Annotated in this window: 104 protein-coding genes and 2 tRNA genes (2 of these 106 running past the window's edge); 50 read left to right on the forward strand and 56 right to left on the reverse strand. The window is 59.9% G+C overall.

The features are described 5' to 3' along the window. The 4 genes from GTP27_RS03750 to flgB form a co-directional block, all read right to left on the reverse strand. Window positions 1-448 carry the beginning of a flagellar hook protein FlgE gene (locus GTP27_RS03750; RefSeq protein ID WP_161037847.1) on the reverse strand. The gene continues 1,109 nt to the left of window position 1, outside the view, so only the first 448 of its 1,557 coding nucleotides appear in the window; the start codon lies at window positions 446-448; the stop codon falls past the left edge of the window. A 61-nt stretch (window positions 449-509) separates the two neighbouring features. Continuing rightward, entirely contained in the window at window positions 510-1,205 is a 696-nt protein-coding gene (locus GTP27_RS03755; protein ID WP_161037848.1) for a flagellar hook assembly protein FlgD, read from the reverse strand. Between the two features lie 16 nt (window positions 1,206-1,221). Next, window positions 1,222-1,629 carry a flagellar basal body rod protein FlgC gene (gene flgC / locus GTP27_RS03760; protein ID WP_155433254.1) on the reverse strand — a complete coding sequence of 136 codons (408 nt, stop codon included), beginning with the start codon at window positions 1,627-1,629 and terminating at the stop codon, window positions 1,222-1,224. Between the two features lie 2 nt (window positions 1,630-1,631). Next, the gene (gene flgB, locus GTP27_RS03765; protein WP_161037849.1) at window positions 1,632-2,057 is read right to left on the reverse strand and encodes a flagellar basal body rod protein FlgB; all 426 of its coding nucleotides are present in this window, start codon (window positions 2,055-2,057) and stop codon (window positions 1,632-1,634) included. Between the two features lie 198 nt (window positions 2,058-2,255). Here flgB and flgA point away from each other — a divergent pair, with 198 nt between their 5' ends. From flgA to GTP27_RS03780, 3 genes are all read left to right on the forward strand, one after another. Continuing rightward, window positions 2,256-2,960, forward strand: a complete 705-nt coding sequence (gene flgA / locus GTP27_RS03770; protein WP_229633371.1) for a flagellar basal body P-ring formation chaperone FlgA — start codon at window positions 2,256-2,258, stop codon at window positions 2,958-2,960. A gap of 132 nt (window positions 2,961-3,092) precedes the next feature. Continuing rightward, window positions 3,093-3,407 (forward strand): flagellar biosynthesis anti-sigma factor FlgM, encoded by a 315-nt coding sequence (gene flgM / locus GTP27_RS03775; protein ID WP_161037851.1) that lies wholly within the window; start codon window positions 3,093-3,095, stop codon window positions 3,405-3,407. A 7-nt stretch (window positions 3,408-3,414) separates the two neighbouring features. Beyond that, window positions 3,415-3,891 (forward strand): flagella synthesis protein FlgN, encoded by a 477-nt coding sequence (locus tag GTP27_RS03780; RefSeq protein ID WP_161037852.1) that lies wholly within the window; start codon window positions 3,415-3,417, stop codon window positions 3,889-3,891. Window positions 3,892-3,965: 74 nt separating this feature from the next. Here GTP27_RS03780 and motD read toward each other — a convergent pair whose 3' ends face one another. The 10 genes from motD to GTP27_RS03830 all read right to left on the reverse strand — a co-directional run bounded on the left by motD (window position 3,966) and on the right by GTP27_RS03830 (window position 14,747). Next, window positions 3,966-4,739, reverse strand: coding sequence for a flagellar motor protein MotD (motD, locus tag GTP27_RS03785; RefSeq protein WP_161037853.1), 774 nt, complete (start codon window positions 4,737-4,739; stop codon window positions 3,966-3,968). A 1-nt stretch (window position 4,740) separates the two neighbouring features. Then, on the reverse strand, window positions 4,741-5,487 hold the full coding sequence (locus GTP27_RS03790) for a flagellar motor protein (protein ID WP_161037854.1): 747 nt from the start codon (window positions 5,485-5,487) through the stop codon (window positions 4,741-4,743). After that, window positions 5,469-6,200 carry an RNA polymerase sigma factor FliA gene (locus tag GTP27_RS03795; protein ID WP_155433248.1) on the reverse strand — a complete coding sequence of 244 codons (732 nt, stop codon included), beginning with the start codon at window positions 6,198-6,200 and terminating at the stop codon, window positions 5,469-5,471. Before GTP27_RS03795 ends, GTP27_RS03790 begins: the two co-directional genes overlap by 19 nt. Window positions 6,201-6,283: 83 nt before the next feature. Beyond that, window positions 6,284-7,081 (reverse strand): MinD/ParA family ATP-binding protein, encoded by a 798-nt coding sequence (locus tag GTP27_RS03800; RefSeq protein ID WP_161037855.1) that lies wholly within the window; start codon window positions 7,079-7,081, stop codon window positions 6,284-6,286. After that, on the reverse strand, window positions 7,074-8,444 hold the full coding sequence (gene flhF, locus GTP27_RS03805; protein ID WP_161037856.1) for a flagellar biosynthesis GTPase FlhF: 1,371 nt from the start codon (window positions 8,442-8,444) through the stop codon (window positions 7,074-7,076). The genes GTP27_RS03800 and flhF overlap by 8 nt, the downstream gene beginning before the upstream one ends. A 149-nt stretch (window positions 8,445-8,593) precedes the next feature. Next, window positions 8,594-9,526, reverse strand: coding sequence for an RpnC/YadD family protein (locus tag GTP27_RS03810; protein WP_161037857.1), 933 nt, complete (start codon window positions 9,524-9,526; stop codon window positions 8,594-8,596). 72 nt (window positions 9,527-9,598) lie between these two features. Beyond that, complete coding sequence (gene flhA / locus GTP27_RS03815) at window positions 9,599-11,722, reverse strand: flagellar biosynthesis protein FlhA (protein WP_161037858.1); 2,124 nt, start codon at window positions 11,720-11,722, stop codon at window positions 9,599-9,601. Then, the gene (gene flhB, locus GTP27_RS03820) at window positions 11,719-12,900 is read right to left on the reverse strand and encodes a flagellar biosynthesis protein FlhB (RefSeq protein ID WP_161037859.1); all 1,182 of its coding nucleotides are present in this window, start codon (window positions 12,898-12,900) and stop codon (window positions 11,719-11,721) included. The genes flhA and flhB overlap by 4 nt, the downstream gene beginning before the upstream one ends. 144 nt (window positions 12,901-13,044) lie before the next feature. Further along, window positions 13,045-14,031: a fumarylacetoacetate hydrolase family protein gene (locus GTP27_RS03825; protein WP_161038187.1), complete on the reverse strand. Its 987-nt coding sequence runs from the start codon at window positions 14,029-14,031 to the stop codon at window positions 13,045-13,047. Next, the gene (locus tag GTP27_RS03830) at window positions 14,028-14,747 is read right to left on the reverse strand and encodes a pseudouridine synthase (protein ID WP_161037860.1); all 720 of its coding nucleotides are present in this window, start codon (window positions 14,745-14,747) and stop codon (window positions 14,028-14,030) included. Before GTP27_RS03830 ends, GTP27_RS03825 begins: the two co-directional genes overlap by 4 nt. A gap of 178 nt (window positions 14,748-14,925) precedes the next feature. Here GTP27_RS03830 and GTP27_RS03835 point away from each other — a divergent pair, with 178 nt between their 5' ends. Beyond that, window positions 14,926-15,180, forward strand: coding sequence for a hypothetical protein (locus GTP27_RS03835; protein WP_161037861.1), 255 nt, complete (start codon window positions 14,926-14,928; stop codon window positions 15,178-15,180). Window positions 15,181-15,360: 180 nt separating this feature from the next. Here GTP27_RS03835 and GTP27_RS03840 read toward each other — a convergent pair whose 3' ends face one another. Genes GTP27_RS03840 through GTP27_RS03855 form a run of 4 tightly spaced genes read right to left on the reverse strand, consistent with a single transcriptional unit; the run spans window position 15,361 to window position 18,481 of the window. Further along, window positions 15,361-16,392 (reverse strand): S49 family peptidase, encoded by a 1,032-nt coding sequence (locus GTP27_RS03840; protein WP_161037862.1) that lies wholly within the window; start codon window positions 16,390-16,392, stop codon window positions 15,361-15,363. Between the two features lie 20 nt (window positions 16,393-16,412). Continuing rightward, window positions 16,413-16,784, reverse strand: coding sequence for a Rieske (2Fe-2S) protein (locus tag GTP27_RS03845; RefSeq protein ID WP_161037863.1), 372 nt, complete (start codon window positions 16,782-16,784; stop codon window positions 16,413-16,415). Beyond that, a complete protein-coding gene (locus GTP27_RS03850; RefSeq protein ID WP_161037864.1) occupies window positions 16,784-17,443 on the reverse strand; it encodes an HAD-IIIA family hydrolase in 660 nt (219 codons plus the stop codon). Before GTP27_RS03850 ends, GTP27_RS03845 begins: the two co-directional genes overlap by 1 nt. 39 nt (window positions 17,444-17,482) lie before the next feature. Beyond that, window positions 17,483-18,481 (reverse strand): RluA family pseudouridine synthase, encoded by a 999-nt coding sequence (locus tag GTP27_RS03855; protein WP_161037865.1) that lies wholly within the window; start codon window positions 18,479-18,481, stop codon window positions 17,483-17,485. Window positions 18,482-19,173: 692 nt separating this feature from the next. On the opposite strand from GTP27_RS03855, the gene GTP27_RS03860 reads away from it, so the two are divergent. From GTP27_RS03860 to moeA, 3 genes are all read left to right on the forward strand, one after another. Continuing rightward, entirely contained in the window at window positions 19,174-22,251 is a 3,078-nt protein-coding gene (locus GTP27_RS03860) for an Rne/Rng family ribonuclease (protein WP_161037866.1), read from the forward strand. 129 nt (window positions 22,252-22,380) lie between these two features. Next, window positions 22,381-23,490 carry a GTP 3',8-cyclase MoaA gene (gene moaA / locus GTP27_RS03865; protein WP_161037867.1) on the forward strand — a complete coding sequence of 370 codons (1,110 nt, stop codon included), beginning with the start codon at window positions 22,381-22,383 and terminating at the stop codon, window positions 23,488-23,490. Between the two features lies 1 nt (window position 23,491). Further along, complete coding sequence (gene moeA / locus GTP27_RS03870) at window positions 23,492-25,375, forward strand: molybdopterin molybdotransferase MoeA (protein WP_161037868.1); 1,884 nt, start codon at window positions 23,492-23,494, stop codon at window positions 25,373-25,375. Window positions 25,376-25,399: 24 nt separating this feature from the next. On the opposite strand, the gene GTP27_RS03875 is transcribed toward moeA, so the two are convergent. From GTP27_RS03875 to cqsA, 3 genes are read right to left on the reverse strand one after another with little or no spacing between them, the layout of a single operon-like run. Continuing rightward, window positions 25,400-26,719 (reverse strand): DNA recombination protein RmuC, encoded by a 1,320-nt coding sequence (locus GTP27_RS03875; protein WP_161037869.1) that lies wholly within the window; start codon window positions 26,717-26,719, stop codon window positions 25,400-25,402. Window positions 26,720-26,723: 4 nt separating this feature from the next. Further along, on the reverse strand, window positions 26,724-27,122 hold the full coding sequence (locus tag GTP27_RS03880; RefSeq protein ID WP_161037870.1) for a group II truncated hemoglobin: 399 nt from the start codon (window positions 27,120-27,122) through the stop codon (window positions 26,724-26,726). Window positions 27,123-27,150: 28 nt separating this feature from the next. Continuing rightward, window positions 27,151-28,395, reverse strand: a complete 1,245-nt coding sequence (gene cqsA / locus GTP27_RS03885; protein WP_161037871.1) for an alpha-hydroxyketone-type quorum-sensing autoinducer synthase — start codon at window positions 28,393-28,395, stop codon at window positions 27,151-27,153. Window positions 28,396-28,687: 292 nt separating this feature from the next. On the opposite strand from cqsA, the gene GTP27_RS03890 reads away from it, so the two are divergent. From GTP27_RS03890 to GTP27_RS03900, 3 genes are all read left to right on the forward strand, one after another. Further along, window positions 28,688-29,839, forward strand: coding sequence for a sensor histidine kinase (locus tag GTP27_RS03890; protein ID WP_229633372.1), 1,152 nt, complete (start codon window positions 28,688-28,690; stop codon window positions 29,837-29,839). 3 nt (window positions 29,840-29,842) lie between these two features. Then, a complete protein-coding gene (locus tag GTP27_RS03895; RefSeq protein WP_161037873.1) occupies window positions 29,843-30,853 on the forward strand; it encodes a response regulator in 1,011 nt (336 codons plus the stop codon). 157 nt (window positions 30,854-31,010) lie between these two features. After that, window positions 31,011-31,634, forward strand: a complete 624-nt coding sequence (locus GTP27_RS03900) for a hypothetical protein (protein ID WP_161037874.1) — start codon at window positions 31,011-31,013, stop codon at window positions 31,632-31,634. Window positions 31,635-31,726: 92 nt separating this feature from the next. Here the strand turns inward: GTP27_RS03900 and GTP27_RS03905 are convergent, their stop codons facing one another. Together GTP27_RS03905 and GTP27_RS03910 are read right to left on the reverse strand one after the other, a co-directional pair. Continuing rightward, window positions 31,727-34,264 carry an ABC transporter permease gene (locus tag GTP27_RS03905; RefSeq protein WP_161037875.1) on the reverse strand — a complete coding sequence of 846 codons (2,538 nt, stop codon included), beginning with the start codon at window positions 34,262-34,264 and terminating at the stop codon, window positions 31,727-31,729. Window positions 34,265-34,270: 6 nt separating this feature from the next. Further along, window positions 34,271-35,278, reverse strand: a complete 1,008-nt coding sequence (locus GTP27_RS03910) for an adenosine deaminase (RefSeq protein WP_161037876.1) — start codon at window positions 35,276-35,278, stop codon at window positions 34,271-34,273. A gap of 412 nt (window positions 35,279-35,690) precedes the next feature. Between GTP27_RS03910 and GTP27_RS03915 the strand changes: the two genes are divergently transcribed. From GTP27_RS03915 to GTP27_RS03985, 15 genes are all read left to right on the forward strand, one after another. Beyond that, a complete protein-coding gene (locus GTP27_RS03915; protein WP_161037877.1) occupies window positions 35,691-37,613 on the forward strand; it encodes a PrkA family serine protein kinase in 1,923 nt (640 codons plus the stop codon). 55 nt (window positions 37,614-37,668) lie between these two features. Continuing rightward, window positions 37,669-38,940: a YeaH/YhbH family protein gene (locus GTP27_RS03920; protein WP_161037878.1), complete on the forward strand. Its 1,272-nt coding sequence runs from the start codon at window positions 37,669-37,671 to the stop codon at window positions 38,938-38,940. Next, window positions 38,937-40,466 carry a SpoVR family protein gene (locus GTP27_RS03925; protein ID WP_161037879.1) on the forward strand — a complete coding sequence of 510 codons (1,530 nt, stop codon included), beginning with the start codon at window positions 38,937-38,939 and terminating at the stop codon, window positions 40,464-40,466. The genes GTP27_RS03920 and GTP27_RS03925 overlap by 4 nt, the downstream gene beginning before the upstream one ends. Before the next feature lie 490 nt (window positions 40,467-40,956). Continuing rightward, window positions 40,957-41,616, forward strand: coding sequence for an energy transducer TonB (locus GTP27_RS03930; protein WP_161037880.1), 660 nt, complete (start codon window positions 40,957-40,959; stop codon window positions 41,614-41,616). A gap of 82 nt (window positions 41,617-41,698) precedes the next feature. After that, window positions 41,699-42,598 (forward strand): MotA/TolQ/ExbB proton channel family protein, encoded by a 900-nt coding sequence (locus GTP27_RS03935; RefSeq protein WP_202416531.1) that lies wholly within the window; start codon window positions 41,699-41,701, stop codon window positions 42,596-42,598. 6 nt (window positions 42,599-42,604) lie between these two features. Next, a complete protein-coding gene (locus GTP27_RS03940) occupies window positions 42,605-43,033 on the forward strand; it encodes an ExbD/TolR family protein (RefSeq protein ID WP_155433220.1) in 429 nt (142 codons plus the stop codon). 58 nt (window positions 43,034-43,091) lie between these two features. Then, on the forward strand, window positions 43,092-43,523 hold the full coding sequence (locus GTP27_RS03945) for an ExbD/TolR family protein (RefSeq protein WP_202416532.1): 432 nt from the start codon (window positions 43,092-43,094) through the stop codon (window positions 43,521-43,523). A gap of 67 nt (window positions 43,524-43,590) precedes the next feature. Next, window positions 43,591-44,811: a tetratricopeptide repeat protein gene (locus tag GTP27_RS03950; RefSeq protein ID WP_229633373.1), complete on the forward strand. Its 1,221-nt coding sequence runs from the start codon at window positions 43,591-43,593 to the stop codon at window positions 44,809-44,811. Between the two features lie 170 nt (window positions 44,812-44,981). Further along, window positions 44,982-45,953 carry a bifunctional riboflavin kinase/FAD synthetase gene (locus tag GTP27_RS03955; protein ID WP_161037881.1) on the forward strand — a complete coding sequence of 324 codons (972 nt, stop codon included), beginning with the start codon at window positions 44,982-44,984 and terminating at the stop codon, window positions 45,951-45,953. A gap of 64 nt (window positions 45,954-46,017) precedes the next feature. Then, the gene (gene ileS, locus GTP27_RS03960; RefSeq protein WP_161037882.1) at window positions 46,018-48,885 is read left to right on the forward strand and encodes an isoleucine--tRNA ligase; all 2,868 of its coding nucleotides are present in this window, start codon (window positions 46,018-46,020) and stop codon (window positions 48,883-48,885) included. A gap of 69 nt (window positions 48,886-48,954) precedes the next feature. Continuing rightward, a complete protein-coding gene (gene lspA, locus GTP27_RS03965) occupies window positions 48,955-49,458 on the forward strand; it encodes a signal peptidase II (protein WP_161037883.1) in 504 nt (167 codons plus the stop codon). Between the two features lie 53 nt (window positions 49,459-49,511). After that, window positions 49,512-50,735: a bifunctional phosphopantothenoylcysteine decarboxylase/phosphopantothenate--cysteine ligase CoaBC gene (gene coaBC / locus GTP27_RS03970; RefSeq protein WP_202416569.1), complete on the forward strand. Its 1,224-nt coding sequence runs from the start codon at window positions 49,512-49,514 to the stop codon at window positions 50,733-50,735. Further along, window positions 50,736-51,185, forward strand: a complete 450-nt coding sequence (gene dut, locus GTP27_RS03975) for a dUTP diphosphatase (RefSeq protein WP_155433215.1) — start codon at window positions 50,736-50,738, stop codon at window positions 51,183-51,185. It abuts the gene before it with no gap. Between the two features lie 11 nt (window positions 51,186-51,196). After that, window positions 51,197-52,297: a M48 family metalloprotease gene (locus GTP27_RS03980; RefSeq protein ID WP_161037885.1), complete on the forward strand. Its 1,101-nt coding sequence runs from the start codon at window positions 51,197-51,199 to the stop codon at window positions 52,295-52,297. Between the two features lie 18 nt (window positions 52,298-52,315). Beyond that, complete coding sequence (locus GTP27_RS03985; RefSeq protein WP_161037886.1) at window positions 52,316-52,711, forward strand: surface-adhesin E family protein; 396 nt, start codon at window positions 52,316-52,318, stop codon at window positions 52,709-52,711. Window positions 52,712-52,723: 12 nt separating this feature from the next. Here GTP27_RS03985 and GTP27_RS24005 read toward each other — a convergent pair whose 3' ends face one another. Further along, window positions 52,724-52,855: a hypothetical protein gene (locus tag GTP27_RS24005; protein WP_286173141.1), complete on the reverse strand. Its 132-nt coding sequence runs from the start codon at window positions 52,853-52,855 to the stop codon at window positions 52,724-52,726. Between the two features lie 43 nt (window positions 52,856-52,898). Here GTP27_RS24005 and GTP27_RS03990 point away from each other — a divergent pair, with 43 nt between their 5' ends. From GTP27_RS03990 to GTP27_RS04005, 4 genes are all read left to right on the forward strand, one after another. Next, a complete protein-coding gene (locus tag GTP27_RS03990) occupies window positions 52,899-53,921 on the forward strand; it encodes an XdhC family protein (protein ID WP_161037887.1) in 1,023 nt (340 codons plus the stop codon). Window positions 53,922-54,021: 100 nt separating this feature from the next. Next, window positions 54,022-54,912: a DMT family transporter gene (locus tag GTP27_RS03995; protein ID WP_161037888.1), complete on the forward strand. Its 891-nt coding sequence runs from the start codon at window positions 54,022-54,024 to the stop codon at window positions 54,910-54,912. Further along, on the forward strand, window positions 54,909-55,814 hold the full coding sequence (locus GTP27_RS04000; RefSeq protein WP_161037889.1) for a DNA-3-methyladenine glycosylase 2: 906 nt from the start codon (window positions 54,909-54,911) through the stop codon (window positions 55,812-55,814). The genes GTP27_RS03995 and GTP27_RS04000 overlap by 4 nt, the downstream gene beginning before the upstream one ends. 106 nt (window positions 55,815-55,920) lie before the next feature. Continuing rightward, complete coding sequence (locus tag GTP27_RS04005; protein ID WP_161037890.1) at window positions 55,921-61,329, forward strand: DUF3857 domain-containing protein; 5,409 nt, start codon at window positions 55,921-55,923, stop codon at window positions 61,327-61,329. A gap of 96 nt (window positions 61,330-61,425) precedes the next feature. Here the strand turns inward: GTP27_RS04005 and GTP27_RS04010 are convergent, their stop codons facing one another. Both GTP27_RS04010 and GTP27_RS04015 read right to left on the reverse strand, forming a co-directional pair. Continuing rightward, window positions 61,426-62,067, reverse strand: coding sequence for a response regulator (locus tag GTP27_RS04010; protein ID WP_161037891.1), 642 nt, complete (start codon window positions 62,065-62,067; stop codon window positions 61,426-61,428). Further along, on the reverse strand, window positions 62,064-63,374 hold the full coding sequence (locus GTP27_RS04015; protein ID WP_161037892.1) for a sensor histidine kinase: 1,311 nt from the start codon (window positions 63,372-63,374) through the stop codon (window positions 62,064-62,066). The genes GTP27_RS04010 and GTP27_RS04015 overlap by 4 nt, the downstream gene beginning before the upstream one ends. A gap of 165 nt (window positions 63,375-63,539) precedes the next feature. Between GTP27_RS04015 and GTP27_RS04020 the strand changes: the two genes are divergently transcribed. From GTP27_RS04020 to GTP27_RS04030, 3 genes are all read left to right on the forward strand, one after another. Continuing rightward, complete coding sequence (locus tag GTP27_RS04020) at window positions 63,540-66,044, forward strand: TonB-dependent receptor (protein WP_202416534.1); 2,505 nt, start codon at window positions 63,540-63,542, stop codon at window positions 66,042-66,044. A gap of 116 nt (window positions 66,045-66,160) precedes the next feature. Then, window positions 66,161-67,891, forward strand: a complete 1,731-nt coding sequence (locus GTP27_RS04025) for a lipase family alpha/beta hydrolase (RefSeq protein ID WP_161037893.1) — start codon at window positions 66,161-66,163, stop codon at window positions 67,889-67,891. Beyond that, a complete protein-coding gene (locus tag GTP27_RS04030) occupies window positions 67,888-68,982 on the forward strand; it encodes a T6SS immunity protein Tli4 family protein (protein WP_161037894.1) in 1,095 nt (364 codons plus the stop codon). Before GTP27_RS04025 ends, GTP27_RS04030 begins: the two co-directional genes overlap by 4 nt. Window positions 68,983-69,039: 57 nt before the next feature. On the opposite strand, the gene GTP27_RS04035 is transcribed toward GTP27_RS04030, so the two are convergent. Then, window positions 69,040-69,116, reverse strand: a tRNA-Met gene (locus GTP27_RS04035). A gap of 171 nt (window positions 69,117-69,287) precedes the next feature. Here GTP27_RS04035 and GTP27_RS04040 point away from each other — a divergent pair. From GTP27_RS04040 to GTP27_RS04065, 6 genes are all read left to right on the forward strand, one after another. Next, complete coding sequence (locus tag GTP27_RS04040; protein WP_161037895.1) at window positions 69,288-69,869, forward strand: NUDIX hydrolase; 582 nt, start codon at window positions 69,288-69,290, stop codon at window positions 69,867-69,869. After that, window positions 69,866-70,594: a leucyl/phenylalanyl-tRNA--protein transferase gene (gene aat / locus GTP27_RS04045; protein ID WP_161037896.1), complete on the forward strand. Its 729-nt coding sequence runs from the start codon at window positions 69,866-69,868 to the stop codon at window positions 70,592-70,594. The genes GTP27_RS04040 and aat overlap by 4 nt, the downstream gene beginning before the upstream one ends. Before the next feature lie 86 nt (window positions 70,595-70,680). Then, window positions 70,681-71,409, forward strand: coding sequence for an arginyltransferase (locus GTP27_RS04050; RefSeq protein WP_161037897.1), 729 nt, complete (start codon window positions 70,681-70,683; stop codon window positions 71,407-71,409). Window positions 71,410-71,444: 35 nt separating this feature from the next. Further along, the gene (locus GTP27_RS04055; protein ID WP_161037898.1) at window positions 71,445-72,485 is read left to right on the forward strand and encodes a quinone-dependent dihydroorotate dehydrogenase; all 1,041 of its coding nucleotides are present in this window, start codon (window positions 71,445-71,447) and stop codon (window positions 72,483-72,485) included. Between the two features lie 36 nt (window positions 72,486-72,521). Then, on the forward strand, window positions 72,522-73,568 hold the full coding sequence (locus tag GTP27_RS04060) for an aldo/keto reductase (protein WP_161037899.1): 1,047 nt from the start codon (window positions 72,522-72,524) through the stop codon (window positions 73,566-73,568). Window positions 73,569-73,753: 185 nt separating this feature from the next. Continuing rightward, a complete protein-coding gene (locus tag GTP27_RS04065) occupies window positions 73,754-76,123 on the forward strand; it encodes a TonB-dependent receptor plug domain-containing protein (protein ID WP_161037900.1) in 2,370 nt (789 codons plus the stop codon). A gap of 87 nt (window positions 76,124-76,210) precedes the next feature. Here the strand turns inward: GTP27_RS04065 and GTP27_RS04070 are convergent, their stop codons facing one another. The 10 genes from GTP27_RS04070 to GTP27_RS04115 all read right to left on the reverse strand — a co-directional run bounded on the left by GTP27_RS04070 (window position 76,211) and on the right by GTP27_RS04115 (window position 85,451). Then, a complete protein-coding gene (locus GTP27_RS04070; protein ID WP_161037901.1) occupies window positions 76,211-77,821 on the reverse strand; it encodes a methyl-accepting chemotaxis protein in 1,611 nt (536 codons plus the stop codon). A gap of 166 nt (window positions 77,822-77,987) precedes the next feature. Beyond that, entirely contained in the window at window positions 77,988-78,920 is a 933-nt protein-coding gene (locus GTP27_RS04075) for a CysB family HTH-type transcriptional regulator (RefSeq protein WP_161037902.1), read from the reverse strand. Continuing rightward, complete coding sequence (locus GTP27_RS04080) at window positions 78,917-79,987, reverse strand: sulfate/molybdate ABC transporter ATP-binding protein (protein WP_161037903.1); 1,071 nt, start codon at window positions 79,985-79,987, stop codon at window positions 78,917-78,919. Before GTP27_RS04080 ends, GTP27_RS04075 begins: the two co-directional genes overlap by 4 nt. Window positions 79,988-79,989: 2 nt before the next feature. Next, on the reverse strand, window positions 79,990-80,880 hold the full coding sequence (gene cysW, locus GTP27_RS04085; protein ID WP_161037904.1) for a sulfate ABC transporter permease subunit CysW: 891 nt from the start codon (window positions 80,878-80,880) through the stop codon (window positions 79,990-79,992). Beyond that, window positions 80,877-81,743: a sulfate ABC transporter permease subunit CysT gene (cysT, locus tag GTP27_RS04090; protein ID WP_161037905.1), complete on the reverse strand. Its 867-nt coding sequence runs from the start codon at window positions 81,741-81,743 to the stop codon at window positions 80,877-80,879. Before cysT ends, cysW begins: the two co-directional genes overlap by 4 nt. Window positions 81,744-81,865: 122 nt before the next feature. Next, window positions 81,866-82,639, reverse strand: a complete 774-nt coding sequence (locus GTP27_RS04095) for a sulfite exporter TauE/SafE family protein (protein WP_161037906.1) — start codon at window positions 82,637-82,639, stop codon at window positions 81,866-81,868. Between the two features lie 78 nt (window positions 82,640-82,717). After that, the gene (locus tag GTP27_RS04100) at window positions 82,718-83,356 is read right to left on the reverse strand and encodes a peroxiredoxin (protein WP_155433193.1); all 639 of its coding nucleotides are present in this window, start codon (window positions 83,354-83,356) and stop codon (window positions 82,718-82,720) included. Between the two features lie 33 nt (window positions 83,357-83,389). Continuing rightward, window positions 83,390-83,965 (reverse strand): RBBP9/YdeN family alpha/beta hydrolase, encoded by a 576-nt coding sequence (locus tag GTP27_RS04105; RefSeq protein ID WP_161037907.1) that lies wholly within the window; start codon window positions 83,963-83,965, stop codon window positions 83,390-83,392. 2 nt (window positions 83,966-83,967) lie between these two features. Next, complete coding sequence (locus GTP27_RS04110) at window positions 83,968-84,969, reverse strand: sulfate ABC transporter substrate-binding protein (protein ID WP_161037908.1); 1,002 nt, start codon at window positions 84,967-84,969, stop codon at window positions 83,968-83,970. A gap of 98 nt (window positions 84,970-85,067) precedes the next feature. Beyond that, entirely contained in the window at window positions 85,068-85,451 is a 384-nt protein-coding gene (locus GTP27_RS04115) for a diacylglycerol kinase (RefSeq protein ID WP_161037909.1), read from the reverse strand. A gap of 103 nt (window positions 85,452-85,554) precedes the next feature. On the opposite strand from GTP27_RS04115, the gene GTP27_RS04120 reads away from it, so the two are divergent. Further along, entirely contained in the window at window positions 85,555-86,334 is a 780-nt protein-coding gene (locus GTP27_RS04120; RefSeq protein ID WP_161037910.1) for an IclR family transcriptional regulator, read from the forward strand. On the opposite strand, the gene pbpG is transcribed toward GTP27_RS04120, so the two are convergent. The 3 genes from pbpG to GTP27_RS04135 all read right to left on the reverse strand — a co-directional run bounded on the left by pbpG (window position 86,316) and on the right by GTP27_RS04135 (window position 89,096). Further along, entirely contained in the window at window positions 86,316-87,374 is a 1,059-nt protein-coding gene (gene pbpG / locus GTP27_RS04125; RefSeq protein ID WP_161037911.1) for a D-alanyl-D-alanine endopeptidase, read from the reverse strand. The genes GTP27_RS04120 and pbpG overlap by 19 nt on opposite strands. Window positions 87,375-87,463: 89 nt before the next feature. Continuing rightward, window positions 87,464-88,159 carry a nitroreductase gene (locus GTP27_RS04130; protein WP_161037912.1) on the reverse strand — a complete coding sequence of 232 codons (696 nt, stop codon included), beginning with the start codon at window positions 88,157-88,159 and terminating at the stop codon, window positions 87,464-87,466. 28 nt (window positions 88,160-88,187) lie between these two features. After that, window positions 88,188-89,096 (reverse strand): DMT family transporter, encoded by a 909-nt coding sequence (locus GTP27_RS04135; protein ID WP_161037913.1) that lies wholly within the window; start codon window positions 89,094-89,096, stop codon window positions 88,188-88,190. A 230-nt stretch (window positions 89,097-89,326) separates the two neighbouring features. Here GTP27_RS04135 and GTP27_RS04140 point away from each other — a divergent pair, with 230 nt between their 5' ends. Further along, window positions 89,327-89,884 (forward strand): phasin family protein, encoded by a 558-nt coding sequence (locus GTP27_RS04140; RefSeq protein ID WP_161037914.1) that lies wholly within the window; start codon window positions 89,327-89,329, stop codon window positions 89,882-89,884. A gap of 111 nt (window positions 89,885-89,995) precedes the next feature. On the opposite strand, the gene GTP27_RS04145 is transcribed toward GTP27_RS04140, so the two are convergent. The 6 genes from GTP27_RS04145 to GTP27_RS04170 all read right to left on the reverse strand — a co-directional run bounded on the left by GTP27_RS04145 (window position 89,996) and on the right by GTP27_RS04170 (window position 95,369). Next, on the reverse strand, window positions 89,996-90,718 hold the full coding sequence (locus tag GTP27_RS04145; RefSeq protein WP_161037915.1) for an ABC transporter ATP-binding protein: 723 nt from the start codon (window positions 90,716-90,718) through the stop codon (window positions 89,996-89,998). Then, window positions 90,718-91,488, reverse strand: a complete 771-nt coding sequence (locus tag GTP27_RS04150) for an ABC transporter ATP-binding protein (RefSeq protein ID WP_161037916.1) — start codon at window positions 91,486-91,488, stop codon at window positions 90,718-90,720. Before GTP27_RS04150 ends, GTP27_RS04145 begins: the two co-directional genes overlap by 1 nt. 10 nt (window positions 91,489-91,498) lie before the next feature. Next, a complete protein-coding gene (locus tag GTP27_RS04155; protein ID WP_161037917.1) occupies window positions 91,499-92,716 on the reverse strand; it encodes an ABC transporter permease subunit in 1,218 nt (405 codons plus the stop codon). Between the two features lie 15 nt (window positions 92,717-92,731). Beyond that, window positions 92,732-93,661 (reverse strand): branched-chain amino acid ABC transporter permease, encoded by a 930-nt coding sequence (locus tag GTP27_RS04160; protein WP_161037918.1) that lies wholly within the window; start codon window positions 93,659-93,661, stop codon window positions 92,732-92,734. Window positions 93,662-93,940: 279 nt separating this feature from the next. Then, on the reverse strand, window positions 93,941-94,906 hold the full coding sequence (gene ispH / locus GTP27_RS04165) for a 4-hydroxy-3-methylbut-2-enyl diphosphate reductase (RefSeq protein ID WP_161037919.1): 966 nt from the start codon (window positions 94,904-94,906) through the stop codon (window positions 93,941-93,943). A gap of 7 nt (window positions 94,907-94,913) precedes the next feature. After that, window positions 94,914-95,369, reverse strand: coding sequence for an FKBP-type peptidyl-prolyl cis-trans isomerase (locus tag GTP27_RS04170; RefSeq protein ID WP_161037920.1), 456 nt, complete (start codon window positions 95,367-95,369; stop codon window positions 94,914-94,916). Window positions 95,370-95,458: 89 nt separating this feature from the next. Here GTP27_RS04170 and radC point away from each other — a divergent pair, with 89 nt between their 5' ends. From radC to GTP27_RS23720, 4 genes are all read left to right on the forward strand, one after another. After that, the gene (radC, locus tag GTP27_RS04175; protein WP_161037921.1) at window positions 95,459-96,133 is read left to right on the forward strand and encodes a RadC family protein; all 675 of its coding nucleotides are present in this window, start codon (window positions 95,459-95,461) and stop codon (window positions 96,131-96,133) included. 172 nt (window positions 96,134-96,305) lie between these two features. Further along, window positions 96,306-96,542, forward strand: coding sequence for a 50S ribosomal protein L28 (rpmB, locus tag GTP27_RS04180; protein WP_008451488.1), 237 nt, complete (start codon window positions 96,306-96,308; stop codon window positions 96,540-96,542). 13 nt (window positions 96,543-96,555) lie between these two features. Further along, on the forward strand, window positions 96,556-96,723 hold the full coding sequence (gene rpmG, locus GTP27_RS04185) for a 50S ribosomal protein L33 (protein ID WP_155433177.1): 168 nt from the start codon (window positions 96,556-96,558) through the stop codon (window positions 96,721-96,723). Window positions 96,724-96,947: 224 nt separating this feature from the next. Then, window positions 96,948-97,493 carry a discoidin domain-containing protein gene (locus GTP27_RS23720; protein WP_229633374.1) on the forward strand — a complete coding sequence of 182 codons (546 nt, stop codon included), beginning with the start codon at window positions 96,948-96,950 and terminating at the stop codon, window positions 97,491-97,493. Window positions 97,494-97,562: 69 nt separating this feature from the next. Here the strand turns inward: GTP27_RS23720 and GTP27_RS04195 are convergent, their stop codons facing one another. From GTP27_RS04195 to GTP27_RS04215, 5 genes are all read right to left on the reverse strand, one after another. After that, window positions 97,563-98,765 carry a DesA family fatty acid desaturase gene (locus tag GTP27_RS04195; RefSeq protein WP_161037922.1) on the reverse strand — a complete coding sequence of 401 codons (1,203 nt, stop codon included), beginning with the start codon at window positions 98,763-98,765 and terminating at the stop codon, window positions 97,563-97,565. A gap of 153 nt (window positions 98,766-98,918) precedes the next feature. Further along, window positions 98,919-100,256, reverse strand: a complete 1,338-nt coding sequence (locus GTP27_RS04200) for a mechanosensitive ion channel family protein (RefSeq protein ID WP_161038192.1) — start codon at window positions 100,254-100,256, stop codon at window positions 98,919-98,921. A gap of 133 nt (window positions 100,257-100,389) precedes the next feature. After that, on the reverse strand, window positions 100,390-101,691 hold the full coding sequence (locus GTP27_RS04205) for an RsmB/NOP family class I SAM-dependent RNA methyltransferase (protein WP_161037923.1): 1,302 nt from the start codon (window positions 101,689-101,691) through the stop codon (window positions 100,390-100,392). A gap of 19 nt (window positions 101,692-101,710) precedes the next feature. Further along, on the reverse strand, window positions 101,711-102,322 hold the full coding sequence (gene purN, locus GTP27_RS04210; RefSeq protein WP_161037924.1) for a phosphoribosylglycinamide formyltransferase: 612 nt from the start codon (window positions 102,320-102,322) through the stop codon (window positions 101,711-101,713). A 102-nt stretch (window positions 102,323-102,424) separates the two neighbouring features. Continuing rightward, window positions 102,425-102,811: a barstar family protein gene (locus GTP27_RS04215; protein WP_161038193.1), complete on the reverse strand. Its 387-nt coding sequence runs from the start codon at window positions 102,809-102,811 to the stop codon at window positions 102,425-102,427. A 451-nt stretch (window positions 102,812-103,262) separates the two neighbouring features. Here GTP27_RS04215 and GTP27_RS04220 point away from each other — a divergent pair, with 451 nt between their 5' ends. The 3 genes from GTP27_RS04220 (at window position 103,263) to tfpB (ending at window position 106,530) form a co-directional block, all read left to right on the forward strand. Continuing rightward, a complete protein-coding gene (locus GTP27_RS04220; protein ID WP_161037925.1) occupies window positions 103,263-103,781 on the forward strand; it encodes a glycine zipper 2TM domain-containing protein in 519 nt (172 codons plus the stop codon). 126 nt (window positions 103,782-103,907) lie between these two features. Further along, entirely contained in the window at window positions 103,908-104,684 is a 777-nt protein-coding gene (locus GTP27_RS04225; RefSeq protein ID WP_161038194.1) for a spermine/spermidine synthase domain-containing protein, read from the forward strand. Window positions 104,685-104,706: 22 nt separating this feature from the next. Continuing rightward, window positions 104,707-106,530 carry a type IV pilus assembly ATPase TfpB gene (gene tfpB, locus GTP27_RS04230; RefSeq protein ID WP_161037926.1) on the forward strand — a complete coding sequence of 608 codons (1,824 nt, stop codon included), beginning with the start codon at window positions 104,707-104,709 and terminating at the stop codon, window positions 106,528-106,530. A 34-nt stretch (window positions 106,531-106,564) separates the two neighbouring features. On the opposite strand, the gene GTP27_RS04235 is transcribed toward tfpB, so the two are convergent. Next, window positions 106,565-107,947: an ISNCY family transposase gene (locus GTP27_RS04235; protein ID WP_229633419.1), complete on the reverse strand. Its 1,383-nt coding sequence runs from the start codon at window positions 107,945-107,947 to the stop codon at window positions 106,565-106,567. Window positions 107,948-108,094: 147 nt separating this feature from the next. Here GTP27_RS04235 and GTP27_RS04240 point away from each other — a divergent pair. Next, window positions 108,095-108,170: transfer RNA gene (locus GTP27_RS04240), tRNA-Lys, on the forward strand. A gap of 190 nt (window positions 108,171-108,360) precedes the next feature. Continuing rightward, on the forward strand, window positions 108,361-109,140 hold the full coding sequence (locus GTP27_RS04245; RefSeq protein WP_161037927.1) for a substrate-binding periplasmic protein: 780 nt from the start codon (window positions 108,361-108,363) through the stop codon (window positions 109,138-109,140). A 36-nt stretch (window positions 109,141-109,176) separates the two neighbouring features. On the opposite strand, the gene GTP27_RS04250 is transcribed toward GTP27_RS04245, so the two are convergent. Beyond that, window positions 109,177-110,022, reverse strand: coding sequence for a PhzF family phenazine biosynthesis protein (locus GTP27_RS04250; protein ID WP_161037928.1), 846 nt, complete (start codon window positions 110,020-110,022; stop codon window positions 109,177-109,179). 103 nt (window positions 110,023-110,125) lie between these two features. On the opposite strand from GTP27_RS04250, the gene GTP27_RS04255 reads away from it, so the two are divergent. Continuing rightward, window positions 110,126-112,240 carry a dipeptidyl-peptidase 5 gene (locus GTP27_RS04255; RefSeq protein ID WP_161037929.1) on the forward strand — a complete coding sequence of 705 codons (2,115 nt, stop codon included), beginning with the start codon at window positions 110,126-110,128 and terminating at the stop codon, window positions 112,238-112,240. Window positions 112,241-112,314: 74 nt separating this feature from the next. Here GTP27_RS04255 and GTP27_RS04260 read toward each other — a convergent pair whose 3' ends face one another. The 3 genes from GTP27_RS04260 to GTP27_RS04270 all read right to left on the reverse strand — a co-directional run. After that, window positions 112,315-113,421, reverse strand: coding sequence for an FxDxF family PEP-CTERM protein (locus GTP27_RS04260; RefSeq protein WP_161037930.1), 1,107 nt, complete (start codon window positions 113,419-113,421; stop codon window positions 112,315-112,317). Between the two features lie 531 nt (window positions 113,422-113,952). Then, window positions 113,953-114,666, reverse strand: a complete 714-nt coding sequence (locus GTP27_RS04265; RefSeq protein ID WP_161037931.1) for a BON domain-containing protein — start codon at window positions 114,664-114,666, stop codon at window positions 113,953-113,955. A gap of 88 nt (window positions 114,667-114,754) precedes the next feature. Further along, window positions 114,755-115,343 carry the 3' portion of a hypothetical protein gene (locus tag GTP27_RS04270; RefSeq protein ID WP_161037932.1) on the reverse strand. Its footprint extends 95 nt past the window's final position, so 589 of the gene's 684 nt are visible here — the last part of the coding sequence; its start codon lies off the right edge, out of view — the gene reads right to left on this strand; the stop codon is at window positions 114,755-114,757.

Here is a 115,343-nt window from a genome sequence, read left to right on the forward strand (position 1 = left end):
CCGGCGTCAGGTCCGATTTATCGAGCGTCAGCGGGACAGGCGCGCCCAGCAGAATCGTACCGGCCGAATTCGACAGATAACCGGTCAGCACGGCACCCTGGGCATTCACCAGCGTATGGCTATTATCTTCATGGAACTGGCCATTGCGCGAATACTGCACGGCGCCATTCACCACTTCGCGGAAGAAGCCGCCACCGTTGATGGAGATGTCGAGCGGGTTGGTACTGGTTTCGATATTCCCCTGGGTGAACTGCTGGGCCAGCTTGGCGGTGGTCACACCGATACCGGCATTGTTGCCCGACACGCCGTTGAGCGAATTGGCATACAGGTCGGCGAACTGGGCCTGCGAGCTCTTGAAACCAACCGTGCTGGCGTTGGCGATGTTATTGCCGATCACATCCAGCGATTTGGATGCTGAGTTCAGGCCGCTAAGTCCTTGTTGGAACATGGTATTCCCCCTGCTAGGTATGAGCTAAAGTGCGCTTCGGATAAAGCGAGCTGGTTAATCGTTACAGTACTTCTTTCACTTGGGACATGGTGAACTGCCCCAGTGAAGTATTCAGTTTCACGCCGCCGCTGCCGGTCGACACGCTGGCCACCGAAGCCAGTTGCAGCGCAGTGGCATCGCTCAGCGTCTTGCCGCCGCTGACGGCCTTGACGGTGAAGGTGTAGTTGCCGTCGGCCGCTTTGCCGCCCGCATCGGTCTTGCCATCCCAGGTCACGGGATAGGTGCCCACATCAGGGCTCTTCAGGCTCAGGGTGCGCACGGTGCTGCCCGCGCTATCCTGGATAGCGATGGTGACGCTTTCCGCGGCCGAAGCCAAATCGACGCCGAACACGCTGCTGCTGGTGGTCTTGCCGCTGCTGTCGGTGCTGCTGGAGAGCTCGATACCTTTGCCCGCTACCAGCACGCCTTTGCCGATCAGATTGGTGGCCGTCAGCGACTGGGCACTGGCCTGGTCGGTACGCAAGGACTCCAGCGTGGCATTGACCTTGTTAATCCCCGTCACGGTGGACAGCTGGGCCAGCTGGCTGGTCATGGCAGCGTTATCCATGGGATTCAGGGGATCCTGATTCTTCAGCTGGGTGACCAGCAGCTTCATGAATTTATCCTGATCCGCCGCTACACTATCCGTGGCCGCCGTGCTCGCTGCACTGGCCACGGTGGTCGTCTTGGGCGTGTCGATTACTCCGCTAATAGTCATGATTGCCTCTTAGGTTTTACTGGCCGATGGTCAGGGTTTTGAGCAGCAGCGTTTTGGCTGCGTTCATGGTTTCGACGTTGGTCTGGTAGGAACGCGAGGCCGACAGCATATTCACCATCTCGTCCACCACATTCACGTTAGGCATGGTCACATAGCCTTTTTCGTCCGCCATCGGATGTTTCGGGTCATACATCTGTTTCATGGGCGACTGGTCTTCCACCACCTGCTTGACGCGCACGCCGGTGGAGCTGCCATCGCCGGCCTGCGGGGTGGCTTCGAACACCACCTGACGGGCCCGGTAAGCTTCGCCGCTGGCGCTAGTGGCACTGTCGGCATTGGCCAGGTTCGACGCCACCACATTCAGGCGCTGCGACTGCGCGCTCATGGCCGAACCGGACACATTGAAAATATTAAACAGCGACATAATTAGTTACCTCCCTGAATCGCGGCCATCATGTGCTTGATCTGCGCATTGATCATGGTGATGCCGGCTTCATAGCGCACCGCGTTGTCGGTGAACTGGTTGCGCTCCACATCCATGTCCACCGTATTGCCATCGACTGCGCCCTGGACCACGCCGCGGTACAGCAGCGGCGTGCCGTCGGCATTGCTGCCAGCTGCTTGCTGGGGGTTGGGGAAATGCTTGGCTGCCGTGGTTTTCAGCGTGGCCGGCACATTGCCGCTGCTTTTATCCAGCGCCGACTGCAGCGCGCTGGTGAAGTCGATGTCGCGGGCCTTGTAGTTAGGCGTATCGCCGTTGGCAATGTTAGAGGCGAGCACAGCCTGGCGCTGCGAGCGCAAGCTCAGTGCCGCTTCATTGAAGCTCAGATAAGCGTCGAGTTTTCCTAACATGGCTGCCTCCAACTTCTCCACTTGCGGGTCCGAACTACGGACGAGGTGTTATGACAGGATCGATGATACGCATGAGCAGCGCGCCGCCATCGACCAATAAGCAGGTACTTTTCCAGCCTATTCATCCATTCAAGTTGGGCCCGGACGATTAAGATGACAGCATCAGTAAGACTTTCCGGCTGCGGCCGCACATCTGCCATGAATACTCGCCTCGCCTGCACAATTAGCGCTGCCCTGCTCTGCCTGAGCGGCGCCAGCGCGGCCCAGACCGCGCCCCAGCGTCAGGACACGGCCACGCTGCGCCGCAGCGTCGAACAGTTCCTGCAAGTCCAGACTGCCGGCCTGCCCGGTCAGGTCACGCTCAGCATAGGCGCCATCGACCCGCGCGTGCAGCTGGCTGCCTGCGCCGAGCCGCAGCCCTTCTTCATGGCGGGCGCCCGTGCCTGGGGCAAAACCACGGTGGGGGTGCGCTGCGTCGCGCCGACGCCGTGGACTATCTATGTACAGGCCAGCGTCACCGTGATCGGCGACTACGTGGCCAGCGCCGTGCCGCTGGCACAGGGCCAGAGCATCGAAGCGGGCCAGCTGGTGACGCTGAAAGGCGACCTGACCATGCTGCCGGCCGGTATCGCCACCGAAGCAGCGCAGGTGATTGGCCGAAGTGCCAATATTTCTTTGCCTGCCGGTATGCCGCTGCGGCTCGATACGCTGCGCAGCAAGCCGGTGGTGCAATCGGGCCAGCTGGTGCGCGTGGTCACCAGCGGCAATGGTTTCAGTGTGTCCGCCGAAGGCCGTGCCATGAGCACGGCCGGCGACGGACAGGTAGTGCAAGTCCGCACCGCAGGCGGCCAGCAGGTCAGCGGCATCGCGCGCGCGGGCGGCATGGTAGAGGTAGCGTTCTAGCCGGCAAGGCTGGCGCAGGAGCAGCGACGGGCAATCTGAAGTTTATGCGAGGCAACGCTAAAGTTTCTTAAGACGGTGCCGATAGATACTCAGATCCCGGAGTTTCGTACTCCTACCAGAGAAGGAAATGCTGTGAAAATTAACGATACATTGAAGAGCACCACTGGTTTGCCGTCGGCAACTCCGGCCTCGACCTCGACTGCGCGCGGCGCAGAAAAGGCCGCTGCCCCGGCCACGCCAGCGACGTCAGACAATGTGCGCCTGTCGCCGCAAGGGCAGGCACTGGCGGCCAGTTCTGCCGGCAGCAGCAATGCCGTGTTCGACACCAAAAAAGTCGAACGCATCAAGCTTGCCATTGCTGACGGCCAGTTCCAGGTCAATTCCGAAAAAGTAGCAGATGGCTTACTCGACACCGTCAAGGATCTGCTGCACTCCCGTAAACGATAGGTCTATCATGGCAACCGCTACCCCGCTGAACAGCCTGCGCGAAGAACAACAGATCATGTCCACGCTGGTGGACGTACTCAAGCAGGAACAGCAATTACTGGTAGCGGCGGAGATGGAAAGCATGCCCGCCATCACCAGCAAGAAGAATACGCTGGTCACGCAGATGACCATGCTGTCGGCCCAGCGCCACCGGGCACTGGGCAAAGCCGGCTACCCGGCCGAAGAAGCAGGCATGGATGCCTGGGTTGCCGCCAGCGGCGCCGAGGCCCGTGAAGCCGCCACCCTGTGGCAAGCCCTGTTACAGCATACGCGCGAAGCCAAAGAGCTGAACCGCATCAACGGCATGCTGATCAACAAACAGATGAACCATACCCAGGCAGCCCTGCAGGCGCTGCGTCCATCCCATGCTGCGCCGAATAATTTCTACGGCCCCGGCGGCATGTCCACCACCCTGCCCCGCAGCCGCGGCTTCCTCGCGGGCTGATCTACCCTGCACGCCAGACAGCAACGGCGACCTTGGGTCGCCGCAGGCTTGAGGATTCGCGCTGCTTGCACTGCTTATGGATTCGGTAATCCGGTAGGAATTTCCGTGATGGTTTCCGGTATGCCGGACAGAATGGTGACCGCCACGCGGCGGTTGCGTGCGCGGCCGATAGGATCGTCGTTCGAGGCCACCGGCACATTCGAGCTGTAGCCCACCGCCGTCAGCCGCTCGGCGCCCACGCCGGCATCGACGAATAGCCGCACCACGCTGCTGGCGCGCACGGCCGACAGTTCCCAGTTGGAGGGGAACAGCGCATTGCGGATAGGCTGGTTGTCGGTATGCCCTTCCACCTGCACATTGTGGCTGTCGCTACGCAGCAGCGAGGCCACCGCGCGCAGGGCTTCGGTCGATTCCGCCGTCAGACGGGCATCGCCGGGATCGAACAGCACGGAAGCATTGATTTCCACGCTGACGCCGCGACTGTTCTGGGTCACCCGCACCTTGCCCTCCTTGACCAGCGGAGCCAGCGTGGACAGCAGGTCCTGCGCCAGCTTGGTCATATGCTCCTTTTCCTTGCGGATGGCTTCGGCGCGGCGCTTGATGGCCACATTCGGCAGCGGCAGGCTGGGCACTTCGGTGTTGATCAGCTGGGCCGAACCGGCGCCGCCGAAGGCATCGCCGAGCGCATCGGAGAATACCCGGTACTTGCCGATGTTGACGGAGGAAATCGCGTACATCACCACGAAGAAGGCGAACAGCAGGGTAATGAAATCGGCATACGAAATCAGCCAGCGCTCGTGGTTTTCCGGTTCATCATCGAACTTTCTGCGCGCGCGCCGGTATTGCATGCTATCTCCCCTGCATCAGCGTGGCGACCCGCTCATCGATCACCCGCGTGTGGTCGCCAGTGGCGATGTCGTAGAACACGGCAGCGGCAATCTCCTGCTGGAATACCGCCTGCGTGACCACGGCCTTGAGCTTGTTGGCGATCGGGTAGAACAGCAGATTGGCCAGTCCTACGCCATACACGGTAGAAACGAAGGCCACCGCGATACCGGCACCGAGCTTGTTCGGATCGGTCAGATTTTCCATCACGTGGATCAGGCCCAGTACCGCGCCCAGAATGCCGATGGTAGGCGAATAGCCGGCCGCCGATTCCCAGATGCGCACGGCCAGCCGTTCTTCCGTTTCGTACACGGTGATTTCGGCGTCGAGAATCTGGCGCAGCTTGTCGGGGTTGATGCCGTCGACGATCAGGCGCAGGCCTTTGGTAATGAACGGATCTTTCGACGCCAGCATATAGCGCTCCAGCGACAGCAGACCATCGCGCCGCGCCGACAGGCTCCACGCATTGATTTCGCGCGCCAGCGCCAGTCGCGTATCGGGCGGTGGCGCAAACACCAGTTTCAGCATGCGCAGACCGCGCTTGAAACTGGCATAGCGGCTTTGCAGCAGCACGGCGCCCAGCGTGCCCACTACCACAATGGCGAAAGCAGCCGGCTGGAATAGCGAAGCGAGCTTGCCGCCTTCCAGCGCCTGGCCGACGACGATGCCGGCCAGCGCCAGCAGCACCCCGGCTACGCTGGCCCAGTCCATGAGCGCTCCCGCAGCGAAGCACGCAGACGTGCCACTGCTTGCGTATGCAATTGCGATACGCGTGATTCCGACACGCCCATCACGGCGCCGATTTCTTTCAAGTTGAGCTCCTCTTCATAGTACAGCCCCATCAGAATCTTTTCGCGCGGCGGCAGCGCATCGATGGCATCGATCACGGCCTGGCGGAAATCGCCGTCCAGCAAAGCGCGCAGCGGATCGCTTTCTTCGTCCGAGCAGTAGCGGTCGAGGAAGCTGTCGTTGCCGTCGTCGTCGTGGAAATCTTCGTAATACACCAGCTGGTGGCCGCCGCCATCGGACAGCATTTCCTGATAGTCGGCCAGCGACAGCTTGAGCATCTTGGCCACTTCCGATTCGGTCGGCGGGTGGCCCAGGCGCTGCTGCAAGGTACTCATCGCCGCTTCGATCTTGCGCATGTTCTGGCGCATGGAACGGGGCAGCCAGTCGCTATTGCGCAATTCATCGAGCATGGCGCCGCGGATGCGCAGCACGGCATAGGTTTCGAACTGGGCGCCGTGGCTATCTTCGTACCGGCTGATGGCGTCCAGCAGACCGATCATACCGGCCTGCACCAGATCGTCGACTTCGACGCTGGGGGGCAGTTTCGCCTTCATGTGATGGGCCAAGCGCTTTACCAACGGCATATGCTCCGTCAGTAAAGAATTCTTGTCCGCTTTCCCTTTAACCGTGTACATAAACTGTTTTTATCGTCATTGAGTACGTATCGTCGTCACTCTTATTGCAGCTTTGGGCTGCGATTTGCTGCTTCTGCTTGCTGCTAGCGCCAGGCTGGCGTCGCCGCCATGGCAAACCGTCCTGCCAGCTGGCGGAACGCGACCGAAGCACCGGCCAGCGGGAAGGCATCGACCACGGCACGCCCCAAGCGTGCGGCACGTTGCAGGTATTCATCCGCCGGGACCGAGCCCATGGAAATCAGGTTGACCGCCAGATAGCGGCTAGCAGCCTGTGCCATATTATCGTATACCACCTTTGCTTCTGCTTCGGAAGCCCCGGTGACCAGAATTCCGAACGGGCGCCGGCCCAGTTCCTGATTCAGACGCTTGATCATACTGTATGCGGCCGTAATCGAGGCAGCACTTTTTCCTACTTGCACCACAATTTCCGAGCTATCCATGACGGGCAAGGGGAAACCGCCGCCATCGAATTCGCCATCAACGATGACGATGCCGGTCTGTTTCACCAGCACATCAAAGGCTTTGGCCAGCCGGCGCGTCTCGTCCGGGCCGCTGCGCGGCTGGCCGCGCGTCATCGAGGCGACGGCAAAACCCTGCGGCACCTGATGGATAACCTGATCGAGCGCACATTCCTGGCGTGCCACGTTGAGCAGGCTGGCGCCGCTATCGACGCCCAGACGGCTGGCCACGCCATGGGCGCTGGCGCAGGCATCCATCAGCAGCACATCGTTGCCGGCACGGGCCAGCGAGGCACCGAGATTGACCAGCATGGCGGCCTTGTCATCTGCCGCCTGAGCCGACAGGAAGGTAACGATGCGGGGCTTGGGCCCCGCCAGCATGCGGCGCAGGCCTTCGGCCTGATCGAAATCGAAATTAGCCAAGATGCACCTCGCGCAGTGCGGCATCGGCAGCGCCGGCGCCCATCATCAGGGGCAGCTCGGCATCGAGGAACTGGCTGGCGGCAGCGTCGCGCTTGAGCTTGAAGGCGCGGTCGATCAGATAGGCAGGATCGGCCAGATGCAGATCTTCCGGCACGCGCTGGCCGTTGGAGACATAAAACAGATTGAGTTTCTGGCGGATCACCACGTCCAGCACATTGCCGATCGCCGCTGCTTCGTCGAGCTTGGTCATGATGCAGCCGGCCAGACCGCTGCCCTGATAGGCACGCACCACTTCGTTCAGGGTTTCCTGGGTGGCCGTGGAATTCAGGCACAGCAGGCGCTTGACGTTGGCACCGGCGCCTTGCAGCATCGATACCTGCTCCGTCACCATCTGGTCGCGCTGGCTGACGCCCACGGTATCGATCAGCACGGTGTGCTTGTTTTTCAGTTCTTTCAGGGCGATGCGCAGATCGGCTTCATCTTTCACCGAGTGCACCATCACGCCGAGGATTTTGCCGTAGATGCGCAGCTGTTCGTGTGCGCCGATACGGTAGGCGTCGGTGGTAATCAGGGCCAGCTTGTCCGGGCCGTGGCGCATCACGCAGCGCGCAGCCAGTTTGGCGGTGCTGGTGGTTTTACCCACGCCGGTAGGACCGACCAGCGCGAACACACCGCCCTGATCGAGCAGCGCATCTTCATTCGACATTACCGACAGGTTGCGGCTCAGCACCGATTTAATCCAGCGCATGCTATCTGCAGCATCGCGGTTGGCCGGCAGTTTTTCGATCAGGTAGCGCGCCAGACTGGCCGAGAAACCGGCGGCCAGCATTTCGCGCAGTACGGCGGTTTTCTGCGGTTCGCGCGACTGGGTGGCGCCCCACGAAATTTCGGCCAGCTGGGTTTCCATCATGCCGCGCATGGCGCGGATTTCGTTCATCATGCCCATCATCTCGGCAGCGGCCGATTCCTTGGCGCTGGCAACGGCCGCGGCCACCATGGAATTGATCTGTTCGGCGCTCATGGCCGGTGCGGCGGCAGGCGTATAAACAGGAGCAGCAGCAGGCGCTGCGGCGCTGCGGCGTGGTGCGGCCGGAGCGCGCGGCGCAGGTGCAGGAGCGCGCAGCGATTCGGCACGCGCTACCGGTGCAGCGCTCGGCAGATCCAGCATAGGCGGCGCTTCGGCCATCGGCGAATGCGGTGCAGGCATAGCCAGCGAGGCAGCGTCTTCGTTAGCCAGTGCAAGAATCTCGATTTCACCGTCAGCCTGACGGTTAGACAGGATCACAGCATCCGGACCTAGTGCTTCACGCACTTTGCGTAAGGCTTCACGGGAGGTCGGGGCGGTAAATTTTTTGACGTTCATGGCCGGCTCTCTGCATTCTGGGGTGAGTACTGTCTTCTGGGTGAGACAACTTTTCCTCGTACAGTGCCATTATTGACGATGCACTCCGGAAACGATCCGATGAACAAGAGGACAATTCGGCCGTATTTCCCCTATGCAGCCCTAGCCGCCTACTCCGCCGAAAACACCTGCTCCAGTCGCTCGGCATGAACAAAGTTACGCGCCCAGCGCTGCAGCTGCGGAACCTCGGCCGCCGCCACGTGCTGGCGCACTGCCGCCGACAAAGTTCCGAAGCGCAACTCCAGCATATCCAGCAACTGCGTAGCCTGCCCCTGCTGCAATCCCTGCTGCAGGCCCTGCTCCAGACCATAACGTTCGAGATAAGATAGGTAAGCCATTTCTGTTTCCTCCCGTATCAGGTAAATCCCGCGCCTCACCCTGCTTTCCATTGCGTCAGGCAGGCGCAGCAGCCAGTCTATGGTGCGATACAGATCGATGATACGCTGCCTGTCCCAGTCGCGCCGCAACAGTAGTTTGGTCAAGCGCCACTTGGCATGGCGCCGCTGATAGGCGTTGCGCCGCGTCCGGCGCGCCTGCAGATGCGCCAGCGTGACCAGCCCGAACGGATTCGGATCGTCGTACAGTTGCGCAAGCTGCGCTTCGAAGTCACGCAGTTTGACCACCGGAAAATCCAGCTGCAGGCGGCAATCGAGCACCTGATACGCATAGCAGGCCGGACGCCAGTGCCAGCCGTCATCCAGCAACAGCGCCATGCTGGCCACTGGCTGGCGATAGCGGTCATACACGCGGTAATGGTAAATAAACATACGCTCGGCAAACGCCCCGTCACGCCAGCCCTGCAGCTCTACATGCAACAGCAAAGTCTGCGCGCTGCCATCGGCGCAGAACACCCGCACCAGCTTATCGAGCACGCGCCGGCCCAGTGCGGCGCCGGCACTCAGCGCTGCCAGCTCCTGATCGAGAAAGCTGTATGGGCGCGACCAGTCAATGGCAGCATGGGCGCGCGGAAAATAAAAGGCCATGAAGTCCGGCAGATAACGGACCAGTACTTCCTTCCACGGGGTATCGTAGTCATCGCTCATGCAGGCAGTCTAGGCTGCCTGCATGAACAGCACTGCGACTGGCGCAATGGTGGGCCAGTCCAGTGTGGCGGATTAAGCCGGCTGCTGCCCCACCAGCGCCGTCACGCGGATAGTCTTGGACTCGGGCACCTCGGCATGCGACAGCACTTTCAGCTGCGGCAGCGAACGGCGCAGGAAGCGCGACAGCAGGGCGCGCAGGGGGCCCGGCACCAGCAGCACCGGCGTCAGCCCCAGCGCCTCCTGCTGGGCCGCAGCCTGCTGGGCCTGCTGGGCAATGGTGTCCGCCAGCCCCGGCTCGATGCCGGCCCCATCCGGACCACTGGCTGCCAGCGCCTGCATCAGCAAGCGTTCCAGACGGTTATCCAGCGTCATCACGGACAGCTCGCTGGCGCCGGGGAACAGCTGCTGCACGATGGCACGACCCAGCGCAATCCGCACCAGTGCGGTGAGGTCGTTCGGATCCTGCGTATGGCCGGCATGCTCGGCCAGCGTCTCGATAATCGAGCGCATATCGCGGATATGCACGCCTTCCACCAGCAGGTTCTGCAGCACTTTCTGCAGGGTCGACAGCGACACCGTCTTAGGTACCAGATCTTCCACCAGCTTGGGCGCATCCTTGCCCAGATGATCGAGCAGCGACTGCACTTCGGCCCGGCCCAGCAATTCGGAAGCATGCGTAGTAATCAGGTGATTCAGGTGGGTGGCCACCACGGTGCCCGCATCGACCACCGTATAGCCCATGCTCTGGGCCTGATCGCGCAGGCTGGCATCGATCCATGTGGCCGGCAGGCCGAAGGCCGGATCGCTGGTGGCCATGCCGGGCAAGGTGCCGCTGGCCATGCCGGGATTGATCGCCAGGAACTGGCCGTTATACGCTTCGCCCGTGCCCACTTCCACCCCTTTGAGGGCGATGCGGTAGGCCGAAGGCTTGAGTTCCAGATTGTCGCGGATGTGCACCGGCGGCGCGAGGAAGCCCACCTCCTGGGCAAACTTCTTGCGGATACCCTTGATGCGCTTGAGCAGCTCGCCGCCCTGGGTCTTATCGACCAGCGGAATCAGGCGGTAGCCCACTTCCAGCCCCAGCGTATCGACCGGCATGATGTCCTGCCAGCTGGCTTCTTCCTGCTCGGGGGCTGCGGCCGGCGCTGCCGCTGCCGCTTCCGCTGCCGCCACTTCCTCTGCCTTGCTCGATTCTTCCTTGCGCGTGAGCAGATAGGCGGAACCGCCCAGCACGGCGGCCAGCAGCAGGAACACCAGATTCGGCATGCCCGGAATCAGGCCCATGCCGCCGATGATAGCAGCCGTGATATACAGCACCTGTGGCTTGGCAAACAGCTGGCCCACCACCTGGGTTCCGATGTCCTGCTCGCTGGCCACGCGCGACACCACGATACCGGCCGCAGTCGAAATTACCAGCGAAGGAATCTGTGCCACCAGACCATCACCGATGGCCAGCAGCGTGTAGTTCTTGATGGCGTCGGCAAACAGCATATCGTGCTGCAGCAAGCCCACCAGCAGACCGCCCACCACGTTAATCACTGTCACCAGAATACCGGCCACGGCATCGCCGCGCACATACTTACTGGCACCGTCCATGGCGCCATAGAATTCCGCTTCCTGCGCCACTTCGCTACGGCGCTTGCGCGCTTCTGCTTCGCCGATCAGACCGGCATTCAGGTCGGCGTCGATCGCCATCTGCTTACCAGGCATCGCATCCAGGGCAAACCGGGCGCCCACCTCGGCAATACGACCGGCACCTTTGGTCACCACGGTAAAGTTGATAATGGTCAGAATGATGAAGACCACGATACCGACTGTGTAGTTACCGCCAATCAGGAAGTGGCCGAATGCTTCGATCACCTTACCGGCCGCATCGGCACCGGTATGGCCCTGGGTCAGCACCACGCGGGTCGAGGCCACGTTCAGCGACAAACGCAGCATGGTCGATACCAGCAGGATGGTAGGGAAAGCCATGAAATCGAGCGGCTTGACGGTGTACAGACTGGTCAGCAGGACGATCACGGACAGCGCGATATTGAAGCTGAACAGCAGATCCAGTATGAAAGCCGGCAACGGCAGCACCATCATGCCCAGCATCATGATGATCAGGATAGGCGCGGCCAGACTGCTCTTGTTGCGGCTATTGGCCAGGCCTTGCAGCCATGGCGGCAGTTTGATGTTGCTCAGGGCGTTCATACAGGTGCTCCGTTGTTCGTATCAGTTTGCTGCTTGAGCGTGCTCACGTGCAGAGGGTCCAGCTCTGGCGGCACCTCGAGTTTCTTCGGTACTTCAGGCCGGTTGCCATTGCCTTTGCTAAACAGACGCAATTGGAACACATAGGCCAGCACTTCGGCCACTGCCGCGTACAGCGCTTCCGGTATCTCGTCGCCGATTTCCGTATGCTTGAACAGCGCACGGGCCAGTGGCGGCGCTTCCAGCATCGTCACCTTGTGTTCGCGCGCAATCTCGCGGATCTTGGCCGCCACTTCGTCCGTGCCCTTGGCCACCACGCGCGGCGCGCCGCGCATGCCGTCGTCGTATTTCAGCGCCACCGCATAGTGGGTCGGGTTGGTCACCACCACGTCGGCGGTCGGCACATCGGCCATCATGCGGCGCTTGGCCATCTCGCGCTGCAACTGGCGGATCTTGGCCTTGATCTGGGGGTTACCGTCGGATTCCTTGGATTCCTGGATCAGTTCCTGACGGGTCATCTTCAGCTTGTTAGCGTAATGCCACATCTGGTAAGGACCGTCGATGGCGGCAATGAAGCCGAGCGCACCGACGATGAACAAAAAGCTGCTGGCCAGTATGTGCAGCAAATGGGCCGTACCGAGCTTGAGCGGTTCAACCGCCAGACCGATCACGGCATCCTTCTGCTTCATCACCACCAGCCAGGCCACCAGTCCCACCACCAGTGCTTTGGCCACGGCCTTGAACAGTTCCACCAGCGCATTGGTGGAAAACATATTGCCGATGCCATTGATGGGATTGAGTTTGCCGAAATTCGGCATGACCGCCTTGCCGGTGAACAGCCAGCCGCCCACCAGCAGGGGCGACACCAGCGCCACCACCATCACGGCCACGCCCAGCGGCAGACAGGCCAGCAGCACCCGCACCAGATCGACCAGAATGCGATTGATCAGCACATCGGCATCGAACACCTGCTCCGGCGTCAGAGCCAGTCCCGACGCCAGCGCCGAACTGAGCTGACGGATCAGCCCTTCGCCCGTCATCCACAGACCGGCACCGGCTGCCATCAGCACGGTAAACGTCGCTACTTCCCGGCTGCGGGGAACGTCGCCTTCCTCACGCGCCTGCTCGAGGCGCTTCTGTGACGCGGGTTCGGTCTTTTCGGCGTCGCTATCTTCTGCCATGTTGCCTGCCTGCTGCGGGGATTAAAGGGAGTCGTTCGATCGTGCCATTATCCCGCTCGCGCGCGGCATCTGATCAGCCGAATACGGCGGGTTTTCCCGCCTTACTCGATGTTTCCCACTGGAAATCCGAGACGACTAGCCGCCTCAGATACCGGCCTGGGTGACTTTCTGGTCAATGGCGCCAAAGATGGACTTGCCGTCGCTATCGAACATTTCGATGCGGATGGTGTCGCCAAAGGCCATGAACGGCGTGCTAGGCGCACCATGAGCGATCATTTCCACGCAACGCTGTTCGGCGATGCAGGAATAGCCGCGCTTGCCGTCGGTATTCGATACCGTACCCGAGCCTATGATGGAACCGGCCCGCACGTTGCGCGATTTGGCCAGATGGGCGATCAGCTGGGGGAAATTGAACACCATATCCACGCCCGCCTGCGGCTTGCCGACCAGCTTGCCGTTCCAGGTGGAATGCAGCGGCAGGTGCACTTTGCCGCCCTTCCATGCATCACCCAGCTCATCCGGTGTTACCGCGACCGGGGAAAAACTGGTGGCCGGCTTGGACTGGACAAAACCGAAACCTTTGGCCAGTTCCTCGGGGATCAGGTTGCGCAGCGACACATCATTGACCAGCATGAGCAGACGGATACGCTGGTGCGCCTGATCGGGCGTCACGCCCATGGGCACATCGTCGGTGATCACGGCGACTTCTGCTTCGAAATCTATTCCCCATTCTTCACGGAACAGTGCAATATCGTCGCACGGCCCGATAAAATCATCGCTGCCGCCCTGATACATGAGCGGGTCTTCCCAGAACGATGGCGGCAGTTCCGCCCCGCGCGCCTTGCGGACCAGCTCCACATGGTGCACATAGGCCGAACCGTCGGCCCACTGGAAGGCGCGTGGCAGCGGCGCCATGCAGCGCGCCGGATCGAAAGCAAACGTGCGCCGCCCCCTGCCCTGATTCAGTTCCTGATAAATCGCATCGAGCTGCGGCGCAATGAAATTCCAGTCATCGAGCGCACGTTGCAGCGTACGCGCCACAGTGTCGGCCAGTTGCGCCGTTTTCAGGTCGCGCGATACCACCATCAGCTGGCCATCGCGGGTGCCGTCGTTCAGCGTGGCCAGCTTCATGCGCTCGGTACCAGCAATGCCAGCTGCTCCGGCGTCAGGTAGCACCACTCGCCCTCTTCCAGCGCCAGCGACTCCAGCGTCAGGCCACCGATGGCCGAACGGTGCAGCGCACTGCAATGGTTGCCGGCCGCCGCCAGCATGCGCTTGACCTGATGGTATTTACCCTGCTCCAGCACGATTTCAAGCTGGTGCTCGCCGCGCTGCACGCAATGCTGGGCCGCCAGCGGCGCCGGCTCATCATGCAGTTGCACGCCGGATTTCAGCTGGGCTATCAGTTCAGCGCTTACCGGCTGCGCCGTAGTGGCCTGATAGATTTTCGGCACATGGCGCTTCGGCGACGATTGGGCATGGATAAATGGACCATCGTCAGACATCAGCAGCATGCCGGTCGTATCATGGTCGAGCCGGCCTACGGGCTGCAATTCGCGCCAGCTGAACTGCTCCGGCAGCAGGGTCAGCACGCCGGGATGGTGGCTAGGCTTGCGCGAACATTCGAAGTTGGCCGGTTTGTATAGCGCAATATACAGATGCTCACGGTACACCCACTCTTCTTCGAAGATGGTCAGCACCAGTCCATCGGTTTCTATGGATTCTTTGTAATGATCATGGACGACGCCATCAATACTGACTTCGCCATCATCGATTAGCGAACGGCAGTACTTACGGGTACCAAAGCCCTGCGATTGCAGGATACGGTCTAGGGATAGTTTGCTCATAGAACGATTTTACAGGATGGCACAGCACGGGGGAAAGCTGGCGATGTGCTCTTGACAACCATGTCCTAGACAAACCGATTCGTTGACGTACATCAAATCGAGCATAGGTTCACTTGCTAGACTGAAACCTGATTAGGAATCCGCCTAATCAACTAGGAAAGCGCCGGAGAAAACAGCCATGCCGAAAAACACCAAGCATCTAGCAATCAGTGCAAAAGTTGCGGCCAGCCACAGAGCCCAACTCATCATACAACAATGCCGCTACGCCCCGCAGGAAGATGGCGTGCCCATGGCTGGAAACCAGCTATGGCACGCCCGGCGTCAGGCCGGCTTTCTCGCCTGGCTGGATCAGGGTGGCTTTACTCAAAAGGAAAATACAAAAGAAAACAGCGGCATTGCACCGCTGTCTTCAACCCCGGCAGGGGCTGTATGAGGAATCGCAATTCACTCTAGGCTGCATCCGCGATGCAGTGTAGTAGTTCCATCTGTCTGATCAAGTTTGTGGTGAAAACAAATAAACTGTTTATATCGCCCCCCTTGGAAAGAACTACAGCTTCACTATAGCTCATCACATCAAGGATACAAGTGAGATTTTCACCAATTCTCACTTATTTCAGCGCAACGCTGGCTGCACGCGCTCCATGCTGGCTTTCATGGCGCCTGCACCGAGCGCGGCGCCAAATTTCTTCAGTACCCGCTCAGGCAAGCCTTCATGCTGGGTGTAATCGATGATGTCTTCCGCCTTGATCACATCGCGCGCCACGCTATCGACCGTACCGAAAGCATCAGCGAGCCCCATATCGATGGATTTTGCGCCCGTCCAGAACAGGCCCGAGAACATTTCCGGCGTTTCTTTCAGACGCTTGCCGCGGCCATCGCGCACCACCTGAATAAACTGCTGGTGAATTTCGTTGAGCATGGACTGGGCATATTGCTTCTGCTTATCAGACAGAGGGCTGAACGGATCCATAAAACCCTTGTTCTCGCCAGCCGTCAGCAGGCGACGCTCGACGCCCACCTTGTCCATAATGCCGGTGAAACCGAAGCCATCCATCAGCACGCCGATAGAACCGACGATACTGGCCTTGTTAACATAGATCCGGTCGGCACCGGCGGCAATGTAGTAGCAGCCGGAAGCGCAGATCTCGTCCACCACCACATACAGCGGTTTGGCCGGATAGCCTTTACGCAAGCGGTGCATTTCATCCACGATCATGCCGGCCTGCACCGGGCTGCCGCCCGGGCTATTGATGTGCATCACCACCGCCACCGATCCGCTATCGGAAAACGCCTTGTTCAGGGCAGGTATCACGACTGCAGCCGAACCGCTGCCTTCCGCTTCGATGGCCCCTTCGATCTCGATCAGGGCGGTATGCCGGCCCAGTGCCTCGCCATCGGAACCGGTCCAGCCCAGATCGAGGTAGGCGCTCAGCGCCACCACCACCAGCACCACGGTAATGGCCTTGAAGAAAATACCCCAGCGGCGCGCCGCCTTCTGTTCGTTAAGCGCCGCAAAAACCAGCTTTTCCAATACTTCGCGTTCCCATGGCGCAGCCGCCACCGCAGCGCCAGAAGCTGGCGGTGCTATATTTTTTTCGGCGCCGTTATTCGGATTTTCCGCGTTTTCGCTGGTGTTATCGCTCATATTTACCTAGTTAACTACATTCAAGCCCGCGCCGGACGCACATACTCATCCGGCTGCCAGTACAGCTGCTGGTCGCGCTCCACCACGCCGATAGGCCGCAGCCGGCCGCCCTTGCAGGGCCCGCCAGCACATTGGCCGCTTTCCGGCACATACACGGCGCCATGGGTGGAACACATCAGATACAGACCGCTCGATTCGAAGAATTCGCCTTCGGCCCAGTCCAGTTCTATCGGCACGTGGGCGCAGCGATTCAGATAGGCATACGCCTGTCCGCCATAGCGCACGACAAAGCCGGTGGCATCATCACCGCCGGCAGTCACGGGGAAACGTACGCCCTTGCCCCCTTCCAGCACGGCATCGGCTGCGCAGATCAGGATTTCTTCAGTGGCCATTATGCGTGCTCGCTCAGCCATTGATGCAGTTCGGCCACCGTCGCCGCAGAGTACAACGGCTTGCAGGCAGCCAGCTGGTCAACCTGATGGGCGCCATACTGTACGGCAATGCCCTGCGCACCGGCATTGTTTGCCATTAATAAATCATGGGTGGTATCGCCGATCATCACCGTACGGCGCATATCCTGCCCCAACTCCCGCGTTAATTCCTGCAACATGGCAGGATGTGGCTTGGAGAATGTTTCATCAGCACAACGCGTTGCATCGAACAGCGACAATACTTTGACATCGTTCATGGCACGGTTCAAGCCTACCCGGCTCTTGCCGGTGGCGACTGCCAGGAAATAGCCGTTTTGCGACAGCTCGGTCAGCATGTCATGTACGCCGGGGAACAGCGCCAGTTCGTGGTCACGCGACAGGAAATGGTAGCGGTAACGCTCCACCATGCGCGGGTAATAGGCCGGATCGATCTCGGGCAGCACGGCCTGCATGGCTTCATGCAGGCCGAGCCCGATCACGTGGGCCGCCACATCATCGCGCGGAATAGGCAAAGACAGGTCGCGCGCAGCGGCCTGTATGCACTTCACGATGGTCGAGGTGGAATCCATCAGGGTTCCATCCCAATCGAAGACGATTAAATCAAATTGCTTTCTTGCCATGTAATCCGCCCTTGGGCCGGCTCCTCAGGATATTTACGATTAGTTAACTGGTTTCCCCAAGCTTAACAAGAATCGCTCACATTCGGGGGCCAAAGCTGCTTGCAGCGTCATGATTTTGCCTGACTCCGGATGGGTGAACGTAATCTGATAGGCGTGCAGGAACATGCGCTTGAGTGCGCCACGCTGGTCAGTAGCCTTCTGTAAAGCTTTGTTCAGGGCGAAATCGCCGTATTTGTCGTCACCTAATATAGGGAAGCCCGACGCCGACGTATGTACGCGAATCTGGTGGGTACGGCCGGTTTTCAGCTCCGCTTCCAGCAGCGCAAAGTCCTTGAACTTCTTCAGCAGGGTAAATACCGTGTGCGAAGGCTGGCCATCGGCCTGCACCGCTACCCGCCGTTCGCCATCGGCCGTACTATATTTATGCAGCGGCAGCTTGATATGCTGGCGTGTGTTCTTCCAGTCGCCAGCCACCATGGTCAGGTAACGCTTGTCCGTATGGCCGTCGCGCATCTGTTCGTGCAGGCTGGTCAGGGCCGAACGTTTCTTTGCCAACAACAGCAAGCCGGAGGTATCGCGGTCCAGCCGGTGCACCAGTTCCAGAAACTTGGCTTCCGGACGCGCCGCACGCAACTGTTCGATCACGCCGAACGACACGCCGGAGCCGCCGTGCACCGCCACGCCGGCCGGCTTGTCGATCACCAGCAGGTGAGCATCTTCGAAAATCACGCTGAATTCGGCTGCCGGCACATGGCTGCCGGCGGCTTTTTCGGCGATACGGATAGGCGGAATACGCACCATATCACCGGCAACTAGCCGGTAAAGCTGATCGATCCGCCCCTTATTCACCCGTACTTCGCCGGAGCGCAGGATGCGGTAGACGTGACTTTTCGGCACGCCTTTGCAAACGCGCAATAAATAATTATCAATACGCTGGCCCGCTTCCTCTTCCGAGATGGTCACAAACTGTGCTTGCAGCGAATTTTGCGGGCGCTCTTGTGGTGTTGAAGGCGGGGAAACATCTTTTTGTTGCCTCATTTGCTCTGTCTTCCCAGAAATCTCTCTAAGTCCTTCATTTTGAATATATAATCGTTTCGCTGCAGTGCATGCTGCGGAAAGTGTAAGAATAAAAGCACATTTTACACAGGGGCGTCTCCACTGGCCTCGCCTAATTGCAAATTCAGAGGAAAAAAATGTATACGCACCGCCCTTGCCGGGCTCAGGGTTGCACCGCAGTTGTAATCGGAAACAGGCAGGGACGTAGAATTAAGTGATTGTATTGTAAGGATAAAGTCCGGGCAGATGGATCAAGGGTCCAGCTCTCCGGTTGATGAAGTAGATAACGCTTGCCGTTTTTGCCAGACCCCGGGCTTTGCTGCACGTACGACGCACGGTTGCCAACAGCGACCTTAGCAGTCTGTGGCGTGCAGTATGCGAGCCCGTGCCGGATCTGGCCCAACCGAGGCTGTTCACCGCCCGCGATTCTCTGCCGTCCGTTGGGGCCGCATGGATGAGTTGCAGGTGATGCGAACACAGCGGCATGACGATCGGCTTCATGCGCCCAGTTGCGGCCGCGTGGTACACCCCGAGGGGTGTCCTGCGCCTACGCACAGGATGGGCATACCCACCGCAATCACTCCCGTTCTCGCGTATATCCCTGTACCACGTCACCCGGCCGCCCAGCGACCGGATGACACAGAGATGACCTTAGGGTCGCGGAGTTTATAAAAATGAAACGCATGTTGTTTAATGCTACGCAGCAAGAGGAATTGCGCGTAGCCATCGTCGACGGTCAGAAACTGATCGATATCGACATCGAAACGGCGGGCCGCGAACAGCGCAAGTCGAATATCTACAAAGGCGTGATCACCCGCATCGAACCGTCGCTCGAAGCCTGCTTCGTCAGCTACGGCGAAGATCGCCACGGTTTCCTGCCATTCAAAGAAGTTGCACGCACTTACTTCCGTGAAGGCATCGATGTCCGCAATGCCACCATCAAGGAAGCACTGCGCGAAGGTCAGGAAATCATGGTGCAGGTGGAGAAGGAAGAGCGCGGCAACAAAGGCGCCGCCCTGACCTCCTTCGTCTCGCTGGCTGGCCGCTATCTGGTGCTGATGCCTAACAACCCGCGCGGCGGCGGCGTATCGCGCCGTGTCGAAGGTGAAGAGCGTCAGGAACTGCGCGAAACCATGGACAAACTGGACCTGCCGCCGGGCATGTCCGTGATCGCCCGCACCGCCGGCATCGGCCGCAATGTCGATGAACTGCAGTGGGACCTGAACTACCTGATGCAACTGTGGCGCGCTATCGAAGGCGCCGGCAAGTCGGCCCCGGGCGCGTTCCTGATCTATCAGGAATCGTCGCTGGTGATCCGCGCGATTCGCGACTACTTCCAGCCTGATATCGGCGAGATCCTGATCGATACCGACGAGATCTACGAACAGGCGCACCAGTTCATGAGCCACGTGATGCCCGACATGGTGCACCGTGTAAAACGCTACAGCGACGACGTGCCGCTGTTCTCGCGTTTCCAGATCGAACACCAGATCGAAACGGCCTACTCGCGTACCGTACCGCTGCCATCGGGCGGCGCCATCGTGATCGACCACACCGAAGCGCTGGTGTCGGTCGACGTCAACTCGGCCCGCGCCACCCGCGGTTCCGACATCGAGACCACTGCCTTCAACACCAACTGCGAAGCTGCCGAAGAGGTAGCCCGTCAGCTGCGTCTGCGTGACCTTGGCGGCCTGATCGTGATCGACTTCATCGACATGGAAGTGGCCAAGAACCAGCGCGAAGTGGAACAGCGTCTGAAAGATGCGCTGCACCACGACCGCGCCCGCGTTCAGATGGGCAAGATTTCCCGCTTCGGCCTGATGGAATTGTCGCGCCAGCGTCTGCGCCCTTCCCTGTCGGAAGGTTCGCACGTGACCTGCCCGCGCTGCTCCGGTACCGGCCACATCCGCGACACCGAATCGTCCGCCCTGCAAGTGCTGCGGATTATTCAGGAAGAGGCCATGAAGGAAAACTCGGCCACCATCCACGTGCAAGTGCCGGTAGACGTTGCGGCCTTCCTGCTCAACGAAAAACGCGGCGAAGTGCTGAAGATCGAAACGCGTCATCGCATTACCATCATACTGGTGCCGAACAAGCATCTGGAAACTCCGCACTACAAGCTCGAGCGCATCAAGCACGACGATCCGCGTCTGGAAGACCATCAGGCCAGCTACAACCTGGCCGAGCAGGCAGAAACCGATATGGCCTACAGCAAGCGCCAGAAGGAAGAAGCCAAGCCGCGTCAGGAAGCCGTGGTCAAAACCATTACGCCGGATCAGCCTGCGCCTATGGTGGAACGCAGCAAAGCCAGCGAAACCGTCATCAAGCCTGTGCCAGCACCGGCCCCGAGCGCACCGAAGAAAGGCTTCTTCGCCCGTCTGTTCAGCTTCCTGAGCCCTGAGCCGGCACCAGCCGCTCTGCCGCAGCAGCCGACCATCGTGGTAAAAGCTCCTGCCGGTGACCGTGGCGAGCGCAATGGCCGCGGCCCGCGTGGCCGTAACCGTAACGGCAAAGGTGGCCGTGGCGAGCGTGAAGAGCGCGAAGCTGGTGCCGCCGCCCGTCCGGCTAGCGAAGAAGGCAAAGCCGAGAGCACGGCCCGTCCGGCCCGTCCACCACGCCCGCCGCGCGAGCCACGTGAACCACGCGAAGGCCAGAATGCCGAAGCGCAGGCACCACGCGAGCGCGCCCCGCGCCCACCGCGTGAACCTCGTGGCGAGAAAGCCAATCAGGAAGTCAAAGCAGAAGAGCTGGCACTGAATCCGGCAGCAACGCTGAACGGTCCGGCTACCGATGCTGCCAGCACCATCCTGAAAACCGCAGCGCAGAATGGTCCGGAGGGTGATGAGAACGAGGCAGCAGAAGGTGAAGAACCGCGCCGCCGTCGCCGCCGTGGTGGCCGTAACCGCAACCGCCGCGAACGCGAAGGCGCCGAGGGTCAGGAAGCCGTTGCTGGCGAACAGGATGAACAAGGCACGCTGCAGTTCACCGTGGCACCGGCCGAAACCGCTGATGCGCCGGTGGCAGCCGCCAGCGCAGCAGTTGCTCCAGCCGTTGTTCCTGTAGTTGCTCCAGTAGTTGCTCCAGTAGCTGCCGCAGTAGAAGCCGCTGTCGCGACTCCTGCAGCACCAGCAGCCGCTGAAGCAATGGTGGCCGCACCGGTTGCCGCCGTAGCGCTTGAGGCAGTCGCACCAGCGCCAGCAGCCGACGTCGAAGCGCCTGTTGCTGCACCAGCGCCTGCCGCCAGCCCTGCTGTCGAAACTGCGCCAGTTGCCGCCGAAGTGGCTGCTCCGGCAGTCGCAGCGGCTCCAGCTGCAGAACCCGCTCCCGTTGTAGCGGAAGCCGTTGCTGCACCAGTAGTGGAAACGGTTGCCGCGCCAGTGGTCGAAGTAGCCGCCGCGCCAGTGGTGCCAGCTGCTGCCTTACCCGCCGCCGCTGAACCGGTAGCCGCTGCACCCGTGGCAGAAGCTACGCCAGTCGAAGCCAGCCCTGCAGTAGCTGCCGTGCCGGTACTTGCCGAAGCTGCTGTCGCGGCGCCGGCACCCGTTGCTGCACCAGCCCCTGCTGCGGCAGCGGATCTGCACGCTCTGCTGAACTCCGCCGGTCTGACACTGGCGGCAACCGATCCGGCCAAGCTGCGCGCTGCGCAGGAAGCCGCTGCTGCCATCGTGGCACCGGTACGCAAGCCACGCGAGCGCAAACCACTGCCACCGCAGTCGGATGAGCCGCTGATCCAGGTCGATACCCGCCGCTAATTCGGTCGGCACTGGCCACAGAAAGGGAAGCCGCGTGCTTCCCTTTTTTATTCCTGCCGGCGCATAAACACGCTTTTTGCGCCAACGTGCTATCGTAGCGGCTCGCATTTCTCTTACGTACGTCTACCCATGGCCGAGAAAATCATCATGCTGGCGCAGCAGCGCCACGCCACGCCAGCCATCCCCGCGCGCGCTGAAAGCCCCGCCGGTTTGCTGGGCGACCAGCTGGGCCGCCCGCTGCGCGATTTACGCATTTCCGTGACCGACCGCTGCAATTTCCGTTGCGTATATTGCATGCCCAAAGCCGTCTTCGATAGCGACTACCAATACCTGCCCCACAAGGCCTTGCTGTCGTTCGAGGAAATCACCCGGCTGGCAAAGATTTTTGTAGCGCACGGCGTAGAGAAAATCCGTCTCACAGGTGGCGAACCGCTGCTGCGCAAAGATATCGAAAAGCTCATCGCCATGCTGGCGCAGCTCAAAACGGCCAGCGGCCAGCCGCTCGACCTGACGCTCACCACCAACGCCTCGCTGCTGGCGCGCAAGGCGCAGGCGCTCAAGGACGCCGGCCTGCAGCGCGTCACCGTCTCGCTGGACGCGCTCGACAACCAGACCTTCCGCCGCATGAACGACGTCGACTTCGACGTCGGCGACGTGCTGCAAGGACTGGAAAGCGCGCACAAGGTAGGACTGGGCCCTATCAAGATCAACATGGTGGTCAAGGGCGGCATGAACGATCAGGAAATTCTGCCCATGGCGCGCTACTTCCGCCACTCGCCCTTTATCCTGCGCTTTATCGAATACATGGACGTCGGTGCCTCGAATGGCTGGAAAATGGACGAGGTGCTCCCCTCGGCACAGGTGGTAGAGCGCATCCATGCCGAATTCCCGCTGCAGGCGCTGGACGCCAACTACAGCGGCGAAACGGCCACGCGCTGGCGCTACGCCGACGGCGGCGGTGAAATCGGCATGATCTCCAGCGTCACGCAGGCATTCTGCGGCGACTGTACGCGCGCACGCCTGTCCACCGAGGGCCAGTTATATACCTGTTTGTTTGCCAGCAGCGGCCACGACCTGCGCACCCTGCTGCGCGATGGTCATAGCGATAGCGACATCAGCGGTGCGCTGGCGCAGCTCTGGCGCGCACGCGGTGACCGCTATTCGGAACTGCGCACGGCACAGACGGAACTGCCGCCGGCCGAGCGGCGCAAAGTAGAAATGTCTTACATCGGAGGTTAGTTTGTCTTTCCACAACCAGATCACCGGCCTGATACTTGCCGGTGGCCGCGGCAGCCGCATGGGCAGCGTCGATAAGGGCTTGCAGCCTTTCCGCACCAGCACGCTGATAGAACACGTCATCGCCCGTCTGGCGCCGCAGGTAGCTAGCTACGCCATCAATGCCAACCGCAATCTGACGCGCTATCAGGAACTGGCCGGCAACGTCCCGGTACTGCCCGACTATCTCGATGGCTACGCCGGACCGCTGGCCGGCCTGCAGATCGGCCTGCAGTTCTGTCCCACCGAGCTGCTGCTGACTGTCCCCTGCGATTCGCCCTTGCTGCCAGCCGATCTGGCTCAGCGCCTGCATGCTGCGCTGAGCGAACAGCATGCCGACGTGGCACTGGCCGTTACCATGCAGACGCGGCCCGACGCCGCCACGCCGCAGCGCCAGCTGCATCCCGTCTTCGCCCTGCTTAAAACCAGCGTGCTGCCGCAACTGGAAGCATATCTGGCCAGCGGCGAGCGGCGCATGGAGAGCTGGTTCAAGTCGCTGCGCGTGGCTGAGGTGTTGTTCGAAGATGACGCAGCATTCAGCAACGTCAACACACTGGAAGAATTGCAAGCACTAGAACAGCCGCTTGTTCCGGCACCTCCCAGCCAGCACGACGCAGCGCTGCATGTGGAACAGGCCCAGCACCTGATTGCGCAACAGATTACGCCGCTCGATGCCAGTCTGACGGTGCCCCTCTGCAGTGCGCTTGACCGCGTGCTGGCACAGGATGTGATCTCGCCCATCAACGTTCCCGCCTACGACAATTCGGCCATGGACGGCTATGCCATGCGCGGCGCCGATCTGCCCACGCCGGAACAGGCGCAGGCCACCCTTAAAGTCATCGGCATAGCCTACGCTGGCCGCCCCTGCGCGCTGGAAGTACAGGCCGGAGACTGCATCCGCATCATGACCGGGGCTGCCATGCCGGCCGGCTGCGACAGCGTGCTGCCGCAGGAGCTGGCGGCCGCCATCAGCGAAAACAGCGTCACCATCGCACACGGCGTTATCCAGAACGGCGCCAACCGCCGCTTCGCCGGGGAGGACCTGAAACAGGGCAGCGTGGCACTGGCCAAGGGCAAGCTGCTGCGCCCTGCCGATCTGGGCCTGATCGCTTCGCTCGGCCTGGCCGAAGTCAGCGTGCAGCGCAAACTGCGTGTGGCCTTCTTCTCTACCGGCGACGAGCTGCGTGCACCGGGGCAGCCACTCGGGCAAGGCTGCATTTACGACAGCAACCGCTATACCGTGTTCGGCATGCTCACCCGGCTAGGCTGCGAAGTGATCGACATGGGCATCGTGCGCGATGATCCGCAGGCGCTCGATGCTGCGCTGCGCAGTGCCTGCCAGCAGGCCGATGCCATCATCACCTCGGGCGGCGTATCGGAAGGCGCCGCCGACTACACGCGCGACATCCTTGCCAGTCTGGGACAGCTATCGTTCTGGAAGCTGGCCATGCGTCCGGGCCGGCCACTGGCCTTCGGACAGATCCGCGACGGCGCACATAGCGCTTGGCTGATCGGCCTGCCCGGCAATCCTGTCGCCGTGGCCGTGTCGTTCTATCTGTTTGCCCGCCCCGCCCTGCTGGCCATGATGGGTGCACAGGCGCCGCAGGCAACACTGCAGGCCAGAGCGCAGACGGCCATCCGCAAACGCCCCGGCCGCACCGAATACCAGCGCGGCATCATCAGCCGTGGCACGGACGGTCGGCCCGAAGTGCGCCTGACCGGTGCACAGGGTTCCGGCATCCTGCGCTCCATGACGGAGGCAAACTGCATTGTGGTGCTCGGCCATGAACAGGGCAATGTGGCTGCCGGCGATATGGTAGACGTGCTGCCGTTCGAAGGACTGATCTAGTCCGGCGCAGCAGCCCGGCCGGCTTCAATCCGGCTCGGGCTGGTGAGCCTCAGGCTGCGCGCCCAGCAGCAATTGCGCCGCTTCACTGGGCAGCGCCTCCACCGTCTTGAGCTTGCGCGCCATCTGGCGGCTACGGGTTTCCGCCGATTCGATATTTTTGGCGGCGCGCTCCAGCGTCAGCTTGGTCGCTGCCAGCACATCGCCGAACTTGGCAAACTCGGTCTTCACCGCGCCCAGCACCTGCCAGACTTCCGATGAACGGCGTTCCAGTGCCAGCGTGCGGAAGCCCATCTGCAGGCTATTGAGCAATGCCGACAGCGTCGATGGGCCGGCAATGCTGATACGGTGTACGCGCTGCAGTTCGTCCGCCAGCCCGGGACGGCGCATCACTTCCGCATACAGCCCTTCGGTAGGCAGGAACAGGATGGCAAAGTCGGTAGTATGCGGCGGGGCCAGATATTTTTCGGCGATGGTCTTCGCTTCTCCCCGCACCGCACGTTCCAGCTCGCGGCCGGCCAGCGCCACGCCATCGGCATCGGCCTGCTCCGCCGCTTCCAGCAAGCGTTCGTACTGCTCCTTGGGAAACTTGGCATCGATCGGCATCCAGACCGGCACCGCGCCATCTTTCTGGCCCGGCAGCTTGAGTGCAAACTCCACCCGTGCGCCGCTACCGGCGATGGTTTCCACATTCTTGGCATACTGCTCAGGGGTGAGCACCTGCTCCAGCAGCATTTCCAGCTGCACCTCGCCCCAAGTGCCGCGCGTTTTCACATTGGTCAGCACCCGCTTCAGATCGCCCACACCCAGCGCCAGCTGCTGCATTTCACCCAGCCCCTGATGCACGCGCTCCAGCCGTTCCGACACCTGCTGGAACGAGGCGCTGAGGCGCGCCTCCAGTGTGGCATGCAGCTTTTCATCCACCGTCTTGCGCATCTCTTCCAGCCGCGCGCCGTTATCGGTCTGCAGATCGCGTATCTTCGCTTCCAGCGTAGCGCGCACTTCCTGCATGCGCGCCGCATTCGATTCGGTCAGCCTTGCCAGTGTCTGGTTCATACTGTCGGCGAACAGCTTCAGGTTACGGCTCTGCTCCTCGCGCCCCACCAGCCCTTGTGCTTCCAGCTGGCGCCGCAGTCCCTCGAACTGCTGCACCGTGGCGGCATGGGTAGCCTGCGCCGTCGTTTGCAACTGCAGGCGCACTTCACGTTCCACCCGTTCGATGCGCTCCGCCAGTCCTGCTTCCTGAGCACTGCTCTGCGCAGCGCGCGCGCGCAGCAGCGCCAGCACTTGCAGTACCAGCACAAAAGTCAATAACAGCAACAACACGAAAAATTCTATCTGGCCCATGGCATCAATCCGGTTTGTTGCGCATCCAGTCTGCCGTCTGATAGAAGGACTCCATCAGACGCAGACGCAAGTTCTCATCGACGCCCACATCTTCCATCGCCCAGGCCATCGCCTGCAGCCACTGGTCGCGTTCCTTGGTACCGATTGCGAATGGCATGTGGCGCATGCGCAGGCGCGGGTGGCCGTGCGCCTCCACATACAGGTCCGGCCCGCCCATCCAGCCACTGAGGAACATGAACAGGCGCTCGCGCGCATTGTCCAGCGAGGTGCCGTGTGTGGCACGCAGCAAGGCAAACTGCGGTTCCAGTTCCATCAGGTCATAAAAGCGATCCACCATGTCGCGCACGCGTGCTTCGCCGCCAATTACTTCGTAGAGAGTTCGAGATTCAGTCATAGCCGCCATGATAGCGCAGCGCAGGCGGCCATGCTGATCAAACCAGCGCCAGCCTGTGCAGACGCCGCGTCGATGACCAGTTCTGCCAGTCCAGCTCTTCACGCACGGCGGCGCAGCCCGCGATAATCTGCGCCAGCTGCGCCGCACTCAGGCCCGAATTGAGCGTCAGCCGGACCAGCGAACGGTTCTTCGCTGTCGCCGGTGCGCAGAACATGGCGCCGTACACACCGTGCCGCTCCAGCGCCTTGCGCAAGGCCAGCGTCTGCGGCTCCGGCCCCGCTTCCAGTGCGATAATCTGCTCGCTACCATCGCTGACATTGAAGCCCAGCTGCGCCAGCGCACTGCGCACATGGCTGGCATGCTGCTGCAGTGTGGCGCGGCGCTGATCGGCCAGACGGATGAAATCGAGCGCCGCATCGAACCACGCCAGTTCGTGGCGCAGCAGACAGGAACTGAAGATCGCCGGGCGCGACTCGGACAGGAAATAGCCTTTGAATCTGTCCGAACAACTAATCAGTCCTGCCCGGCCGGCAAATGCCTTGGCCAGCGAAGCCGTACGGAAATGCACGCGCTCATTCAACCCCAGCGCCGCCACCAATCCCGCACCTTGCGGGCCATGCGTGCCCAGCGAATGGGATTCATCCACGATCAGCATGCTGTGACTACACTCGGCCAGTTCCACCAGCTGAACTAGTGGCGCCACGCTGCCGTTGGTACTGTATAGCGCATCGACCGCAATCAGTCCCCGACCGTGGCGTGCCAGCTGCTTCTCCAGATGCCCCAGATCGTTATGCAGAAACGGCACCGGCTGGGCACCGGCAGACTGCACGCCCTCCCACAGCGATGCATGGGCCTGCATGTCGAGATACACGGGAATACCGGGTTCGGCCAGGGTCTGTACCAGCCCCACATTGGCGGCCCAGCCAGACTGGGCGAGGATGCAATCCTGCGCGCCCAGCCACTGCGCCAGCCGCTGTTCGAGCCGGTGCTGGGCGCTGCCCTGTTGCAGATACACGGCCGACATCAGCAGTTCACCCTGCGTCTGCACCAGCGCCGCCAGCTGGGCATAGCGCAAAGAGGCTTCATCTGCCAGGCACAGGTAATCATTCCCCGCTAGATACACAGCATCCGCCGGGGTGGGCTGCCATGCGTGAGGGTGTTCGCCACCCAGCAGTTGCTGTATCCGCGTGATATGGTGCAGATCCATGCGGCGTGCGACAAAATCCGGCAAACGGCATTCCGCAGGCAAAGGTTGAAGTGGCGAATGGACGGCATTATTCATGAGTGCTACTCCTTCAGGTTTGTTGATGGAATGAAATCAACAACAACCTTGAGGCCAAAAAAAGAACGCCCGTTTGACGCCGGTCAACAGGTGAGGCGAAACATTCAACCGCGCAACAAATTCAGGCGAAGATGGCGCTTTGATTAAGATCAACGCTGCTATGCCCCAGCACCTCCTCCCTCCCTGGAATTTCCGCCTGCGGACTTGCCTGCAGGACCTAGTGCATATTCATGGTCATGAGCAACATACCGTCGTGCGCGTGTTTCTGCTTGCCTGCATAGGCACGGTTACGATGCCGCTGTATTACCTGATCTGGCATCACTTTTTCCCTCAGGAGTATGAGTCGCTGACCCTGCGCGCGCTGGGGATCGTGCTCTGCCTGCTGGGCCTGTTCGCGCGCTGCTATCATCCGCGCATGCTGCAGGCCTATCTACTGCTAACGCTTAGCTATGTGCTGCCATTCTTTTTCACCTACATGTTCCTGATGAACCATGCATCCGGCGTTTGGGGAGAATCGCTGCTGATCGCGCTGGTGCTGCTGTTTCACTTCGAAACAGCGTTGGCTATGCAGGCTTATCTGGCTGGAACGCTGGCCGCCTGCTGCGCCGCGATTGTGGCGGGTGACGCCGCTACCCTGCTCAGCAAGGAAGCTTTACAGCAGCTACCTATACACTGGTTCACGATAGCCGTCCTGTCCGTTGCCAAAATCAGCCGTCACATGCTGGCGCAAGAAAAACTGGCTGGACTGGGCGCAGGGCTAGCTAGCGTGGCGCACGAACTGCGCACACCACTCAGTAGCGTGAACGCCAATGTACGGGGATTGCTACGCACTTACGGCACAGGCATCTGCCGCAACGGAGAAGAAAAATTCGCTGCCATCGATGCACTGGCGCGCATACAGTTCGAAGTACGCCATATGAACCACATGATAGATCTGTTTCTGCTCAGCGCTAGTGCCGTGCGGCAGAACCTGCGGCCAATCGAAATGGTATCCATGCACGCCGCAGTAGCAGCCATGCTGGAACGCTACCCTTTTGTCAGCCACGCCCAGAAACAGCAGGTCGCACTGGAACTGCGTACCGATTTCCACTTCGCAGGTCAGAGCGAACTGGCGGTGATCGTACTGCTCAATCTACTTCGCAACGCCCTCAAAGCCATCCATCGCGCCGGCAAAGGACGGGTGCGTATCATCGTCGATGGCCAGCATCAGGTTCCCAGACTGCTGTTCATCGACACCGGCTGCGGTATCGCGCGACATCATTTGCCACTCATTTTCCGCCGCTTCTACTCCTACCCTGCACACAACGGCAGCGGCATCGGCCTCGCGCTGTGCCAGGACATACTGCGGGCGTGGAATAGCCGCATACGCTGCGTCACGCGCGAGCAGGCATATGCCATTTTTGTACTCGAATTTCCACCCGTGCTAGCCACAACAGCGAGGTAATGCATGCATCTTCCTGTCTATGCACACCCTACCCTTACCGTACTGGTAGACGATAGCAGCTCGTTTCTGCGCAGCCTGTCGTTCCAGCTCGCCCCCGTCCTGCCCACGCTCGCTTTTGACGACGCCTTTGCCGCACAGCGCTGGCTCGCACGCGAACGCCAGCCGGAACGCATACCACTGCAGGTCAATTTCGATATGCAGAACCTGCCAGCAGACCAATGCAATGTCGCCATCGATCTGGAGCGCATCTACCGCATTTGCGAACAGCGCGAGCGCTTTGCCACGCCATCCGTCGTCGTGGTGGACTACTCGATGCCGCAGATGAACGGGCTGGAATTCTGCGCCGCCATCGCCCACCTGCCCTGCAAGAAAATCCTGTTCACAGGGGCAGCAGATGAAAAAATTGCCGTCAATGCTTTCAACCGCGGCCTGATCGACCGCTATATCCAGAAGAGCGATCCGCACGCACTCGATCAGCTGGAGCAACAGATCCGCACGTTGCAGCAAGCCTATTTCGACGACCGCGAAGAAACCCTGCGCGAACTGGTATTGCTGCACCACTACCACTTCCTCGCCGATCCGGTAGTGGCCGGACTGATAGACGACTTACGCACCCGCCTCGGCATCGTCGAGCACTATGTGTTCGCCAATCCCAGCGGCATCCTGCTCATTGACGGGCACGGCAAAGCCAGCCTGCTCATGATAGAAACGGCAGAAGGCATGTTCGCCCAGTATGAAATTGCGCGCGACAGCGATGCGCCGCCGGCCCTACTGGAAGCGCTGCTAGCCAAACGCGTACTACCATTTTTCCATGATCCGCACGGCGATAGCATGTACCGCCCAGACATCGGCGACCAGTGGCACCGCTACTGCGCCGCAGCACAAGTTTGTCTCGGCAGAAAAACGTATTACTGGGCCCTGTTCGACCTGCCTGCCCACTATTTCCGCCAGCAGCCCTACGCCTACGCCGATTTCCTCTGCCAGCGGCATGCCATCGATGGCACGCAAGCCTAAGCGCGACGCAAAAGCCAGCGCGCCGCAGTTGGACAGTTTGCCCTGAGCACAGGCGCGCAACTTACAGCAGAACTATCAGAGCTGCCCCGTTACATACTTGCATATGCATGCTTTACCACTCGGTTCTCCTCTACCATCTCAATGAAAGCTTAACCTCATGCCTAGCCGCGCAGAAAATTCAAGCGCCGTCGTCAGCGCAGTCCCCAGTAACTTTGTGGAAGTGATCCTTCATCCAAACAGCAGAATTTATACGCCGGTGCAGTCCACATGTGCACGCAAGCCTTGGAGCGCCCTCCAGAGCAAAATTCATAGTGTATGGGGAGATCTGCGCGAAAAAATTGGCCTCACTTCGGAAGTCCGGCGCATCCGCAACAAACTGCCCGAATTACTGAGCGAAAACTCGACACCGGAACTTGCTCGATTTCTGGCACATCTGGAAAAGACTGGCGAATTCACCCTGCATGCGGCCGTACAGGAAAAAATGTTACGCCAAGAGAAGCAGTCCGTGATGAACACGGTAAATCAGGAACTCAATGAGCGTTTAACCGAATTGCGCTCAAACGTACATCGCTGCTGCGACAGAACGTTCAGAAATCCTGATTACGTGGCCTGCCATCTGGACTATTTAAGGAGTGTGATGAAGGTTCAGAGCGAGCTCAGTAGCGATTCTAGCCATCTGGAAAAGGCACGCATGTTTATTGCCAACCTGAATGATCAGGCCCAACTATTATCTCCGGAACAGCAGCAACAGCTCTGCGAAATACGTCAGAGCTTGCGCTAATTAATACCTCCTGGCGAGCGCTAGCCATCGCTCCAGCACTTCCCGAAGAGGTGCTGGAGGTGGTTATACTAGCAGCATAATGTCGCTTACGCTCAAGCCTCGCGCAGCGTCTGCAAAGGCGGCTGGCGCAGCACATTGCGCAAGCCTAGCCAGCCGCCGGCTATGGCACACAAGCCGCCTGCCAGCAGGCCGATCAGCCAGACCGATGGCGTAAAACTCCAGGCGAATTTGAACTGATAAGTTGCCAGCGCCCAGCCCATGGTGGCCGCTGCCGTGGCTGCCAGCAGCCCGGACAGACCGCCCACCAGCAGAAACTCTATCATCTGCGCCTGCGCCAGCTGCTGACGGGTTGCTCCAAGCGCCCGCAGCAACGCTGCTTCACGGGTACGTTCATCCTGCGATCCCATCAGCGCTGCATACAGCACCAGCAAACCGGACGCAAGCGTGAAGATGAACAGAAACTCCACCGCCGTGATCACCTGATCGAGCACCTGCTGCACCTGCTGCAGAATTGCGCCCACATCAACGATGGTCAGATTCGGGTAATCACGCGTCAGCGTATTGGTCAGGCCGGCCTGTGCTGGCGGCAGATGGAAGGCGGTAAGCCAGCTTTGCGACACTTCCGTCATCGCTGCCGGATTGATAATCACGAAGAAGTTAACCCGCATCGAACCCCATTCCAGCTTGCGTATGCTGGTAATGGTGGCATCGACGGGCGCACCGGCAATATCGAAGCGCAGCTTGTCGCCCAGCTTCCACTTGAGCGTCTTGGCGATGCCTTCTTCCACCGACGCTTCCGGCGCCCCCGGCCGGTCGGCAAACCAGTGTCCTTGCACGATCTGGTTCTCGGCCTGCATCTGCGCCATGGTGGACAAATTGAATTCGCGGTCAGCCAGACCTCGCGCCCCTTCTTCCGTGTAGGTGTCGGCCGTCACCGCAACACCGTTCACGGCCGTCAGGCGGCCACGGATCATCGGATACTGCGGCGCGTAGCTGACACCCGCTGCCTGCAGGCGGCGCGCAATATCGGCCGACTGTTCGGGCTGGATATTGATGATGAAGCGGTTGGGTGCATCGGCCGGCGTGGCTTTGCGCCATGCCGTCATCAGATCGCCGCGCACCACCGTCAGCACCAGCAAGGCCATCAGGCCCAGCGCCAGCGCCACTATCTGCACCAGCGTGGCACTGGGGCGACGCTGCAGCGAGGTCAGGGCAAAGCGCCAGCTCTGATGATCGAGCATACCGCGCAGGGGTTTCAACGCGGCCAGCCCCAGCCAGCCCACCAGCGCAAACAGGCCGAAGGCGGCGGCAAAGCCCAGCGCCGTGTACAGCGCCAGCTGGGCATCACCGGCCTGCCACAGCAGCAGCGCGCAGAAGCCAGTCAGTCCGAGGCCGTAAGTCGCCAGCGCCGCCACCTGCGGCGGCTCCTGTTCGCGCCGGATTACACGGTTATGCGGCACTTTGCGCAGCTGCAGTATCGGTGGCAGTGCAAACGCTGCCAGCAGCAGCACGCCCGTGCCCAGTCCCTGCAGGGCCGGCACCAGCGACGGTGCCGGCAATTCATTGCCAACCAGCGAGGCCAGCGCCTGCAGCAGCACATGGTGCGCGGCATAGCCTATCAACACGCCGGCCAGACTACCGCCCAGCCCGACCAGCAGGAATTCGATCAGATACATGGCCGTCACCTGATTCTGCGTCAGACCCAGACAGCGCAGCATGGCGCAGGCATCGAGATGACGCTGCATGAAACGGCGTGCCGCCATGGCCACGGCCACTGCGGCCAGCAAAGCCGACAGCAGCCCCACCAGCGACAGGAAATGGTCGGCCCGTTCCAGCGTGGCGCGCATCTCGCCCCGTCCGCTGGCCAGCGTTTCGATCCGCACTCCTTTGATGTTCTGCGCGCTGATCTGCTGCTCCAGCCATGCGCCGAACTGGCCTGCCGCCTGGGTAGCGGCTTTCTGGCCATCCGCACCGGCCACCAGCAGGCGGTAGGTCACACGCGAGCCGGGCTGGATCAGATTGGTCGCCGCCAGATCACCGAGCGACAGCATGACGCGCGGCGCAAACGCCATGAAGTTGGCCCCGCGGTCCGGCTCGGCTGCGATCAGACGGGTGATGGTAAAACTGCGCTCGCCGAGTTTTAGCTGCTCGCCCACGCGGGTATCCAGACTACCGAGCAGCGCCGGGTCCAGCCATACCGTGCCTGCCGCCGGCACATCTTCGGCCACCTCGCCCTGTCCCTGCTGCGCGGCCAGTGCATCGGTCGTGGTACGCAAGCGGCCCCGCAAGGGATAGCCGGGACCGACCGCCTTCAAAGCAGCCAGCACGGAGCGCGACTGCTCGCCCTCGCCTACCTGCGCCATGCTGACGAAGCTGACCACATCGACCAGCACCAGCCCGCGCCGCTGCGCCTCGGCACGCCATGCAGGATTAACGGGCAGATCGGCATTCACCACCACATCGGCGCCTATCAGCTGGCGCGCATCGCGATCGAGTCCGGCGCGCAAGCGGTCGATGAAGAAGCCGGTGGCTGACAGCGCGGCCACGGCCACTGTCAGCGCCATCAGCAGGAAACGCAACTGGCCGGCACGCCAGTCGCGCAGGGTCATTTTCAGGGCAAGTGCAAACATGGCGGCTTACAGGGCAGCGAAATAGGCGTCAACTTCGTCCAGATAGGCCTGCTTCTGCGCCGGCGGCAAAAAGGAGGCGGCAAAGCTGTTACGCGCCAGCCGCTGCGCATGGTGCAGGCCTAGCGGCAAAGCCTCGAAAGCGGCTTCGAAGTTGGCATTCATATAGCCGCCAAAGTAGGCCGGGTCGTCGGAATTGACGGTAGCCATGATGCCGGCATCAAGCAATTGCAGCAGATTGTGCTGGCCCATGTCGCCAAATACGCACAGTTTGATATTCGACAACGGGCACACCGTCAGCGCCACCTGCTCGCGCGCGAGCCGCTGCACCAGCGCTGCATCGTCGGTGCAACGCACGCCGTGATCGATGCGCTCCACCTGCAAGGTGTCAAGTGCCGTGCTGATATAGGCTGGCGGACCTTCCTCGCCGGCGTGCGCCACCAGATGAAAACCCAGCTCCTTGCAGCGCGCAAACACGCGGGCAAATTTTTCCGGCGGGTTGCCCCGTTCGGAAGAATCGAGTCCGATGCCGATAAATTTGTCGCGGTGCGGCAGTGCAGCTTCCAGCGTGGCGAAGGCATCTTCTTCCGGCAGATGGCGCAGAAAACTCAGGATCAGCGTGGCCGATACGGGGCTATCCTGACAGGCACGATAGATGCCGTCGATCACCGCCTGCATGGGCACGCCACGTGCCGTGTGCGTCTGCGGATCGAAGAAGATTTCCGCATGGCGCACGTTGTCGGCAGCAGCGCGCTGCAGATAGGCCGCCGTCATGTCATAGAAGTCCTGTTCCTTCAGCAGCACGCTGGCGCCTGCATAATAAATATCGAGGAAGGATTGCAGATCGGTGAAAGCATAGGCGGCGCGCAGCGCTTCCACACTGGGGTAGGCCAGGCTCACATTGTTGCGCTGCGCCAGTGCAAAGATCAGCTCCGGTTCCAGCGAACCTTCGATGTGGATATGCAGTTCGGCTTTAGGCATCTGCTGCACGATCGTGCGCAATGGGGAGTTCAGCATGGTCGATTTTCCTGTTGCGAATAATTGAATGGGCACATCTTAGCGCATGCGCGCACGGCGCGTCAGGAAGCCCTGCCGCTGCTGGTTTTCTGCTCCGTTTGCGCTGCGATCAGCAGACCATGCGCAAGCGTGCTACTGTGACAGAAAAACTGGCCTGTCACAGCACGACAATTATTTTGACTTCCGTATTTAATAGCGCAATAATCAATTTCACAAACGTAAGAAGCATTACGCACTACACATATAAGCCGTTCGGCAATAAAGCCAGCTCACCGTTACGGGCAATCCGTCACCATTAAAGAAGCGGGCCACAAGAATAAGAAGATCAGAAAAGGCAGACATCGTGCAGAACCGGCAGCGTCATTGAACCGGCTCACGCGACCAGTAAGTTCACATTAAAGAGGACATACAAATGACCATTTTTGACAACTACGCCGCCCGCTACGAACGCACCAGAGAAGAAGAGATGTCCATGAAGGAATATCTCGAACTCTGCAAAAAAGACAAACTCACTTATGCGAGCGCACCGGAACGCATGCTGGCTGCCATCGGCGAGCCCACGCTGGTGGACACGCGCAACGATACGCGTTTGTCGCGCATCTTCGCCAACAAGGTCATCAAAATCTATCCGGCCTTCCGCGAGTTCTACGGCACGGAAGAAGTGATAGAACAGGTGGTGTCCTATTTCCGCCATGCGGCACAAGGGCTGGAAGAACGCAAGCAGATCCTGTACCTGCTGGGGCCGGTAGGTGGCGGTAAATCATCGATCGCCGAAAAGCTCAAATCGCTGATGGAACACGTGCCCTTCTACTGTCTGAAAGGCTCGCCCGTCAACGAATCGCCGCTGGGCCTGTTCAACGAAGAGGAAGACGGCACCCTGCTCGAAGAAGACTATGGCATTCCGCGCCGCTATCTGCGCAATATCCCCAGTCCGTGGGCGGTCAAGCGCTTGCATGAATTCAATGGCGACATCAACCAGTTCCGCGTGGTCAAGCGCTACCCTTCCGTGCTCAAACAGATCGCCATTTCGAAAACCGAACCGGGCGACGAAAATAATCAGGATATTTCTTCGCTGGTGGGCAAGGTGGATATCCGCAAGCTGGAAGACTATTCGCAGGATGATCCCGATGCCTACAGCTATTCGGGCGGCCTGTGCCTGGCCAATCAGGGCCTGATGGAATTCGTCGAAATGTTCAAGGCCCCCATCAAGGTACTGCACCCGCTGCTGACGGCCACCCAGGAAGGCAATTACAAAGGCACGGAAGGCTTTGGCGCGATACCGTTCGAAGGCATCATCCTGGCCCACTCCAACGAGTCGGAATGGAAAACCTTCAAGAACAACCGCAATAACGAAGCCTTCCTTGACCGGATCTACATCGTCAAAGTGCCGTACTGCCTGCGCGTCACCGACGAAATCAAGATCTACGACAAACTGATCGCCCATTCTTCGCTGGCGCAGGCGCCCTGCGCGCCGGGCACGCTCAAGATGATGGCCCAGTTCGCCATTCTGTCGCGTCTGAAAGATCCGGAAAACTCCAGCATCTTCAGCAAAATGCTCGTCTACGATGGCGAAAACCTCAAGGACACGGACCCGAAAGCCAAGTCCATGCACGAGTATGTCGACTATGCCGGGGTGGACGAAGGCATGAGCGGGCTATCTACCCGCTTCGCCTTCAAAATCCTGTCTAAAGTCTTCAACTTCGATAATACGGAAGTAGCCGCCAATCCCGTCCACCTGCTGTATGTGCTGGAGCAGCAGGTCGAGCGCGAACAGTTCCCGCCTGAAACGGAGCAGCGCTACTTCTCGTATATCAAGGAACATCTGGCGCAGCGCTATGTCGAGTTCATCGGCAAGGAAATCCAGACCGCCTATCTGGAAAGCTATTCCGAATACGGCCAGAACATCTTCGACCGCTACGTCACCTTTGCCGACTTCTGGATACAGGATCAGGAATACCGCGATCCCGATACGGGCGAAAGCTTCGACCGCGAGTCGCTCAACAACGAACTGGAAAAGATCGAGAAACCGGCCGGCATCTCCAACCCGAAAGATTTCCGCAACGAGATCGTCAACTTCGGCTTGCGGGCACGGGCCAATAACGGCGGCAAGAATCCGGCCTGGACCAGTTACGAGAAATTCCGCAGCGTAATCGAGAAGAAGATGTTCTCGAATACGGAGGAACTGCTGCCGGTAATTTCCTTCAATGCCAAAGCCAGTGCCGAGGATGCCAACAAGCATGCGGACTTTGTCGCCCGCATGGTGGAAAAAGGCTATACGGCCAAACAGGTCAGGCTGCTGTGCGAATGGTATCTGCGGGTACGCAAGTCGTCCTAGCGTAGCGGCTGTGAGCGCTGCGCGAGCAGCCTAGTAACGAGCAACGGGAGGTCATTTGACTTACCTCATCGACCGGCGTTTGCAGGGCAAGAACAAATCTGCGGTCAATCGCGAGCGCTTCCTGCGGCGCTACAAGGCCCAGATCAAGGACGCGGTGGGGCGCGCCATCAAGGGGCGCTCCATCACGGACGTGGAAAATGGCGAAAAAGTCTCCATCCCCGTCAAGGATGTGGGCGAGCCTTCATTTGGCCACGCTCACGGCGGCGTGTGGGAGACCGTCAATCCCGGCAACGAGGAATACCAGAAAGGCGATCTGATCAATCGTCCCCGTGGAGGTGGCGGCGCCGGACGGGGCAAGGCCGGCAATAGCGACCAGACTTCGGAAGACGACTTTATTTTCGAACTGTCGCGCGAAGAGTTCATGAACTACTTCTTCGAAGATCTGGAATTGCCGCATATGGTGAAAACCCAGCTCAGCAGCAGCACCGAGTTCAAGAACCAGCGTGCCGGCTACAATATGTCCGGTACACCGTCCAACATCCATGTACTGCGCTCCTTGCGGGGCGCACTGGGACGGCGCATTGCCGTGGGCGGGCATGCGCGCAAGCAGTTGCAGGAAGCCGAAACGGAACTGGTGCAATTGCTGCAGGATGGCACAGCCGCCGATGCGCCGCGGGTGCTGGAACTGAAAAAGCTGATCCACCATCTGCACACGCGGCTGATCGCGATACCTTTCATCGATCCGTTCGACCTGCGCTACAGCAACCGCATCAAAGTCCCCAAGCCCATGACCCAGGCCGTGATGTTCTGCATCATGGATGTCTCCGGTTCGATGGATGAAACGCGCAAGGACACGGCCAAGCGCTTCTTCATTCTGCTGTATCTGTTCCTCAAGCGCGTGTATGACAAGATCGACGTGGTCTTCATCCGCCACCACACGGCCGCAGCGGAAGTAGACGAGAACGAATTCTTCCATTCGCGCGAATCGGGCGGCACGGTGGTGTCGTCGGCGCTGAACCTGCTCAACCAGATCATCGACGAGCGCTACGGCGGCGGCGCCTGGAATAGCTATGTGGCGCAGGCCTCGGATGGCGATAACTGGGATAACGATTCCATCCTGTGCCGCCAGCTGCTGGTCAACACCATCATGCCCAAGGTGCAGTACTACACCTATGTGGAGATTACCGATGGTCCGCCGCAGAACCTGTGGGAACAGTATGCCCAAGTGCCGGATCACCACGCCCATTTCGCCATGCAGAAAATCGTCACGCCGGCCGACATCTATCCGGTGTTCCGCGAACTGTTCAAGAAGCAGCCGAAATCATGAACGCCATGCCCCGCCATCCCCATGCCCTGCCCGACCAGTCCGAATGGACCTTCGAGCTGATCGAGCAGGCCCATGAAGAAATCCGCCGGGTTGCTGCCAATTTCGGGCTAGACACCTACCCCAACCAGCTGGAAATCATCACCGCCGAACAGATGATGGATGCCTACACCTCGGTAGGCATGCCGGTGTCATATAACCACTGGTCATTCGGCAAACATTTTCTGGCCACGGAAAAGAGCTATAAGCGCGGCCAGATGGGGCTGGCCTACGAAATCGTCATCAACTCCAATCCCTGCATCGCCTATCTGATGGAAGAAAACAGCCTGACCATGCAGGCATTAGTGATTACCCACGCCGCTTACGGCCACAATTCTTTCTTTAAGGGCAATTATCTGTTCCGCACGTGGACGGATGCAGAAGCCATCGTCGATTACATGGTGTTCGCCAAGAACTATATCGCCGAATGCGAGCAGCGCCATGGCATCGATGCGGTGGAACTGCTGCTCGATTCCTGCCATGCCATCCAGAACTATGGCGTGGACCGCTACAAACGTCCGGCCCGCTTGTCGCTGGCGCAGGAAAGAGCGCGCCAGAAAGAGCGCGAAGCCTATATACAGTCGCAGGTGAATGAACTGTGGCGCACCGTGCCGCGCCGCGAAGAAGAGGAAGTCAGCAAGGAGGCGCTGCGCTTCCCGCCCGAGCCGGAAGAGAATCTGCTCTACTTTATCGAGAAATATGCACCATTATTGGAACCCTGGCAGCGCGAAATGGTGCGTATTGTGCGCAAAATCTCGCAGTACTTCTATCCGCAGCGCCAGACTCAGGTCATGAACGAAGGCTGGGCCACCTTCTGGCACTACACGATATTGAACCAGTTGTACGACGAAGGCGTCGTGGGCGATGGCTTTATGATGGAGTTCTTAAAGAGCCATACCAATGTGGTGTACCAGCCGCCGGTCAGCAGCCCCTACTATAGTGGCATCAATCCGTATGCTCTCGGTTTCGCCATGATGAGCGATATCCGCCGCATCTGCGAACAGCCTACCGACGAGGACCGGGCCTGGTTCCCTGATATCGCCGGCAGCGACTGGCGTAAGACGCTGGACTTTGCCATGCGCAATTTCAAAGACGAAAGCTTCATCGCCCAGTACCTTTCGCCCCGGCTGATCCGGGAATTCCATTTCTTTGCCGTACTGGACGACGACCAGAACGAAAAGCTGGCAATCTCGGCTATCCACGATGAATCCGGCTACCGCTATGTGCGCCAGCAGCTGGCCGAGCAGTACAACCTCGGCAACCGCGAGCCCAATATACAGGTATGGTCGGTGAATACGCGCGATGACCGCGCATTGACGCTGCGCCATACCCAGTTCCAGCGCCGCCCGCTCAACCAGCAGGCCGGCGAAGTGCTCAAGCATGTAGCACGCCTCTGGGGCTTTGATGTGCATCTGGAGACCGTGAACGCGCAGGGCGAGGTACTGAGCACGCTCGAAGTGAAACGGGAAAAACGGGGACGCAGCAGTTAGCCGGCAATCGTGACCACTAATCGCAAGCGGGCACAACTCTTGCAAGGTATAAACCATGCGGAATGCCTGCCATATTCGCTAATGCATGCTGCACTGCAAAAGTCAATCTTTTTTTGCAGTTATTTGATGCAGGGCTGGCGCAAGCATTTCACAAAAGAAAGATTTAGGGCCGAATTATCGTTTGGATGTAGTAATTTTACGTGCATAAAATTCCGTTTTTAGCCTTAAGGGAAAACTAAGTAATGTCGTGGTGCATCGCGCCGACAAAATGCACCGGGGTGACTTGCATTTTGTATCAGAGTGGTGCGATGAGAGCGCTAACACCTAGGAAAACCCTATGAAATTAAAGCGATTTAAGGGATGAAAATTCTATGTAAAATCAAGAATTCGTATGTATAATTCGCCGACGTCCCGGATGCGGCTGTTGTTTTGTGTCGCCATTTTGGGGTTTAAGTAGCAACAAAAAGAGTTGGTATTGGAGAAAGCAGGCATGAATTTCACGCACAACGAGAAAAGCACCGGGAAGAACTTTACGGGCATTACCATTGTCGTTTTGTTGCACGTCCTGGTCGCTTACGGCATCGTGACTGGCTTGGGCAAACGTCTGGTAAGCAAAATGATCGCACCAGTGGAGACCAAGATCATTGAGGAGGTGAAACCTCCTCCACCAAAGGAACTCCCACCGCCACCACCTCCGCCAGAGATGAAAGCGCCACCACCGCCATTCATCCCGCCAGTTGAGGTGAATGTGCAGCAGCCGCCACCGGCCCAGAGCGTTATTAGCAATGCTACTAACGTCAAGCCTGCGACGACTGAAATCCAGAAGACGCCTCCGGCAGCTCCGGCAGCGGCTCCTGGCCCGGCAAAATCGGTGCGCACGCCAGCAGTCGCTGACATGAGCACCTGCGCCAAGCCTGAATATCCTAAGAGCTCGCTGCGTAACGAAGAAACCGGTGTTACCACCGTTTCTTTCCTGATCGGGGTAGACGGCTCGGTGATGGAATCCAAAGTCACGAAGTCTTCGGGCTTCCGCGACCTGGACAAGGCAGCGCAAAACGCCTTGGGTAAATGCCGATTCAAGCCAGCCACGGTTGATGGCAAGCCTGAACAGCAGTGGCAACCAGTGCAATACGTCTGGTCGCTGGATTAAACCGAGACTGCAGTCTTAGTCTCATTTATGATTTCGTTGTCAAATAGTTCAGCGATCTTATTATTATCAATTTGGAGGAAGCATGTTTAAGAATACCCGTTTGTCCGCTGTACTGGCCGCAGTGCTGTTTTCCGTGACCGCAGCAACCGCCCTGGTAAGCGCACCAGCTTTCGCTGAAGATGCGCCAGCCTCGGCAGCCGCTTCGGCCCCAGCAGCCGCTCCAGCGGATGCGGCAGCTGCCCCAGCAGCAGAAGCACCAGCTGCTAAAGGCGCTAAAGAAGAAGTGGACAATCCTTACGGCTTCGCTGCTGTGTGGGAAGCAGGTTTCGTTTCGCGCGGTACCCTGATCATCCTGTCGCTGATGTCCATGGGTTCGTGGTACATCATCATCACCAAACTGATCGACCAGATGAAGATCTTCAAACAGTCGAAAGAAACTTCGGCTAAGTTCTGGAAAGCTTCGTCGATCGCTGCTGGTTCGGCTACCCTGACCGACGGCTCGCCATTCCGCTTCATCGCTGAAACCGGCACCAAAGCTACCGCTCACCACGACGGCGCCCTGCTGGAACAGATCGACCTGTCGACCTGGGTGACCATGTCCATCCAGCGCGCTGTTGACAAAGTTCAATCGCGTCTGCAAGACGGCCTGTCCTTCCTGGCAACCGTAGGTTCGACCGCACCGTTCATCGGTCTGTTCGGTACCGTTTGGGGTATTTACAATGCACTGATCGCTATCGGCATGTCGGGTAACGCATCGATCGACAAAGTTGCAGGTCCAGTGGGTGAAGCACTGATCATGACCGCTTTCGGTCTGTTCGTTGCAGTTCCTGCCGTTCTGGGTTACAACTGGCTGGTACGTCGTAACAAGTCGGCAATGGAAGACGTGCGTTCGTTCTCGGCTGACGTGCACTCGGTACTGATCTCGGGCGCAATGTCCACCAGCGAAGCTGGCCGTGCTGCTGGCGCTAAAAAGATTGGATAATTAATCATGTCGATGTCCGTAGGCTCCGATAGCGGAGACGAAGATCAAGTCATGTCAGAAATCAACACGACGCCCCTCGTGGACATCATGTTGGTTCTGCTGATTATCTTCCTGATCACGAGCCCGGTTGTTCTGAAGCTGATCAAGATCCAGCTGCCAGAAGAAACCAACCAGGTTATTCAGACCAAGCCGGAAGATGTCAACATCGTTGTAAGCAAAGATGGCGACATCTACTGGAATCAGAAGAAAATGCGCGACGCGAATGAGCTGTTCGACCTTCTGAAGGTGGAAGCAGTTAAGTTGCCTCAGCCGGAAGTACATGTACGTGGCGACCAGGAAACTCGCTACGAAGCAATCGGCAAGGTTATTTACACTACCCAGCGCGCTGGTATTCAGAAGGTCGGTTTCATTACCGAACCGCCTGATAAGGGTTAATCCCTCAAAGTGCATCGCAGACCGGTCCGCCGGTCTGCCCTTCTAAAAAGGAAACACCATGAGTATGAATGTCGGCTCCCCCGCCAGCGCAGGCGCGGATCCGGAACCAATGATGGAAATGAATATGACGCCCCTCATCGACGTGATGCTGGTGCTGATTATCATGATGATCATTACGATTCCTAAAGCCAACCACTCGGTCAACTTGAACATGCCGGTCGGCACCCCGCCACCGCCTGTGAAAGAACCTGTGGTCATCACGATTGACGTCGACTTCGACGGTACGATTCTGTGGGATAACGCTGTCGTTCCTGACCGCAGCTCCCTGGAAGCGAAACTGACCGATGTCGCCGCTCAGCCAGATCAGCCGGAAGTGCATCTGCGTCCGAACAAGCTGGTTTCGTATAAAGTCGTGGCAGGCGTGATGGCTTCGGCTCAACGTCTGGGCGTGACTAAAATTGGTCTGGTCGGCAACGAACAGTTCCAATAAACAGTTATATGTTCAACAATAGGCAGGACCATTCCTGCCTATTTCGCATTTTGATGAAAGAAAATCCATGACCAAGTTTCGTCTCGCTCATCTCGGCCTGGTAATGGCCGCTATTGGCTTCACTGCAGCAGCTCCTCTGGCCGGTCTTTCCTCGGTTGCCTACGCTGCCGAAGCAGTGCGCGCTGAAATCGGCAAACCACTGCAAGAAGCACAGAAACTGGCCGCAGCCGGCAAGAACAAGGAAGCGCTGGCTAAACTGAAAGAAACCGACGCTGTCGGTGGCAAGTCCCCTAACGAAATCTACATGATCGAGCGCACCCGCGCTTCGGCCGCAGCTGCCGCTGGCGATAACGACGCCGCCGCCAAGGCCTTCGAAACGGTCATCAACTCCGGCAAGCTGGCGCCTGCCGAAGCTCCGAAATTTACCCAGGCTCTGGCCGGTATCTACTACCGCGCCAAGGACTACCCGAAAGCCATTACCTGGATCCAGCGTGCACTGAAAGACAATCCGGGCGACGCCCAGATGCACGAACTGCTGATCCAGACCTACTACATCAGCGGCAAATACGCGGAAGCGGCCAAGGAACTGCAAGGCACCAAAGGCGCTTCCGAAGGCGCGCTGCAGATGCTGGCCAATATCCAGCTGAAACAGAACGACAAGGAAGGCTATGTCCAGACGCTGGAAAAACTGGCTGGCGCCTATCCTAAGACCAGCTACTGGGCTGACCTGCTGAACCGCGTTTCCGGCAAGCCTGGCTTCGCTTCCTCGCTGTCGCTGGACGTGCTGCGTCTGCGCCTGGCTAACGGTCTGCTGACCAAGCCTAGCGAATTCATGGAAATGTCGCAGCTGGCACTGCAAGCTGGCAATGCTGCCGAAGCCGTCAAGATCATCGATCAGGGCTACAAAAAAGGCGCACTGGGCACCGGTTCCGACGCTGCGCGTCACCAGCGCCTGAAAGACCTGGCTGCCAAGACCCAGACCGAGTTCGAAGCCAAGCAGGCTGCTGCTGAAGCCGAAGCAGTCAAAGCCAAGGATGCCGACGCTCTGTCCAACATGGGCTACGCGCTGGTTACCGCGGGCAAGACCGATAAAGGTCTGGCACTGATGGAGCAGGCTGTGAAACTGGACAGCGCCCGTAATCCGGAAGCTGCCAAGCTGCATCTGGGTATCGCTCAGTCTATCGCCGGCAAGAAAGCTGCTGCACTGAGCACCCTGAAATCGGTCAAAGGCAAGGACGGCACCGCCGATCTGGCCCGTTACTGGACTCTGAACCTGAACCGTTCGTAATCCGACACGGTTGTAGGGTTACTAGCGCCGCCGGCCCCGTGCCGGCGGCGTTTTTTTTGCCTGTTTGAGCTATCTACCCTTGCTTTTTGCCCGCCAGAGTGCGGTTAACTGTCAGCCACGGCCAACAGACCGTATAATCTCCCCTTTAGCGACAGTTCCACCCAGATTCCATGAAGGTATTTCGAGGTCTCCCTAATGCGGCGGCACGTGCGCCCTGCGCCCTAACGATCGGCAATTTCGACGGTGTCCATCTGGGCCATCAGGCATTGCTCGGCCGCGTGCGGGCAGCCGCCAGCGAACTGGGGCTGGAAGCGGCCGTGATGACCTTCGAACCGCACCCGCGTGAATTCTTTGCCCGTAAAATGGGCGACCTTAGCAAAGCGCCGGCCCGTATCGCCAATCTGCGCGATAAACTGCAATCGCTGTCCGATAACGGCATAGACCGCGTCATCGTCGAACATTTTTCCGCGCCGTTCGCCGCCCTCACCCCGCAGCAGTTCACCGAGCAGGTGCTGGTCGAAGGCCTGCACGTGAAATGGCTGATGGTGGGCGACGATTTCTGCTACGGCGCCAGACGGGCCGGCAACGTGGCCATGCTGATGGAAGCGGGCCAGCGCTACGGCTTTGAAGTGCATACCCTGCCGACCGTGATGCAGGGCGATCTGCGCGTTTCCTCATCCGCTGTGCGGCTGGCGCTGGCGCAAGGCGACTTTGTGCAGGCCGAAGCCCTGCTCGGCCATCCGTATGCCATCTCCGGCCATGTGATCCACGGCCAGAAACTGGGCCGCACGCTGGGCTTTCCCACCCTGAATCTGCGCGTCTCGCACCGGCCTGCACTGGCCGGCATCTTCATTGTGCAGGTGCACGGCCTGGCCGGCCAGCCTTTACCCGCCGTGGCCAGCCTGGGCGTACGCCCCACGGTAGACGATAGCGGCCGTGTGCTGCTGGAAGTGCACGTGTTCGACTTTGCCGCCAACTGCTACGGCAAGCAGGTCAGAGTGGAATTCCTGCACAAGATACGCGACGAAGCAAAATACACCGATCTGCCCACCCTGACTGCTGCCATCAACAATGACGCTGCCATTGCGCGGCGCTACTTTGCCGAACGCGATGGCGCCGTCACCGCAACCGACCGAATTTGAGCGCGCGATCAGCTACGCGCGCCGGCTAAACAGAACTCCGAATTAAATTACTGAATAGATCACCATGTCCGATAACAAATCTGCCAAAAAACCTGAAAGCAAATACCCGGTCAATATGACCGAAACTCCCTTCCCTATGCGCGGCGATATGGCCAAGCGCGAACCGGGCTGGGTACAGCAGTGGCAAGAGAAGAAAATCTACGAGCGCGTGCGCAAAGCTGCCGCCGGCCGTCCTAAATTCATCCTGCACGATGGTCCTCCCTACGCCAACGGCGACATCCACATCGGCCACGCAGTCAACAAGATCCTGAAAGACATGGTAGTCAAGGCGCGCAGCTTCGCCGGCTACGATGCGCCCTATGTACCGGGCTGGGACTGCCACGGCATGCCGATCGAAATCCAGATCGAAAAACAGTTCGGCAAAAACCTGCCGACTGGCGAAGTGCTGGAAAAAGCCCGCGCCTACGCCAAGGAACAGGTAGAGCGCCAGCGCAAGGACTTTATCCGTCTGGGCGTACTGGGCGAGTGGGATAACCCCTACCTCACCATGAACTACTCGAACGAGGCGGACGAACTGCGCGCGCTGGGCAAGCTGCTGGAAAAAGGCTATGTCTACCGCGGCCTGAAGCCGGTCAACTGGTGCTTCGACTGCGGTTCGGCACTGGCCGAAGCGGAAGTGGAATATCAGGAAAAGCGTGATCCGGCCATCGATGTGGGCTTCAAGTTCAGCGAGTTCGACAAGCTGGCCGCCGCCTTCAATCTGCCCAAGCTGCCGAGCGAGAACGGCTTCATCGTGATCTGGACCACCACCCCGTGGACCATCCCGTCGAATCAGGCGCTGAACGTCAACGCCGAAGTGATCTACTCGCTGGTGCAGACCGAGCGTGACGGCCAGCCGCTGCTGCTGATCCTGGCACAGGACCTGGTGGAAAGCTGCCTGGCCCGTTACAAGCTGGAAGGCACCACCATCGCCACCTGCCACGGCGCGGCGCTGGGCGGCATCGGCTTCCGCCATCCGCTGCACGCCAGCGACGCCTTCTTCGACCGCCTGTCGCCCATGTATCTGGCCGAATACGTCACCACCGAAAGCGGTACCGGCGTGGTGCACTCGGCCCCGGCCTACGGTCTGGACGACTTTATCTCCTGCCGCGCGCACGGCATGAAGGATGCCGACATCCTCACGCCCGTGCTGGGCGACGGCAAATTTGCTGCCAGCCTGCCGCTGTTCGGCGGCATGACCATCTGGGAAGCGTCTAAACCGATCTGCAACGCCCTGCGCGAAGCTGGTGCGCTGTTCGAAGTGAAGATGTTCGACCATAGCTATATGCACTGCTGGCGCCATAAAACGCCTATCATCTACCGCGCCACTTCGCAGTGGTTCGCCGGCATGGACACCGAGCCGAAAGATGGCGGCCCCTCGCTGCGCCAGACCGCGCTGGCCGGCATCGACCAGACCGAGTTCTTCCCCGACTGGGGCAAGGCGCGTCTGCACGGCATGATCGCCAACCGTCCGGACTGGACCCTGTCGCGCCAGCGCCAGTGGGGCGTGCCTATGGCCTTCGTGGTGCACAGGGAAACCGGCGCGCTGCATCCGCGCACGCCGGAACTGCTGGAGCAGGTCGCCAAACTGATCGAACAGGGCGGCATCGCCGCATGGCAGGCGCTAGCCCTGCAAGACCTGATCGGCGACGAAGCGGCCCAGTACGAGAAAAACAAGGACACGCTGGACGTGTGGTTCGACTCCGGCTCAACCCACCAGACGGTGCTGCGCGGTTCGCACAAAGAGCAGTCGGCCTTCCCGGCCGACCTGTATCTGGAAGGCTCGGACCAGCACCGCGGCTGGTTCCACTCCTCGCTGCTGACCTCCTCCATGCTGAACGGCACGCCGCCCTACAAGGCGCTGCTGACGCACGGCTTCGTGGTCGATGGCGAAGGCAAGAAAATGTCCAAGTCGATCGGTAATACCATCGCGCCGCAGGACGTCTGGAACAAACTGGGCGCCGACATGCTGCGTCTGTGGGTAGCCAGCACCGACTATACGGGCGAACTGTCGATCTCGGACGAGATCCTCAAGCGCGTGACGGAATCGTATCGCCGTATCCGCAACACCCTGCGCTTCCTGCTGGCCAACCTGTCCGACTTCGACGCCGCCCAGCACAGCGTGGCGCTGGAAGACATGCTGGAAGTAGACCGCTACGCGATTGCCAACATGGCCGCGCTGCAGGCCGAAGTGGCCCAGCACTACATGCAATACGAATTCCAGCCGGTGTACTCGAAGCTGCAGAACTTCTGCTCGGAAGACCTGGGCGGCTTCTATCTGGACCTGCTGAAAGACCGTCTGTACACCAGCGCCGTGACCTCCAAGGCACGCCGTTCGGCCCAGACGGCCCTGTGGCACATCACCCAGAGCCTGCTGCGCATCATGGCGCCGGCGCTATCGTTCACGGCCGAAGAAGCCTGGGCCATCTTCGCCAGTACCGACGCTTTCAAAGCCAGCGACGAAACCATCTTCACCCAGACCTGGTGGCAGTTGCCGGCCGACCCGCAGGCAGAAGCGCTGCTGGCCAAGTACACGGCACTGCGTACCGTGCGTGCCGACGTCACCAAGCAGCTGGAAGACCTGCGTACGTCGGGCGCCATCGGCTCCTCGCTGCAGGCCGAGCTGACCTTCAAGGCGGCTGGCGACAAGTATGCGCTGCTGGCCAGCCTCGACGACGACCTGAAATTTGTCTTCATCACCTCCGCGGCCAAGGTGCTGCAGGTAGCTACGGAAGCGGAAGAAGCGGTCGAAGTGGCCGCTTCCAGCGCCGAGAAGTGCGAGCGCTGCTGGCACTACCGTGCCGACGTGGGCAGCCACGCCGACCACCCTACCCTGTGCGGCCGCTGCCATAGCAATCTGTTCGGTGCGGGCGAACAGCGCAAGTTCGCTTAATATGTGGTTCGCCCGTCCGCGCAAAGCACGGACGGGCCTTACCGTCGTGACGAACCAAACCGAGTATTTATGGCCACTAAAAAAATCTTCCCTAGCAAATCCTCCGGCAGCCTGACTCCGTGGCTGGGCATCGCCACCATCGTGATCCTGCTCGACCAGATCAGCAAAATCACCATTACCCGCACGCTCCAGCTGGGCGAAGAACGCGTCATCACCAGTTTCTTCAATCTGGTGCTGGCCTATAACAAGGGCGCGGCCTTCAGCTTCCTGCATACCAGCAGCGGCTGGCAACGCTATCTGTTCACGGCCATCGGCATCGGTGCAGCCGCCTACATTATCGTGCTGCTGAAAAAGCACGGCGGCCAGCGCATGTTCGCCTGGTCCATGTCGCTGATACTGGGCGGCGCTATCGGTAATGTGATCGACCGTCTGATGTACGGCCACGTGGTGGACTTCCTCGACTTCCATCACGACGCGCTCGGCCACTTCCCCGCCTTTAACATCGCCGACTCGGCAATCTGCATCGGCGCCGGCCTGTTCATCCTCGATGAGCTGCGCCGCGTGCACCGCTAAGCCGCCATAAGGGCTGCGCTGTTTAACTCTCCTAATCAGGAACTTGCATCATGATGGAATTGACTGGCAAGAAAATCGTACTCGGCCTGACCGGCGGCGTGGCCTGCTACAAGGCTGCGGAGCTGTGCCGCGCCCTCACCAAGGCCGGTGCCTCGGTACAGGTGGTGATGACCGATGCAGCAACCCACTTCATCACGGCAGTCACCATGCAGGCCCTGTCGGGCCAGCCCGTGTACTCCAGCCAGTGGGACCCGCGCGTCAACAACAACATGGCGCATATCGATGTCACCCGCAACGCCGACGCCATTCTGATCGCCCCGTGTTCGGCCGATTTCATCGTCAAACTGGCCCACGGCGTGTGCGACGATCTGCTGTCGACCATGTGTCTGGCGCGGCCGCAGCACGTACCGCTGCTGGTGGCACCGGCCATGAACGTGGAAATGTGGAGCAATCCGGCTACCCAGCGCAATGTGGCGCAACTGCGCGAAGACGGCATCGTCTTCTTCGGCCCCGATTCGGGTGCCCAGGCCTGCGGCGAAGTAGGCATGGGCCGCATGCTGGAGCCGGACCATCTGCTGGAAGAACTGATCGCTTCCTTCCAGCCGAAAGTGCTGGCAGGCAAACGCATCCTGATTACCGCCGGCCCTACCTTCGAGCCTATCGATCCGGTGCGCGGCATTACCAATCTGTCGTCCGGCAAAATGGGCTATGCCGTAGCCCGCGCGGCACGCGAAGCCGGCGCCGAAGTGGTGCTGGTCTCCGGCCCGACGGCGCTGCCCGCGCCGTTCGGCGTCACCCGCATCAACGTCCAGAGCGCGCTGCAGATGCACGACGCGGTACTGGCCAATGTCGATCACCAGCATATCTTCATCGCGGTGGCAGCCGTAGCCGACTGGCGCGTGTCCAACTCCAGCGAGCAGAAGCTCAAAAAGAATCCCGACGGTTCCGTGCCGGACCTGAAGTTCGAGCAGAACCCCGACATTCTGGCGACCGTGGCAGCCCGCACCTCGCTGGCCGGCTATCCTTACTGCGTGGGCTTTGCAGCCGAATCGGAAAACCTCGTGCAGTTCGGCGCCGACAAGCGCGAAAAGAAAGGCATCCCTCTGCTAGTGGGGAATATTGGCCATCACACCTTCGGGCAGGACGACAACACCATCATCCTGTTCGACGAGAACGGCCATACCATCCTGCCGCGCGCCGACAAACTGACGCTGGCCCGCCAGCTGATCTCGGAAATCTCCAAACGTATCACCCAGCATTCACTGTTCGCTCATTAAATGAAAAAAATCGCCGTTAAAATTATCGACCCGCGCATGAAAGACAATCTGCCGGCCTACGCAACACCGGGTTCGGCCGGCCTCGATCTGCGCGCCTGCATCGATGCACCAATGGTGATAGAACCAGGTCAGACGGTACTGATACCAACCGGACTGGCGATCCATCTGGCCGATCCCGGCTACGCTGCCGTGATCCTGCCGCGCAGCGGCATGGGCCACAAAAACGGCATCGTGCTGGGTAATCTGGTAGGCTTGATCGACTCGGATTATCAGGGACAGCTGATGGTGTCGACCTGGAACCGCGGCCAGAACGCCTTTACGCTGAACCCGATGGAACGGCTGGCGCAACTGGTCATCGTACCGGTGCTGCAGGTAGGTTTTGAAGTGGTAGAAGAATTCGGCGCCAGCGAACGTGGCGAAGGCGGTTTTGGCAGTACCGGCAAACACTAAAGGAGAGCCGCATGGGGCAGCACACAGCATGGTTACCAGGCCGTAGCAGCTACACGCTGCTGGCGCTCGCCGCCCTGCTGTCCGGCTGCTCTTTGCTGCCCTCGCGGCCTGCACCGCAGCCAGCCGAACCGGCGGTGACCCAGTCCATGCAGGAAGAGCCGCCAGAGCTGACGGCGCGCACCGCTGCCGCCCGCACCGCCCTGACCCAGATGGTCAATCTGCAGGAGCAGCTATACCGCATCGCTGCCCCTATCTTGATCAACAATGCTGACCTGTGCCGCAATCATGCGCGCAATCTGCTCGGTTTCACTGCCAAGAACCGCTATTCCTATTCCGGTGAATTTGTCGATGCGGCCCAGAACGTGCTCGGTTACGGCGACCAGCTGGAAGTGGCCAGCGTACTGGCCGGCAGCGGCGCGGCACGTGCAGGCCTGCGCAAGGGCGACCGTCTGATGGCAGTGGAAGGCAAGAGCCTGCCCGCAGGCCAGAACGCAGAAACCCAGGCTGCAGCCATCCTCGCGCCGCTAGTCGGCAGCAACCAGTCGCTCAATCTGATCATCGCGCGCGATAGCCGCAACCAGAATCTGGCGGTGCCCGTCACGCGCGCCTGTGCCTTCCGCATCGATATCGGCAACGCCGACAACATCAACGCCTATTCGGACGATCAGCGGGTAATGCTCACGCGCGGCATGGTCAACTTTGCCCAGAGCGACGAGGCCATCGCCTATGTGCTGGCCACGGAAATCGCCCACAATGTGCTGGGCCACGCCGCCGTCACCCGTTCGGCTTACACGGTGGGCAGCATCATCGACAATCTGGTGGCTGTGCGGCCCGATACCAGCCAGCTGATCGGCACGGCCGGAGTCAAAGCCATGCCACAGGAACTCGATGCGGCAGCCGACTATCTGGCCCTGTATATGGTGGCGCGGGCCGGCTACAACCTCGATCGCGCCCACGCCTTCTGGCAGCGGCTGGCCACCCAGTATCCGCCCACGGTACTCAATAGCTACACGGCGCACCATCCTTCCACCGCCTACCGGCTCAATGTGATCGACAAGACGGTGGTGGAAATCAAGGCCAAACAGGCCAGCCGCCGGCCCTTACTTCCCTAGTCCCACGGATACTCGCACATGAAGCCACATGCCCTTGCCGTTTTCCTGTTGAGTCTCTGCTGCGCCAGCGCGTATGCCTCGGACTGGAACAAACTGGGCACGGGCGATGGCGCCGTGGTGTATCTGGACAAGGCCAGCATCATCAAGGGTGACAAGTCGCACAAGGTCTGGACCATGCGCAGCTACAGCAAGGCGCGCACGACGCCGGAAGGCAAAAGCTACCGCTCGGTGAAAGCCCTGCATACCTATAACTGCGAGCAGCGCACCACCATCCTGCTGGCGCAAGTGTACTACCCCGATGCCATGGGCAAAGGCGAAGCCGTGGGCAATTACAAATACGAGCGCTTCGAAGCGGAAGATATTATTCCCGACAGTCCCTTCGACCACGCGCTGGGCGCCGTGTGCGAGCCCTAGACGGTTTTTTCCCTAGTTAGGGAAATTCGGGAAGAAGTTACTCATCACCCAGGTCAGCACGCCCAGCGACAGCACGGTGGCTATCAGCACCAGCAGCAAGCGGCCGAATTTCGGTTTTCCCTCGTTTTCATCGTGCGTCGTCATGGCTAACCCTGCAAGCTTTAGAGAGCCGTAGTATATTCCATCCATGGACAGCATCGACCTCGAAGTTCTCAAAACCAGCGCCGGCTGGATCGCCGCAGGGCAGCGCTGCGAGCTGGTCACGGTCATCAAGACCTGGGGCTCCAGCCCGCGTCCGGTGGGCGCCACGCTGGCCATCTGCGCCGATGGCACGGTGGTCGGTTCCGTTTCGGGCGGCTGCATCGAGGACGACCTGATAGACCGCGTCCGGCGCGAAGGCATAGCGCAGACCACGCCGCGCCTGGTCAGCTACGGCATTACCGCCGACGAGGCGCACCGTTTCGGCCTGCCCTGCGGCGGTACCATAGAACTGGCCATCGAACCCTTATCCGGACGTAGCCGCATAGACGAACTGCTGCAAAGGCTGGAACAGCACCAGCTGGTGCAGCGCCGGCTCGATCTGCACACGGGCGCGGTGCAACTCTCGCCGGCCGCAGCGGGCACCCAGCTGCAGGTGAGCGAGCAGGCGCTAGTGACTGTGCACGGCCCGCGCTGGCGCCTGCTGATCATCGGTGCCGGCCAGCTATCGCGCTTCCTCGCCCAGATCGCCAGCGCCATGGATTACCACGTCATCGTCTGCGACCCGCGCGAAGAGTACCGCGCCAGCTGGCAGCTCGATGATGTGCCACTGCTGCACGACATGCCGGACGATGTGGTGCTAGCGCTGAAGCTCGACCACCGCAGTGCCGTGGTGGCACTGACGCACGATCCCAAACTCGATGATCTGGCACTGATGGAAGCGCTGCGCTCCGATGCCTTCTATGTGGGCGCCATCGGCTCGCGCCAGAACAATGCCAGGCGGCGCGAACGGCTGCTGCAGTTCGACCTCACTGCCGAACAGATCGCCCGCCTGCATGGCCCCATTGGTCTATACATCGGCAGCAAGACGCCGGCCGAAATCGCCATCTCGATACTGGCCGAAATGACTGCCATGAAGAACGCCGTGCCGGCCAGCCTGCTGGTGCCCCATGCCGCCACACCGGCCGCGCCGGGCAGCAGTGCCTGCGCCATCGAACTGGGCGCGGCGTGAAGCCGTTCGCGCCATCACACCGGATTCAAAAGCAAGAACCGGCTAGCGTGCGCCGCCAGACAGCGCGACAATCGCCTAAACCACCAACCACGGAAACCGCATGAGCACCACCAACCTGCTACGCCTGATACTGCTTGCCGCCATCTGGGGCGGCTCCTTCCTGTTCATGCGCATCGCCGCGCCGGTGCTGGGCGCCGCCGTGCTGATCGAATACCGCGTGCTGTTTGCTTCGCTGTTCCTCGCCGTGATCGCGCTGATTCTGAAAAAGCCATTGCATCTGCGCGAAAACTGGAAGCACTACCTGATACTGGGCCTGTTCAACTCCGCCCTGCCCTTTTTGCTGTTCGGCTTCGCCGCCCGTACCCTGTCGGCTTCGCTGCTGGCCGTGCTGAATGCCACGACGCCTCTGTGGGGCACGCTGATTGCCGCCGTCTGGACCCGCCACATGGTCAGCGCCAAAGTCATGCTGGGTCTACTGATGGGCGCTTGCGGCGTCTCCCTGCTGGTGGGCTTCGACCATGTCAGCAGCAAGCCCGGTGCCGGCATCGCCATCGCCGCCGTGCTGGTGGCCGCTTTCAGCTACGGCGTGGCCAGCAACTACGCCAAGCAGGCCAAAGCAGTCGAGCCGTTCGCCAATGCACACGGCTCGATGTGGGCTTCGACCCTGCTGGTCGCTCCAGCGCTGCCCTTCTTCCCCGTACCCGGCGAGCCTACCGTCGGCATTATGGCGGCCGTGCTGGCTCTGGGCATCCTCTGTAGCGGCATCGCCTATCTGCTGTACTTCCGCCTGATACAGGATATCGGCCCGTCCTCGGCGCTCACGGTGACCTTCCTCAGTCCCCTGTTCGGCATCCTCTGGGGCATCCTGTTCCTTGGCGAGCACGTAGGCTGGTACACCCTGGTCGGCGCCGCCATCGTCATTTCCGGCACGGCCCTGGTGACCGGCTTCCGTCCCAGTTTCAGCTTCCTGAAAAAACAGTCGGCCGCATGAAACCGCGCAAGCTCACGCTGCCGCCCCACTACCGCCTGCAGGACGTGCTGGCGTTCCATCGCCGCGACAGCGAGAGCGTGGCCGAGCAGGTGGAGCAGCAGCGCTTGCGCAAAGGCCTGCTGTGCGAAGGCAGCGCAGCGGTACTGACCATAGACTTCGATGCAGCCCATGCACCGACCACGGCACGCTACCAGCTGGATCTGGACGGCGCAGCCGGTGCCGCCACGCCTGCCATGCTGGAACAGGTGCTGCACAGCGTGCTGGGACTGCGCCTCGATCCGCAGCCGTTCTGCGACTTCGCTGCAGATGATCCCCTGTTTGGCCCGCTCACGCGCGCCCAGCCGGGCCTGCGCGTGGTGCAGTCGGCCACCCTGTTCGAAGCGCTGACCTGGGCCATCATCGGCCAGCAGATCAATCTCACCTTTGCCATCGCCTTGCGCCGCACGCTGATCCAGCAGGCCGGGCGCCAGCATAGCAGCGGCCTGTGGTGCTATCCCGATGCGCCTGCCGTGGCGACGCTCGAAGTGGAAGCCCTCACCAGCCGCAAATTTTCGCGCGCCAAGGCGGAAACCGTGCTGCGGCTGGCGCGGCTGGTGGCAGACGGCAGCCTGCAACTGGAACTCTCGGCCAGCAACAGCATCGAACAGGTCTCGCAAGCCCTGCTGGCCGTCAAAGGCATAGGCCCGTGGACCGTCAACTACGGCCTGCTGCGCGGCTATGGCTATGCCGACTGCTCGCTGCATGGCGACGTGGCCGTGCGTGCCGCCCTGCAGCATCTGCTGGGCGAGGACAGCAAGCCCGATATGGCCCGTACCGAACAATTCCTCGCCCGCTACCGCCCCCACCGCACCATGGCTGCCGCCCACCTGTGGGCCAGCCTGCATCCGCGCAGCGCCGATTAGCGGCATTAGCTAAATAAATAGCAACAATAAAACACAACAATATTTGACTGGCAATAATCGCATCGTTACACTCGATTGTTATAAAATAATCAACAGCCAGTCAACTATGCGTCCAGTTTTTGTTCTGCTTGCAGCCGCCCCTGCCCTCGTCTTTGCCGCACCTGCCGCCAAACTGCAGCCCGATGCCCCGGGCTTCAGCCGTAACCCCAGCCTGCCCCGCTGGATCGCCCCGCTGGCCGAAGTTCCAGCCACCGAGCGCACCACGCCTGTCGTAACGCGCCTGAGCGAGACGCAAACGCTGCTCGCGGCCACGCCCGCCACTCTGTACAACCGCGCCATACAGGTCAATGATTCGAGCGAACTAGGGAAAATCGGCCAGAGCCTGATCAGCTACTTTTCCCAGTACCAGAAATTGACGCTGCATCGCGTGATGATTTTGCGCGGCAGCCAGCAGATCGACCACACGGCCAGCGTCAGCATCCGCCCCATGCAGCGCGAAACGGAAATCGAAAGCGGCATGCTCGGTGGCGCCACCACGCTGCAACTGCTGCTCAATGATGTGCGCATCGGCGATACGCTCTGGCTCACCTACACCATCGAAGGCGAAAATCCCGTAATGGGAAAATTCTGGTCCGGCGACTATAGCTGGGACAGTCTCTACCCGGTCGAACGCCGCGCCATCACCGTGCTACATCCACGCAACCGCCCGCTGCAATGGCGCCAGCTAGGTGACTTCCATAGCGAAAAACTGACGCCGAAAATCGATACGCAAGGAGAGCTGGTGCGCATCCGCTTCGCAGGCCATGCCATCGAAGCCGTGGAGCCGGAACCGTCGATTCCGGCCAGCTACCTGCCAGTGCGCATGCTGCAGCTAAGCGAATATCAGGACTGGCAGGGCGTGGCCCGCTGGGCCGACAGCCTGTTCCCCAAACTGCCTGCCAGCCCCGCCCTGAAAGCGCTGGTCAGACAGTTCAGCCAGCAAAGCGATGCAGCCGGTCGCGCAGCCGCCGCACTGCACTGGGTGCAGAACGAGATCCGCTATTTCAGCGTATCCATCGGCGAAAACTCGCACCGCCCGCAAGCGCCCGACGTGGTGCTGCAACGTCGCTATGGCGACTGCAAGGACAAGAGCTATCTGCTAGTAAGCCTGCTGCGCGAACTCGGCATACAGGCCCAGCCGCTGCTGGTCTCGGCCAGCACGCCCCAGTTCCCCGCCAAAGTGCTGCCATCCGCGAACTGGTTTAACCACGTCATCGTACAGATCAGCATAGACGGCAAGGACTACTACGTCGATCCTACCCGCATCAATCAGCCCGAACCACTGGCAGCCCTGCCGATTGCCTTCCCCGGCGCGCAGGTACTGGCTGTCAACGCAAGCACCACGCAGCTGAGCGCAATACCCGAGCGCAGCGAAACTCTGCCGACGTTCGAGCACAGGGAAGAGATCACCATCAAGGATTTTAATGGCGCAGCCACTCTGGTCAGCCGCGATATCTATCGCAGCACATATGCCGATGCCATGCGCAGCTACTTCAGCAAGCTCTCGGCCAACGAACAGAAAAAAGCCGTGCTGTCCAAGTACGAGAAGCTGTATCCGGGCGTAAGCCTGCAGGGCACACCGAACTACCAAGATCTGATGCAGGACAATCGCATAGAAATTACCAGCGAACTGCAGCTGCCCAAGGCCATCAGCCTGAAAGATCATGCCTACCACGTTGCCATGAGTAGCCAGATACTCGACGGTGCGCTCGACATCCCTGCCAAGCTGGTACGCAACTTCCCGTTTGCGCCAGCGGGCGGTCTGTATAGCGGGCGCTATCGCCTGCAGATCCACTGGCCCGAGCAGGTGCGGCGCAACGACCAGCCCAGCCAGAAAATGATCGACAACCCGTATTTCCAGGCACGCGAAGAATTCGGCCTGCGCGGCGCCGACGTCGATTATCTGTTCGACTTTCACATCAAGCAGCGCGAAGTGCCAGCTGCCGCCTTGCCCCAGTTAGGCGAACAGGCACGCCTGCTCAACGAGTTTGTGGAAGGATCGCTGCGCGTACAGGAAAGCGCAGTTGAAAAAGAAGCCTCCCGCAAAGTCTCCATGCGCGATCTGGAAAGCCTGCGCGACAGCTATCAGATAATGGAAATCATCGAGCAGGTGCGCGATAAGAAGGACAGCGAGATCAGCGCGGAACAGGCCTGCACTTTGCTCTATCTTCAGCATGATTTGCATGAATTCATCGGACCCGATGCCATCCAGATGGGAAAACGCATGGAGCGCAAGCTCAATGCCGGCAGTGCCGCCGCACCGGCCGAATGCATGATCCGCCTATGGCTGGCGCGCGGCAACAGCGCCGAAGCGCTGGCCTCCGCACAGCGGCTGCAGGAGGCCGGCACTAGCGATCTGCTGCAACGGGAACTGGCATGGGCTGACTACTATGCCGGCAACACTGCTGCTGCACTAGAGCGCATGAGCCGCTACCGTGCGGCGCGTGAACGCAGCAACGGCGGCATGATCCAGAGCGCCGATGCCGCCAGCCACATCGCACTGCTGCAGCGCGCCGGTCTGGCCTTGCCCAGCGATCTGGAACAGTTCGCCCGCGACATACCCGACGGCCCATGGCCACGGCCGATACTGGCCATGCAGCTTGGTCTGATCAGTCAGCAAGATCTGCTCAAGCAGGTTGACGCCATGCGGCGCGACCTGCAGGCGCTGGCTAGGGAAGAAGCGTGGTTCTATATCGGCCAGCGCCGTCTGGCTGATAAAGATCTGGCAGGCGCGCGTCTGGCCTTCAAATGGGTAAAAGGTCACGGCCTGCGCAACCAGCCATTGGCTCGACAGGCCCAGCGCGAACTGCAGCGCGATCTTAGCGAAGACAAGCTGGCAGCAGCTGGTCAGCAGGCAAAGCTGAACAAGGATTATCCCAGCGCCGTGGGCTACTGGCAGCGAGGTGCGGCAGGCGGCAGCGCGGCCAGCCAGTACGCGCTGGCCATGGCCAAGCTGGGTGGCATCGGCACCCAGCGCTCGACCAGTGAAGCCGTGCAATTGCTGGAACAGGCCGCGGCGCAGGACTATCCGGAAGCACAGACGATGCTGGGGCTGCTGTTTGGCGAAGGCGAAGGTGTTAAGCGTGATGTGCCCAAGGCACTGGCACTGCTGGAACGCAGCGCCGCTAAAGGCGAAGCGGCCGCGCAACAGGAACTGGGCCGGCGCTATCGTCATGGGGACGGCGTGAACACCGACTACGCGCGTGCCCTGTACTGGCTACAACTGGCGGCCGATCAGGGCCGGGACGAAGCCATGGCCGAACTGGCGGCCATGTATAGCAATGGCGAAGGCATCGAGCGAGACCATGATCTGGCTATGTACTGGAACCAGCGCAGCGCCATCTATGACAACATCAGCGCGGCATTCAATATTGCCTATGCACTTGAAAACGGCAACGGCGCGCCCGTCGATTACAGCCGCGCCATGACACTCTACCGGCTCGCCGCAGAGCGGGGCCATGTTACCGCCATCAACAATATCGGCGCACTGTACGAGAATGGCTATGGTGTACGACAGGACTTTGCAGAAGCCATCAAATGGTACCGCAAGGCCGCCGACAGGGGCATGGCCCTGTCCATAAAAAATCTGGCTGTCATGTACAAAGAGGGGAACGGAGTTGCCAAAGATATGCAGCAGGCAGAAAAGCTGTTCCGTGACGCGGCCGAGCGTGGCAACGCCTACGCCAGTTCCGAACTGGGCTACATTTATGACACTGTCAAGAACGATGTCGAGCAGGCACGCCTGTGGTACGAAAAAGCCGCAGAACAGCACCACCCTATGGCGGAATACAATCTCGCCATCCTGTACGGCGGCACGCGTCTAGGCAAGCCTGATCTGCAGAAAATGCGCTACTGGCATCAGCGGGCAGCAGACGACGGTGATGAAACCTCCCAATTCATCTATGGCCGCATCCTCGTTTTCGGCATCGGCACCAAGGCTGATACCAGTCTGGGTTTGCAGTACCTACAGAACGCAGCAGATCAGAACAATGCCGATGCACAGGGCCTGCTGGGACGCTTACTGATGTTCGGCATCCGTACCAAAGCCGATCCCCTGAGGGCCCACCAATTGCTGGTAAAGGCCGCCAATAATGGCATCGTCGATAGCATGCTGGATCTGGGCGACTACTACGAATCTGGCAGGGGTGAGAAGATCGACTATCCGCAGGCAGCGCAATGGTATGCCAAGGCCAGCGAGCATTCGCTGGAAGGCACGGTGAAGCTCGGACATCTGCTGACGAGCAAAAACCTCGATCCTGCACGCGGCCAGCGCCTGCTTGAAGACGCTAATAAACAAACCAGCGCGGCGCAGTATCAGCAACTGGCAAAAATTTACGCGGATATCCAGCAGCGCGATAAGGCTGTGTGGGCGTATGAACGTGCTCTCGAACTGCTCCCCCAGACCGGCGCAATTGACGATAAGCTTAGCCACACTATTTTGCAGGGATACAGCAAATATCTGCAGGACATCCATCGTCATAACGCAGCGCTGCCTTACGCCGAGCGCAGCCTGACACTGGCGCAACAGCTGTACCCGGCGGATGACGATGATCTGCTTGAAGAAACCGAGAGTGTCTGCGACCTTTATCAGATGACCGGACAATACCCTAAAGCCGAAGCCTGCTATCTCGCACTGTTGCAACATAAAGAGCGCCTATCTGGCGCACGCAGCGCTACTGTTGCGGAACTTTTACACAGCATCTCGGGACTCTATCAGGCCATGCAGCATTACGAACAGGCTTATGACTTTGCCCGCCGTGCGCTGGAAATCAATCAGTCGGTTAACGGCGCCGGACTCGATGGAACCGAACGTAATCTGGCCGTCGTGGTGGCGGAAATGGGCCAATATCAGCAGGCAGAGAAGATGCTGCAGTCACTCATCAACCGCCTGCAGTCAGATCCGGAAAAAAACCAGTACAAGATAACCAGCGCTGAGCACCTAATGGGGGAAATCTATCTACGCTGGGAACACAACGAACAGGCCGACAGCCTGCTGCAGACGGCACTGACCAGGACACAGGCGGTTTCCCCTTCCAACAAGGACTACATCGCAACGCTACAGAATTCACTGGCACGCAGCCGTATTGCACTGGCACGTTACGCCGACGCCGAGGCATTGCTGGCGCAGGCACGCCAGCAGCAGGAAAGCTCGGCGCCTGACGACGCCGCCACCCACGACGTCAACCGCTTCCTTACCGGGCGTTTGCTGAACCAGCAGAACCAGTATGAACGCGCGCTAACCAAACTGAAAGAAGTCCAGCACCTGCGCGAAACCATGCCTATCTACGGCAAGTGCGATGTGGCCGAAGTACTGCAGGAAATCGCCGTCAGCTATCAGGGTCTGGGGCAAACGGACAGCGCACGTGCCGCTTTGCAGGCTGCACTCGAGATGCGGCTGGCAGTGCTAGGCGCCCAGCATCCGCATGTGCTGGAAATCCGGCGCCAGCTGGCTAACCTGAATAGCAAAAAGATCTAAGATTGGTGCGCCGAGGTAACGTCCGCCATATCTACCTGAACGCCGACCAGCCTGCGCTCGGGTAGATGCGCTGCGAACCTGCCTCACTCTGCACGCCTACTGTGGTGTGGATGCCACGCTAAAATCCACCAGTCCCGAACGGGCTGCCAGGTGCATCAGCTTGAAGTCGTTTTCTGCATTCAGCTTTTGCCGGATCAGGGTCAGGTAGTTCAGCACCGTCTTGGGACTCAGGTGCATCAGACTGGCGATATCCTGTACCGACTCGCCGTGCACCAGCAGGCGCAGCAACTCGAACTCGCGCGGCTTTAAGCCATGCACGCCTTCCTCGCTGGCGGCGGGCGCCAGCGCCTGCATATCGCGCGACAGCACTCGGTGCCCGGCCATCACGGATCGGATAGCCGCAATCACTTCTTCCGGTTCGCTGCACTTGGTCAGATAGCCATGTGCGCCGGCCTTGAGCGCCTGTACCAGATGGCCTGCATCGTCGTGCATGGACAGCACCAGCACGCGCAGGTCCGGCTGGCGAGCCAGCATGCCGGCAATGGCTTCTAGTCCGCTACTGCCCTTCAGGTTCAAGTCAACAATCGCCACCTCGGGGGTGCAGCGCGCCAGCAAGGCATTGGCTTCTGCCACCGTGGCGGCCTCCCCTACCACCTCGAAATCCGTCTCCGCTGAGAGCAGACGGCGGTAACCGCTGCGCACCAGTGCATGGTCATCGACCAGAACGATGCGTATCATGATGCCACTCCTGCCGCCATGGCGACGACCGAACCAGGCGTCCGCGCTAGCGGAAACTGCGCATGCAGATGCAGCCCGCCTGCTGGCGCATGCCAGACCCGCAGCTGGCCGTCCACCATGGCGATGCGCTCGCGCATGCCTAGCAGACCGCCCTGCCATTGCAGGTCGGACGGTAGACCACAGCCATCATCCATCACGTCCAGCAGCAGCATGGTGGCACTGGCTTGCAGCTGCACCGTGCAACTACAGGCGCCGCTGTGCCGCACTACATTAGTCAGAGCTTCCTGCACCACCCGGTAAATCACCAGCGCCAGCTGCTCGTCCACCTGCGGCAATGCCGGTGGCAAGGCCAGTTCGAAGCTGATGCTAGTCTGCCGGCTGCGCCAGCCCTGTAGCAGATCCACCAGCGCCTGCTGCAAGCCATGTGTGCTCAATCCGTGGGGACGCAGATTTTTCAGCATGCCGCGCAACTGGCCGCTCCCCGTGCGCAGTTCGCGCCTCAAGTCCGCCGCACATTCAGCCACTTGGTCTGGCGCCATACCGGCGGCGTGCCGCTCCAGATGGGCCGCCGTGACATTCAGCGCCGTCAGCGTCTGCCCCATTTCGTCGTGCAGCTCGCGCGCCAGCGTGCGTTTTTCATCTTCCTGCACCGTCATCAACTGGCGTGCCAGCGCCTGCTGGGCGGCCCGCGCGCTTTCCAGCGCCTTGGCCAGATAGTCTATCGCACGGGCTACCCGGCCAAACTCGCGCAGGGCAAAGCGGGGCAAGGCCGGATCAGGCTCACCCCGCGCCAGCCGGTGCAGACTGGCTTCCAGTTCCCGCACGGGGCGCAGGGCGCGGTCGGCGCTCCACCACGCCACCAGCAAAGTTGTACCAGAAAAGAACAACAGGGTGCTCCAAAGTCGCACAGTGTCCGCCAGCCGCTCGCTGATTTCCGAACGGGGATAGGGGGCGATGTAGAGCGTTTGCTGGCCGATGCGGATCTGCTGCTCCGGCTGGGCCGGCATCAGCCCCTCCAGCCCCAGCCAGCGTGGCAAGGCATCTGGCGCTGTGCGGGCCGCTGGCTGCCCCTCGGTACGGATACTCAGATGGCGCAGGCGCGCCTGTGCCAGCAGAGGTTGTAACGCCTGTCCGCCATCGGGCGCCATGCTGCCCGCCGCCAGCAGTACCCTGACCAGATGGCTGGAAGCCTGCACCTCGGCCTCCACATCGGCACGCAGCGAATAGAGCTGAACCAGCGCCGTCACCGCCAGCAGTGCGGCAAGTAACAAGCTGAGCGATCCGACCAGACGGCGGCGCAAATCCATGATGTCCCCCTCGTTTTGCATTTTATGTAGCGAGAGTTCGCAACTTCCATGCCAAGCACTACGCACACCAGATCGGGAATTTTTCCCTAGCCGGCAGGCCGGGGCGCTTGAAATAATCCGCTAAAACCAAAGCCGCACAGCCAAAAAAATTCAGGAGACGCCAGCATGCCAACCACCCCACCTATCTGCTACCCGCGATTACAGCCGCAGCGCCTCGCTCTAGCCATCAGCGCCATCTGCCTCGCCTTTCGTGCATGGGCCGCAGAAGGCGACGCCGCCGCGCCGATGCAGACGGTGGAAGTGATCGGCACCACGCCGCTGGCAGGCGCCGCACTGGCACGCGAACAGGTGGCTGCGCATGTCCAGCATCTCGATAGCAGCGATCTGGCTGCCCCCGCCAGCAGCAATCTACCGGACGCGCTGAATCGCAAACTGGCCGGCGTCACCCTCAACGAAGTACAGGGTAATCCTTACCAGCCCGATGTCAGCTTCCGTGGCTACACTGCGTCGCCCCTGCTCGGCACCCCGCAAGGACTGGCGGTCTACCTTGACGGCGTGCGCATGAACCAGCCCTTTGGTGACGTCGTGAGCTGGGACCTGATTCCCCATAACGCGATTGCCTCGCTCGACCTGCTGCCCGGTTCCGATCCTCTGTTTGGACTGAATGCGCTGGGCGGTGCGCTGGTCCTGCGCAGCAAGGATGGTCTGCACGACACAGGCAGTACGCTACAGCTGCAAGCGGGCCGTTATGACCGCAAGGAGCTGGCCTTCGAACACGGTGGCCACGATGCCAGCGGCTGGCACTGGTTCACTGCTGGTAATGGCTACCAGGAGGACGGCTGGCGCGAAGCCTCGCCTACGCGGCTGGGCCAGCTGTTCGGCAAACTGGGCTGGGCCGACCGCCACACCGACATCTCGCTGAGCAGCGCAATCTCTTCTTCCAGCCTGACCGGTAACGGTTTGCAGGAAGGACGTCTGCTGGAGCGCGACTACGCCAGCGTTTACACCCGCCCCGACCAGACCCACAACCACGGGCTGATGCTGAACCTGCAAGCTAATCACCGCGTTAGCGAGCAACTACAGTTTTCCGCCAACGCCTATTACCGCCGCCTGAAAAACGACACCCTGAACGGCGACATGAACGACGACTCCCTCGATCAATCTGTCTACCAGCCGAATGCAGCCGAACAGGCCGCACTGGCTGCTGCCGGCTATACGGGTTATCCGGCCAAAGGTGCCACGGCGGCCAACACGCCTTTCCCCTACTGGCGTTGTCTGGCCAACGTGCTACGCAAAGACGAACCGGCAGAAAAGTGCAACGGACTGCTTAACCGCAGCGCCAGCGAACAGCACAACGCCGGCTTCGGCGCGCAGGCCACCGTGTCCGGCGACTGGGCCGGCATGCCGCAGCAGCTCACCGCAGGTATGGCCTTCGACAGCAGCCATACGGAATTCCGCCAGTCCTCGCAGTTCGGCTATCTGAATCCGGACCGCAGCATCACGCCGGTCAACTTCTACGCCGACGGCAGCGAGATCGACGACAGCGGCATGCCGGTCGATGCGCGTGTCGATCTGGCCGGACGCACCCGCACTGCCAGCCTGTACGCCAGCCAGACGCTGAGCCTCAGCCGCTCGCTGCATCTGTCCCTGTCGGCCCGCTATAACCGCAGCAGCGTGCATAACCGCGATCACCTCACGCCCGGCGGCGGCCCCGGCTCGCTCGATGGCGATCACCGCTTCAGCCGCTTCAATCCGGCGCTCGGTGCGAGCTGGGATATCACGCCCGCAGCGAACTTCTACGCCCGCATCAGCGAAAGCAGCCGCACACCGACCGCCATCGAACTCGGTTGCGCCGATCCGGCCAACCCGTGCAAGCTGCCCAACGCTATGGCTGGGGATCCGCCGTTGCGTCAGGTGATCACGCGTACGCAGGAAGCGGGCCTGCGCGGCACACTGGCACGCAGCATAGACTGGAACGCCAGCCTGTTCAGCGCCAGTAATCGCGACGACATCCTGTTCGTCGCTGACGATAGCGCCGGCTACGGCTACTTCCGCAACGTAGGCGCCACCCGGCGGCGCGGTGTAGAGCTGACGCTCAACGGCAAGAGCACGCAACTGGACTGGTCGGCCGGCTACACCTATCTCGATGCCACCTTCCGCAGCAGCGAAATACTCGGTGGTGCAGCCAACAGCAGCGCCAATGCCGATGGCAACATCACCATCCACAGCGGCGACAGGCTGCCGCTGATCGCACGCCACAATTTCAAGGCCAGCGCCGAATGGCACGCCAGCACTGCATGGACACTAGAAGCCGATATGCGTGCCGTGTCAGGCGCCAACGCACGCGGCAACGAAAACGGCCAGCACCAGCCGGACGGGGTACATTATCTGGGTTCCGGCCGCATGGCCGGCTATACCCTGTTCGATCTGTCGGCCACTTATGCGGCCAGCCCGCAATGGCAGTGGTTCGCCCGCGTCAGCAACCTGTTCGACCGCCGCTACGCCAGCGCTGCACAGCTCAACGCTACCGGCCTGACGGCAACGGGCAACTTCATCGCCCGTCCGTTCTCGGCCAGCGGCGACAACCAGAGCGTGCTGCATTCCACCTTCTACGGTCCCGGCGCGCCGCGCACCATAGCTCTCGGCCTGCGCTATAGCTTCGGTGGCTAAAGCATAGCCTCTGAGGAAAATTGCGCCTTAGCTTGATGTAATCGATATGCCCTATCTTTCCAGTCGCGGTGACGGGTGCCATAGTGGAAGGCCCTTTCATCGCTGGCGACTGGACTATGACGGACTTTCCACCACGGCAGGGCTATCAACTTCCCACCTACCCCGAACAACAAAGCGGCTACAGAACACAGGGGTTTGCCACACCAGTCCAGGACAAACTTCCACAGACATTCGATATTCCACCCAGACGTGTGCTGCCGATCATCTTCCTGCCGGGGATCATGGGCTCCAACCTGCGCATGAGCGCGGAGCGCCAGCAACAAATGGGGAAATCGAACAATATCGCGTGGCGCCCCGATAACGCCATCGAGTCTGCCAAACTGGGCATGGCGAGTGCACGAATACGCCAGTTGCAACTAGACTTTGAGAACACTGAGGTCGATGAATACGATCCGGCTAACAACCCGACTGGCAATCCTAACGAAACTTCCACCGACCGCAACGGCAACGTTTCGGTGAATTTCTTTTACGCGCTCAACGTAGGGATAGATACGCCGCTACTGTGCGATGATCCGGCCTCCGCGTCACCGCGCAAAAGTAAAGACCAGAAGGCACGCGAACGCGGCTGGGGCGAAATCTACTTCGATTGCTACAGGACACTGCTAGAGACCTGCGAACTGGAATTGAACACCGCCTTCCATTATGGCTTTATGAACGAGCGATGGAAGCAGATCGTCGGTGTGCCGCCCTCAGTGTGGCAGGCGCATCCCCAACCACCACTGGAACCGCTGGATCGAAACACTCTTAAAGAGACCGTCGAAAATATCTGGTTTCCTGTGCATGCGATGGGATACAACTGGCTTAACACTAGTGCTGCTTCAGCACGTCGCCTGGCCCAACGAATAAATGTACTCATTAAGCGTTACCAGGATCAAGGCTTTCAGTGCGAGAAGGTCATTGTCGTTACTCACTCCATGGGAGGTCTGGTAGCCCGTGCACTGATACATCCAGAGATGGGCAACATGAAAGACAAAATACTCGGCATGGTTCATGGCGTAATGCCGGCGATTGGGGCGGGAGCAGCCTATAAACGCATGCGTTGTGGCTTTGAGGATAGTTTTTTGAGCATTTCGCCTAAAGTCGTCGGCAATAACGGAAATAAGGTAACGGCGGTTCTCGCAAACGCTCCTGGCGCACTGGAACTACTACCCAATCAGAATTACGGAAACGGATGGTTGCAAGTTACACACAATAATCAGACGCTATTGAGCCTGCCAGAGTATGGTGATCCCTACGAAGAAATTTATAAGCTAAAGGACGTCTGGTATGGCCTGATTAAAAATGAATGGATTAATCCAGCGCTAATTCTTCATGCGGGATTTGACCGCACGATTGAAATGCTGGAACAGACCAAAAAATTCCACTGCGACATAGCCGAAACCTACCACGAACTAAGCTATGCACATTACGGGGCCGATCCGGCAAAGGCCGCATGGTATCGAGTAGTCTGGTCACTGGATGGCGATACTCAATTCCGTGACGTAAGAAAGCTCGCCATACTTCGCGACAACAAGCAAGGCAGATTACATGTTGTCGCCCCTCCGGAAAACAGGCTCACTAACCATGATTGCAGAGCACTAACTGCGCACTTGATGCCTCCGACAGACTCTGGCGACCAGACCGTACCGACGCATTCATCTGACCACCAACTCCGCAGCGGAAAATTCAAAGGGATATTCCGCCAAACGGGCTATGAACATCAGGACAGCTACAACAACAGCAAGGTCCTGAATTCGACGCTTTACTGTCTGATTCGTATCGCCCAGACGATGAAATGGAGCAAATGATGAACTTCAGCCGCTCGTCCCATCCAAACTGGGTCTGGCTCGACCTACTGACACTATTCGCCACAGTGATGTTCTTAAAGGCCAATGCCTACCACAAATATACCTTTACAAGGCCCAACATGACCGAACTCTCCGCGCGCATATCTCCCTTATTTGAAAGGACTAAACCAGTCTGCTTCGGTCGCCTAATGATTGATGTACCAGCCACTGCTACAGTGGTGTACGGCCCCGCTGACGTTGACTTCCCTATTGTCTATATTGCCGATGAGGCCAAGCAGATCACCGCACATGTCGCAAAAGAAGTTGAGAAGTTTGAAAAGGAAAGTTATATGCTGCATGGGCTCAGTACTACTGATTTCGCCATGTACGGCAAGGTGATAGATGGTGCTGTGCAGGGGCAGAAATTGGTATTCGGTTCCAAAGGTTTCATTGACCTTACAATCGTTTCGTTCATCCCTTTAGGCAAAGACTTATATATTCAGGATGGCGGCTCCCCATTCAAGCAGATTGAAAAACATGTAGGGATCTTGAACAAAGCGGCGAAGAATTTGCGCTTGCGTGCAGAAGACGAAATACCCACAGAATCTGGTTTATGCATAGAGGGCGGATTTGCAAGGTCTGAATATGATTTTGAGAAAGCATCCATCGGCATCCGATTGAAGGAATTCCCGGATGTACATTTCTCTATCGAATCTTTAAAGAACGGCGATTACCTCGTCCCGTCCGACGATATCGAGGAACTCATAAAGGACGCCCGAGAAGTGACGCCCCACGGCCCCGGCACCTGGTACTCCAAAATAGATTTTCTGCGTCGTGGCCAGCGCCAGATCGCTCACTGGACGGGCTCAGAAGTGCTCGTTCACTTACCAGCGCAGAAAACAGCCACCTCTACGCACGAATTCCACTTCACCAGCAATGGCGCGATTAACGACCGCATTTACACCCGCCTCGACATCGAGCTTGATACGGGCGTTCAGGGTAACCGCAAGGGCGCCATCCGGCCCAGCCTTAACGATGCCGAGGCCATTGCCCTATGGGATAGACTGGTATCGACTTTGAAAATAAGACCTACCCAGCAAACGGCTAAGTAAAAAGTATCAAAAAAGCAAAAAGCCGCTGATACCTTGCGATATCAACGGCTTGAAATTTGGTTGCGGGGACAGGATTTGAACCTGTGACCTTCGGGTTATGAGCCCGACGAGCTGCCAGACTGCTCCACCCCGCGTCTGATACGAGTATTATAGGCCAGATCGGCAATTTAGGCAATATTAATCCCGAAATCGCTGGCGATAGCCCGAATAAATGCAGCCAGAGGCCCCTCGCAGCCATGCCGTAGCGGCCCCATTCAGTGTAAAGTAGCTGGCGTGAGCATCCTTATCATCCCCGGCTACCCTTTATGAAATTCTGTTCCGAATGCGCCTCCCCTGTCAGTCTGAAGATACCAGCAGGTGACAACCGCCCCCGCTACGTCTGCGACAGCTGCGCTGCGATCCACTACCAGAACCCGAAAATGGTACTGGGTACGATCCCCGTATGGGAACAGGATGGCGAACTCAAAGTGCTGCTGTGCAAGCGCGCCATCGAACCGCGCTATGGCTACTGGACCCTGCCCGCCGGCTTCATGGAAAACAATGAGACCACGGGCGAAGCTGCCCTGCGCGAAACCCGCGAAGAAGCGGGCGCCAATGTCACTCTGGGCAAACTATTTACCCTGCTCAACGTCGCGCGCGTCCATCAGGTGCACATGTTCTATCTGGCAACACTGCAGGATCTGGACTTTGCCCCCGGCGAAGAGAGCCTGGACGTGCAGATGTTCAGCGAAAGCGAAATTCCGTGGGACGATCTGGCCTTCCCCACTATCCAGACCACGCTGGAACTGTTTTTTGCCGACCGCGTCAAAATCCGTAAAGGCGGCGACTACGGTTTCCACACGCAGGATCTGACCCGCCCCATGCGCTCGGACGGCGAGACCAAGTGATCCCCTGGCTAGACCACGATACCCCTTTTCCTGACGTCAGCACGGCGCTGACGCAGGATGCACCGGGCCTGCTCGCTGCCGGTGCTGACCTCTCGCCCGAGCGCCTGCTGCTGGCTTACCAGCATGGCATCTTTCCGTGGTTCTCCGAGGGCCAGCCCATCCTGTGGTGGAGCACCGATCCGCGCATGGTATTGAAGACCGAACAGTTCCGTATTTCCGACAGCCTGAAAAAAACCCTGCGCAAAGTAGAAAAAGACCGGCTAGCCGGCGGCCGCTGGCAAATACGCTTCGACAGCGCCTTCGAACAGGTGATGCGTGCCTGCGCCGCCCCGCGCAAGGATGGCCCCGGCACATGGATCTCGCCGGACATCATCGCCGGCTATTGCGGCCTGCACCGGCTGGGCTACGCCCACTCGGCGGAAGTCTGGCTGGACGGACAGCTGGTGGGTGGCGCGTATGGAGTTTCAATCGGGAAAATGTTCTACGGCGAATCGATGTTCGCCCGCGTCACCGATGCCTCCAAGATCGCCCTCGCCTATCTGGTGGCCTTCCTGCGCCGGCAAGGCGTGCAGGTGATCGACTGCCAGCAGGAAACCGGCCATCTGGCCTCGCTGGGCGCCGCCCCCATCCCGCGCGCAGCGTTTCTGGCGCATCTGCGCCACAGCATCACCTTGCCGCAGATCGGCGACTGGCAAGTGATTGCACCGCTGCCCGCTGCCGGTTAAGCTAGCCATACGCCAAGCGCCAGCAGCGCAAAGCTTCCGCTTGCGCTATGATGAATGCCAACTGAACCCTGCCCGACAGGCCGTGCATGACGCAACTCAACGAATTGCCCTTTGCCACGCTGCAGTTCTATACGACAGCGCCCTATCCGTGCAGCTATCTCGATGCGCGGCAGGCCCGCTCGCAGGTGGCAACGCCCTCGCACCTGATCAATGCCGATGTGTATTCCGAACTGGTGCGCAACGGTTTCCGCCGCAGCGGCATCTTCACCTACCGGCCGTATTGCGACGGCTGTCAGGCCTGCATCCCGGTACGCGTGGTCAGCCAGCAGTTCCAGCCCAACCGCAACCAGCGCCGCGCCTGGGCGCGCCATAGCGAACTGATCGCCTCGGTGGCCGCACTGGCGTTCTCGGACGAACACTACGAACTGTATCTGCGCTACCAGAACCGCCGCCATGCCGGTGGCGGCATGGATCAGGATAGCCGCGACCAGTATGCCCAGTTCCTGCTGCAGAGCCGCGTCAACACGCGGCTGGTGGAATTCCGCGATCCGGACGGCACGCTGCGCATGGTCAGCATCATCGATGTGCTGTCCGACGGCCTGTCCTCGGTCTACACCTTCTTCGACCCCGATGTGGCCGGCGCCTCCTACGGCACCTACAACATCCTGTGGCAGATCGCCCAGACCCAGGACTTGCAACTGCAATACGTCTACCTAGGCTACTGGATACGCCAGAGTCCGAAAATGTCCTACAAAACCAACTTCCAGCCACTGGAAGCGCGCATCAAAGGCCACTGGAGCGTGCTGGACGCCTGATAAAATACGGGCTAAACATCAACCGAGCCCTGTCCATGTCTGCACATTCCCTGTATTCCCTTACCCGTCCCCTGCTGTTTTCCATGGATCCGGAAGCAGCCCACAACTTCACCCTGCCTGCCCTGAAACGCGCCCACGCACTGGGCCTGACCTCCCTGATCAGCAAACCGAAGGCCGATCCGCGCACGGTGATGGGACTGACGTTCAACAATCCGGTCGGCCTTGCCGCCGGTCTGGACAAGGATGGCGCCTACATCGACGGGCTGGCAGCACTGGGCTTCGGCTCGATCGAAGTGGGCACGGTGACGCCGCGTCCGCAGCCGGGCAATCCCAAGCCGCGTATCTTCCGCCTGCCCGCCGCCCACGCCGTGATCAACCGCATGGGTTTCAACAATGGCGGCGTGGATGCGTTTGTGGCCAACGTGCAGTCCTCGCGCTTCTATCAGGACAAGCTGGGCATACTGGGCCTGAACATCGGCAAAAATGCCGATACCCCGATCGAACGCGCCGCCGACGACTACCTGCACTGCCTGGAAAAGGTCTACCCTTACGCCAGCTACGTGACGGTCAACATTTCCTCGCCTAACACCAAGAACCTGCGCCAGCTGCAAGGCGGCTCGGAACTCGACGGCCTGCTCGGCCAGCTCAAGCAAGCACAGGCCCGTCTGGCCGACCAGCACAAGCGCTATGTGCCGCTGGCCCTGAAAATCGCCCCCGACATGGATGGCGAACAGGTGAAGAATATCGCCGATGCGCTGATCCGCCACCGCATCGACGGCGTGATCGCCACCAACACCACGCTCAACCGCGATGCGGTAACGGGCATGCTGCACGGCGCCGAAACGGGCGGTCTGTCCGGTGCGCCCGTATTCGAATTTTCGAATACCGTCATCCGCCTGCTCAAGGCAGAACTGGGCGACGCTCTGCCGATTATCGGCGTAGGCGGTATCATGCGCGGCGCAGATGCCCGAGCCAAGATCGCCTGCGGCGCGCAGCTGGTACAACTGTATAGCGGCCTGATTTATGCAGGTCCTGCGCTGGTGCGCGATTGCGCCGAAGCGCTGCGCCAGCGCTAGGATCAGGCTACCGGATAGTCCCACGATAGGAATAGCATGGACAAAGTACAACTGGGCCAGAGCGCCCTCGAAGTCAGCCGCATCTGCCTCGGCACCATGACCTTCGGCGAACAGAACACGGAAGCCGAAGCGCACAGCCAGCTCGATTACGCGCTCGAGCGCGGCATCAATTTCATCGACACGGCAGAAATGTATCCCGTCATGCCCAGCGCCGGCACGCAGGGTTCGACCGAACGCTATATCGGCACGTGGCTGAAGAAAACCGGCGCGCGCAGCAAGGTGGTGCTGGCGACCAAAGCGGCTGGCCCGAACAAACAGCTGACGTGGGTACGCGGCGGCAAGCAGAACTTCGACGCCGCCAATCTGCGCGCAGCGGTAGAAACCAGTCTGCAGCGCCTGCAGACCGACCATATCGATTTATACCAATTGCACTGGCCTAGCCGTAACGTACCTATCTTCGGCGCCAGCGTATTCAAGCCCGATCACGAACGCAAGCACGTCGCCATCGAAGAAACGCTGGCGGCACTCGGTGACCTGATCAAGGAAGGCAAGATAGGCGCGATCGGCGTATCCAATGAATCGTGCTGGGGCGTGAGCGAATTCATCAAGCAGTCCGGAATGCAAGGCCTGCCGCGCATCGCCACCATCCAGAACCTGTACAACCTGACGGCGCGCCATTTCGAAACCAGCCTGCTGGACGAAACCTGCTTCCGCGAGCAGGTCAGCCTGCTGGCCTACAGCCCGCTGGCATTCGGCCAGCTCAGCGCCAAGTATCACGACAATCCGCAGGCCCATGGCCGCCTGACCATCTTCCCGCCAACATGGAGTCCGCGCTACCTGCGGCCAGCCGTGCTGGAAGCCGTGGGCCGCTATGCCAGGCTGGCACGCGATAACGGCATGACGCCGACCGAACTGGCACTGGCGTGGTGCTATTCGCGCTGGTTCGTCGCTTCCACCATCATCGGTGCCACCAGTCTTGAACAACTCAAGCAGAACATCGACGCCTATCAGGTCAAATTGCCGGCCGAGGTTATCGCCGCCGTCGATGCCATCCACGCCAGCATCACCAATCCGGGCCAGTAAGCACGGCCCGCATCCCCCCGCCTCAGGCAGCATCCGCGCGCTCCGTTCTCCTGCGTTAGAAGGAAAACGGAGCGCTGTCCTGCACGATATTCAAAACTTGCATATCATTAGACATATCCATTCGTGGGCAATCCGCTAGCACGCTGGTAAGATTTTCTTCATCCTCAACGTAGAAAGTTCGTCTCATGCGCACCCGCACCATTGCACGTCCCCTGCTGTTAAGCACCCTGATATCCACCATCGTCATTCCCGCCTTCGCCCAGCAGTTGCCGGCAGAAGGCGAACTGCAATCCGTCGTGGTGACGGGCACCTATGCCAAAAACCGCCGCACAGTCGATTCCGAATCGCCGATCGACATCATCGGCGCACGTGAACTGCAGGCCAGCGGCTCGACCGAACTGGCCACCGTGCTGGGGCGCCTGCTGCCATCGATGAACTTCCCCCGCCCATCCGGCGCCGATGCCAGCGACGCCGTGCGTCCGGCCCAGCTGCGCGGCCTGTCGCCCGACCAGACGCTGGTCCTGGTGAACGGCAAACGCCGCCATAGCTCGGCGGTGGTCAATGTCAACGGCACCCAGGGCCGCGGCTCGGCCCCGGTCGATCTGAACGCCATTCCCCTGTCCGCCATCGACCACATCGAAGTGCTGCGCGATGGCGCCGCCGCCCAGTATGGCTCGGACGCGATTGCCGGTGTGATCAACATCATCCTGAAAAAAGGCGCCGGCGGCGGCGATGCCGAAGTGGGCGTGGGCGAATACCAGAAACGCGACGGCAAACAGCTGACCGTGCGTGGTTCCACCGGCTTCAATCTCGGCGATCAGGGCTGGGTACGGGTAGCGCTGGAAGCGGCTGACCGCGATCCCACCAACCGTGCCGGCGCCGACTTGCGCAATCCGGCCGAGCCGCGCTACGGCAAGGTCAACCAGCGCTTCGGCGATCCGGAAACCCGCCCGCGCAGCGTGTTCGTCAACAGCCAGTACCGCGTCAACGACGATATTGACTGGTACGCCTTCGCCAACTATGGCCAGCGCAATACGTCGGCCGCCGCTACGTGGCGTACTGCCCTCAACGGCACGGCCCAGCGCACCCCGCTGTATCCGGAAGGTTTCCTGCCGCTGGAAAACAGCGAATCACAGGATACCTCGCTGGTGACGGGCCTGCGCGGCGAAGCCGCCGGCTGGCGCTGGGACGCGAGCCTGAACTACGGCCGTAACGAATTCCAGCTCGACCTCGACCACACCGTCAACCAGACGCTGGGCGCGGCCAGCCCTACCCACTTCTACGCCGGCAAGCTGCTCAACACCCAGCAGCTGTTCAATCTGGATCTGGCACGCGAATATCCGGTGGCCGCCTTCAGCGGTCCGCTCACCGTCGCTGTGGGCGCCGAAGCGCGCCACGAAAGCTACGAGATCGGCGCTGGCGACGAAGCTTCCTACATAGGCACCGGTGCACAGGGTTTCTCCGGCTTCCGCCCCGTCAATGCTGGCCGCAACAGCCGCCACAACGAATCGGCCTACCTGAATCTGGAAGCTGATGTCACGCGCCAGTTCTCCACCTCGGCCGCGCTGCGCCATGAGCGCTATAGCGATTTCGGCAGCACCACTTCGGCCAAGGGTTCGGCGCGCTACGCTTTCAGCGAAGCGTTCTCGCTGCGCGGCACGGCATCGTCGGGCTTCCGCGCACCGTCGCTGGCGCAGCAGTTCTACACCATCACCACCACCAACTTCTCGGTAGTCAATGGCGTCAACACGCCTATCGAGACCGGAACATTCGCCGTGGGCAGCGCTGCCGCCGCAGCGCTGGGAGCCACTCCCCTGAAAGCCGAGAAAGCCCGTAACTACAGCCTCGGTTTGCAATTCTCCCCGCTCAGCAACTGGAGCACCACGGTGGATGCCTACCGCATCGACATCGACGACCGCATCGCCCTGTCGGCCAACATGACGCTGTCGCCCGCGCTGCAGGCCGCGCTGGCCAAGCAGAACATCCTGGTAGGCGCGGGCCGCTACTTCACCAACGCCATCGACACCCGCACCACCGGCGTGGATGTGGTCAGCACCTACCGTCTCGACTTGAAGACCTCGGGCCGTTACGACTTTACGCTGGCCTACAATCACAACAAGAACTCGCTCGAACACGTCAACGCCAATCCGGCTATCCTGACGGCCAACAATCTGACGCTGATCGACCGCCAGACCATCAACCGCCTGACGGTAGGCTCGCCCAAGGACAAACTGAGTCTGGCCACCGATGCCAGCTGGGGCGCCTGGTCGGCCCGTGGCGTGGTCACCCGCTATGGCAGCTTCACGGTGCCGCAGAACAACGCCACGCTGGATCAGACCTACGATCCGCAGTGGGTGCTCGACCTCTCCACCAGCGTCAAGCTGAACAAGAACTGGCGTCTGAGCGCGGGTATCGATAACGTCACCAACCGTTATCCGGATCAGGTCACCTCGGCCGGTAACCTGAACAACAACGGCATCAACCCGTACAGCGGCTTTGCACCTAACGGCTTCAATGGCCGCTACTACTACGCCAAGGCCGCCTATACCTGGTAAGCCACTCTGCGCTGAGCTGAGCTGAAACGACAGCGGCGCTGCTGACGGTACTCCCCGTCAGCAGCGCCGCAGTTTTTTGCCCGCGTCTCAGGCAGCGCTCAGCAAAGGCCGGCGTGGCCGCACCGCTGCCGCTGCCGGTGCCGCCGTCAGCTTAAATACGCTGACAGCCTGCGCCAGCAGGTCGGCCTGATCGCGCATGCTCTGGGCCGCCGCAGCCGCCTCCTCCACCAGCGCCGCATTACGCTGGGTCACATCATCGATCGACACGATAGCCTGATTCACCTGTTCGATGCCGCTGCTCTGTTCGCTGCTGGCAGCGCTGATATCGCGCATGATCTGCGCCACCTCCTGCACCGACTGCACGATACGCGCCATGGTAGCGCCCGCCTCGTCAACCAGCGTGGCGCCCGTATCGACCGTCGTTACCGACTCATCAATCAGCGCCTTGATTTCTTTGGCGGCCACGGCAGAACGCTGGGCCAGATTACGCACTTCGGACGCCACCACCGCAAAGCCGCGTCCTTGCTCGCCAGCCCGGGCCGCCTCGACTGCCGCATTCAGCGCCAGAATATTGGTCTGGAATGCAATCCCGTCGATCACACCGATGATATCGACGATCTTGCTGGAGCTGGCCTTGATCGCTCCCATCGTCGCTACCACCTCGCCCACCACCTGTCCGCCTTTACTGGCGTAGCTGGAAGCCGACTCCACCAGCTCGGTGGCATGGCGCGCATTGGCGGCATTCTGAGTAACGGTAGAGGTCAGCTCTTCCATCGACGAAGCCGTTTCCTCCAGACTGGAAGCCTGCTGCTCGGTGCGGCTCGACAGATCCAGATTGCCCGATGCGATCTGGTTGGAGGCGGTGGCGATGGTGTCCGTACCGGCACGCACCTGCCCGACCGTGCGCGCCAGCTGTTCGTTCATATCGATCAGGGCACGCAGCAGCAAACCGGTTTCATCGCGCGTATCGCATTCGATCTGCATGGTCAGGTCGCCCCCGGCCACGGCTTGCGCCATATGCACGGCGCGGTTGAGCGGCTGGGTAATGCTGCGCGTTATCCAGTACAGCACCCACGCCGCCAGTGCCGTGGCCAGCACAGTCAGCACGATCATCATAGTGCGGGCCTGGTCGAACGCCTGGTCGGCCACGGCAGCAGCATCGTCAATCGCCGCCTTTTGCTGCTTAACCATATCATTCAGGGCGTTCAGGTAGCTAGTCTGTTCCTTGCGCACCGTCGTCAGCAGGTAGCGCACCGCTTCGTCGCGGCGCGCCAGATCAGGCGACATACGGAGAAATTCAGACTGTACTTCGACGTAGCGGGCGCGCGCTTCCGTCACCGCTTTGAACTTGGCCATGCTGGCAGGATCGGCGTCATCGACGATCAGCGCCTCCAGCTTTTCCAGCAGCGCGGTATTTTCCGCCTTGCGCTTGTTGACGCGCTCGAGTTCTGCCTTCACCACTGCCGGATCGGTCGATAGCATGGCATTGCGCATGGCGCGGGCGATATCGTTGACGCCGCCCATGACTTCATAGGACAGCACGACCTTGGGAAATTTGTCTTCCGCCAGATCGCGTGTGTTGTGATTGAGTTGCCCCAGTCTGGTGATGCCGATAATGGCGATGCCCACCATGAAGAGTATCGCCACACCAAGGCCTGCGGTGAGGCGACTGCCGATTTTCCAGTTCCTGACGTCCATGCTAGCTCCCCAAAATAAACACGTATGCTTAGATTTCCGGTTGCAACTCTCTGTCCGTCCCAGTATATGGACTATCTGTCAGCTAATTCTCTCCAATTATTGCAGTTGTTGGCCGACCACAGCAAGCACAGCCAATTGGCTGCGCCGCCATGCCGGCATGTGCGGATTAGCCCGGCTCGCCGCCATTGAGCGCCGCATCGATATCGGCGCGGCTCAAGTCGGGCGCAAACTGCTGGATGAAGTGATAGGCATACGAGCGCAGATAGGCGCCGCGCCGCACCGCCAGCCGCGTGGTGTTCTGCGCGAACAAATGCGACGCTTCCACTGCCCGCATGCCCTTGTCGCGGCCATGGTCGAACGCCATCGAGGCGACAATGCCGACGCCCAGCCCCAGCGCGACATACTGTTTGATCACGTCCGAATCCATCGCCGTCAGCACGATGTCGGGCTTCACGCTAGCCTGGGCAAACGCCGCATCGATGTGGCCGCGCCCGGTAAAGCCCACGTCGTAGGTAATCAGGGGGAACTCGGCCAGATCTTCCAGCCGGATCGGGCTGCGCGTGAGCAGCGGATGGCCATCCGGCACCACGATCAGATGGCTCCAGCGGTAGCAGGGGAAGGACACCAGATCAGGGAACTGCGACAGGCCTTCGGTCGCAATGCCGATATCGGTCTTGCCCGACAAAATCCATTCGGCGATGTGCTCGGGCGCGCTCTGCTGCAAGGCGATGCGCACATCGGGATAGGCGCTACGGAAACTCTGCACCACTTTCGGCAGCGCATAGCGCGCCTGCGTGTGGGTGGCCGCCACGCTGAGCGTACCGCTTTGCTGGCCCGTGTATTCCAGGCTGGCCTGCTGCAGGTTTTCCGCTTCGATCAGCAGGCGATCGATGATCTTGAGGATGCCCTTGCCCGGCTCCGTCATGCCCGTCAGGCGCTTGCCGTTGCGCTCGAAGATCACCACGCCCAGTTCATCTTCGAGTTCGCGTATCTGGCGGCTCACGCCCGGCTGCGAAGTGAACAGGGCATTCGCCACTTCCGTCAGGTTATAGCCGCGCCGTGCTGCTTCGCGGATGGAACGCAATTGCTGGAAATTCATATCGCCACTCCTGCATCGACAAACACCTGCAAACGCTTGGGCCGCACCACCAGCGTTTCGCCTTCGCGCAATTGCAGCGCGCTATAACGCTCGTTACCCAGCACGGCTTCGATCAACTCCCCCGTATCGGCGCGTTCCAGTTCCAGCTGCGCCAGCGGACCGATGGCGTGGCCGCGCAGCAGCTTGACGACGATGCCTTCGGCGCCGGGCGTGTAGCGCTCGATTTCCAGATCATGCGGACGCACATAGGCCGTGCCCTTACCTTCGCTGCCGGCCTGCGCCGGCACGGCAAAGCTGGCATCGCCACTGGCCAGCACACCATCCTGCACGCGGCCATGGAACATGTTGACGTTGCCGAGGAAGCTGTACACAAACGGCGACGCCGGATGGTTGTACACCTGATCGGGCGTACCGATCTGCTCGACCTGCCCTTTATTCATCAGCACCACCTGATCAGCCACTTCCAGCGCTTCCTCCTGATCGTGGGTGACAAAAATCGACGTCACGTGCAGTTCGTCGTGCAGACGGCGCAGCCAGCGGCGCAATTCCTTGCGCACCTTGGCGTCGAGCGCGCCGAACGGTTCATCGAGCAGCAGCACGCGCGGCTCCACCGCCAGTGCGCGCGCCAGCGCAATGCGCTGACGCTGGCCGCCCGACAGTTGCGGCGGATAACGGTCGGCCAGCCAGTCCAGCTGCACCAGTTCCAGCAGCTGTTTCACTTTTTCGCGGATCTGCTGTTCCGACGGGCGCTGGGCACGCGGTTTCACGCGCAGGCCGAAGGCCACGTTCTCGAATACCGTCATGTGCTTGAACAGCGCATAGTGCTGGAACACGAAGCCCACCTGACGCTCGCGCACATGGCGCTGCGATGCGTCTTCCTTGTCGAGCAGAACCTGACCGGAATCGGGATGCTCGAGGCCGGCGATGATGCGCAGCAGGGTAGTTTTGCCGCAGCCCGATGGCCCCAGCAATGCGGTCAGTTCGCCGTTGGGAAAATCCAGCGACACATTGTTCAGGGCGGTGAATTCGCCAAAACGCTTATGGATATTTTTAACTTCGATTGTCATGATTACTCCGTAGGGCGGACATCGTCGGCGCGGTTTTCATTCAGGCGCCAGGCGACAAAAGTTTTCAGTGCCAGCGTGACCAGTGCCAGCAGCGCCAGCAAGGAAGCCACGGCAAAGGCGGCAGCAAAGTTGTATTCGTTGTAGAGAATTTCTACCTGCAGCGGGATGGTGTTGGTTTCGCCGCGGATGTGGCCGGACACCACCGATACGGCGCCGAACTCGCCCATGGCGCGGGCATTACACAGAATCACGCCATACAGCAGGCCCCATTTGATATTCGGCAGCGTCACGCGGCGGAAGGTATCCCAGCCGGATGCGCCCAGCACGATGGCCGCTTCCTCTTCTTCGCTGCCCTGCGCCTGCATCAGCGGTATCAGTTCGCGCGCCACAAACGGGAAAGTGACGAAGATGGTCGCCAGCACGATGCCCGGCACGGCAAACAGAATCTTGATTTCATGGGCCTGCAGCCACGGTCCGAACCAGCCCTGCGCGCCGAACAGCAGCACGTAGATCAGGCCCGAGATCACGGGCGACACGGAGAATGGCAGATCGATCAGGGTCAGCAGGATGCTCTTGCCGCGAAAATCGAATTTGGCGATACACCACGAGGCAGCCACGCCGAACACCAGATTCAGCGGCACGGCGATCACGGCTGTCAGCAAGGTCAGCTTGATCGCGGCCAGCGCGTCTTCTTCCACGATGGCCGCCAAATAGGCATCCCAGCCTTTACGGAAAGCTTCCGCAAACACTGCCATCAGCGGCACGAACAGGAACAGCGTGAGGAAGGTCAGCGCGACGGCAATCAGCACACCGCGCACCCACAACGGCTCCAGTATCTGCGGCGGCGCTGGCAGTTCGCCACGGCGTACCGGCGTATTCGGCAAGGCGCTCATGCTTTGCCTCCTTTGCCGCGTGCCCAGGCCTGCAGCAGATTAATACTGAGCAGCATGAGGAAGGACACCACCAGCATCACCACGGCGATGGCCGTGGCGCCGGCATAGTCATACTGTTCCAGCTTGGTGATGATGAACAGCGGCGTGATCTCGGAAATCATCGGCATATTACCGGCGATGAAAATCACCGAGCCGTATTCGCCGGTCGCGCGTGCAAAGGCCAGCGCAAAGCCCGTCATCAGCGATGGCAGAATGGTGGGGAACACCACGCGGGTAAAGGTCTGCAGCGCGCTGGCGCCGAGGCTGGCCGCCGCTTCTTCCAGTTCGCGCTCGGCATCTTCCAGCACCGGCTGCACGGTACGCACCACGAACGGCAGGCCGATGAAGGTCAGCGCAATCACCACGCCTATCGGGGTGAACGCCACCTTCAGACCGAACTGCCCTTCCAGCACGCGGCCAAACCAGCCGTTAGCCGAATACAGCGCCGTCAGCGTAATACCGGCCACGGCGGTGGGCAGCGCGAACGGCAGGTCCACCAGTGCATCGATGATGCGCTTGCCGGGGAATTCGTAGCGCACCAGCACCCACGCCACCACCAGCCCGAACACGGCGTTGATGGCCGCGCCCAGCAGCGAAGCACCGAAGGTCAGCCGGTAAGATGCCATCACGCGCTCGTTGGTGACGGCATGCCAGAAACCTTCCCAGCTCAGGGTGAAAGTCTTGAGAAATACGGCCGACAGGGGAATCAGGACGATCAGGGTCAGATACAGGATCGTGAACCCCAGCGACAGCCGGAAACCCGGCATGACGCGGAATGGCGCGCCCTGCTTGCTTAGCGCGGGCGCAGCGAGAACTGCAGACATAAAGGCTCCCTTATTACAAATTCTTCTATAAGGGCGTCATATTCTCACTGATGCTTCATAATCCAAACGAAGCTTTTATCATTTAATTAGACGTTTCCGCTATATAGCGGAGTGCTGGCAGCTCAGGACACCAGCTTGGCCGCTACCGCCACCAGCGTGAAGGCCAGCAGGACGCGCAGCAGACGCTCCGGCACAGCGCGGGCCGCATACGAGCCGATAGTAATGCCGGGCACGGAGCCCACCAGCAGGGTCAGCAGCAGGCTCCAGTCGATCGAGCCCAGCCACCAGTGGCCGATGGCAGCAATCGCTGTCAGCGGCACGGCATAGGCGATGTCGGTGCCAGCCACTTCGGCTGGCGTCAGGCGCGGATATAGCATCACCAGCAGAGTAGCGCCGATAGCGCCAGCGCCGATAGAGGAAATGGTCACCAGCGTGCCCAGCACGGCACCGGATAAAATGGTGGCCCACACCAGCTTATCGCCCTGCAACTGGCGTTCGGGATGGGCATTAATCCATGCCAGCATTTTGCGGCGGAACAGGATGGCCACCACGGTCAGCATCACGGAACCGGCAATCATGTAGCGGATGATCTGGCCGATTTCCTTGTTGAGTGTGCCGAAATGTTTGAGGGAATAGCTGGCCAGCAAAGCCGCGGGCAAGGCGCCCAGACAGAGGCGGCGCACGATTTCCCAGTGCACCGTGCCGCGCAGGCGGTGGGTGAAAGTGCCCACGCCTTTGGTAAGCGAGGCAAAGGCCAGATCGGTACCGACTGCCACCGCTGGCGACACGCCGAACAGCAGCGTCAAAAGCGGCGTCATTAGCGAACCGCCGCCTACGCCCGTCATTCCGACCAGCAGACCTACGGCAAAACCCGATGCGACAAACGACAAATCCATACATTCCCCCAAGAGTAGACCGCAGGGTACAGACTCTTGGGGAAGAACCCAACAACACAGATTTTATTTGCTTATGCGTTATTTGTTAGGCTGAGGGGTCACGCGCAGATAAGGACGGGCAGCCGTATAGCCTTTCGGATACTTCTGCTTGAGCACTTCCGGGTCCTGTACCGTCAGCGGAATGATGACATCATCGCCATCTTTCCAGTTGCCGGGCGTGGCCACGGTGTAGCCGTCGGTCAGCTGCAGGGCATCGATCACGCGCAGCACTTCATCGAAATTGCGGCCCGTACTCATAGGATAGGTGATGTTCAGGCGCACTTTCTTGGCTGGATCGATCACGAACAGGGTACGCACGGTGGCCGTGGCGGAAGCGTTAGGGTGGATCATGTCATACAGCGTCGATACCTTGCGGTCCGCATCGGCGATGATGGGGAAGCCCACCACCGTGTTCTGCGTCGCCTCGATATCGGCGATCCACTCCTTGTGCGACTCGGCCGGGTCGACCGAGAGCGCAATGGCTTTCACATTGCGCTTGTCGAATTCCGGTTTCAGTTTGGCCGTCAGGCCCAGTTCGGTGGTGCAGACCGGGGTAAAGTCTGCCGGATGGGAAAACAGCACTACCCAGGAATCGCCTGCCCATTCATGGAAGCGCAGCGGTCCGATGGAAGAGTCCTGCTCGAAATCAGGGGCGATATCGCCCAGTCGTATGGTCATGTTCAGCTCCGGATTGTCATCAACTAACTATCGTCACACACAGAAATCATAGGCTACAGCTTTCCTATTCTGCGCCTTTTCTGCTAAAAAATACAAGGTTTCCAGGCCTTGCTGCCAGTCGCCCAGATTCGACTCGGCATTAATATGACCGAGCGCACCCGCGTCAACCAGCACGCTGTTCCAGCGCTGCGCCCAGCCGGCGGCTTTCTCCAGCGTCATCCACGGATCGTTACGGCTGCCGACAACAATGGACGGCACCGGCAAGGCCTGCTGCGGTAGTTGTGCAGCCACCTTGAATTTATCGGGATCGGCCGGTGCCACCAGCAACACGCCGGCCACGCCGGCCGGATTGCGCGCCACACTATGCACGCTCGCTAGCGCACCGAAGCTATGCGCCACAATCAGCACTGGCCGCGCATCCCGTCCGTGCTGGCGGTGATGGTCGATGCGGCCAGCCCAGCGATTCAGATCGGGCTGGGCCCAGTCTTCCTGGCGCACCCGCTCGAACGCCGGATTATGCAGCTGCCAGCGGCTTTGCCAGTGCCCCGGCCCGCTGTTATGCAGGCCGGGCGCTATCAGCACGCGAAATTGGTCGAGTGCGCTGGCCATGATTATTTCGGCTGATAGATCTGATCGAACAGGCCACCGTCAGCGAAGTGGGTCTTCTGCGCTTTGCTCCAGTCACCTGCCACCTGTGCCAGCGTGAACAGCTTCACATTCGGGAACTGGCTGGCGTATTTCTTGGCATATTTCTCGACGACGGGACGGTAGTAGTTCTTGGCAATGATGTCCTGCGCTTCGTCGGTGTAGAGGAAGTTCAGATAGGCTTCGGCCACTTTGCGGGTGCCGCGCTTGTCCACCACTTTATCGACCACCGCCACTGGCGGCTCGGCCAGTATGGACACAGATGGCGCCACGATATCGAACTTGGTCGGGCCCAGTTCCTTGATGGCCAGCAGCGCTTCGTTTTCCCATGCGATCAGCACATCGCCGATGCCGCGCTCGACAAAGGTAGTGGTGGCGCCGCGGGCGCCGGAATCGAGCACCGGCACGTTTTTGTACAGCTTGCTCAGGAATTCTTTCGCCGACGCTTCGCTGCCGCCCGGCTGGCGCAGTGCGTAACCGTAGGCGGCCAGATGGTTCCAGCGGGCACCGCCCGAGGTTTTCGGATTCGGCGTGATAACGGCCACGCCCGGTTTCACCAGATCGTTCCAGTCCTTGATGCCTTTAGGATTGCCCTTGCGGACCAGAAACACGATGGTCGAAGTGTACGGCGTGCTGTTATGGGACAGCTTTTTCTGCCAGTCGGCGCTCAGCAGCTTGTGCTCGGCAATGGCGTCGATATCGTAGGCCAGCGCCAGCGACACCACATCGGCTTCCAGTCCATCGATGACGGCGCGGCCCTGTTTGCCCGAGCCGCCATGCGACTGCTTGATCTTGACCGTATCGCCAGTCTTGGCTTTCCACTGCTTGGCAAATTCGACGTTAACGTCCTGATACAGCTCGCGGGTAGGATCGTAGGAAACGTTAAGTAAGGAAACTTCTGCCGCCAGCGCAGGAACAGCAGCGGTAACAGCAAAAACGGCAGCAGCGATGATTTTTTTGGACAGCATAGGATTCCCCTGTGAATGAAGGTCTCCAGATTACTGCCGTCCTTTATAATTTAAAACGAAACTTTTAGCACTTCAATATACCAAAACTTCATATACAGTTAGAGAAAGCGGTTAGCCAGCACCACGATCCAGGCCGCCGCCGCCAGCAAACAGGCCAGCAGCACCGCCGCACTACCGAAATCCTTGGCATTCTTGGACAAGGGGTGGCGCTCCAGCGACACCCGGTCCACCACGGCTTCGATCGAGGAATTAATCAGTTCCACGATCAGAATCAGCACCAGCACACCGATCAGCATCAATTTTTCAAAGGCTGAAATACGCAAGGCCAGTGCAATACACGTTCCTAGCGCGAAAACACCCATTTCCTGACGAAAAGCCGCCTCGTCACGCCATGCAGCACGGAAGCCATCTTTCGAGTAACGCAGGGCAGCGAACAGCCGCTTCAGGCCCGGTTTGCTTTTGAATTCACTTTGAGGTTGCATAGATTAGCCACATTAGAAGAATCTCTCATTATGCATTATTTCACATTGTTTTCACATTGTGGTATAAAGAAGTCATCGCATACCGCAGCGCACCAACCACATCATGAAAATCGAACCGGTCCCCGAACAAAAAACCACCATACAGGTGATAGAACGTATGGTTGCCTTACTCGATGCATTGGCCAAATATCCCGACCCTGTCAGCCTCAAGGAACTCTCCAAAGTCTCGGGGCTACACCCTTCGACGGCGCACCGGATTTTGAACGATCTGGTACTCACCCGCTTCGTCGACCGGATCGAACCGGGCACCTACCGGCTCGGCATGCGCCTGCTGGAACTGGGCAATGTGGTCAAGAGCCGCCTGTCCGTGCGGGAAGCCGCCGTGGACTTTATGCGTGCACTGCACAAAAGAACCCAGCAGACCATCAATTTATCAGTTCGCCAGGGCGACGAAATCGTCTACATCGACCGTTCCTTCTCCGAACGCTCGGGCATGCAGGTGGTACGCGCCATCGGTGGCCGTGCACCGCTGCACCTGACCTCGACGGGCAAGCTGTTCCTGTCGGTGGATGAGCCTAAGGCCATCCGTGCCTATGCCACCCGCACGGGTCTGGCGGGCCACAACAAGAACTCGATTACGGATCTGCCCAAGCTGGAACGGGAGCTGAGTCTGGTCAAATCGCGCGGCTATGCGCGCGATAACGAGGAACTGGAACTGGGGGTACGCTGTATGGCCGCCGGCATCCACGACGATAGCGGCAAGCTGATTGCCGGCCTGTCCATCTCGGCGCCGGCCGACCGTCTGCAGGAAGAATGGCTGGAAGATCTGGTCAGCACGGCCAACCAGATCTCGGCCACGCTCGGTTACATTCCGGTCGAATAGCTAGGCGCACTCAGGCTGGCAGGCTTGAGCGCTTCCAGCCACTTGCGCATGCGGCCGGCATCGGCAGCACGTGCCTGCTTGCCCTTGGAATCGAGAAACACCATGATCACGGCACGGCCTTCGATCACGGCCTGCATCATCATGCAGCGCCCTGCCTCGTTGATGAAGCCCGTCTTCTGCAAGCCTATAGACCAGTCCGGGCTGGCCACCAGATGGTTGGTGGTGCCGAACTGCATCGGCTTGCCATTGGCTTCCACGATGGCCTTCACATCGGTCGAATACTGGCGCAGCAGCGGTTGCTGGTAGGCCGCCATGGCCAGCTTGGCCAGATCGCGCGCGCTGGCCACGTTCATCTTCGACAGGCCGCTGGAATCGACATAATGGGTATCGGTCATGCCCAGTTCGCGCGCCTTGGCATTCATGGCTTCCACGAACGCAGGCTTGCCGCCCGGATAGTGACGGCCCAGTGCCGACGCCGCACGGTTCTCCGAACTCATCAGAGCGATATGCAGCATATTGGCGCGGGTCAGTTTGCTGCCGACCTTCAGGCGCGAACTGCTGAATTTCTCGCGGTCCACATCTTCATCGGTCACGGTCAGCACTTCATCCATGTCCTGGCCCGCTTCCACCACCACCAGTCCCGTCATCATCTTGGTGATGGAGGCGATCGGCAGGGCCACATCGGAATTCTTCTCGAACAGCACTTCGGCATTCGACTGGTCGAGCACCAGCGCCACATTCGATTTCAGGTCGAGCGGATCATGCGTCTGGCTCAGGCCGGCCAGATCGCCCATGGTCGGCACGGCAGGCGCGGCCACCATCATGCGCTGGTACACCACTTTGCGCTTGCCATTGACCATCATCACGCGCTTGACCGTGCGCTCGGCCGAGGCCGCAGCCACCACCTTGCTGCTCTGCGCTTTGGACTTCTTGCCATGTTTTTTGGCCGCCCCGGCATGCGCTGCATGGGCCACACCGGACACCAGCATCAGCGCGATCAGCGCACCGCCAGCTTTCGACATCAGCGTTTTCTTAACCATTGCTATCCCCGCTAAACCTGCATCAACAACAAGCAATTACTTGCAGTTTAGCAAATTGCCAAACTAGTACAAGCCTTGCTCCTTACAAACTATTCGACAAATTTCACAAACTCTTGAAGCGCCATGCGCTCCGTCTGCAGACTATTTTCCACCTTGCTGTGATCAGCATAGCCCAGTGCCATGCCGCACACCACAGTTTCCTGAGCTGGCAGCTGTAATTGTTCCGTAATGATGCGGTGATACTGGGTAAACGCTGCCTGCGGGCAGGTATCCAGACCTCGGCCACGGGCCGCCACCATGATGTTCTGCAGGAACATGCCGTAGTCCAGCCACGAACCCTGTGCCATCACCCGGTCGATGGTGAATATCAGCCCTACCGGTGCACCGAAGAAATCATAATTCTTGCCATGCTGGGCGGCCATGCCGGCCTTGTTGTCGCGGGTCAGGCCCAGCAAGGCATACAGGTCCCAGCCCACCTTGCGGCGGCGGTCGATGAAGGGCGACACCCACTGGCTGGGATAGTAGGCATATTCCTCCGTATGCTGGGCCGCCAGCGCCGGATCGCTGTGGGCCGCCAGTATCGCCGCCGTCAGCTGCGCCTTGCGCTGGCCCGTCAGCACATACACTTTCCAGGGCTGGGTGTTGGTGCCCGACGGCGCCCGTCCCGCCACCTGCAACAGCTGCTCGATATCTTCCCGCGCCACGGCCTGCGGCAGATACGCGCGGATGGAACGGCGGCTGGTGATGGCGGCATCGACGGCCTGCTGGGTAGAACTGGAAATCATACGGTCTCGCTATCAAGGCGCACTCGCGCTAGTTTGGTTTCTTCACGACAAATATAACACCAGTCACGGCCAAAACCATCCCCAGAATACCGAGGGAATTAAAGGCTTCACCGAACATCAGCCAGGCCATCACGGCCGTAGTGGGCGGGGTCAGATACATCAGACTGGTGACTTCGGTGGCATGGCTGCGGCGGATCAGGGCAAACAGCAGGAAAATCGCGCCTATCGACAGGCCCAGCACCGACCACAGCAAGGCAAGCAGAAAACGCGGCGTCCACTGCACCGCCGCAAAATCTGGCCCCAGGCCTTCCAGCCATATGGCCAGCGGCAACACTAGCAACAGCGAAGCGCTGAACTGGATCACGGTTCCCGTACGCAGATCGAACTGCGCGCAATAGCGCTTCTGGTACAGCGTACCGGCCGTGATCGACAGCAGGGCCAGCACACATAGCAGTATGGCCGGAACGGTTAGCCCCACCAGCCGGATCTTGGCGGCCACCACCAGCGCCACCCCGCCCAGACCGAACGCCAGCCCCAGCCACTGGCGCGGACGCACCCGTTCGCCGATCAGCCGGGCTGACAGCGCCGTCAGGATAGGCTGCATGCCCACAATCAGGGCCGACAGGCCGGCCGGCATGCCCTGCTTGATAGCGCACCAGACGCCAATCAGATAACCGGCCTGCACCAGCAAACCCGCCAGCGCGATATGGACTATGCGCCCATGCGGCCAGGGCGCGCGCAGCACCAGCACGGCAGGCAACAGAAACACCAGCACGCCAAGGAAACGCAGCACCAGAAAAGTCAGCGGCGGCGCATAGGGCAGGCCGAACTTGGCAACAATAAACCCGCTACTCCACAGCAATACGAAAAAAAGGGGCAATGGCGACAGAAAGGAGGCGCGTGCTGCGCTGCGTGATGATGGGCTGGTGGTAGTCATCGTACGAGTCTAACACGGCCGGATGCCCCCTGCGGCAAGCCCTGCGAAATGTCAATATTGCATGCTTTGATGCAACGCACAAAAAATGCTTGACTTAATTCTTGAAGCCCGTAGAATTCGTCTTGTTGCGTTGCACAATATGTTGTTCGGTCTGAAACGTCGCTGCTCTGTTTCTAGCCGGCTGTAAGAAACAGCAGTACCCACACAATACCCTACTACTGGAGAGTCACATGTTTTCGATCCCTGAGCAATTTTCCAATGCGACCAAAGCCAACTTTGAATCGCAATTCGCTATCTTCTCGACCCTGACCAACAAAGCTTTCGAAGGCGTAGAGAAATTCGTCGACCTGAACCTGAACGCTGCCAAAGCTTCGCTGGAAGAGTCGTCGGCTACCGCCAAGCAACTGCTGGCGGCTAAAGATCCACAGGAATTCTTCTCGCTGGCTACTGCACAAGCTCAGCCAGCTGCTGAAAAAACCCTGGCTTACGGCCGTCATCTGGCCAGCATCGCTTCGACCACTGGCGCCGAGTTCAGCAAAGCTGCCGAAACCCAGATCGCTGAAACCAACCGCAAAGTCATCTCGCTGGTGGACGAAGTGAGCAAAAACGCCCCGGCCGGCACCGAAAACGCTGTGGCTGCTTTCAAATCGGCGATCGGCAATGCCAACGCTGGCTACGAGCAGTTCGCCAAGACCGCCAAGCAAGCTGTTGAATCGCTGGAATCGAACCTGAACCAGGCTGTTAGCCAGTTCACCGCTGCCGCTTCCAAAGCAACTGCCAAGAAGTAATTCTGCTCAGCCCTGAAGCGTGATCGCTCCGGCCTGGCCGGGGCATTTTTCAGGGTCGGCTAGCAAAAAGGGCAACCCGCGGGTTGCCCTTTTGTATTTCCGGCGCCCGATTTATTCGCCCAGATACGCTGCCTTGACGCGCGGATCATCGAGCATGTCAGCCGCATTGCCGGTCATGGTGATCACCCCCGAATCCATCACATAGCCGCGGTGCGCCGCCTGCAGCGCCAGCTTGGCGTTCTGCTCCACCAGCAGGATGGTCACACCCTGCGCCGATACGGCACGGATCACTTCGAAGATTTTCTCCACCATGATGGGCGACAAACCCATCGATGGTTCGTCCAGCAGCAGCAGTTCCGGATGCGACATCAGCGCGCGCGCCATGGCCAGCATCTGCTGTTCGCCGCCGGACAGGGTGCCGGCCAGCTGGGCCGAACGCTCCTTGAGGCGGGGGAAGGTTTCGTACCATTTGGCGATGTCGGCATCGATGCCGGCCTGATCATTGCGGGTGTAGGCGCCCATCATCAGGTTTTCATGGATGGTCATGCGGGTGAACACGCCGCGCCCTTCCGGTACCATGGCCAGCTTTTTTTCCACCAGATGGAAGGACTGGCTGCCTTTGAGCGATGCGCCCTTATAGCTGACCGTGCCTTCCACCTTGCAGGCGGGCAGCGTGCCGGTAATGGCTTTCAGGGTGGTGGTCTTGCCGGCGCCGTTGGCACCGATCAGCGCCACCAGCTCGCCTTGGTTGACTTCCAGATCGATGCCTTTGACCGCCTTGATACCACCGTACGCGACTTTCAGTCCCGCTACTTTAAGAACATTGTCGCTCATTAGTGCGATCCTCCCAGATAGGCGTCGATCACCGCCTGATTACTCTGTATTTCTGCCGGCAAGCCTTCGGCGATAGGTTTGCCGTATTCCAGCACCATCAGCCGGTCGCACAAGCTCATCATCATCTTGACGTCGTGCTCGATCAGCAGCACGGTCTTGCCTTCGTTTTTGATTTTCACCAGCAGCTCGCGCAGCGCCAGTTTTTCCGTGGCGTTCATGCCGGCCGCCGGTTCGTCCAGTGCCAGCAACTGCGGTTCCGTCGCCAGTGCGCGGGCAATTTCGAGCCGGCGCTGGTCACCGTAGGAGAGGAACTTGGCGGTGCGGCTGGCGAACTGGCCGATGCCGACGAAGTCCAGCAATTCCTGCGCGCGGCGGCGGATCGCCGCCTCTTCCTCGCGTGCCGCCTTGTGGCGGAAAATGGCGCCAAACACGCCCTGATGGGTGCGCACATGGCAACCCACCATGACGTTTTCCAGCGCCGTCATTTCACCGAACAGGCGGATATTCTGGAAGGTACGGGCGATGCCGGCCTTGGCCACCTCATGCGGCGCGGACGGCGAATACGGCTTGCCGGCCAGCTCGAAAGTGCCCGTATCGGGCTGGTACAGGCCGGTGATCACATTGAAGAAGGTGGTTTTGCCGGCGCCGTTAGGGCCGATCAGGCCGTAGATCTGGCCGCGCATGATCTTGATACCCACATCGGTCAGCGCCTGCAGGCCGCCGAAGCGCTTGTTCACCCCGGCGATGTGGAGAATTACTTGTTCGTTCATCTGTCTTTCCTCAGGCCGCCATGGTGCCGGACGATTGTTCTTTGGTGTCGGAATCGCCATCGGGGCGGTCTTCGTGCTTGGGCGCCGGCCACAGGCCGGCGGGACGGTTCAGCATGATCAGCACCATGGCCAGGCCGTACAGCAGCTGACGCAGCACTTCCGCTTCCACCAGCACATGGCCGAACAGGCGTTCCTGCAGCGGCTCCACCACATGGCGCAGCACTTCCGGCAGCGCCGCCAGCAGCGCGCCGCCCATGATCACGCCGGGAATATGGCCTATGCCGCCCAGCACCACCATGGCCAGCACGGCGATCGATTCCGTCAGCGAGAACGACTCGGGCGACACAAAGCCCTGGAACGATGCAAACATGGCGCCGGCGATGCCGCCGAACGACGCGCCCATCGAGAAGGCCAGCAGCTTGACGTTGCGGGTGTTGATGCCCATGGCCTTGGCGGCGATCTCGTCTTCGCGGATCGCCACCCACGCACGGCCCAGCCGCGAGTGCTGCAAGCGGGTAGTGACAAACACCACGGCCACGCACAGGAACAGGAACAGGAAGTAATAGGCATTCACCGACGGCATGGCATAGCCGCCCACCATCACGGTGGCGCGCGAACCGGCTTCGCCGGCCAGATTGACGCCGAACACGCGGATAGGGTCAATCAGGTTGATGCCCTGCGGACCGTTGGTGAAGTTGATCGGCTCGTTGAGGTTGTTCATGAAGATACGGATGATCTCGCCGAAACCGAGCGTGACGATGGCCAGATAGTCGCCGCGCAGCTTTAGCGTAGGCGCCCCCAGCAGCGCGCCGAACAGGCCGGCCAGCGCGGCCGCCAGCGGCACGATCACCCACACCGACAGGTGGATGCCGTTCTGCTGGATGTCCGGGCCCAGCACGGCCACCAGCGTATTGCCGATGACCGGATATTCATTGATCAGCGATTCCAGCAGCGTGGCGAACTGGGGCGAAGCCAGCAGGCCCGTCATGTACGCGCCCACCGCATAGAAAGCGATGTAACCGAGATCGAGCAGGCCGGCAAAGCCCACCACAATATTCAGGCCCAGCGCCAGCATGATGTACAGCAGCGCCATATCGACGATGCGCACCCACGAGTTGCCGAACGGTGCGGCCAGAAACGGGAAGATCAGCAGGCCGATCAGCACCACTGCCATGCTGGCATAGGCCTGACGGGGATTGCGGGAAGTATCGAAATTCAGAAGTGCCATGGTTATCCTTCCTGCTTAAGCGCGGTCCGCCACGCGTTCGCCCATGATGCCGGAGGGACGCACGGTGAGCACGATGATCAGTACCACGAAGGCGAAAATATCCTGATAGTGGCTGCCGAGGAAGCCGCCCGTCAGGTCGCCGATGTAGCCGGCACCCAGGCTCTCGATAATGCCCAGCACAATACCGCCTATCATGGCGCCGTAGATATTGCCGATGCCGCCCAGCACGGCAGCGGAGAAGGCTTTCAGGCCCGGCACAAAGCCCATGGCGAACTGGATGGATGCATAGTTGGCACCCCACATCACACCGGCCACGGCGGCCAGCGCGGCGCCCAGCGCGAAGGTGGTGACGATGACGCGATTGGCGTCGACGCCCATCAGTCCGGCTACACGGGGATTTTCCGCCGTGGCGCGCATGGCGCGGCCCATTTTGGTTTTTTCCACCAGCAGTACCAGCCCCACCATGGACAGCGCGGCCAGTACCAGCAGCAGAATCTGGGTTTGCGAAATCAGCGCACCGCCCAACACGATAGGTTCCGACGACAGCAGCTGCGGGAAGGCCAGCGGATTGCGCGACCAGATCATCATGGCCACCGTCTGCAGCAGAATGGACACACCGATAGCGGTAATCAGGGGGGCCAGCCGTGGCGCATTGCGCAGGCGGCGGTAGGCTACGCGCTCGATCAGCACATTGACCAGCATACACACGGGAATAGCACCGGCGATAGAAATGGCCAGCTTGGCGTAGCCGGGCAAATCTGGCGCATATTCGTTCAGGTATTTGAGGATGGTCAGGCCCGTCATCGCGCCTACCATCAGCACGTCGCCGTGAGCAAAGTTAATCAGGTTAAGCACGCCATACACCATGGTGTACCCGAGCGCGACCAGTGCATACATGCTGCCGAGCACCAGCCCGTTAATAATTTGTTGGATAAAAGTATCCATGTAGAGTGCCTTTACTATTGTGTTACACAGCCGGTTCAAGTAACAAAAACGGCACCCGGAGAAGTGGTCTCCGTAGTGCCGCCGTTGACTACGCTTTTACGTTGCAAGTTCTATGCCTGAATCGGCACCTCGCTGCGAGCCGCGTCCTCCACGCTTCGAACTGCCAGTTGACAGTTCATCTACTAAAGGGCGAAGCAATGATAGCGAGATTTTAGGAAAACGAACGGCGAAAAAGTTCACCAAATACTAAATTTTATTTCGTCACCCGTGTGACAGCACCTAGGCTGCGCTATGGCCTTCCTCTGTGGCTTTATTGCCATCGAGCCCCTTGGGCAGGGGGAAGGTGACCGCTTCCTCGACACCGTCCAGGGTGCGGACACTGCGCGCGCCCAGTTCCTTGAGACGGTCGATCACGGCCTGCACCAGCACTTCCGGAGCCGAAGCACCGGCTGTGACGCCGATACGCATTTTACCTTCCAGCCATTCCGGCTGGATCAGGCTGGCGTTATCGACCATATAGGCCGGCGTGCCCTTCTTCTGCGCCACTTCGCGCAGGCGGTTGGAATTCGAGCTATTCGGGCTACCCACCACGATCACCACTTCCACCTGCGGCGCCATGAACTTCACGGCATCCTGGCGGTTGGTGGTGGCGTAGCAGATATCGCCCTTCTTCGGCTCGATGATGGCCGGATAGCGCGCTTTCAGAGCCGCAATAATGTCGGCTGTATCGTCCACCGACAGCGTGGTCTGCGACACATAGGCCAGCTGATCCGGCTTGGACACGCTGAGTTTGGCCACATCTTCCACCGTTTCCACCAGATACATGCCGGCATCGGCCTGCCCCATGGTGCCTTCCACTTCCGGATGGCCCTGATGACCGATCATGACGATCTCGCAGCCCTGCTTGCGCATCTTGGCCACTTCCACGTGCACCTTGGTCACCAGCGGGCAGGTGGCGTCAAAAATACTCAGGCCGCGCGCTTCCGCTTCGGCACGCACGGCACGCGAAACGCCGTGGGCCGAGAACACCAGCGTATTGCCAGCCGGTACATCGTCGAGCTCTTCGATGAAGATGGCGCCCTTGGCGCGCAGGTCTTCCACTACGTAGGCGTTATGCACGATTTCGTGGCGCACATAGATAGGCGCACCAAACTGGACCAGAGCGCGCTCGACGATTTCGATGGCCCGGTCTACGCCGGCGCAGAAGCCGCGCGGCTGGGCTAGCAGAACTTCTTTTTCGCTCATCCGTTCCTCACAGCACAGAAATAATATTAACTTCGAAAGTCAGCGGCTCGCCGGCCAGCGGGTGGTTGAAGTCGAACAGGCAGACTTCGTCGCCGAGCTCGCGCAGCACGCCAGCGAAGCGGCCGCCGCCGGGTGCTGCGAAATCAACCAGATCGCCGACCTTGTATTCGGCGTCCGGGCTGGAATTTTCATCCAGCGTGGCACGCGACACCTGACGCACCAGTTCCGGATTGCGCGGACCGAAACCGACACCCGGTTCCAGATTGAACGTGCGGTGCGTCCCTTCCGGCAAGCCCAGCAGCAGTTCTTCCAGCACCGGCGCCAGCTGGCCCTGGCCCAGCATCAGCGTGGCCGGATTGGCATTGAAAGTGGTAACAATGTCTTTGCCATCGAGCGAAGCCAGACGGTAATGCAGAGTGAGATAAGCCGATTTGGTGACGACAGCAGGTTGCGCGTTTGACATGACGTGAGATTGGTTAGGCTAGCAAAGGCTATATTGTAAGCCAAGCCAGCCAAAACGCCCCGTATCGGTGGCATTGCACGGAGCCTGTGATGAGTATCAAGCTATGGCCGCAACAACAACGCCCGCGCGAGCGCCTGATCCGCCAGGGTGCCCATACCCTGTCCGATGCCGAACTGCTCGCCCTATTCCTGCGCACCGGCGTGCCGGGCCGCGATGCCGTGCAGCTAGCCCAACTGACCGTGCAGCATTTCGGCTCGCTGCAGGCACTGTTTAGCGCCAGTCTGTCGCAATTCTGCGCCATCCACGGGCTGGGTCCGGCCAAATATGCCCAGTTACAGGCGGTGATGGAACTGGCGCGCCGTGCCATCGGCGAAGACATCCGCAGCGGCGCCGCCATGTGTTCGCCGGCCGCCGTCAAACAGTATCTGCGCGCCACCTTCAGCGGACAGGCACGCGAAGCCTTCCATGTGCTGTTTCTTGATGTGAAGAACCGCCTGATCGAAGCGCGCGAAATGTTTCGCGGCACGTTGACCCATACCAGCGTGTATCCGCGCGAAGTGGTCAAGGCAGCGCTGGCCAGCAATGCAGCCAGCGTGATGCTGGCGCATAACCACCCGTCCGGCTCGCCCGAGCCCAGCGAATCGGATCTGCTGCTCACCCGCGCATTGTTGCAGGCGCTGGCACTGGTCGATATCCGCATCCTCGACCATTTTATCGTGGCCGGCCAGCAAGTTTACTCGTTTGCCGAGCACGGCCAGCTCTAGGTTTACCCCTATGCGCTCAAGGGTTTACGCGCGCTTTCGCATGGAATACACAATTGTTAAATTTTTTCATTATTACGAGACACAATTGTTTTTCACAAGTCATTGAAAAAGCTCAGTTTTTTAGATATACTCTTGTTTTTCCAATTCTGGAATGTCTTTTAAGGAGTGCGTTATGGCACGTGTTTGCCAAGTTACTGGGAAGAAGCCGATGGTCGGCAACAACGTTTCCCATGCAAACAACAAAACCAAGCGTCGTTTCCTGCCTAACCTGCAGAACCGTCGTATTTTTGTTGAATCTGAAAACCGCTGGGTCTCCCTGCGTCTGTCCAACGCTGGTCTGCGTGTAATCGACAAAGTCGGCATCGATGCCGTACTGGCCGACATGCGCGCCCGTGGCGAAAAAGTCTAATTAGGGAGCTACCATGGCAAAAACTGGCCGCGACAAAATCAAACTGGAATCGACCGCAGGTACGGGTTTCTTCTACACCACCACCAAGAACAAGCGCACCATGCCAGCGAAAATGGAGATCATCAAGTTTGATCCTAAAGCTCGCAAGCACGTCATGTTCAAAGAAACCAAGATCAAATAATCGATCTCCGTTTCAGAAAAAGCCGCTCAGCATTAGCTCAGCGGCTTTTTTATTATCTATCTTCATAGTCCCTCCCCATAGGCAGTCCGCGTGCATCATGCCATTTTGCAACATCCAATACAAAAAAAATAATTGCATCGGTAAATCAGTACGTTATAATCTTCCTTAGAAATTGCTTAATAAATATTTTTATTGCATTAAAGTAATCAATAAAGGGGAAACACATGAAGAAAACTCTGCTCGCCGGCGTCGTCGCCCTGTTCGCTGCTGCTGCCAACGCTAATGCTGCGGTTAATATTGCAGCCGATCTGTCGGCGCAAAGCTATACGCAAAGTAGCACCTGGAACGGCTACAGCGCCCAATCCGCCTTTAATGGCGGCGGCTGGAACTCGGGTAACTTTGGCTACCAGTGGATACAGGTGGATCTGGGTTCGGTCAAGAATATTGCCAGTGTGCAATATGCGCTGGACTTGCTGCCAAACAACAACGTGATCGAGCAGGTTTTCGTATCGAATAGTGCCATCGGCACCAACTGGACCAGCCTCGCTCCTGTTGCCACCTTCAACGGCTTTGGCAGCAACGGCGATGTGCTGAACCAGACCCTGAATACCAGCGGCCGCTACCTGCAGATCGTTGCCAACGGCGGCCAGAGCTGGACCGCCCTGTCCAACGTGAACGTTGCAGCCGTTCCGGAACCGGAAACCTATGCCATGATGCTGGCCGGTCTGGGCCTGGTTGCGGCCATCAGCCGCCGCAAAAAAGCCGCCTAAGCTTCATCAGCCTACACAGGCAAAAAGAAACGGCACCCGAGGGTGCCGTTTTTACTCTCAGCAGTAGCTTTACGCGTAACTGCGCAGGCGCAGGGAAAAATCTTCCAGTGCCTTGATGCCCGACGCTTCGGCACGATCGCACCAGTCCTGCAGCTTGTGCAGCAGCTGGTCGCGGGTAAAGTGCGAACGCTCCCAGATCACGCCCAGTTCCACCCGCATCAGATGCATGGTCTCTAGCGCCTTGCTGTGCTGGAACAGTTCGCTCAGCTGCTGTTGCTGGGGCGCCTGCAGCTTGCCCGGTTCGCGCTGCAACAGCTTGCGCGAGGACTTCAGGAAACGCGCTTCCAGCTGGGCCTTGTCCTTGAGGTGACTCAGCTCTTCCTTCCAGGCCTGCTTGAAGGATTTGGCGTACTTGGCCATCACATCGTAGCGGTTGGTAATCACCGATTGCAGCGTATCGAAATCGGCTTCCAGCTTGCCTTTGGCGAACTTCGGTGCCGGTGCGCGCTTCTTCACTTTGGCCAGCCCCACCATTTCCATGGCACGGATATAGCCCCAGCCGATATCGAACTCATACCATTTCGACGACAGTTTGGCCGAAGTAGCGAAAGTGTGATGGTTGTTATGCAGTTCTTCGCCGCCGATCAGCAGACCTAGCGGGAAGATATTGGTTGAAGCATCGGCGCAATCGTAGTTGCGGTAGCCCCAGTAGTGGCCGATACCGTTGATGATGCCGGCCGCCGTTACAGGGATCCACATCATCTGCACGGCCCAGACGGTAATGCCGATCACGCCGAACAGGGCGAAGTTAATGATGAACATCAGCACGATGCCCATCCAGCTGCGGCCCGTGTAGACATGCCGCTCGATCCAGTCATCCGGCGTGCCGTGGCCATACTTCTCCATGGTTTCCAGATTCTCCGATTCGGCACGGTAAAGCTCGGCACCTTGCCAGAACACTGTCTTGATGCCGCGGGTTACCGGGCTATGCGGGTCCTCTTCCGTATCGCACTTGGCATGGTGCTTGCGGTGGATGGAAGCCCACTCCTTGGTCACCTGCCCCGTGGTCAGCCACAGCCAGAAGCGGAAAAAATGGCTAGGCAGGGCGTGCAGATCCAGCGCGCGGTGAGCCTGATGGCGGTGCAGGAAGATGGTCACGCTGGCGATCGTCATATGCGTCACGATCATGGTGTAGGCAAACACCTGCCAGGCGCTGGCGCGGGTCAGGCCATTCGACAGAAAATCCAGTACATCGTAGAGATACAAGCTCATTACAGCTCCAAAGTAGGCGTGTCTCGCGTTCGGATACTTACGCCAATGTTGCGATTTTTACAGGCATAAACAGTCCCGAACTGCTTCTAATAGGCGGATATTGTACGCCGGTTTAAGGCTAACCCGATCAGGGATTTCCCTACATCATCAAAATTAGCGCGGTGTTTGCGGACTCTCTACGGCGACGAATGGCGGCACGGCCGGTCCCAGTATGCGCATTTCGCGTTGCGGGAACGGAACAGAAATATTGTGTTCCTTGAGCGCGCGCCAGACTGCGCGGTTCACATCGGAGATGACGCCACCCCGGCCATTCTGCGGGTCATTGATCCAGAAGCCCAGTTGCAGGTCCAGCCCATCGGCGCCAAAGCTCAGCAGCTGGGCTGACGGCAGCTTTTCTTCCTTCAGCACGCGCTCTACCGACAGCGCCGCCTGTTCCAGCAGGCGCAGTACCTGATCCACGTCCGTATCGTAGGCAACGGAGACTTTGGTGGACAGCCACAGCTGGCTGTTCGACAGCGAAGAATTCTGCACCGCGCCCGACACCAGCATTTCATTCGGCACGATGGATTCCACGCCGTCCAGCCCCTGCAGCACGGTGTAGCGGGTATTAATCTGGGTAACCCGGCCGCTGTATTTGTCCACCGTAATCATGTCGCCTATGGTCAGGCTACGGTCAAGCAGGATCACGAAGCCCGACACATAGTTGCTGGCGATCTTCTGCAAGCCCAGCCCCAGCCCCACGCCCAGCGCACCGCCGAAGACGGACAGCACGGTCAAGTCTATTCCCACCAGCGTCAGGCTCATCAGCACTGCCACCAGTATCAGCAGCGCGCGCGCCGTACGCGCTACCACCACGCGCAGATTGGTGTGCATGCCCTGCACTTTCATCAGTTGCTCTTCCAGCGCCGCACCGGCCCACAGGGCCAGTATCAGCAGCACGATCACCGAAACCGTGGCCTGCAGCACATCGGCAATCGAGACCTTGTACTTACCCAGTGGCAGGATGGTGTTATCCATATAGTCGAACACATCCACCCACAGCCCCGTGATATACAGCACGAAGGCCAGCCAGACCAGCAACTGGAACACTTTTTCGAAGGCCAGCATGGTGGCGCTGACCTGACCGTGGCGGGCAAATACGCGCCGCAGCAGATAGAAAGTGAAACGGATGACCGCCAGCGAGCCGAAGATAGGCAGAGCAATCTTGAGCAGGTTCACATGCTGATGGTATTGCACGAACAGCAGCCGGGCCAGCCATAGCCAGCCCACCACGGCCAGAGGCGCCAGCACGCGGCCAAAACTTTCCACACCCCAGACCACCACACCACTATGAGCATCGCCCCGACGCAGGCGCTGGCGCAATAGACGCGCCAATCCGAAACCCAGCACGATAGATAGCAGCACAGCGCCTAGCTGCCACAGCAGGCTGGGGTCCTGCAGGTCGCCGGTCAGGTCATCGATCAGGTTCAGCAGCGGCTGTTGCGGATTCATCTTCATGGGGGAAAGTTAAAAACATTGCTAGATTAACGTAAAAAAGGCCGGTTACCCGGCCTTTTCAGATCAGTAGTGCGGCGGCTTAGTATGACCAGCCCCGCTTAAGCCGCACTGAACCGGCATACGCACATTACTCTGCGCTATCCTGCGCCTCGTCCTTGCTGGCTTTTTTTGCCATAGGCTTGCGCTCGAACACGGCAGCAAAGAAGCCGTCGGTTTCGTGCTTGTGCGGCAGCAGCTTCAGATAGTCGCCCATTTCCAGCGCGATTTTCTGCTCGGCCAGCACTTTGCTCATCGGCACCAGTTCGAAATCAGGGTGGGTGGCAATGAACTGCTGGGCGATGAAATCATTTTCGTCGTCGAGGAAGCTGCAGGTGGCATACACCAGACGGCCGCCGCCTTTCAGCAGACGGGCCGCGCCATCGAGAATGGCGGCCTGCTTCTGCTGCAGTTCGGCGATAGCGCCCGCCTGCTGGCGCCATTTTACGTCCGGATTACGGCGCAGCGTACCCAGACCCGAGCACGGCGCATCGACCAGTACACGGTCGATCTTGCCAGCCAGACGCTTGATCTTGGCATCGCGCTCGTGCGCGATCAGCACCGGATGCACATTCGACAGGCCGCTACGGGCCAGTCGGGGTTTCAGCTTGGACAGGCGCTTTTCCGACACGTCGAAGGCATACAGACGGCCCGTGTTGCGCATGGTAGCGCCCAGCGCCAGCGTCTTACCGCCCGCACCAGCGCAGAAGTCCACCACCATCTCGCCGCGCTTGGCGCCGACGATGGCCGACAGAATCTGGCTGCCCTCGTCCTGCACTTCGATATGGCCATCCTTGAACAGCGGCAGATTCTGCAGCGCAGGCTTCTGCAGCACGCGCAGGCCCAGCGGTGCGTAAGGCGTGGGCGTGCTGCGGATAGGGGCTTCCAGCAGCTTGGCAGCCACGTCCTCGCGGTTATCCTTGAGCGCATTGACACGCAGGTCCAGCGGCGCCGGCTTGTTCATGCCGTCGGCCAGCAGCAGGGTTTCCTCTTCGCCCATCTGCTCGACCAGCTTGTCGAACAGCCATTTCGGCATATTCGAACGGCTCGATTTATGCATCAGCTTGCGGTCGATCTGCATGATGCGCTCGACCCAGGCCACTTCCTCTTCCGTCAGGCCGCCCAGCGATTCCACACCCACGGCATCGCTCATGCCCAGCAGGGTCAGGCGGCGCATGGTGGCGCCGCCGCCAGCTTCGGAGAAGTCCGTGTAGAAGGACTTGTTACGCAGCACGTTGTAAATACACTCGGCGATGGCGCCGCGCTCGCGGCCGCCCAGACGGGGATGATCTTTGAAGTAGCGCGACAGGGTGGTGTCGGCCGGCGCGGAAAAGCGCAAAATCTCGCGCAACACTTCTTCGGCGTTGGCGAGTATCGCTGGTGGCAATCTCATGGAGTTCCTTGTTTAGTTTTTACTTACTGTGGTCCACCTGGACCGCGCCCTGCACTATCGTTAGCCGGTCTTCGACAAACCAGCGCACTGCCTGCGGATAAATGACATGTTCCTGCTTGAGCACCCGGGCGGACAGGGTGTCTACGGTATCGTCGGGCATGACCGGCACGGCAGCTTGCACTACCATCGGGCCATGATCGAGTTCGGCGGTAACAAAGTGCACGGTGGCACCATGCTCGGCCACACCGGCGCGCAAGGCTTGCCCATGGGTATCTAGCCCGGGGAACAGCGGCAGCAGCGAGGGGTGGATATTAAGCATGCGTCCCGCGTAATGTTCCACGAACGGGGGCGTGAGTATCCGCATGAAGCCGGCCAGCACCACCAGATCGGGCGCATAGCCGTCGATCACAGTCTGCAGGGCCGCGTCGAACTCGGCGCGACTGGCATAGTCTTTATTGGCGACCACAGCCGTCGGGATTCCCTGCGCCGCCGCAAAGTCGAGCCCGGAGGCGTCGGCACGGTTGCTGATCACTGCGGCAATACGGGCGGGCCAGCGCTGCTCCTGGCAGGCGCGTACCACGGCTTCCATATTGCTGCCGCGACCGGAAATCAGGATGACGATATTTCTCATAGCCCGCCATTGTACCCTGTTCAGGCGGTCGGGACTACCACTAAGCGGGACTGCCGGCCGCGCCGGAGCGGGTTTTCCAGGGCCGGACGGGCGTGATAGCGCTTATTCGAACGAGTAGAACACGCGGAATGGCACTTTTTTCTCGGCCCAGAAGTCGGCCGCGTCGCGGAACACGTCGAGCAGGGTTTCGCGCGCTTCCTTGTCGAATTTCTGGGTATTAGGCAACTGTTCCAGCACCACGAGGAAACCGTTCTGCGGGCCGGCAGCGGCCATGGTTTCCGTCAGCGTGGTGCGCAGACCATCAAAATTCTTGCCTACGCCTTTAGGGAAACGGAAGGATTCGGAAATAATACCCAGCACCTGCTGCTTGGTCAGGCCGGCAATGCAATGGGCGTAGAGAAAATGCTGCTCCAGCCGGGCCGCTTCTTCCTGCAATTCGGCGACGCGGAACGCGCGTATCGATTGCACCAGATTGGCTGGCACGCTCATCAGCAGACTCTCGGGTCCTTCGGATTGACCTGGCATGTAAGGTGTGTCCACTTTTTTGTCGGGAGTGCCTAGCTTGTGAATTAATGAGTAAATAATTTGAGCACCTGTGCACTTTACGCGGCGTACGGGTCGGCGTCTGGCCGCGGTGGTATCCTATGTTTCACGAATTCCCTACGCTCGTTAGGGTAACGTGTTGTTCCTTTCAGATCAACTTGATTGTGGTTTCGCACGCAATATTTGTTAAAAACAGAACATTTTGTCCGAGATTGTGGGTCAATTCGGCACATTTCCTCCTCTGGCAAGGCGGCGACGGGCAGACCGGGCCGATGTTACAATTTGTTGCCATAGATACTTAATCAGCACTAGTTGCCGCTCTGCGCGGGGGGTACCATACTCTTCATGCAATATCAGAATCCCTGATAAGACATTCAAATTGAAACGAGGTTACCAAATGAACTTGCAAGCCAAACTGATCGCATCCGTCCTGTGCGTGGGCGCCCTGCCTTTTACCGCTCAAGCAGCCGATTTTGAAGATTTCGGCCGTGTGGTTCGGGTAACCCCGCAGGTAGAACAGATTAACCGTCCACGTCAGGAATGCCGCACCGAATACGTCCAGGTCCAGCAGCCAGCGCCTCAGCGCGGCGTGGGCGGCGCCATTGTCGGCGGCCTGATCGGCGGTCTGGCCGGTAATCAGGTGGGCGGCGGTTCCGGCCGTTCGGTCGCCACCGCTGCTGGCGCCATCGCCGGCGCGCTGGTCGGCGACCGCGTCGACAACGCCAATACGCCAGCCAGCGGCGGCGTGCAGGAACAGCAGGTCAAGCAGTGCCGTACCGTCGATCACTGGGAATCGCGCACCTCGGGCTATGAAGTGACTTACGACTACCGCGGCCGCAACTACACCACCGTGATGTCCTACGATCCGGGCGAGCGCGTGCGTCTGCGCGTGGCAGTGGAACCTGCCCAGCGTTAATTCACGCCTGATCTTCGCCGTTTTACCCTGCGCTGCCGGTCGTTGTACCGGCAGTGCCGTTTTCAGGCTTGCCTTGATCTAAAGCATCGCGGGATAATGCCGTTTCACTCTGTCGCCACCCGCCCCATGCTGATCAAACGTAAATCCATCGAAAAAGAAGAATCGTCCCGTCCTGCGCGCAAACCTAAATATGCGCCGGTCACCCTGTCGGAACAGGAGGGCGTACGCTATCTGCACTTCGGCACGGAATGGGTGCAGGGCGCCATGCGCATCCGCAAGCCCAACTGGCCGGAGCTCGAATATGCCCAGCAGATGATGGCCTGGATGCTGTGGCTGCCCCAGCCGCGCCACATCGCCCAGCTGGGCCTGGGCACGGCCACCCTGACCAAATTCTGCTACACCAGCTTCCCCCAGGCCAGCGTTACGGCGGTAGAGCTCAATCCGGCCGTGATCACGATCTGCGAGTCGATGTTCAAGCTGCCGCCCAACGATGCGCGCCTGCAGGTGCTGGAAATGGATGCGCTCGATTACGTCAACGATCCTGCCAATGCCGGCACGCTCGATGCCCTGCAGGTCGATCTGTATGACGCCACGGCGCGCGGCCCCGTGCTCGATACGGCCGAGTTCTATCAGGCCTGCGCCAACTGCCTGAACGACGACGGCATCATGACCGTCAACCTGTTCGGCGACCACCCCAGCTATGCGCGCAATACCAAAGCCATCAAGTTCGCTTTTGCACAAGTGATTTGCCTGCCGCCTGTGCATGATGGTAACGTGATTGCCATTGCCTTCAAGCGCCAGCGAACAATAGATCTGGAAGCTCTGAAACTGCGTGCCGCCGAGATCGTGGCAGCCACCAAACTGCCGGCCAAGAGCTGGGTTAAAGGGCTGGCAGCGGCCTAACTCCTACTGAAAGTGGCGCCCGATGTCTGCAACTCCTGCTACCGCAACTGCCCAGCCGCCCGCGGCGCCACTCGACCTGCAACAGCTATACGGCTGGCTGCTCGCCGACGGCATGGTGCGCAAGACGGACGTCAAGGAACTGTTTTCCCATAGTCAGGGCATACTGAAAAACGCCGTCGGCAGCATGCACCCGCTGTGCGCGATTGCCCACAGCAAGATACTGTCGGCCCGCCCGCCCCACAAGCTGCTCACGCTGGACCTGCTGTGCGAATGGCTGGCGGCCCGCTGCGGTCTGGGCTTCACCCGCATCGATCCGCTCAAGGTGGATTTCACCCGCGTGGCCGACGTGATGTCGGCCAGCTATGCGGCGCGCTTCAACATCCTGCCGCTGGAAATCAGCGCCGATACGCTGGTGGTGGCCACCGCCGATCCCTATGTGACGGAGTGGGAGCATGAAATCAGCAGGATTTCGCGCCGCGCCATCCGCCGCGTGATCGCCAATCCGCTCGATATCGCCCAGTACATCACCCAGTTCTTCAGTCTGGCCAAATCGATCAAGAAGGCCAACAAGCACAGCGGCAACGACCTTGCCTTGCGCAGCAATTTCGAACAGCTGGTCGAAATGGGCAAGAGCAATAAGCAGGTCGATGCCAACGACCAGCATGTGATCAATATCGTCGACTGGCTGTGGCAATACGCCTTCGAGCAGCGCGCCTCGGACATCCATCTGGAACCCAAACGCGAACTGGCCGCCATCCGCTTCCGCATCGACGGCGTGCTGCATCAGGTATATCAGGTGCCGGCCGTGGTGATGATCGCCATGACGGCCCGCATCAAGCTGCTGGGCCGGATGGACGTGATCGAAAAGCGCCGTCCGCAGGATGGCCGCATCAAGACCCGCACGGCGGGCGGGCAGGAAATCGAACTGCGCCTGTCCACTCTGCCCACCGCCTTCGGCGAAAAGCTGGTGATGCGTATCTTCGACCCGGAAGTGGTGGTCAAAACTTTGCCGGAGCTGGGTTTCCCGCCCGCAGCAGCGCAGCGCTGGGACCAGCTGACCCAGCGTCCGCACGGCATCATACTGGTGACCGGCCCCACCGGCTCCGGCAAGACTACCACCCTGTACACCACCCTCAAGGCACTGGCGACGACGGAAGTGAATGTCTGCACGGTGGAAGATCCTATCGAAATGGTGGAACCGGCGTTCAACCAGATGCAGGTCCAGCCCGGCATCGACCTGTCGTTTGCCGACGGCGTGCGCGCGCTGATGCGGCAGGACCCCGACATCATCATGGTGGGCGAGATCCGCGATCTGGCCACGGCCGAAATGGCCATACAGGCGGCTCTGACGGGCCACCTCGTGCTATCGACCCTGCACACCAACGATGCGCCCTCGGCCGTGATGCGCCTGCTGGAACTGGGTGTGCCCTACTATCTGCTGGAAGCCACGCTGATCGGCATCATGGCGCAGCGGCTGGTGCGCACCCTGTGCAGCGACTGCAAGCTGCCGGATGGCAGCATCAGCGACGAAATCTGGCACAGCCTGGCCGGTGGCTGGAATATGCCCAAGCCAGCCACCGTGTACCGTCCGGTGGGCTGCCCCGAATGCCGCCAGACCGGCTACCGCGGCCGCACGGGGCTGTACGAACTGCTAAGCGTTACGCCAGCCTTCAGCCAGCTGGTACGGGCCGATAGCGAACTGGAAGCATTGCGCGCCCGCAGTGTAGCTGATGGCATGCTGCCGCTGCGCATCGCCGGCGCCCACAAAATTCTGGAAGGCGTGACCAGCGCCGACGAAGTGCTGAAAGTGACGGCGGCACTGGGCATCCCTGCCGGCGACCGCTAGAAAAACATCATTATTGAAAAAAGAGCTGTCAATGCTAAGTAGAAATGTCCCCCGTTCCGCTAAATAGAAATGTCCCCTTCGGGACGTATCTTGGGGAAGCGGGGGCGAAGCCATCTTTGGTATGAGTGAATTGAGCTTGTACCGGGATGGTCCCTGGCGGCGTTGCCATGCGCTGTTTCCATGGATGGCCGATGGCCTTGGCTGGGTATAGGCGCCGACGCAACGCTTGCTCGACCTTGGCATTGACGTTCTTGCCATCGACCGCAGCAGCCTCTCGTTTGCCTGATTTTGTGCTGCAGGTATATGGTAATACGCGCCCTTGCCATAACAGCTCTTTTTTGCCGTCCGAGTGTTCGACGACTGATATCTGGGCCCCCCGTAACGCCAGTCCTTGATCAGCGCTTTGAACCTGATACAGCAGGCCATTGTGCTGACAACTGAGGTTACTCGATAAGCGCCGCTTGGTATGTGTCGCCAGTATGCGCTGCAAGGCCTTACGTGACCCTGTGTAAGGTACATGGGCGTCGCCAGTCATGGCAGGCACTACCGCAAACCGGCGGTTGAAGGCCCTGATGTACTGCGGCAACCAGGCATTGGCCGCCGCCTGGCTGCTGATCCCCTGCAAACGCATTTCCTTGACCAGACGGTCTTGCAAGGTTTTGTTGGCACGTTCTACCCGACCTTTAGCCTGCGGGCTGTTGGCCTGAATGCCTTCAATACCCAACTCTTCAAGTGCGCGCCCAAACTGGGTCTGCGCATCGCTGGCATCCTTGTAATCGCCCTTGGAAACACAGAAGATGCTATGGCGATCACTGTACAGGGCTGCTGGCAGACCGTGCTGGTGCACGTACTCTTCCAGCAATCCCATGTAGCCGAGAGTGGTTTCCGTGTCGACAAAGCGTAGGGCCATCAACTCTCCGCTTGCGTCATCAATGAACACTAATAAACAGCATGCTGGCGCGCGCCCCTCAAACCAGTCATGAGGCGAACCGTCGATCTGGATCAGCTCGCCGCGCCTTGCGCGGCGTTCACGCATGGGGTGAGTGCGTGCCCCGGCACCTCGTCTGGCTTTCCATATCCCTGCAGCCAGCATCGCCTGGCGCACCGTCTCCACCGATAGCTTGATCTCGTGCAGCTCTCGCAATTTCTCGCAAGCTAGCATCGGCCCAAAGTCCCCATAGTGGGTTCTAATCAACTCGACTGCCTGCGCTAATAAAGCTACCGGAATGCTCCGGTTGGACTGTTTGCCACGCCGCTTGCTCACTAAACCTTGCACACCCTCGTTGAGCATCCGACGCTTCAGTCGTTTTACCTGCCTGACGCAAACCCCTAAGCGGGCAGCGGCACTAGCCTGATCCAACTGACCATCTATTACCTGCGCCATGATCTGGCTGCGCAGCACCTCCTTGCCCGTCATCGTAATTTCCATCCTCTCCTCCCCCTTGAGACATCCTAGGGGACATTTCTATCTAGCGGAGAGGGGACATTATCATTTAGCGCTAACAATATTGAAAAAAGAGCTTTGCAGTTCAGCTCAGCGTGTATATAATAATGCCTCTTTCGGGGGTCGTTAGCTCAGCTGGTAGAGCAGCGGACTTTTAATCCGTTGGTCGCAGGTTCGAATCCCGCACGGCCTACCACCGAATTTGCTGTAGTAAATCAAGGAGTTACGAGTGATCGTAGTTCCTTTTTTTACGTCTGCAGGTTTTCCGCAGCAGCCATCTCCCCCTCCCGCCGTGGGAACACCATGCAACACCACACTCCCCTACCGCCGCAGACGCTTGCAGCAGAGTAGTGTAAGCTAGACACTATCAGTCGGGAGGAGACAGCATGGTGCAATGGCGTGACAGACTCGGCATGTGGCTCGCCTGCATGTTTGCCGTCACCTGCTGCGCCACCATTCTGCCAGCGCATGCCGTCACGCTGCGCACAGCGGCGCAGGAAGGCACGGAACCCAAGTTCATCGCCGCCGGCGGCGAGCGCATAGCCGGCATGTGTGTCGACCTGTTCCGCGCAATCGAACAGCTCGATCCGGAACTGCAGATCGTGGGGGACCAGAGCTGGAAACCGCTGATCCGCGCCTATTCCGAACTCGAACACGGCCAGCTCGACCTGGCCTGCGCCGTGCAGCGCATCGGCGAACGGGAACGGCGCTTCCATTTCATCGGGCCGCCCCTATACAACAACGAATACCATTTTCTGGCGCGCATCAGCGACCCCATCCGCATCTCCAGCTGGGACGACGTGCGCCAGTTAGCCCCCGACAATACGGTACTGATCAACCGCGGTTTTGCGGCAGGCGATATCATCCGCGCTCAGGGCGGCATACCGATCGATGACAGTGCCACCAATCAGGTACTGAACCTGCAGAAACTGGTGGCCGGACGGGGCCGCCTGTTCTTCCACCGTGGCCGTGATCTGCGCAAGCTGCTCGAACGTACGGGCAACAGCAGCAAAGTACGTGTACTGCCGCAAGTAATGCTCAGCTCGCCAGTATATTTCGCCACCAGCAAGCAGCTAGCGCCAGATAGCCGCGACCGGCTGGAGCGGGCCCTGTTCCAGCTTGAAAAAAGTGGCGAACTGGACCGCCTGATCCGCAAATGGGATTAAGCCGCCCAGCCGCCAATTTCCCGTTGCTGGGCGAGCTTATTCGCCCATCATGCGCACCCGTCCCGACACCCGGATAGCGCCCCCCGGCTCGGCCGGTATGCTGACCTGCAGATGGCAGGGTGCGCCCATATCCACGCCCTGTTCGATGGCAATACTGCCGCCATGCGGCCAGTCCAGATCCCGCAGATAGCCGGCCAGCGCTGCCGCCGCTGCTCCCGTAGCGGGATCTTCATACACGCCGCCCGATGCAAAGGCATTGCGCGCATGGAAGCGCTGCGGGGTTTCGGCATAGATCAGCGAGATCGTCGTCAGGCCATGCTGCTGCATCAGGCTGCGCCCTGCCGCTAGCTGGTAGCGCATGGCGCGCAGCTGTTCGCGGCTGGCCAGCGCCAGCACCAGATGGCTGGCGCCACCGTTGGCGATGGCCGGCGGAATCCGGTCATCGAGATCGGCCAGCCGGTAGCCAAATAGCTGCAAGGCCGCCTGCACCAGCGCAGGCGGAGCCGGCAAGCTGCTGGTCATGGGCGCTTGCAAGGTGGCATGGCCTTTACCATCGCGCGCCTGCGCCTCCACCACGATCTGGCTGTGGTTGGTGGTGAGCGGAAATACGCCGTCGCCATGCTGCTGGGCCAGCACCGTGCCCAGCGCTATGGTGGCGTGGCCGCAGAACGGCACTTCGCCATCCGGCGAAAAATAGCGCACGCGCCAGCCATCGCCGGCCGGTGCGGCAAAGACGGTTTCCGAATAGCCCATCTCGCGCGCGATTTCCTGCATGGCACGCTCGTCCGGCAGGGCTGCGCGTATCATCACGCCGGCCGGATTGCCGCCCTGATCGTCAGCGGTAAAAGCAGCAACCTGATGGACTTTGATGATGGTTTGCATAGCTGGTTCTCCATATAGAGGGTGGAATGGAAAAGCTTCTTGATTGACAGCAATGAGAGAGTTAGCCACTATCACGATTCACCGACTTATCTGCGAACTCGCCATGACTATACCGCGACTTTCTTTTATCGCCATGTTAATTTCTGCCGGCTTGAGCCTGCCCGTGCTCGCCGCCGCCGAAGACTCTACGGCCAGACATCCGATTACCCATGAAGATGTGTGGCTGATGAAGCGGGTAGGCGCTCCGCTGCCTAGCCCGGATGGTAAATGGGCCGTATTTTCCGTTACCGACCCCGCATATGACAGCAAAGAACAGTGGTCCGACCTGTGGATCAAATCCCTCGCCGATGATACGCCGGCACGCCGCCTGACGTTCAGCAAAGGTGGAGAAGGCAGCCTGAACTGGTCGCCCGATAGCCGCTATCTGGTCTTCGTGGCCAAGCGCGATGGCGACGAGGCCGGCCAGATCTACCGCCTCGATCTGCAGACCGGCGGCGAGGCCCAGCGCCTGACCACGCTGACGCTGGGTGCCCGTGCCCCGCGCTACAGCCCGGATGGCAAGCAGCTGCTGTTCGTCAGCGACATCTATCCGGGCAATAGCTCGGAAGACGATATTAAGCAGTCTGCCAAGGAACACAAGGATCGCAAGTATTCGGCGCGCGCCTACGAAACCTTCCCGCCGCGCTACTTCGACAAATGGCTGGACGATAAAAAGGTCCGTCTGTTCGTCATGGATGCCGAGCCCGCCGCCAAGCCGCGCGACCTGCTCGGCGGCACCCGTCTGGTCACCCTGCCCGGCTTTGGCGGCGCACAGGGCGACGAGGGCCAGTCGCTGGAAGCACTGTGGGCGCCTGATGGCAAGACCGTGCTGTTCATCGCCTCCACCAACCGCGACGAACTGGCGCGCGCCAGCGGCTATACCCAGATCTACAGCATGCCCGTTGCAGGGGGCGAGCCGCAGCAGCTGACGCGCGACCGCCACAGCTACCATAGCCTGAAGTTCGGCAACGAAGGCAAGTCCCTGTTTGCGCTGACGGAAGCGGAGCAGGAAGGCAAGGTGTATGACGTGACGCGCCTGATCAGTTTCGCCTGGCCGTTCACCAGCACGACACCGAAAGTGCTCACGGCCACGCTGGACCGGTCGATTTCGCGCTATGTTCTGCCTGCTGGCAGCAACCGCGTGGTATTCAGCTACGAGCATGCCGGACTCGAACAGCTGCACTCGATGAATCTGCAGGGCGGCGATCTGCGCGACGAAAAATCGCTGCCGACCGGCAGCATCAATTCGCTCGCAACGGGCGGCAAAGCCATGGTGGGCGTGTGGGAGTCTTCCATCCATCCGCCCGAAGTGTATGCCTTCGGCGCCAGCGCTCCCAAACGTCTGACCAGTTTCAATACGGAGCGCGCCGCCGGCATAGACTGGCAGGCGCCCGAGCACTTCTGGTTCAAGGCCAGCGATGGCCGCATGATCCACAATATGCTGGTCAAGCCGGCCAACTTCGATCCCGCCAAAAAGTATCCGCTGTTTGCCGTGATCCACGGCGGCGCCGCGAATATGTGGCGCGACCAGTTCGTGCTGCGCTGGAACTACCACCTGCTGGCCCAGCCCGGCTATGTGGTGCTGCTGACCGACTACAAAGGCTCCACCGGCTATGGCGAGGAATTCGCCCGCGCCATACAGGGCGATCCGCTCAAGGGCCCGGCCGACGAAATCAACGAGGCGGTCGATGAAGCGATCAAGAAATACAGCTATATCGACGGCAGCCGCCTCGCTGCCGGCGGCGCCAGCTACGGCGGCCACCTGGCCAACTGGCTGCAAGCGACCAGCACACGCTACAAGGCCATCGTGTCGCACGCGGGTGAAATGGACCTGATCATGCAGTGGGGCACCAGCGACAGCATCCATGGCCGCGAAGTCAACAGCGGCGGCCCCGTCTGGGGCGACCAGCCGGTATGGCGCGAGCAGAGTCCGGTACTACAGGCAGGCAATCATGCCAAAGGCACGGGATTCACCGCACCTATCCTGATTTCGGTAGGCGAACTCGATTACCGCGTGCCGGCCAATAACGCGCTGATGAACTACGCGCTGCAGCACCGCCTGAACGTACCGGCCAAGCTGCTGGTGTTCCCCGACGAGAACCACTGGATCCTCAAAGGCGAAAACAGCCGCTACTTCTATCAGGAAGTGCACGGCTGGCTGGCCAAATACCTCAAGTAAAAGACGCCGCAAAAATACCAAGCCCCGGATGCTGGCCTGCGCCAGTCATCCGGGGCTTTATCTATTTCAGCCGATTACTGCTGTTTGCGGCGACGGGCCACACCCACCAGTGCCAGACCGGCCAGCAGCATGGCATAGGTTTCCGGTTCCGGTACGGCGGTTACCGAGTTAATCCAGCCTATGTGCGAGTAGGTCGCGGTCGACCCGGACAGGTCGCCATAGCTCGAACCGTTCTTGGTAGCATTGTCGCAACCGTTCAGACCAAATGCGCCGCAAGCCGAGCTACCGCCCCAGCCCCACGAGTGCACGCCCGACAGCAGCCATTCGGTGCCATTCCAGACGAAGTCGCCACCGCCCGAGTCGCCGCCGGCGATCAGACCTTCGCGCGCGCCCAGACCGGTGCCGCTGCTCCAGGTGGTAGGCGCGACTACGCCCGAAATACGGCTCAGGGTGTTGTGGGCAGCGGTACCGTCATCGAAATCGCTCATGTAGGTAGCGCCAGGAGCATAGAAGCTTTCATCGAAGTCGTAGCCATATTTAGCGGCATCTTTGTTGAAAGTCTTGCTGTCCACATCGAATACGTTGTAGGCGTAGTGGCCCCAGGCAACGTCATTCCAGTTGGTAGCGGCATTGGTGTTGGCGTTCTGGGTAGTGCCGTAGCCGGCCATCAGGTATTCCTTGCCCACGTCATTGGTGGTGCTCAGGTGGTAGCCCTTGATGGTGGTCACTGCGGTATCGAGTTTCAGAATCGCGATGTCGGCGCCGGTATCCAGTTCGCCAGTCCATTTTTTGTTGACGTAGGCATTGCCGACCGACACGTTACGGCTGATCGCCGCAACGCCATTTTCCCAGCCGAACTGCACCGTCATCTTGGTGAAATCATCGGCGCAGTGGGCTGCCGTCAGCACGTATTGGCCACCTGCCAGCAGGGAGCCCGAGCAGGCCCAGTTACCCGCCGAATTGCTGAAGCTCAGACGGGCTACGCCGTCGAGCGCACCTACCACGCCATTGAAAGTCTGGCCAGCAACAAAGCGCCAGTTCGACGGTGCCGAAGTATTGCCTGTCATTGGATTCAGCGAACCGATGGTGGCATTCTTGTCGCCCACAGCCTGTGCCGAACTTGCCAGCAATACGGCTGCGACAATGGCAGCCAGTTTGAATTGTTTGCTTCCGATGCTCATGTGTCCTATCCCTTTGTGATTTCTTTTGGAAAATATTTTCTAATTGAGAAACCCGACTAGCCCGAATGTGGTACACCCCGGATAGCTCAAGTGTGACAAAAATATATCATTGATTTTTTGCAACTCGAACTTACAGAAGTAGAATTTATTTTTCTGAATATGTCTTGATAAGTGTTACAAGATGTGACAGGAATTGCATAAATTTCCATATTTCAATTATTAGAATTATTATCAATATTTATTCGAATCAATTACACCAGCATGAATGAATTTCATTTTTCAGAATGAAATCAAAGACAAACGTCTAAGGGATGGGGAAAGCGGACGCAACAATGAATCCCGCCTAGGCGGGCATGCCATGACATCAAGCGGGCAAAAAAAAACGCCCCGTAGGGCGCTTTAAAAAGTAAAAAAATGTTGTGGAAAACATACGTCATCAAGCAAAAAAAGCAAGCTTAGTATTCGTTTACATACATCTGATACTCGCCATCTTCCCCACGGGGAAACTACCGCATGCAAACGGGTCACGCACTATTTGATGCGTAGCGAGCTTTGCACCTTGTTGACACCCTGAACATTACGGGCCACATCCACGGCTTTATCAACTTCGGCCTGCGATGGCACAAAGCCACTCAGCATTACCGTGCCATTCGTGGTCTCCACGTGTACATCGAGCGACTTCAGGCTAGGCTCGGCCAGCAGCTCGGTTTTCACCTTGGTGGTAATCATGGTATCGGCCATGGTATCGCGCGCCTGAGCCGTTTTCGAACGGGTCTCGCAGCCCACTTTATCGGCTCCTGTCATAGTGCTGCAATCAATGCCGGTCTGGGCGGCATCAGCCATCCGGCGCCCTTCTTTGGCATCGTTGATAGCGGCCACATGGGCCGTTTTGGCGCTATCGAGACAGCCTGATTTATCGGCGCCCGTCATCGAAGCGCAGCGCGCTTTGGCCAGATTGTAGTTGGCATCGGCTACTTCGGTCTGGGCCTTCTGCAGGGTTTTTTTGTCGTTGCGATACTGCATGGCAGCTTGCGCTTCGCTATTGGCGCGGGCTACCTTGGCCTGTTCGATACAGACATCTTTGCCAGTGCCGGACTGTGCATCGCAGGCATCTTTGGCCGACTTGTAATCAGCCGCTGCTTTCTGGGTGGCGTTCTTGTAAGCCACGGTATCGCTATTCGGTGCCGACGCGGCAAAACTGGCGCTGGTAGCCGTCGCCATCACGATGAAGAGTAGTTTGTTCATGATGTGTCCCTTTATGGTAGTTGGTGGACACATTAAACCCCGGCGGGTGCCGTGCATCTGTGCGGAAACGTACAAAGTTGCAAAATCGCTAGCGCAGCACACCGCACTCATCGTGTTGCAGACCCTGCTGCCACAGCTGCTCTACTTGCTGCTGCCATGGCCGACCCGCAGCAAATACCTGCGCTGTGGGCGCCTGCTGCAGCCATGCCAGCGTGCTGTGGCTACCCGCCGTCATACCGCCTGGCTGGCGCACTTGCGTCATCCATTGCAGCACGATGGGGTAACGTTGCGGCTGCCTTTGCGCTATCCATGCCAGCGCCACCAGATCGGCATAACCTTCTTCGCGCCGGGTTTCCTGCAGCGCCATTTCCGGTGTGCTGGCCGCCTGTTCGAAGCCGGCAGGCAGGCTGTGCCATGCGCCTTGGGCATAGCGCCAGCAATGGCCTATCTCGTGTGCCACCATGGCTTCTATCATCCAGCTTTGCTGCTCTGGCGGCACGCCGGCCAGCACGTCTTCACTATGCGAATTGCCGCGCAGCGACAGCACCAGCTTGCAGCGTCCATCCTGATAGCCTAGCGCCAGCGGCACGTCGCTGGCACGTGCCTGGGGCTGCACAGTGATGTCGAGCGGAAGCTGCAGCGTCTGTCTGGCATAGGCCAGCACGCTGCTGCCCGCG

Origin of the sequence: Duganella qianjiadongensis (genome assembly GCF_009857915.1) — a bacterium.
Classification (GTDB): Bacteria; Pseudomonadota; Gammaproteobacteria; order Burkholderiales; family Burkholderiaceae_D; genus Rugamonas; species Rugamonas qianjiadongensis.

Coding starts and splice junctions, on each gene's coding strand:
- GTP27_RS03755 (WP_161037848.1), bottom strand. CDS start 1,205: ATGACTATTAGCGGAGTAATCGACACGCCCAAGACGACCACCGTGGCC.
- flgC (WP_155433254.1), bottom strand. CDS start 1,629: ATGTCGCTGTTTAATATTTTCAATGTGTCCGGTTCGGCCATGAGCGCG.
- flgB (WP_161037849.1), bottom strand. CDS start 2,057: ATGTTAGGAAAACTCGACGCTTATCTGAGCTTCAATGAAGCGGCACTG.
- flgA (WP_229633371.1), top strand. CDS start 2,256: ATGAATACTCGCCTCGCCTGCACAATTAGCGCTGCCCTGCTCTGCCTG.
- GTP27_RS03780 (WP_161037852.1), top strand. CDS start 3,415: ATGGCAACCGCTACCCCGCTGAACAGCCTGCGCGAAGAACAACAGATC.
- motD (WP_161037853.1), bottom strand. CDS start 4,739: ATGCAATACCGGCGCGCGCGCAGAAAGTTCGATGATGAACCGGAAAAC.
- GTP27_RS03790 (WP_161037854.1), bottom strand. CDS start 5,487: ATGGACTGGGCCAGCGTAGCCGGGGTGCTGCTGGCGCTGGCCGGCATC.
- GTP27_RS03795 (WP_155433248.1), bottom strand. CDS start 6,200: ATGTACACGGTTAAAGGGAAAGCGGACAAGAATTCTTTACTGACGGAG.
- flhF (WP_161037856.1), bottom strand. CDS start 8,444: ATGAACGTCAAAAAATTTACCGCCCCGACCTCCCGTGAAGCCTTACGC.
- GTP27_RS03810 (WP_161037857.1), bottom strand. CDS start 9,526: ATGAGCGATGACTACGATACCCCGTGGAAGGAAGTACTGGTCCGTTAT.
- flhA (WP_161037858.1), bottom strand. CDS start 11,722: ATGAACGCCCTGAGCAACATCAAACTGCCGCCATGGCTGCAAGGCCTG.
- flhB (WP_161037859.1), bottom strand. CDS start 12,900: ATGGCAGAAGATAGCGACGCCGAAAAGACCGAACCCGCGTCACAGAAG.
- GTP27_RS03825 (WP_161038187.1), bottom strand. CDS start 14,031: ATGAAGCTGGCCACGCTGAACGACGGCACCCGCGATGGCCAGCTGATG.
- GTP27_RS03830 (WP_161037860.1), bottom strand. CDS start 14,747: ATGAGCAAACTATCCCTAGACCGTATCCTGCAATCGCAGGGCTTTGGT.
- GTP27_RS03835 (WP_161037861.1), top strand. CDS start 14,926: ATGCCGAAAAACACCAAGCATCTAGCAATCAGTGCAAAAGTTGCGGCC.
- GTP27_RS03840 (WP_161037862.1), bottom strand. CDS start 16,392: ATGAGCGATAACACCAGCGAAAACGCGGAAAATCCGAATAACGGCGCC.
- GTP27_RS03845 (WP_161037863.1), bottom strand. CDS start 16,784: ATGGCCACTGAAGAAATCCTGATCTGCGCAGCCGATGCCGTGCTGGAA.
- GTP27_RS03850 (WP_161037864.1), bottom strand. CDS start 17,443: ATGGCAAGAAAGCAATTTGATTTAATCGTCTTCGATTGGGATGGAACC.
- GTP27_RS03855 (WP_161037865.1), bottom strand. CDS start 18,481: ATGAGGCAACAAAAAGATGTTTCCCCGCCTTCAACACCACAAGAGCGC.
- GTP27_RS03860 (WP_161037866.1), top strand. CDS start 19,174: ATGAAACGCATGTTGTTTAATGCTACGCAGCAAGAGGAATTGCGCGTA.
- moaA (WP_161037867.1), top strand. CDS start 22,381: ATGGCCGAGAAAATCATCATGCTGGCGCAGCAGCGCCACGCCACGCCA.
- GTP27_RS03875 (WP_161037869.1), bottom strand. CDS start 26,719: ATGGGCCAGATAGAATTTTTCGTGTTGTTGCTGTTATTGACTTTTGTG.
- GTP27_RS03880 (WP_161037870.1), bottom strand. CDS start 27,122: ATGGCGGCTATGACTGAATCTCGAACTCTCTACGAAGTAATTGGCGGC.
- cqsA (WP_161037871.1), bottom strand. CDS start 28,395: ATGAATAATGCCGTCCATTCGCCACTTCAACCTTTGCCTGCGGAATGC.
- GTP27_RS03890 (WP_229633372.1), top strand. CDS start 28,688: ATGCCGCTGTATTACCTGATCTGGCATCACTTTTTCCCTCAGGAGTAT.
- GTP27_RS03895 (WP_161037873.1), top strand. CDS start 29,843: ATGCATCTTCCTGTCTATGCACACCCTACCCTTACCGTACTGGTAGAC.
- GTP27_RS03900 (WP_161037874.1), top strand. CDS start 31,011: ATGCCTAGCCGCGCAGAAAATTCAAGCGCCGTCGTCAGCGCAGTCCCC.
- GTP27_RS03905 (WP_161037875.1), bottom strand. CDS start 34,264: ATGTTTGCACTTGCCCTGAAAATGACCCTGCGCGACTGGCGTGCCGGC.
- GTP27_RS03910 (WP_161037876.1), bottom strand. CDS start 35,278: ATGCTGAACTCCCCATTGCGCACGATCGTGCAGCAGATGCCTAAAGCC.
- GTP27_RS03915 (WP_161037877.1), top strand. CDS start 35,691: ATGACCATTTTTGACAACTACGCCGCCCGCTACGAACGCACCAGAGAA.
- GTP27_RS03925 (WP_161037879.1), top strand. CDS start 38,937: ATGAACGCCATGCCCCGCCATCCCCATGCCCTGCCCGACCAGTCCGAA.
- GTP27_RS03930 (WP_161037880.1), top strand. CDS start 40,957: ATGAATTTCACGCACAACGAGAAAAGCACCGGGAAGAACTTTACGGGC.
- GTP27_RS03935 (WP_202416531.1), top strand. CDS start 41,699: ATGTTTAAGAATACCCGTTTGTCCGCTGTACTGGCCGCAGTGCTGTTT.
- GTP27_RS03940 (WP_155433220.1), top strand. CDS start 42,605: ATGTCGATGTCCGTAGGCTCCGATAGCGGAGACGAAGATCAAGTCATG.
- GTP27_RS03945 (WP_202416532.1), top strand. CDS start 43,092: ATGAGTATGAATGTCGGCTCCCCCGCCAGCGCAGGCGCGGATCCGGAA.
- GTP27_RS03950 (WP_229633373.1), top strand. CDS start 43,591: ATGACCAAGTTTCGTCTCGCTCATCTCGGCCTGGTAATGGCCGCTATT.
- GTP27_RS03955 (WP_161037881.1), top strand. CDS start 44,982: ATGAAGGTATTTCGAGGTCTCCCTAATGCGGCGGCACGTGCGCCCTGC.
- ileS (WP_161037882.1), top strand. CDS start 46,018: ATGTCCGATAACAAATCTGCCAAAAAACCTGAAAGCAAATACCCGGTC.
- lspA (WP_161037883.1), top strand. CDS start 48,955: ATGGCCACTAAAAAAATCTTCCCTAGCAAATCCTCCGGCAGCCTGACT.
- coaBC (WP_202416569.1), top strand. CDS start 49,512: ATGGAATTGACTGGCAAGAAAATCGTACTCGGCCTGACCGGCGGCGTG.
- dut (WP_155433215.1), top strand. CDS start 50,736: ATGAAAAAAATCGCCGTTAAAATTATCGACCCGCGCATGAAAGACAAT.
- GTP27_RS03980 (WP_161037885.1), top strand. CDS start 51,197: ATGGGGCAGCACACAGCATGGTTACCAGGCCGTAGCAGCTACACGCTG.
- GTP27_RS03985 (WP_161037886.1), top strand. CDS start 52,316: ATGAAGCCACATGCCCTTGCCGTTTTCCTGTTGAGTCTCTGCTGCGCC.
- GTP27_RS24005 (WP_286173141.1), bottom strand. CDS start 52,855: ATGACGACGCACGATGAAAACGAGGGAAAACCGAAATTCGGCCGCTTG.
- GTP27_RS03990 (WP_161037887.1), top strand. CDS start 52,899: ATGGACAGCATCGACCTCGAAGTTCTCAAAACCAGCGCCGGCTGGATC.
- GTP27_RS03995 (WP_161037888.1), top strand. CDS start 54,022: ATGAGCACCACCAACCTGCTACGCCTGATACTGCTTGCCGCCATCTGG.
- GTP27_RS04000 (WP_161037889.1), top strand. CDS start 54,909: ATGAAACCGCGCAAGCTCACGCTGCCGCCCCACTACCGCCTGCAGGAC.
- GTP27_RS04005 (WP_161037890.1), top strand. CDS start 55,921: ATGCGTCCAGTTTTTGTTCTGCTTGCAGCCGCCCCTGCCCTCGTCTTT.
- GTP27_RS04010 (WP_161037891.1), bottom strand. CDS start 62,067: ATGATACGCATCGTTCTGGTCGATGACCATGCACTGGTGCGCAGCGGT.
- GTP27_RS04015 (WP_161037892.1), bottom strand. CDS start 63,374: ATGGATTTGCGCCGCCGTCTGGTCGGATCGCTCAGCTTGTTACTTGCC.
- GTP27_RS04020 (WP_202416534.1), top strand. CDS start 63,540: ATGCCAACCACCCCACCTATCTGCTACCCGCGATTACAGCCGCAGCGC.
- GTP27_RS04025 (WP_161037893.1), top strand. CDS start 66,161: ATGACGGACTTTCCACCACGGCAGGGCTATCAACTTCCCACCTACCCC.
- GTP27_RS04030 (WP_161037894.1), top strand. CDS start 67,888: ATGATGAACTTCAGCCGCTCGTCCCATCCAAACTGGGTCTGGCTCGAC.
- GTP27_RS04040 (WP_161037895.1), top strand. CDS start 69,288: ATGAAATTCTGTTCCGAATGCGCCTCCCCTGTCAGTCTGAAGATACCA.
- GTP27_RS04050 (WP_161037897.1), top strand. CDS start 70,681: ATGACGCAACTCAACGAATTGCCCTTTGCCACGCTGCAGTTCTATACG.
- GTP27_RS04055 (WP_161037898.1), top strand. CDS start 71,445: ATGTCTGCACATTCCCTGTATTCCCTTACCCGTCCCCTGCTGTTTTCC.
- GTP27_RS04060 (WP_161037899.1), top strand. CDS start 72,522: ATGGACAAAGTACAACTGGGCCAGAGCGCCCTCGAAGTCAGCCGCATC.
- GTP27_RS04065 (WP_161037900.1), top strand. CDS start 73,754: ATGCGCACCCGCACCATTGCACGTCCCCTGCTGTTAAGCACCCTGATA.
- GTP27_RS04070 (WP_161037901.1), bottom strand. CDS start 77,821: ATGGACGTCAGGAACTGGAAAATCGGCAGTCGCCTCACCGCAGGCCTT.
- GTP27_RS04075 (WP_161037902.1), bottom strand. CDS start 78,920: ATGAATTTCCAGCAATTGCGTTCCATCCGCGAAGCAGCACGGCGCGGC.
- GTP27_RS04080 (WP_161037903.1), bottom strand. CDS start 79,987: ATGACAATCGAAGTTAAAAATATCCATAAGCGTTTTGGCGAATTCACC.
- cysW (WP_161037904.1), bottom strand. CDS start 80,880: ATGAGCGCCTTGCCGAATACGCCGGTACGCCGTGGCGAACTGCCAGCG.
- cysT (WP_161037905.1), bottom strand. CDS start 81,743: ATGTCTGCAGTTCTCGCTGCGCCCGCGCTAAGCAAGCAGGGCGCGCCA.
- GTP27_RS04095 (WP_161037906.1), bottom strand. CDS start 82,639: ATGGATTTGTCGTTTGTCGCATCGGGTTTTGCCGTAGGTCTGCTGGTC.
- GTP27_RS04100 (WP_155433193.1), bottom strand. CDS start 83,356: ATGACCATACGACTGGGCGATATCGCCCCTGATTTCGAGCAGGACTCT.
- GTP27_RS04105 (WP_161037907.1), bottom strand. CDS start 83,965: ATGGCCAGCGCACTCGACCAATTTCGCGTGCTGATAGCGCCCGGCCTG.
- GTP27_RS04110 (WP_161037908.1), bottom strand. CDS start 84,969: ATGCTGTCCAAAAAAATCATCGCTGCTGCCGTTTTTGCTGTTACCGCT.
- GTP27_RS04115 (WP_161037909.1), bottom strand. CDS start 85,451: ATGCAACCTCAAAGTGAATTCAAAAGCAAACCGGGCCTGAAGCGGCTG.
- GTP27_RS04120 (WP_161037910.1), top strand. CDS start 85,555: ATGAAAATCGAACCGGTCCCCGAACAAAAAACCACCATACAGGTGATA.
- pbpG (WP_161037911.1), bottom strand. CDS start 87,374: ATGGTTAAGAAAACGCTGATGTCGAAAGCTGGCGGTGCGCTGATCGCG.
- GTP27_RS04130 (WP_161037912.1), bottom strand. CDS start 88,159: ATGATTTCCAGTTCTACCCAGCAGGCCGTCGATGCCGCCATCACCAGC.
- GTP27_RS04135 (WP_161037913.1), bottom strand. CDS start 89,096: ATGACTACCACCAGCCCATCATCACGCAGCGCAGCACGCGCCTCCTTT.
- GTP27_RS04140 (WP_161037914.1), top strand. CDS start 89,327: ATGTTTTCGATCCCTGAGCAATTTTCCAATGCGACCAAAGCCAACTTT.
- GTP27_RS04145 (WP_161037915.1), bottom strand. CDS start 90,718: ATGAGCGACAATGTTCTTAAAGTAGCGGGACTGAAAGTCGCGTACGGT.
- GTP27_RS04150 (WP_161037916.1), bottom strand. CDS start 91,488: ATGAACGAACAAGTAATTCTCCACATCGCCGGGGTGAACAAGCGCTTC.
- GTP27_RS04155 (WP_161037917.1), bottom strand. CDS start 92,716: ATGGCACTTCTGAATTTCGATACTTCCCGCAATCCCCGTCAGGCCTAT.
- GTP27_RS04160 (WP_161037918.1), bottom strand. CDS start 93,661: ATGGATACTTTTATCCAACAAATTATTAACGGGCTGGTGCTCGGCAGC.
- ispH (WP_161037919.1), bottom strand. CDS start 94,906: ATGAGCGAAAAAGAAGTTCTGCTAGCCCAGCCGCGCGGCTTCTGCGCC.
- GTP27_RS04170 (WP_161037920.1), bottom strand. CDS start 95,369: ATGTCAAACGCGCAACCTGCTGTCGTCACCAAATCGGCTTATCTCACT.
- radC (WP_161037921.1), top strand. CDS start 95,459: ATGAGTATCAAGCTATGGCCGCAACAACAACGCCCGCGCGAGCGCCTG.
- rpmB (WP_008451488.1), top strand. CDS start 96,306: ATGGCACGTGTTTGCCAAGTTACTGGGAAGAAGCCGATGGTCGGCAAC.
- rpmG (WP_155433177.1), top strand. CDS start 96,556: ATGGCAAAAACTGGCCGCGACAAAATCAAACTGGAATCGACCGCAGGT.
- GTP27_RS23720 (WP_229633374.1), top strand. CDS start 96,948: ATGAAGAAAACTCTGCTCGCCGGCGTCGTCGCCCTGTTCGCTGCTGCT.
- GTP27_RS04195 (WP_161037922.1), bottom strand. CDS start 98,765: ATGAGCTTGTATCTCTACGATGTACTGGATTTTCTGTCGAATGGCCTG.
- GTP27_RS04200 (WP_161038192.1), bottom strand. CDS start 100,256: ATGAATCCGCAACAGCCGCTGCTGAACCTGATCGATGACCTGACCGGC.
- GTP27_RS04205 (WP_161037923.1), bottom strand. CDS start 101,691: ATGAGATTGCCACCAGCGATACTCGCCAACGCCGAAGAAGTGTTGCGC.
- purN (WP_161037924.1), bottom strand. CDS start 102,322: ATGAGAAATATCGTCATCCTGATTTCCGGTCGCGGCAGCAATATGGAA.
- GTP27_RS04215 (WP_161038193.1), bottom strand. CDS start 102,811: ATGAGCGTGCCAGCCAATCTGGTGCAATCGATACGCGCGTTCCGCGTC.
- GTP27_RS04220 (WP_161037925.1), top strand. CDS start 103,263: ATGAACTTGCAAGCCAAACTGATCGCATCCGTCCTGTGCGTGGGCGCC.
- GTP27_RS04225 (WP_161038194.1), top strand. CDS start 103,908: ATGCTGATCAAACGTAAATCCATCGAAAAAGAAGAATCGTCCCGTCCT.
- tfpB (WP_161037926.1), top strand. CDS start 104,707: ATGTCTGCAACTCCTGCTACCGCAACTGCCCAGCCGCCCGCGGCGCCA.
- GTP27_RS04235 (WP_229633419.1), bottom strand. CDS start 107,947: ATGACGGGCAAGGAGGTGCTGCGCAGCCAGATCATGGCGCAGGTAATA.
- GTP27_RS04245 (WP_161037927.1), top strand. CDS start 108,361: ATGGTGCAATGGCGTGACAGACTCGGCATGTGGCTCGCCTGCATGTTT.
- GTP27_RS04250 (WP_161037928.1), bottom strand. CDS start 110,022: ATGCAAACCATCATCAAAGTCCATCAGGTTGCTGCTTTTACCGCTGAC.
- GTP27_RS04255 (WP_161037929.1), top strand. CDS start 110,126: ATGACTATACCGCGACTTTCTTTTATCGCCATGTTAATTTCTGCCGGC.
- GTP27_RS04260 (WP_161037930.1), bottom strand. CDS start 113,421: ATGAGCATCGGAAGCAAACAATTCAAACTGGCTGCCATTGTCGCAGCC.
- GTP27_RS04265 (WP_161037931.1), bottom strand. CDS start 114,666: ATGAACAAACTACTCTTCATCGTGATGGCGACGGCTACCAGCGCCAGT.